This is a genomic window from Phenylobacterium sp. (assembly GCF_030651185.1).
Classification (GTDB): domain Bacteria; phylum Pseudomonadota; class Alphaproteobacteria; order Caulobacterales; family Caulobacteraceae; genus Phenylobacterium.
In genome coordinates, this window is the sequence record NZ_JAUSCJ010000029.1 from 1 (window position 1) to 111,883 (window position 111,883).

The 111,883-nt window shown below is 68.2% G+C and carries 104 protein-coding genes, 2 tRNA genes and 1 pseudogene (1 of these 107 cut by a window edge); 53 read left to right on the forward strand and 54 right to left on the reverse strand.

Annotated features, from left to right (window positions below; all coding sequences use genetic code 11):
• Nucleotides 1-40: 40 nt before the first annotated feature.
• The 5 genes from Q7J39_RS13240 to Q7J39_RS13260 all read right to left on the reverse strand — a co-directional run bounded on the left by Q7J39_RS13240 (nt 41) and on the right by Q7J39_RS13260 (nt 9,512).
• The gene (locus Q7J39_RS13240) at nt 41-1,633 is read right to left on the reverse strand and encodes a M10 family metallopeptidase (protein ID WP_304825689.1); all 1,593 of its coding nucleotides are present in this window, start codon (nt 1,631-1,633) and stop codon (nt 41-43) included.
• 87 nt (nt 1,634-1,720) lie between these two features.
• Nucleotides 1,721-2,344: a class I SAM-dependent methyltransferase gene (locus Q7J39_RS13245; protein ID WP_304825692.1), complete on the reverse strand. Its 624-nt coding sequence runs from the start codon at nt 2,342-2,344 to the stop codon at nt 1,721-1,723.
• A 120-nt stretch (nt 2,345-2,464) separates the two neighbouring features.
• Nucleotides 2,465-3,574, reverse strand: coding sequence for a response regulator (locus Q7J39_RS13250; protein ID WP_304825695.1), 1,110 nt, complete (start codon nt 3,572-3,574; stop codon nt 2,465-2,467).
• 208 nt (nt 3,575-3,782) lie between these two features.
• The gene (locus tag Q7J39_RS13255) at nt 3,783-6,278 is read right to left on the reverse strand and encodes a TonB-dependent receptor (RefSeq protein WP_304825698.1); all 2,496 of its coding nucleotides are present in this window, start codon (nt 6,276-6,278) and stop codon (nt 3,783-3,785) included.
• Nucleotides 6,279-6,683: 405 nt separating this feature from the next.
• Entirely contained in the window at nt 6,684-9,512 is a 2,829-nt protein-coding gene (locus Q7J39_RS13260) for a TonB-dependent receptor (protein ID WP_304825701.1), read from the reverse strand.
• Between the two features lie 381 nt (nt 9,513-9,893).
• Between Q7J39_RS13260 and queC the strand changes: the two genes are divergently transcribed.
• Genes queC through Q7J39_RS13275 form a run of 3 tightly spaced genes read left to right on the forward strand, consistent with a single transcriptional unit; the run spans nt 9,894 to nt 11,652 of the window.
• The gene (gene queC / locus Q7J39_RS13265; RefSeq protein ID WP_370690064.1) at nt 9,894-10,616 is read left to right on the forward strand and encodes a 7-cyano-7-deazaguanine synthase QueC; all 723 of its coding nucleotides are present in this window, start codon (nt 9,894-9,896) and stop codon (nt 10,614-10,616) included.
• Entirely contained in the window at nt 10,613-11,245 is a 633-nt protein-coding gene (queE, locus tag Q7J39_RS13270; protein ID WP_304825708.1) for a 7-carboxy-7-deazaguanine synthase, read from the forward strand. The genes queC and queE overlap by 4 nt, the downstream gene beginning before the upstream one ends.
• A gap of 35 nt (nt 11,246-11,280) precedes the next feature.
• Nucleotides 11,281-11,652: a 6-carboxytetrahydropterin synthase gene (locus Q7J39_RS13275; RefSeq protein ID WP_304825711.1), complete on the forward strand. Its 372-nt coding sequence runs from the start codon at nt 11,281-11,283 to the stop codon at nt 11,650-11,652.
• On the opposite strand, the gene Q7J39_RS13280 is transcribed toward Q7J39_RS13275, so the two are convergent.
• The 5 genes from Q7J39_RS13280 to Q7J39_RS13300 form a co-directional block, all read right to left on the reverse strand.
• The gene (locus Q7J39_RS13280) at nt 11,649-12,350 is read right to left on the reverse strand and encodes a DUF4336 domain-containing protein (protein WP_304825714.1); all 702 of its coding nucleotides are present in this window, start codon (nt 12,348-12,350) and stop codon (nt 11,649-11,651) included. The two genes, Q7J39_RS13275 and Q7J39_RS13280, sit on opposite strands and share 4 nt — an antisense overlap.
• Before the next feature lie 54 nt (nt 12,351-12,404).
• Nucleotides 12,405-12,635, reverse strand: coding sequence for a hypothetical protein (locus Q7J39_RS13285; RefSeq protein WP_304825717.1), 231 nt, complete (start codon nt 12,633-12,635; stop codon nt 12,405-12,407).
• Nucleotides 12,636-12,712: 77 nt separating this feature from the next.
• Nucleotides 12,713-13,222: a response regulator gene (locus tag Q7J39_RS13290; RefSeq protein WP_304825720.1), complete on the reverse strand. Its 510-nt coding sequence runs from the start codon at nt 13,220-13,222 to the stop codon at nt 12,713-12,715.
• 191 nt (nt 13,223-13,413) lie between these two features.
• Complete coding sequence (gene aroC / locus Q7J39_RS13295; RefSeq protein WP_304825722.1) at nt 13,414-14,535, reverse strand: chorismate synthase; 1,122 nt, start codon at nt 14,533-14,535, stop codon at nt 13,414-13,416.
• A gap of 33 nt (nt 14,536-14,568) precedes the next feature.
• A complete protein-coding gene (locus tag Q7J39_RS13300) occupies nt 14,569-15,255 on the reverse strand; it encodes a DnaJ domain-containing protein (protein ID WP_304825725.1) in 687 nt (228 codons plus the stop codon).
• 105 nt (nt 15,256-15,360) lie between these two features.
• Between Q7J39_RS13300 and pdxH the strand changes: the two genes are divergently transcribed.
• The 6 genes from pdxH (at nt 15,361) to Q7J39_RS13330 (ending at nt 22,856) form a co-directional block, all read left to right on the forward strand.
• Nucleotides 15,361-16,026, forward strand: coding sequence for a pyridoxamine 5'-phosphate oxidase (gene pdxH, locus Q7J39_RS13305; protein ID WP_304825728.1), 666 nt, complete (start codon nt 15,361-15,363; stop codon nt 16,024-16,026).
• Entirely contained in the window at nt 16,023-17,513 is a 1,491-nt protein-coding gene (locus Q7J39_RS13310; protein ID WP_304825731.1) for a bifunctional aminoglycoside phosphotransferase/ATP-binding protein, read from the forward strand. Before pdxH ends, Q7J39_RS13310 begins: the two co-directional genes overlap by 4 nt.
• A gap of 116 nt (nt 17,514-17,629) precedes the next feature.
• Nucleotides 17,630-18,022, forward strand: coding sequence for a hypothetical protein (locus Q7J39_RS13315; RefSeq protein ID WP_304825734.1), 393 nt, complete (start codon nt 17,630-17,632; stop codon nt 18,020-18,022).
• Between the two features lie 36 nt (nt 18,023-18,058).
• Nucleotides 18,059-18,502 (forward strand): response regulator transcription factor, encoded by a 444-nt coding sequence (locus tag Q7J39_RS13320; protein WP_304825736.1) that lies wholly within the window; start codon nt 18,059-18,061, stop codon nt 18,500-18,502.
• A gap of 42 nt (nt 18,503-18,544) precedes the next feature.
• On the forward strand, nt 18,545-19,984 hold the full coding sequence (locus Q7J39_RS13325; protein ID WP_304825739.1) for a sulfatase-like hydrolase/transferase: 1,440 nt from the start codon (nt 18,545-18,547) through the stop codon (nt 19,982-19,984).
• A 112-nt stretch (nt 19,985-20,096) separates the two neighbouring features.
• Nucleotides 20,097-22,856, forward strand: coding sequence for a long-chain-fatty-acid--CoA ligase (locus tag Q7J39_RS13330; protein ID WP_304825741.1), 2,760 nt, complete (start codon nt 20,097-20,099; stop codon nt 22,854-22,856).
• 33 nt (nt 22,857-22,889) lie between these two features.
• Here the strand turns inward: Q7J39_RS13330 and Q7J39_RS13335 are convergent, their stop codons facing one another.
• The 4 genes from Q7J39_RS13335 to Q7J39_RS13355 all read right to left on the reverse strand — a co-directional run bounded on the left by Q7J39_RS13335 (nt 22,890) and on the right by Q7J39_RS13355 (nt 25,877).
• Nucleotides 22,890-23,279: a limonene-1,2-epoxide hydrolase family protein gene (locus Q7J39_RS13335; RefSeq protein ID WP_304825746.1), complete on the reverse strand. Its 390-nt coding sequence runs from the start codon at nt 23,277-23,279 to the stop codon at nt 22,890-22,892.
• Nucleotides 23,280-23,349: 70 nt separating this feature from the next.
• Nucleotides 23,350-24,186, reverse strand: coding sequence for a helix-turn-helix transcriptional regulator (locus Q7J39_RS13340; RefSeq protein ID WP_304825749.1), 837 nt, complete (start codon nt 24,184-24,186; stop codon nt 23,350-23,352).
• A gap of 166 nt (nt 24,187-24,352) precedes the next feature.
• Entirely contained in the window at nt 24,353-25,252 is a 900-nt protein-coding gene (locus Q7J39_RS13345; protein WP_304825752.1) for an MBL fold metallo-hydrolase, read from the reverse strand.
• Between the two features lie 214 nt (nt 25,253-25,466).
• Nucleotides 25,467-25,877, reverse strand: coding sequence for a TIGR01244 family sulfur transferase (locus tag Q7J39_RS13355; RefSeq protein ID WP_304825755.1), 411 nt, complete (start codon nt 25,875-25,877; stop codon nt 25,467-25,469).
• A 113-nt stretch (nt 25,878-25,990) separates the two neighbouring features.
• Between Q7J39_RS13355 and oppB the strand changes: the two genes are divergently transcribed.
• Together oppB and Q7J39_RS13365 are read left to right on the forward strand one after the other, a co-directional pair.
• Entirely contained in the window at nt 25,991-26,914 is a 924-nt protein-coding gene (gene oppB / locus Q7J39_RS13360) for an oligopeptide ABC transporter permease OppB (protein ID WP_304825758.1), read from the forward strand.
• Nucleotides 26,911-27,819, forward strand: coding sequence for an ABC transporter permease (locus Q7J39_RS13365; RefSeq protein ID WP_304825760.1), 909 nt, complete (start codon nt 26,911-26,913; stop codon nt 27,817-27,819). Before oppB ends, Q7J39_RS13365 begins: the two co-directional genes overlap by 4 nt.
• A gap of 6 nt (nt 27,820-27,825) precedes the next feature.
• On the opposite strand, the gene Q7J39_RS13370 is transcribed toward Q7J39_RS13365, so the two are convergent.
• A complete protein-coding gene (locus tag Q7J39_RS13370; RefSeq protein WP_304825762.1) occupies nt 27,826-28,359 on the reverse strand; it encodes a hypothetical protein in 534 nt (177 codons plus the stop codon).
• A 10-nt stretch (nt 28,360-28,369) separates the two neighbouring features.
• Here Q7J39_RS13370 and Q7J39_RS13375 point away from each other — a divergent pair, with 10 nt between their 5' ends.
• Nucleotides 28,370-30,022: a peptide ABC transporter substrate-binding protein gene (locus Q7J39_RS13375; RefSeq protein ID WP_304825765.1), complete on the forward strand. Its 1,653-nt coding sequence runs from the start codon at nt 28,370-28,372 to the stop codon at nt 30,020-30,022.
• Between the two features lie 14 nt (nt 30,023-30,036).
• Here Q7J39_RS13375 and Q7J39_RS13380 read toward each other — a convergent pair whose 3' ends face one another.
• The gene (locus Q7J39_RS13380; protein ID WP_304825767.1) at nt 30,037-30,834 is read right to left on the reverse strand and encodes a hypothetical protein; all 798 of its coding nucleotides are present in this window, start codon (nt 30,832-30,834) and stop codon (nt 30,037-30,039) included.
• A gap of 131 nt (nt 30,835-30,965) precedes the next feature.
• Between Q7J39_RS13380 and Q7J39_RS13385 the strand changes: the two genes are divergently transcribed.
• Complete coding sequence (locus Q7J39_RS13385; protein ID WP_304825770.1) at nt 30,966-32,045, forward strand: retroviral-like aspartic protease family protein; 1,080 nt, start codon at nt 30,966-30,968, stop codon at nt 32,043-32,045.
• A 23-nt stretch (nt 32,046-32,068) separates the two neighbouring features.
• Here Q7J39_RS13385 and sppA read toward each other — a convergent pair whose 3' ends face one another.
• The 5 genes from sppA to Q7J39_RS13410 form a co-directional block, all read right to left on the reverse strand.
• Nucleotides 32,069-33,844, reverse strand: coding sequence for a signal peptide peptidase SppA (gene sppA / locus Q7J39_RS13390; RefSeq protein WP_304825773.1), 1,776 nt, complete (start codon nt 33,842-33,844; stop codon nt 32,069-32,071).
• Between the two features lie 186 nt (nt 33,845-34,030).
• Nucleotides 34,031-34,495 carry a chemotaxis protein CheW gene (locus tag Q7J39_RS13395; RefSeq protein WP_215341652.1) on the reverse strand — a complete coding sequence of 155 codons (465 nt, stop codon included), beginning with the start codon at nt 34,493-34,495 and terminating at the stop codon, nt 34,031-34,033.
• Between the two features lie 152 nt (nt 34,496-34,647).
• On the reverse strand, nt 34,648-35,169 hold the full coding sequence (locus Q7J39_RS13400; RefSeq protein ID WP_304825776.1) for a protoglobin domain-containing protein: 522 nt from the start codon (nt 35,167-35,169) through the stop codon (nt 34,648-34,650).
• A 727-nt stretch (nt 35,170-35,896) separates the two neighbouring features.
• On the reverse strand, nt 35,897-36,298 hold the full coding sequence (gene cueR / locus Q7J39_RS13405) for a Cu(I)-responsive transcriptional regulator (protein ID WP_304825779.1): 402 nt from the start codon (nt 36,296-36,298) through the stop codon (nt 35,897-35,899).
• 73 nt (nt 36,299-36,371) lie between these two features.
• Nucleotides 36,372-38,897 (reverse strand): heavy metal translocating P-type ATPase, encoded by a 2,526-nt coding sequence (locus Q7J39_RS13410; RefSeq protein WP_304825782.1) that lies wholly within the window; start codon nt 38,895-38,897, stop codon nt 36,372-36,374.
• A 255-nt stretch (nt 38,898-39,152) separates the two neighbouring features.
• Between Q7J39_RS13410 and Q7J39_RS13415 the strand changes: the two genes are divergently transcribed.
• Nucleotides 39,153-39,350, forward strand: a complete 198-nt coding sequence (locus Q7J39_RS13415) for a heavy-metal-associated domain-containing protein (protein ID WP_293497018.1) — start codon at nt 39,153-39,155, stop codon at nt 39,348-39,350.
• Between the two features lie 53 nt (nt 39,351-39,403).
• Here the strand turns inward: Q7J39_RS13415 and Q7J39_RS13420 are convergent, their stop codons facing one another.
• Nucleotides 39,404-39,913, reverse strand: coding sequence for a nuclear transport factor 2 family protein (locus tag Q7J39_RS13420; protein ID WP_304825785.1), 510 nt, complete (start codon nt 39,911-39,913; stop codon nt 39,404-39,406).
• 248 nt (nt 39,914-40,161) lie between these two features.
• Here Q7J39_RS13420 and Q7J39_RS13425 point away from each other — a divergent pair, with 248 nt between their 5' ends.
• On the forward strand, nt 40,162-41,436 hold the full coding sequence (locus Q7J39_RS13425; protein WP_304825788.1) for a hypothetical protein: 1,275 nt from the start codon (nt 40,162-40,164) through the stop codon (nt 41,434-41,436).
• A gap of 16 nt (nt 41,437-41,452) precedes the next feature.
• Here Q7J39_RS13425 and Q7J39_RS13430 read toward each other — a convergent pair whose 3' ends face one another.
• The 4 genes from Q7J39_RS13430 to Q7J39_RS13445 form a co-directional block, all read right to left on the reverse strand.
• Nucleotides 41,453-42,037 (reverse strand): RNA polymerase sigma factor, encoded by a 585-nt coding sequence (locus Q7J39_RS13430; protein ID WP_304825791.1) that lies wholly within the window; start codon nt 42,035-42,037, stop codon nt 41,453-41,455.
• Nucleotides 42,034-42,477: a periplasmic heavy metal sensor gene (locus tag Q7J39_RS13435; protein ID WP_304825795.1), complete on the reverse strand. Its 444-nt coding sequence runs from the start codon at nt 42,475-42,477 to the stop codon at nt 42,034-42,036. The genes Q7J39_RS13430 and Q7J39_RS13435 overlap by 4 nt, the downstream gene beginning before the upstream one ends.
• Nucleotides 42,474-42,764: a hypothetical protein gene (locus tag Q7J39_RS13440; protein ID WP_304825797.1), complete on the reverse strand. Its 291-nt coding sequence runs from the start codon at nt 42,762-42,764 to the stop codon at nt 42,474-42,476. Before Q7J39_RS13440 ends, Q7J39_RS13435 begins: the two co-directional genes overlap by 4 nt.
• A 111-nt stretch (nt 42,765-42,875) precedes the next feature.
• The gene (locus Q7J39_RS13445; protein ID WP_304825800.1) at nt 42,876-43,148 is read right to left on the reverse strand and encodes a metal-sensitive transcriptional regulator; all 273 of its coding nucleotides are present in this window, start codon (nt 43,146-43,148) and stop codon (nt 42,876-42,878) included.
• A 113-nt stretch (nt 43,149-43,261) separates the two neighbouring features.
• Between Q7J39_RS13445 and Q7J39_RS13450 the strand changes: the two genes are divergently transcribed.
• The 3 genes from Q7J39_RS13450 (at nt 43,262) to Q7J39_RS13460 (ending at nt 48,684) form a co-directional block, all read left to right on the forward strand.
• A complete protein-coding gene (locus tag Q7J39_RS13450) occupies nt 43,262-45,601 on the forward strand; it encodes a heavy metal translocating P-type ATPase (protein ID WP_304826597.1) in 2,340 nt (779 codons plus the stop codon).
• Nucleotides 45,602-45,733: 132 nt separating this feature from the next.
• Complete coding sequence (locus tag Q7J39_RS13455) at nt 45,734-47,572, forward strand: copper resistance system multicopper oxidase (protein WP_304825803.1); 1,839 nt, start codon at nt 45,734-45,736, stop codon at nt 47,570-47,572.
• Nucleotides 47,569-48,684 carry a copper resistance protein B gene (locus Q7J39_RS13460; protein ID WP_304825811.1) on the forward strand — a complete coding sequence of 372 codons (1,116 nt, stop codon included), beginning with the start codon at nt 47,569-47,571 and terminating at the stop codon, nt 48,682-48,684. The genes Q7J39_RS13455 and Q7J39_RS13460 overlap by 4 nt, the downstream gene beginning before the upstream one ends.
• A 25-nt stretch (nt 48,685-48,709) precedes the next feature.
• On the opposite strand, the gene copD is transcribed toward Q7J39_RS13460, so the two are convergent.
• A complete protein-coding gene (gene copD / locus Q7J39_RS13465; RefSeq protein WP_304825815.1) occupies nt 48,710-49,636 on the reverse strand; it encodes a copper homeostasis membrane protein CopD in 927 nt (308 codons plus the stop codon).
• Between the two features lie 3 nt (nt 49,637-49,639).
• Complete coding sequence (gene copC / locus Q7J39_RS13470) at nt 49,640-50,008, reverse strand: copper homeostasis periplasmic binding protein CopC (RefSeq protein WP_304825818.1); 369 nt, start codon at nt 50,006-50,008, stop codon at nt 49,640-49,642.
• 295 nt (nt 50,009-50,303) lie between these two features.
• On the opposite strand from copC, the gene Q7J39_RS13475 reads away from it, so the two are divergent.
• Nucleotides 50,304-50,666: a DUF411 domain-containing protein gene (locus Q7J39_RS13475; RefSeq protein WP_304825821.1), complete on the forward strand. Its 363-nt coding sequence runs from the start codon at nt 50,304-50,306 to the stop codon at nt 50,664-50,666.
• 401 nt (nt 50,667-51,067) lie between these two features.
• Here Q7J39_RS13475 and Q7J39_RS13480 read toward each other — a convergent pair.
• A tRNA-Pro gene (locus Q7J39_RS13480) sits at nt 51,068-51,144 on the reverse strand.
• Between the two features lie 128 nt (nt 51,145-51,272).
• Between Q7J39_RS13480 and Q7J39_RS13485 the strand changes: the two genes are divergently transcribed.
• From Q7J39_RS13485 to Q7J39_RS13495, 3 genes are all read left to right on the forward strand, one after another.
• Nucleotides 51,273-51,346: transfer RNA gene (locus Q7J39_RS13485), tRNA-Gln, on the forward strand.
• 154 nt (nt 51,347-51,500) lie between these two features.
• The gene (locus tag Q7J39_RS13490) at nt 51,501-53,396 is read left to right on the forward strand and encodes a methyl-accepting chemotaxis protein (protein ID WP_304825824.1); all 1,896 of its coding nucleotides are present in this window, start codon (nt 51,501-51,503) and stop codon (nt 53,394-53,396) included.
• A gap of 9 nt (nt 53,397-53,405) precedes the next feature.
• On the forward strand, nt 53,406-53,618 hold the full coding sequence (locus Q7J39_RS13495) for a hypothetical protein (protein ID WP_304825827.1): 213 nt from the start codon (nt 53,406-53,408) through the stop codon (nt 53,616-53,618).
• Between the two features lie 139 nt (nt 53,619-53,757).
• On the opposite strand, the gene Q7J39_RS13500 is transcribed toward Q7J39_RS13495, so the two are convergent.
• A complete protein-coding gene (locus Q7J39_RS13500) occupies nt 53,758-54,426 on the reverse strand; it encodes a TylF/MycF/NovP-related O-methyltransferase (protein ID WP_304825830.1) in 669 nt (222 codons plus the stop codon).
• A 134-nt stretch (nt 54,427-54,560) separates the two neighbouring features.
• Between Q7J39_RS13500 and Q7J39_RS13505 the strand changes: the two genes are divergently transcribed.
• Nucleotides 54,561-54,758: a hypothetical protein gene (locus Q7J39_RS13505; RefSeq protein WP_304825833.1), complete on the forward strand. Its 198-nt coding sequence runs from the start codon at nt 54,561-54,563 to the stop codon at nt 54,756-54,758.
• Between the two features lie 11 nt (nt 54,759-54,769).
• Here Q7J39_RS13505 and Q7J39_RS13510 read toward each other — a convergent pair whose 3' ends face one another.
• Nucleotides 54,770-55,663 (reverse strand): phytanoyl-CoA dioxygenase family protein, encoded by an 894-nt coding sequence (locus Q7J39_RS13510; protein ID WP_304825836.1) that lies wholly within the window; start codon nt 55,661-55,663, stop codon nt 54,770-54,772.
• Nucleotides 55,664-55,862: 199 nt separating this feature from the next.
• Here Q7J39_RS13510 and Q7J39_RS13515 point away from each other — a divergent pair, with 199 nt between their 5' ends.
• Nucleotides 55,863-56,900: a calcium-binding protein gene (locus Q7J39_RS13515; protein ID WP_304825839.1), complete on the forward strand. Its 1,038-nt coding sequence runs from the start codon at nt 55,863-55,865 to the stop codon at nt 56,898-56,900.
• A 562-nt stretch (nt 56,901-57,462) separates the two neighbouring features.
• Here Q7J39_RS13515 and Q7J39_RS13520 read toward each other — a convergent pair.
• Nucleotides 57,463-57,603 carry a hypothetical protein gene (locus Q7J39_RS13520; RefSeq protein WP_304825842.1) on the reverse strand — a complete coding sequence of 47 codons (141 nt, stop codon included), beginning with the start codon at nt 57,601-57,603 and terminating at the stop codon, nt 57,463-57,465.
• A gap of 86 nt (nt 57,604-57,689) precedes the next feature.
• Between Q7J39_RS13520 and Q7J39_RS13525 the strand changes: the two are divergent.
• Nucleotides 57,690-58,094, forward strand: a pseudogene (locus tag Q7J39_RS13525) (haloacid dehalogenase); the annotation flags it as partial.
• On the opposite strand, the gene Q7J39_RS13530 reads toward Q7J39_RS13525, so the two are convergent.
• Together Q7J39_RS13530 and Q7J39_RS13535 are read right to left on the reverse strand one after the other, a co-directional pair.
• Entirely contained in the window at nt 58,091-58,636 is a 546-nt protein-coding gene (locus tag Q7J39_RS13530; protein ID WP_304825845.1) for a GNAT family N-acetyltransferase, read from the reverse strand. The pseudogene Q7J39_RS13525 and the gene Q7J39_RS13530 overlap by 4 nt on opposite strands.
• Nucleotides 58,633-60,717 (reverse strand): S9 family peptidase, encoded by a 2,085-nt coding sequence (locus Q7J39_RS13535; RefSeq protein ID WP_304826600.1) that lies wholly within the window; start codon nt 60,715-60,717, stop codon nt 58,633-58,635. Before Q7J39_RS13535 ends, Q7J39_RS13530 begins: the two co-directional genes overlap by 4 nt.
• 169 nt (nt 60,718-60,886) lie before the next feature.
• On the opposite strand from Q7J39_RS13535, the gene Q7J39_RS13540 reads away from it, so the two are divergent.
• On the forward strand, nt 60,887-61,717 hold the full coding sequence (locus Q7J39_RS13540; RefSeq protein WP_304825849.1) for a serine protease: 831 nt from the start codon (nt 60,887-60,889) through the stop codon (nt 61,715-61,717).
• Nucleotides 61,718-61,759: 42 nt separating this feature from the next.
• On the opposite strand, the gene Q7J39_RS13545 is transcribed toward Q7J39_RS13540, so the two are convergent.
• From Q7J39_RS13545 to Q7J39_RS13560, 4 genes are all read right to left on the reverse strand, one after another.
• Entirely contained in the window at nt 61,760-62,209 is a 450-nt protein-coding gene (locus Q7J39_RS13545; RefSeq protein WP_304779130.1) for a MaoC family dehydratase, read from the reverse strand.
• Between the two features lie 56 nt (nt 62,210-62,265).
• Nucleotides 62,266-62,949, reverse strand: coding sequence for a class I SAM-dependent methyltransferase (locus Q7J39_RS13550; protein WP_304825852.1), 684 nt, complete (start codon nt 62,947-62,949; stop codon nt 62,266-62,268).
• A 227-nt stretch (nt 62,950-63,176) separates the two neighbouring features.
• Nucleotides 63,177-63,629, reverse strand: coding sequence for a DUF4126 domain-containing protein (locus Q7J39_RS13555; protein WP_304825855.1), 453 nt, complete (start codon nt 63,627-63,629; stop codon nt 63,177-63,179).
• A 61-nt stretch (nt 63,630-63,690) separates the two neighbouring features.
• Nucleotides 63,691-65,229, reverse strand: a complete 1,539-nt coding sequence (locus tag Q7J39_RS13560) for an acyl-CoA synthetase (RefSeq protein ID WP_304825858.1) — start codon at nt 65,227-65,229, stop codon at nt 63,691-63,693.
• Nucleotides 65,230-65,373: 144 nt separating this feature from the next.
• Between Q7J39_RS13560 and Q7J39_RS13565 the strand changes: the two genes are divergently transcribed.
• The 4 genes from Q7J39_RS13565 (at nt 65,374) to Q7J39_RS13580 (ending at nt 68,916) form a co-directional block, all read left to right on the forward strand.
• The gene (locus Q7J39_RS13565; protein ID WP_304825861.1) at nt 65,374-66,258 is read left to right on the forward strand and encodes a crotonase/enoyl-CoA hydratase family protein; all 885 of its coding nucleotides are present in this window, start codon (nt 65,374-65,376) and stop codon (nt 66,256-66,258) included.
• Between the two features lie 45 nt (nt 66,259-66,303).
• A complete protein-coding gene (locus tag Q7J39_RS13570) occupies nt 66,304-67,515 on the forward strand; it encodes a DUF2336 domain-containing protein (protein WP_304825863.1) in 1,212 nt (403 codons plus the stop codon).
• A 288-nt stretch (nt 67,516-67,803) separates the two neighbouring features.
• Nucleotides 67,804-68,223 carry a MucR family transcriptional regulator gene (locus tag Q7J39_RS13575; protein WP_293495336.1) on the forward strand — a complete coding sequence of 140 codons (420 nt, stop codon included), beginning with the start codon at nt 67,804-67,806 and terminating at the stop codon, nt 68,221-68,223.
• 198 nt (nt 68,224-68,421) lie between these two features.
• Entirely contained in the window at nt 68,422-68,916 is a 495-nt protein-coding gene (locus Q7J39_RS13580; RefSeq protein WP_304825866.1) for a PAS domain-containing protein, read from the forward strand.
• On the opposite strand, the gene Q7J39_RS13585 is transcribed toward Q7J39_RS13580, so the two are convergent.
• Nucleotides 68,913-69,335, reverse strand: a complete 423-nt coding sequence (locus Q7J39_RS13585; RefSeq protein ID WP_304825869.1) for a SufE family protein — start codon at nt 69,333-69,335, stop codon at nt 68,913-68,915. The genes Q7J39_RS13580 and Q7J39_RS13585 overlap by 4 nt on opposite strands.
• A 46-nt stretch (nt 69,336-69,381) precedes the next feature.
• Complete coding sequence (locus Q7J39_RS13590; protein ID WP_304825871.1) at nt 69,382-70,167, reverse strand: sensor histidine kinase KdpD; 786 nt, start codon at nt 70,165-70,167, stop codon at nt 69,382-69,384.
• Nucleotides 70,168-70,363: 196 nt separating this feature from the next.
• Between Q7J39_RS13590 and Q7J39_RS13595 the strand changes: the two genes are divergently transcribed.
• Entirely contained in the window at nt 70,364-72,037 is a 1,674-nt protein-coding gene (locus tag Q7J39_RS13595; RefSeq protein ID WP_304825874.1) for a HAMP domain-containing sensor histidine kinase, read from the forward strand.
• On the opposite strand, the gene Q7J39_RS13600 is transcribed toward Q7J39_RS13595, so the two are convergent.
• On the reverse strand, nt 72,027-72,875 hold the full coding sequence (locus Q7J39_RS13600; protein ID WP_304825877.1) for a hypothetical protein: 849 nt from the start codon (nt 72,873-72,875) through the stop codon (nt 72,027-72,029). The two genes, Q7J39_RS13595 and Q7J39_RS13600, sit on opposite strands and share 11 nt — an antisense overlap.
• A gap of 155 nt (nt 72,876-73,030) precedes the next feature.
• Between Q7J39_RS13600 and Q7J39_RS13605 the strand changes: the two genes are divergently transcribed.
• The 7 genes from Q7J39_RS13605 to Q7J39_RS13635 all read left to right on the forward strand — a co-directional run bounded on the left by Q7J39_RS13605 (nt 73,031) and on the right by Q7J39_RS13635 (nt 79,886).
• Nucleotides 73,031-73,363 carry a DUF1491 family protein gene (locus Q7J39_RS13605; protein ID WP_304825880.1) on the forward strand — a complete coding sequence of 111 codons (333 nt, stop codon included), beginning with the start codon at nt 73,031-73,033 and terminating at the stop codon, nt 73,361-73,363.
• Between the two features lie 108 nt (nt 73,364-73,471).
• A complete protein-coding gene (locus Q7J39_RS13610) occupies nt 73,472-73,852 on the forward strand; it encodes a hypothetical protein (protein WP_304825882.1) in 381 nt (126 codons plus the stop codon).
• Between the two features lie 44 nt (nt 73,853-73,896).
• Complete coding sequence (locus tag Q7J39_RS13615) at nt 73,897-75,498, forward strand: peptide chain release factor 3 (protein ID WP_304825885.1); 1,602 nt, start codon at nt 73,897-73,899, stop codon at nt 75,496-75,498.
• 4 nt (nt 75,499-75,502) lie between these two features.
• On the forward strand, nt 75,503-76,399 hold the full coding sequence (locus Q7J39_RS13620) for a class I SAM-dependent methyltransferase (RefSeq protein ID WP_304825888.1): 897 nt from the start codon (nt 75,503-75,505) through the stop codon (nt 76,397-76,399).
• Nucleotides 76,396-77,130 (forward strand): pseudouridine synthase, encoded by a 735-nt coding sequence (locus Q7J39_RS13625; protein ID WP_304825891.1) that lies wholly within the window; start codon nt 76,396-76,398, stop codon nt 77,128-77,130. The genes Q7J39_RS13620 and Q7J39_RS13625 overlap by 4 nt, the downstream gene beginning before the upstream one ends.
• Nucleotides 77,131-77,386: 256 nt before the next feature.
• The gene (locus Q7J39_RS13630) at nt 77,387-78,760 is read left to right on the forward strand and encodes a hypothetical protein (protein ID WP_304825894.1); all 1,374 of its coding nucleotides are present in this window, start codon (nt 77,387-77,389) and stop codon (nt 78,758-78,760) included.
• Nucleotides 78,761-78,827: 67 nt separating this feature from the next.
• A complete protein-coding gene (locus Q7J39_RS13635; RefSeq protein WP_304825897.1) occupies nt 78,828-79,886 on the forward strand; it encodes a TonB family protein in 1,059 nt (352 codons plus the stop codon).
• Here the strand turns inward: Q7J39_RS13635 and Q7J39_RS13640 are convergent.
• The 8 genes from Q7J39_RS13640 to Q7J39_RS13675 form a co-directional block, all read right to left on the reverse strand.
• Nucleotides 79,883-80,980, reverse strand: coding sequence for a DUF2336 domain-containing protein (locus tag Q7J39_RS13640; protein WP_304825900.1), 1,098 nt, complete (start codon nt 80,978-80,980; stop codon nt 79,883-79,885). The two genes, Q7J39_RS13635 and Q7J39_RS13640, sit on opposite strands and share 4 nt — an antisense overlap.
• A gap of 7 nt (nt 80,981-80,987) precedes the next feature.
• Nucleotides 80,988-81,680, reverse strand: coding sequence for a hypothetical protein (locus Q7J39_RS13645; protein WP_304825903.1), 693 nt, complete (start codon nt 81,678-81,680; stop codon nt 80,988-80,990).
• A gap of 50 nt (nt 81,681-81,730) precedes the next feature.
• A complete protein-coding gene (locus Q7J39_RS13650; RefSeq protein WP_304825906.1) occupies nt 81,731-82,498 on the reverse strand; it encodes an ABC transporter permease in 768 nt (255 codons plus the stop codon).
• A complete protein-coding gene (locus Q7J39_RS13655; protein WP_304825909.1) occupies nt 82,495-83,247 on the reverse strand; it encodes an ABC transporter ATP-binding protein in 753 nt (250 codons plus the stop codon). Before Q7J39_RS13655 ends, Q7J39_RS13650 begins: the two co-directional genes overlap by 4 nt.
• Before the next feature lies 1 nt (nt 83,248).
• Nucleotides 83,249-84,256: an ABC transporter substrate-binding protein gene (locus tag Q7J39_RS13660; protein ID WP_304825912.1), complete on the reverse strand. Its 1,008-nt coding sequence runs from the start codon at nt 84,254-84,256 to the stop codon at nt 83,249-83,251.
• Nucleotides 84,257-84,409: 153 nt separating this feature from the next.
• Nucleotides 84,410-86,476 (reverse strand): ATP-binding protein, encoded by a 2,067-nt coding sequence (locus tag Q7J39_RS13665; RefSeq protein WP_304825915.1) that lies wholly within the window; start codon nt 86,474-86,476, stop codon nt 84,410-84,412.
• Nucleotides 86,477-86,999: 523 nt separating this feature from the next.
• The gene (locus Q7J39_RS13670; RefSeq protein WP_304825918.1) at nt 87,000-88,811 is read right to left on the reverse strand and encodes an ABC-F family ATP-binding cassette domain-containing protein; all 1,812 of its coding nucleotides are present in this window, start codon (nt 88,809-88,811) and stop codon (nt 87,000-87,002) included.
• A 40-nt stretch (nt 88,812-88,851) separates the two neighbouring features.
• The gene (locus Q7J39_RS13675) at nt 88,852-91,047 is read right to left on the reverse strand and encodes a transglycosylase domain-containing protein (RefSeq protein ID WP_304825921.1); all 2,196 of its coding nucleotides are present in this window, start codon (nt 91,045-91,047) and stop codon (nt 88,852-88,854) included.
• A 55-nt stretch (nt 91,048-91,102) separates the two neighbouring features.
• On the opposite strand from Q7J39_RS13675, the gene Q7J39_RS13680 reads away from it, so the two are divergent.
• Nucleotides 91,103-91,567, forward strand: coding sequence for a YcgN family cysteine cluster protein (locus Q7J39_RS13680; protein ID WP_304825924.1), 465 nt, complete (start codon nt 91,103-91,105; stop codon nt 91,565-91,567).
• Here the strand turns inward: Q7J39_RS13680 and Q7J39_RS13685 are convergent.
• Nucleotides 91,564-91,974 carry a DUF805 domain-containing protein gene (locus Q7J39_RS13685; protein WP_304825927.1) on the reverse strand — a complete coding sequence of 137 codons (411 nt, stop codon included), beginning with the start codon at nt 91,972-91,974 and terminating at the stop codon, nt 91,564-91,566. The two genes, Q7J39_RS13680 and Q7J39_RS13685, sit on opposite strands and share 4 nt — an antisense overlap.
• A gap of 147 nt (nt 91,975-92,121) precedes the next feature.
• On the opposite strand from Q7J39_RS13685, the gene Q7J39_RS13690 reads away from it, so the two are divergent.
• Nucleotides 92,122-93,060 carry a DnaJ C-terminal domain-containing protein gene (locus Q7J39_RS13690; RefSeq protein WP_304825930.1) on the forward strand — a complete coding sequence of 313 codons (939 nt, stop codon included), beginning with the start codon at nt 92,122-92,124 and terminating at the stop codon, nt 93,058-93,060.
• Between the two features lie 29 nt (nt 93,061-93,089).
• On the opposite strand, the gene Q7J39_RS13695 is transcribed toward Q7J39_RS13690, so the two are convergent.
• Nucleotides 93,090-94,166: a sensor histidine kinase gene (locus Q7J39_RS13695; protein ID WP_304826603.1), complete on the reverse strand. Its 1,077-nt coding sequence runs from the start codon at nt 94,164-94,166 to the stop codon at nt 93,090-93,092.
• A gap of 191 nt (nt 94,167-94,357) precedes the next feature.
• Here Q7J39_RS13695 and Q7J39_RS13700 point away from each other — a divergent pair, with 191 nt between their 5' ends.
• The 4 genes from Q7J39_RS13700 (at nt 94,358) to Q7J39_RS13715 (ending at nt 98,260) form a co-directional block, all read left to right on the forward strand.
• Nucleotides 94,358-94,690, forward strand: coding sequence for a PepSY domain-containing protein (locus tag Q7J39_RS13700; protein WP_304825934.1), 333 nt, complete (start codon nt 94,358-94,360; stop codon nt 94,688-94,690).
• A gap of 10 nt (nt 94,691-94,700) precedes the next feature.
• On the forward strand, nt 94,701-95,393 hold the full coding sequence (locus Q7J39_RS13705) for a response regulator transcription factor (protein ID WP_293495289.1): 693 nt from the start codon (nt 94,701-94,703) through the stop codon (nt 95,391-95,393).
• Complete coding sequence (locus Q7J39_RS13710) at nt 95,390-96,796, forward strand: sensor histidine kinase (protein WP_304825939.1); 1,407 nt, start codon at nt 95,390-95,392, stop codon at nt 96,794-96,796. Before Q7J39_RS13705 ends, Q7J39_RS13710 begins: the two co-directional genes overlap by 4 nt.
• A gap of 84 nt (nt 96,797-96,880) precedes the next feature.
• Nucleotides 96,881-98,260, forward strand: a complete 1,380-nt coding sequence (locus Q7J39_RS13715) for a hypothetical protein (protein ID WP_304825942.1) — start codon at nt 96,881-96,883, stop codon at nt 98,258-98,260.
• 74 nt (nt 98,261-98,334) lie between these two features.
• On the opposite strand, the gene Q7J39_RS13720 is transcribed toward Q7J39_RS13715, so the two are convergent.
• Nucleotides 98,335-99,360 (reverse strand): AraC family transcriptional regulator, encoded by a 1,026-nt coding sequence (locus Q7J39_RS13720; protein WP_304825945.1) that lies wholly within the window; start codon nt 99,358-99,360, stop codon nt 98,335-98,337.
• Between the two features lie 159 nt (nt 99,361-99,519).
• On the opposite strand from Q7J39_RS13720, the gene Q7J39_RS20905 reads away from it, so the two are divergent.
• From Q7J39_RS20905 to Q7J39_RS13765, 8 genes are all read left to right on the forward strand, one after another.
• The gene (locus Q7J39_RS20905) at nt 99,520-100,701 is read left to right on the forward strand and encodes a sterol desaturase family protein (protein ID WP_370690068.1); all 1,182 of its coding nucleotides are present in this window, start codon (nt 99,520-99,522) and stop codon (nt 100,699-100,701) included.
• A gap of 135 nt (nt 100,702-100,836) precedes the next feature.
• Nucleotides 100,837-101,913 (forward strand): c-type cytochrome biogenesis protein CcmI, encoded by a 1,077-nt coding sequence (gene ccmI / locus Q7J39_RS13735; protein ID WP_304825948.1) that lies wholly within the window; start codon nt 100,837-100,839, stop codon nt 101,911-101,913.
• Nucleotides 101,910-102,410, forward strand: a complete 501-nt coding sequence (gene ccmE / locus Q7J39_RS13740) for a cytochrome c maturation protein CcmE (protein ID WP_304825951.1) — start codon at nt 101,910-101,912, stop codon at nt 102,408-102,410. Before ccmI ends, ccmE begins: the two co-directional genes overlap by 4 nt.
• Complete coding sequence (locus Q7J39_RS13745) at nt 102,407-104,368, forward strand: heme lyase CcmF/NrfE family subunit (protein WP_304825954.1); 1,962 nt, start codon at nt 102,407-102,409, stop codon at nt 104,366-104,368. Before ccmE ends, Q7J39_RS13745 begins: the two co-directional genes overlap by 4 nt.
• On the forward strand, nt 104,365-104,811 hold the full coding sequence (locus Q7J39_RS13750; RefSeq protein ID WP_304825957.1) for a cytochrome c-type biogenesis protein: 447 nt from the start codon (nt 104,365-104,367) through the stop codon (nt 104,809-104,811). The genes Q7J39_RS13745 and Q7J39_RS13750 overlap by 4 nt, the downstream gene beginning before the upstream one ends.
• Nucleotides 104,812-104,948: 137 nt before the next feature.
• Entirely contained in the window at nt 104,949-106,502 is a 1,554-nt protein-coding gene (locus Q7J39_RS13755) for a Do family serine endopeptidase (RefSeq protein WP_304825961.1), read from the forward strand.
• 27 nt (nt 106,503-106,529) lie between these two features.
• Nucleotides 106,530-107,201 (forward strand): response regulator transcription factor, encoded by a 672-nt coding sequence (locus tag Q7J39_RS13760; protein ID WP_304825964.1) that lies wholly within the window; start codon nt 106,530-106,532, stop codon nt 107,199-107,201.
• Between the two features lie 300 nt (nt 107,202-107,501).
• On the forward strand, nt 107,502-108,905 hold the full coding sequence (locus Q7J39_RS13765) for a HAMP domain-containing sensor histidine kinase (RefSeq protein WP_304825967.1): 1,404 nt from the start codon (nt 107,502-107,504) through the stop codon (nt 108,903-108,905).
• A gap of 6 nt (nt 108,906-108,911) precedes the next feature.
• On the opposite strand, the gene Q7J39_RS13770 is transcribed toward Q7J39_RS13765, so the two are convergent.
• Entirely contained in the window at nt 108,912-109,310 is a 399-nt protein-coding gene (locus Q7J39_RS13770; RefSeq protein WP_304825970.1) for a GFA family protein, read from the reverse strand.
• Between the two features lie 211 nt (nt 109,311-109,521).
• Between Q7J39_RS13770 and Q7J39_RS13775 the strand changes: the two genes are divergently transcribed.
• Complete coding sequence (locus Q7J39_RS13775; RefSeq protein WP_304825973.1) at nt 109,522-110,841, forward strand: cytochrome P450; 1,320 nt, start codon at nt 109,522-109,524, stop codon at nt 110,839-110,841.
• Between the two features lie 48 nt (nt 110,842-110,889).
• Here the strand turns inward: Q7J39_RS13775 and Q7J39_RS13780 are convergent, their stop codons facing one another.
• Nucleotides 110,890-111,883, reverse strand: the 3' portion of a protein-coding gene (locus Q7J39_RS13780; RefSeq protein WP_304825976.1) for a hypothetical protein. 863 nt of this gene lie beyond the right edge of the window; the window shows 994 of its 1,857 coding nt (coding positions 864-1,857); the start codon falls outside the window, past its right edge — the gene reads right to left on this strand; it ends in the stop codon at nt 110,890-110,892.

Sequence of the window (111,883 nt, forward strand, 5' to 3'; positions counted from 1 at the left end):
CGCGGCCGCAGGATCAGGCGCGCGGTCTCCCAGACGCTCATCAGGCGGCGAAGATCCAGGCGCTGTCGAGGCTGGTTATGGAAACCCCCACCAGGATCATCTTGCCGCCGCCCGCCATGTCGATGACCGTGTCGGCGCCGACCTGGCTGGCCGTGGCGGCCGTACCCAGGTCGAGCTGAACCCGGTCGCCCTGAGCGCGGCTGAAGTCGGTGATCCGGTCGATACCCGTCCCGCCCCAGGTGCGGAAGATGTCGGCGCCCAAGCCGCCGCTGAGGGTGTCGTCGCCGAGGTCGCCGGACATCCAGTCGTCGCCGGCCCCGCCCGACAGGCTGTCGTCGGCCTGACCGCCGCGCACCCAGTCGACGCCGTCGCCGCCCTCCTGGGTGTCGGCCCCGAGGTTGCCGTAGACCACGTCGTCGCCGGCGTCGCCGAACAGCATGTCATTGCCCTGGCCGCCCACCACCCAGTCGGGCCCGTCGCCGCCGCGCACGGTGTCATTGCCCTGGTTGCCGTGGGTGTCGTCGAAGCCTGAGCCGCCGACGATGCTGTCGTCCCCGAGGAAGCCGCGCAGGAAGTCGTTCCCGCCGCCGCCGCTCAGATAGTTGCCGGCGTCGTTCCCCAGGATGGTGTCCGTCGCCGAGCCGCCCAGGACGTTTTCGATCACCGTGCCGTAGGCGATGCCCAGGTTGTTGGACCAGGTGTAGGTCTGGGGATCGATCACGAACTCCGCGATGGGCGCAGCGCCGCCTGGGTAGAGGCTGGTCCAATAGTCGGCCTGAGCCTGGGCCGAATAGTAGGCGATCGACGAATAGGCGCCCGGCGTCAGATCGACGCTCGACGAGCGGGTGTGGCTCGACAGGTCGAAGGTGTCGGTCCCGCCGGCGTCATAGACCGCCTGCAGGATCGGGGTCGCCTGGGACCAGGTATAGGTGGTGGCGCCGGCCGCAGTCGTCGGATCCGCGCCGTAGCGGGCCTGCAGGGCGACGATGTCGAAGACCATGGGCGTGGAGGCCCCCACGGGCCGCCCCACCAGGCGGTTGACGCCATCCACCGGCTCGACGGTGACGTAATAGCCGCCCGGTGGGAGGTCGTAGGACATCACTGTGTAGCGGATGTTGTCGTAGCCGGCCGGCAAGGTGGCGCCGGGGCCGAAGGGGTGCTGCAGGCCCAGGGCATGTCCCAGTTCGTGCAGGACGGCCTCATAGCCCTCGGAGCTGGGGGCGAAGTTCGAGGTCTTCAGCGTCTCGTCCAGCCAGACATCGCCCTGCCAGGCGGCCTGGGCGAATCCCGGTTGCGGCGGGCGGTAGGCGAGGGCCGTGGTCTCCTCATTCCCGGTGGTGTCGTTGACGTCGGTGAAGGCGATGCGGATCTGACCCGTATTGGTCAGGTCGTCGGTTTCCACCAGGCTGGGGGCGATGATCGCGTCCCAGGCCTGCAGGGCCAGCCGGATGGCCGCGGCCTGGGGGTCGGTCACGGTTCCGTAGTCGGCGTTGGCCTGCTCATCATCGGCCGCATAGGTCGGCCACGTGCTGCCGGCCTTTGGGAAGCTGAAGGTGACCTGGCTGCCGCTCCAGGCGTTGCCCTCGTCGTACAGCAGGACGGTGGTGATCTCGGAAATGCTCGGCGCCGCCATCTTCGCCTCTCCAGGCCGACGCCGGTACGCGTCACTCAGGGTTCTACCCTAGCGCGATCTGGCCGGAGCGGCGCAAGCCTAAAGGCGTCAGGCGGCGACCGCTCGGCCCCACTCGTTCCAGCCGGCGATGCGGGGCGTGCCCGGGACATACATGGTGTCGAGCCAGTCGATCCTGAGGCCGGCGGCGGGCAGGGTGGCGGCCACCGGGCGGATGATGTGGCATCCGCCGGCCATCGCGCTCCACAGCGGATCCCAGAACCTCTGCCACCTGGCGACTTCAGCGTCGGGGGCCAGGCCATGCTCGCAGAACAGGAAGCTGCCGCCAGGCTTCAGCACCCGCCGCGCCTCCGCCAGGGCCGCGGTGGGCGTGTGGACCGAGCAGAGGGTGAAGGTGCAGACCACGGTGTCGAAGCTGCCGGTCTCGAAGGGCAGGGCCTCGGCGGTCCCGTCCACCACCTCCACGGCCAGGCCGTGCGACCGGGGCGCGGCCTCGGCGAGCGCCCGCAACTCCGGGGAGGGATCGACCCCCACCACCACCTTCACCGCCGCCGGATTGTAGAAGGCCAGGTTCAGCCCCATGCCGATCCCCAGCTCCAGCACCCGCCCGGTGGCGTGGGGCACGACCTTGGTCCGCTGCTTCATCATCGGCGGCGAGGAACAGGCGCAGGCCAGCAGGCGCGGCAGGATCTTGCGATCGTAGAAGGATGGCATGGTGTCTCGTCCCCAGCTTTTGGCAAGTATCCTCGAAGCTCGACCGCGCCGCCAGTGTTCGCCAGCCGGCGGGCGCAAGGATTTCAAGGAGGCCGCCCTTACAGCCAGAAGCGCCTCGGATCAGGCCGCCACCGACTCTTTGCCGCCGCCGAGGTTGTCCTGCAGGGCTTTCAGCAGGTGCTCGGGCTTCATGGGTTTTTCCACCACGCCGTTCATGCCGGCGGCGAGATAGCCCGCGGCGTCCTCGGGGTCGGCGTTGGCGGTGAGCGCGATGATCGGCACCAGGCCCGCATCGCCGGCCAGGGCGCGGATGGCGTGGGTGGCGGTCACCCCGTCCATCCGGGGCATCTTAATGTCCATCAGGATCAGGTCGAAGCGTCCGGTACGGGCGGCCTCCAGGGCCTCCACGCCGTCGACGGCGGACTCCGAGGTGCAGTCGAACATCTCGCACAGAGTCTGGGCCACCATGCGGTTGGTGGCGTTGTCGTCCACCACCAGGATATGGGCGGCGCGCTGCGGGGCGTGGAGATTTTTGGCTTCCTCCTCGCCGATGCTTTCCACGGCGTGGGGCGCGGTGAACTCAAACACCAGGGTCTCGCCAGCCCCGGCGTTGTCCTCGGTGTGGACCTGGCCGCCCAGGGCGCTGATGATCTGGCGGCCCACCGCCACCGACAGGGCGGTCTCCAGGCCGAACAGGGCCTCGATCTCCTGGATATCCAGGGCGTCGCCGATGTTGCGTTCGCCGCCGCCGCGCACGCGGCCTTCCAGCCGCACCATGTCGCCGGACGGGTGGGCGCGAAGGGTGGCCTCCACCGCACCGTGTCGGACGCCGGCCAGGGCCTGGGCGATGAAGCCGTCGAAGGCCTGGATGACGCGGCTCGGATCGATCAGCGCCGTCATCTCGGGCGCGCCGTCATAGGAGACCAGCAGGGTGACGCCGGACTTGGACGCCTTGGCGCCCCAGCGGGCCTCGATTTCGTCGGCCAGGTCCCGCAGCCGCTTGGGCGCGGGTTCGAAGGCCATGCCGCGCGTGGCGGCGTCCTTCAGATCGGCGGTGGAGGCCAGAATCTGGCGCACGCAGGCGGCGGCCTCGCTCACGCCGGCCACACAGGCCTGGGCGTCGGCCCCCAGGGGATGGCGCGCCAGGCGATCGGCAAGGGCCAGCACGCCCTCCATCTGCTGATGGATTTCGCTGGTGACCCGTTCGAAGAAGAAGTCTGGCAGAGACATGAACAGCCGGCGCGTGGGGAACTATCCCCAGAATGCGCTTAACCACTTGCGGAGACGTTAAAGTCCCAAGTCCAGCGCGATAGGCGCAGCGATCGGTCGCAGGTGTCGGAAATTCCTGGCGGGCGCGCAGAAAAAGGGCGGCGGATTGCTCCGCCGCCCTTGAAATTCTTGCAGAAACCCGGCTCCGGGGAGCCGGGCGCCACGGGCCTTAGAACTTGTACTGCAGTTCCAGGCTGTAGGTGCGCGGCTGAATCAGGCCGCGCGAGATCGAGACGCCGGTCTGGCGCAGGTACGGCGTGCCGCCCACGACCAGGCCCGGGTTCGGGCTGCCGAACACCGCCGTCGGGTTGGTTGAGCCCGTGGAGGTGAAGCCTTCTTCGTCGGTCACGTTCTTCACCGAGGCGATGAGCGTGTACTTATCGTCGGCGTCCTTCCACAGCGCCCGCAGGTCGCCGGTGCCGTAGGCCGGAACTTCGAAGGCGGGGTCGTTGAAGGGCTGGTAGATCGTCGAGTCCGTCCAGGTGTAGGTGCCCGACAGGATCAGCGAGCCCGGCGCGAAGTCGAAGGTGTAGTTGGCGTTGAAGGCGAACTTGTTCTCCGGCGACTGGAAGAGCTGCGAACCCTTCAGGTCCTGGAAGACCAGCAGGACGCCGTTGGTGGTGGCCGTGCCGCCCCGGGGCTGGGCGCCCGGGAGAAGGGCGGAGGGATCGGCCGGGTCATAGAAGCAGCAGCCGCGGGTGATCTCGGTGTTGAGATAACCGTAGGACGCCATCATCTGCAGCGGCTCGATCGGACGCCATTGGGCCTCCAGCTCGACGCCCCAGGCCTTGGCGTCGACGTTCACGAAGTTCGAGGCCGCGGCGGTGCCGGTCGCGTTCAGCTGTGACAGGTTGAGCTGCAGGTCCTTGAAGTCGTTGTAGAAGATCGACGAGTTCAGGATGAAGCGGCCGTTGAAGGTCTTCTTCAGGCCGATCTCGTAGGCGTTGACGGACTCTTCGTCGGCCTTCGGCTGCGGGGCGAGCGTGCCCAGCAGGAAGCCGCCCGACTTGTAGCCGCGGCTGTACTTGGCGTAGGCCAGGGTGTCCTGGTCCGGCGTCCAGTCCAGGTTCAGGGTGCCGGTGACGGCGCTCCAGCTGTCGGACAGGTTTCGGAAGTTCTGCACGCCGGGGGTCAGCGGGTCCATGTCGCTGGAGACGTCGAAGGCGCGCGCGCCAAAGGCGATCGAGGGCGACTGGATGATCAGACGCTGGGTTTCGAAGCCGTCCTTGTCGTCGACCGTGTAGCGCAGGCCGCCGGTGATCGCCCAGGCGTCGTTGAACTTGTAGGTCGACTGGCCGAACACGGCCCAGGCCTTGGACTCCAGGCTGGCCTGCTGGTCAGCGAAGTTGCGCAGCGGGTTCGGCGCGGCGAGGGCCCCGGTCAGGGTCAGCGGCTGGGCCAGTTCGACCTGACCCGGTGAGCCGAGCTGGATCCGCTGCTTGTATTCCTCGTGGTACTGATAGAGGCCGAGGATCCAGGAGAGCGGGCCATCGCTGTTGGAGGTGAGGTTCACCTCGTTCGAGAAGTAGCGCTTGTGCTCGTTGAAGTCGGTGGTCAGGTCCGGCGAGAAACCAACCGCCATGCCGGGGATGGCGATCAGGCCGGTCCGGCTGGTGCCGTCATAGTCGCCGCCGGTCTGGTAGTTGTACTGCTGGAAACCGCCGATGTACTTCAGGTCGGCCCATCCCAGGTCATAGGTCACCTGGGCGGTGAGCACGTGGTTGCCGCGCAGATAGCCGTAGCCGTCGCGGTTGGTGTTCTGCTTGTAGGGATCGGTCACGCCCGGGTTGGCGACGCCGTAGCCGAAGGCCGGATTGGGCAGCAGGCCGCCGATCGGCTGGAAGACGCGGGTGGTGTCGTAGGGGGTCACCAGGTTGGACAGGCGATCGCCAACGCCGGTGGTGTCATCCCAGTTCGAACGCGAATAGCGCAGCCAGGTCTTGGTGTTGTCGCCCAGCTCGGCCTCGGCCTGGATTTCGAAATAGGTGCGCTTGATGGTCCCGCCGTCGTTGGCCGGGCCGATGTTCTTGATGAAGCCGTCGCGCTGCCAATCCTGGCTGCCGCCGATGGAGAAGCGCAGGTTCTCGGCCACCGGGATGGAGACCTGGCCTTCCAGCTTGGTGCGCTCGTAGCTGCCCACCGCGACGCGGACTTCGCCGCCGAACTCGTCGGCCGGGCGCTTGGAGATGGTGTTGATGGCGCCGCCCATGGCGTTGCGGCCATAGAGGGTGCCCTGGGGACCGCGCAGGATCTCGGTACGCTCGACGAACAGCGGCGACTTGAACAGCTCCGACGACGAGGCGGAATAGAAGCCGTCGGTGTAGGCGGCCACGCCCGGGTCGTTGCCGACATAGAAGGTGTTACGGCCGGCGCCGCGCAGCGACACCCGGTCGGTGCCGGAATAGTTCATGCCCGGCGTGAAGTTCACGAAGTCCTGGATGTTGTTCATCCCGATGACGTCGCGCTGGTTGGAGGTGTAGGCCGACACGGCGACCGGAACGTCCTGCAGGGCTTGCTCGCGCTTCTCGGCGGTGATCACCAGCTCATCGATGGTGAAGTCGTTGGCGTCCTGAGCGAGGGCGGGGGCGGCGATCGCCGCCAGGGTCAGGGACGAAACCCCGAGCGCCAGAGCGGTGCGCAGCCGAAAACGGTTGATTGAAGACATGTATCCTCCCGGGCGGCGGGGCTTCGCCCGCGTCCGCCTGCATGTACGAATCTGATGAAGCCTGGGCGCGGGGAGGCGCCGAAGCGCGCGTTACCTGGGTCGGGCGCTGGGCGGCGTCAATGTACGGCGCCGAAAGCGAACGGCTTTAGGTCACGCTTTCGCGCCGCTGTGGCCGAAGTACCGCAGTTTCAAACGGCTGGTACAAAACTGACCCGTGTTCTTTGGTGAAGCTGTTAATTCACGGGAAAGCTTGAGCATTCCGCAAGCTAGGCATGACGTAGCGTCATACCGCACCCCGAAATCGGGTTGGATTTCGGGCGCGGCGGCGGGTTTCCGCACTGCGGCCAAGAAAAAGGGCGGCGGGTTTCCCCGCCGCCCTGAAGAGGTGCTCCCGAGTGGGGAGGCTTAGAACTTCTTGGTGACGGTCACGCCATACTGGCGCGGCTCCAGGCTGAAGGTGTTGGTGAACAGGCCCGAAGAGTCGTCGGTCAGATACAGGTCGGTGATCGGCTGTTCGTCGGTCAGGTTCTTGCCGTAGATCTGGATGTCCAGGCCGGAGTCCGCGGCGCTCAGGGTGATCGTCGCGTTTACGTTCTGATAGCCTTCCAGCGCGTCGGTGGTGGTGTTGAAGATCCGGGCGTAGCTGTCGTCCTGACGATAGTAGTCAGCACGGGCGGTCAGCGTCATGGCGTCGGAAAGTTCCCACTTGTACTGGGCGCCGAAACCAAAGGTCCATTTCGGCGAGTTCGGCAGTTCCTTGCCGGTCAACTGGACCGGGATGCCCTGACCGATATTGGCCACCGTGTTCACCGCCGGGGCGTTGTTCACGAAGGCCGGAGCGGTCTGGACGCCCGCCGGGTAGTTGTAGATTCCGGTCAGTCCGGCGACCGCCGGCGGCAGGCCCGAGCAGATGCCCAGGACGGCGGACGGGGCGATGGTCAGCAGGGTGGCGACGCCGGCGGTGGTGGCGACGCAGTTGGAGCCGTCGGTGGCCTTCACCACCACCAGGTTCGGATTGCCCTGGGTGCGGTTCATGGTGTCGATGGAGGCGCCGTTCTGGATCTCGGTGTCGAGCCAGCCGTACTGCAGGTTGAAGCGCAGGTTGCGGATCGGCTCCCAGATGCTCTCGATCTCGACGCCCTTGATCTTCGCGTCGACATTCTCGTTCTGCGAGGACTTATTCACGATCTTGGAGATCTGATAGCCCTTGTAGTTGTAGTAGAACGCCGTCGCATTGAGGATCAGGCTGCCACCCAGCAGGCTGTTCTTGGTGCCGATTTCGAACGCGTCCAGGTCTTCCGGCGTGAACGAACTGGTGGTGGCGGAGCAGCCCGGGGTCTGCACGTCGCAGGGGGTGTTGAAGCCGCCCGCCTTATAGCCCCGCGCATAGGTGGCGTAGAAGGTCGAGGCCTCGGTGAAGCTCAGCTCCGGCGTCCACTGCAGGTTCAGGCGGCCGGTGGTGGCGGCGTTCTGATAGTCGACGAGAACCGGAGGCGCCGCACCGCGTCCGCCCTGGAAGTTCGGGTTCGGGATGACGCCCGAGCCCGGAGGCGGAGCGATCCGGGTCGGACCGGCCAGCAGGGTGATCGGGGTGGATTTCAGCACCTTGTGGTCGTCGGTGTAACGCAGGCCGGCCGTCAGCTTCAGGGTGTCGGCGACATCCCAGTAAACTTCACCGAACACCGCCTTGGAGGTGGTCGTGCCGTTGCCGCGGGAGTCGTAGTAGTTGCGGCCTTCGTTATCGGACGGCGGGAAGTTGGGGTCGACGTAGAACGGGAAGACGTTGGGAATCCCGCCCAGGTCGTTGAGCTGCGCGAACGCGGTCAGCGAGTTGGAGAACACGTAGTAGTCGGTGACGCTCTGGCCCTTGGTGTAGAGGCCGCCGACGCTGAAGTTCCAGGGGCCGTCGCTGTTGGAGAACAGCCGCAGTTCCTGGCTGAATTCCTTGCTGTCGGTGCGGCCGAGGTCGAAGGAGCGCAGCTTGTTGCCGCGGCCGACCTGCGGGTCGGTCACGAAGCCGCCGGGGGCCACGATCGCCATGGCGCCGACAGGGGTGAACACGCCCGGGCCGACGATGCGGTTGTAGTCCTGGTAGGAGTAGCCTTCGTTGTAGTTCAGGCCGGTCAGCGAGGCCAAGGTCAGCGTGTCGCTGATGTTGATCTGCGCGTCGATCTGGAAGAAGTCCTGCTGGGCTTGGTAGATCGGGTCGGTGACCGACTCGATGTTCAGCAGGTTGTGGTCCTGCATCTTGCCGGCGTTCAGGTCGCCGTTCGACAGGCCGCCCAGCTGGGCCAGCAGACCGCCCAGGGTGGCGACCGAGTTGACGGCGCCGAAGGCGGAGTTCTGGTAGCGCGAGCCTGGCAGACAGCCCTGGCTGAAGAAGTTGCGGTTGGCGCCGGTGGCCACGCCGCCGATGGTGGCCGGACCCGGGTCGGCGATGCAGAGCTGCTTGCCGATCCGCGAACGGGAGTCCTTCTCGTTGAAGTGTTCCCACAGGACGTTCACGTCCAGCACGTCGTTCGGCTTGATGCGGAACTGCAGACGCGACGAGGTCAGGTCGCGGTCGTCGATGTCGTTGCCGGTGAAGGTGTTGTCGCCGTAGCCGTCACGCTTCACGTAGGAGGCGGCCCAGCGGAGGGCCATCATGTCATTGAGCGGGATGTTGATCGCGCCCTTCACCCGGGTGGTCTTGTAGTTGCCGTACTCGCCGCTGAGCCAGCCGCTCATGCCCTCGTCGCCGACGATCGGCTTGACGGTGATCACGTTGACCACGCCGCCGGTGGCGTTGCGGCCGTAGAGGGTGCCTTGCGGGCCGCGCAGCACTTCGACGCGTTCCACGTCATAGAACTCGGCGTCGGCCAGGTGGTTGGCGCTCTGCGGGGTGTTGTTCTGGTGGAAGCTGACCCCGGCCTCGCCGCTGCCGACGACCTTGGTGCCGATGCCGCGGATGGAGAGGTTGTAGCCCCCGAAGTTGGAACGCGAGAAGTTCACGTTCGGGATGGCTTGGAGAAGGTTCTGGCCGCCGTCGATCCGCTGGACCCGGAGGCTGTCTTCGGAGAAGGCCGACACGGCGACCGGAACGTCCTGGAGGGACTCTTCGCGCCGCTGAGCGGTGACGACGAGCTCCTCGATGACGTTACTGCCTTGGGCGTAGGCGGGTGAGCTCATCGCGGTCAGGGCCGCGGCGCTCGCGCCAACGACCAGCAGGCTCCGCAGGTGCAGAGTTTTGGACATTCAATTTTCCTCCCATGACAGCCGGACTCTCTACGCCGGTCCGGTCTGTCAGCATTCGCCACGCAAAGATCTTGGCCTGGAACCCGCAGCGGCTGTCCCAGCAGACGTCACGGTCACGCCGCGATCTAGAGTCTGTCAACGGATGGCGATATGTGAACGCTGTTCACTCAGTCGTTTTTTGAATGTAATGTGGCGCAAATACCAAGGGTCTTTGAGCCTTCCGTAGCGGCATGAACGCCTGATTTCGCAAGGGATGGGCGAGTTTTTGATCGCCCGGACGGCGAATGCGGCCAACCGGCTGTCGCCCGGAGAGCACAGCGCAACGCGTCGCGGCGTCGCGCCGGTCTTCCGATTTGGACACGCCTGACGCATATGGACCCGATGAGCCAAACTTCCCGCGCCCTCGTGCTGTTTTCCGGCGGCCAGGACTCCAGCGTCTGCCTGGCCTGGGCCCTGGATCGGCACGACCACGTCGAGACGGTGGGCTTCGACTACGGCCAGCGTCACGCGGTGGAGATGGCCCAGCGCAAGGTGGTGCGCGCCGCGATCGCGCAGCGCTTCCCGCGGTGGGCGGGCAAGCTGGGGGAGGATCATGTCCTCGACCTCACCGGCTTCGGCGCCGTCGGCGAGACCGCCATGACCACTGAGCGGGCCTTCGAGATCAGCGACAAGGGGCTGCCCAACACCTTCGTGCCCGGCCGCAACCTGGTGTTCCTGACCTATGCCGCGGCCCTGGCCGACCGCCGCAAAGCCCGCTTCCTGGTGGGTGGCATGTGCGAGACCGACTTCTCGGGCTACCCCGACTGCCGCCGTGACACCCTCGACGCTCTGCAGACCGCGCTGAACATGGGCATGGCGCAGGACTTCGTCATCGAGACCCCGCTGATGAAGCTGACCAAGGCGGAGACCTGGGCGCTGTCGAAGACCCTCGGCGGCGAGGCTCTGGTGGAGCTGATCGTCGCCGACAGCCACACCTGCTACCGCGGCGAGCGCGGCGAACTGCACGCCTGGGGCCATGGCTGCGGCGACTGCCCGGCCTGCGACCTGCGGGTGAAGGGCTGGAACGAATGGGTCGCCGCCGGCCGTCCGGAGCTGGCCCTGTGAGCTATTCGGTCAAGGAGATCTTCCTGACCCTGCAGGGGGAGGGGGGGCAGGCCGGCCGTCCCGCGGTCTTCTGCCGGTTCGCCGGCTGCAATCTCTGGTCTGGCCGCGAGCAGGACCGCGCCACCGCGGTCTGCACCTTCTGCGACACCGACTTCGTGGGCATGGACGGCGAGGGCGGCGGGCGCTTTCCCACGCCGGACGCCCTGGCCGACGCCGTGGCCGCCAAGTGGACAGGCGGCGCCGATAACCGCCTCGTGGTCTGCACCGGCGGCGAGCCGCTGCTGCAGCTCGACCCCGCCCTGATCGAGGCCCTGCATGCGCGGGGCTTCACCATCGCCCTGGAGACCAACGGCACCCTGGCCGCGCCGGCCGGCGTCGACTGGATCTGCGTCAGCCCCAAGGCCCACGCCCCTGTCGTGCAGCGCACGGGGCAGGAACTGAAGCTGGTCTTCCCGCAGGCGGGCGTCGATCCGGCCGCCTTCGAAGCGTGGGATTTCGAGCGGTTCCTGCTGCAGCCGATGGATGGTCCGGCGCGGGTGGAAAACACCCAGGCGGCGATCGCCTATTGCCTCGCCCACCCTCAGTGGCGTTTAAGCGTCCAAACCCACAAATACCTCGGTATTCCCTAAGCCGCGCCAGCGTTTGGCGACGCCAAAGACAGCTCATGACCGCCCCGATTTTCGAGATCACCAAGGCCGCGACCTTCGACGCGGCGCACTACTTTGAAGACGGGCCGGAGCACCGGCCCTATTCGAGGCTGCATGGCCACTCGTTCAAGGTGGAGGCCACCGTGCGCGGCAAGCCGCAGGAGCCGGTGGGCTGGGTCGCCGACCTGGCCGACCTGGACTCAGCCCTGCGCGCCGTGGCCGCCGAACTGGATCACGGTCTGCTCAACGAGAAGCCCGGCCTCGAACGCCCGACCCTGGAACACCTCTGCCTCTATTTCGCCGAGCGCCTGAAGGTCCCGTTCCCGGGCCTCTGCCGCATCGTGGTCTCGCGGCCGACCATCAGCGAGAGCTGCGCGCTGAACCTCTAAGGCCGGAGCCACCGGAACGCCCGGCCGATGAAGGCCTGGCCGTCGGAGGAGACGGGCGGCGCGTGGGCCATCAGCACTCGTTCCGCGGGCCAGGCCAGGATCCGCTGCCGGGCGGCGCGGGCCAGCCGGCGATTGACGAAGGCGTTGCGGAACTTGCGGGGAACCGCGGGCTCGGAGCTGGTCATCAGGTCCAGCCGGGCTACCAGGGCGCGCCAACCTCTGAACCAACCTGGACTGAACTGCTGGATCAGGTCGGTGAACAGAACCGTGCGGCTGCCGCGATGGAAGAACACAACCTCGGTTGTGATCAGGTTGCCGCCGAAGACCACCTGATCGATCTCGTCGGCCCATTCGCCGGAAGGGGCGTCGCCGAGCTCGCCATCGAAGCTCAGGTCCTTGCGCTGACGGCGCAGGCCGGGAGCGCCGTAGAGCTTGGCGGCGGGATAGGCCCTTCGCCATTCCGCCAGGAAGGTGTGGTGCAGAGCGTTGGGCGCGATGAGGTATCGCACCTCGCCCAGGTCATCGACCGCCGCGCCCAGTGCGTCTGAAAGGGCGACCGGAGACCAGACAAACAGCGCCCCGCCGGCCAGCCGGATCACCGCCATGCGCGTGGGGTAGTGGAAGCCCGCCGCCGCCGTGACGGTCGGGCCGCTGGCGATCCAGATCTCCGGGGCGAATTGTTCCAGCATCGCAACCATTAATCGACCCTCGTCAGGCTGGCCCGCGCGCCGGCGTCTTCAGGTTCGTTCTCGCTAGCGCCCTCGGCGGTCGTCGCGCTCGGCGTCCTCGTCGTCGCGGCTGTCGCCGGGGATGATGGCGCGGCCGGCCATGCCCACGCCCTTGGCGGTCATGCCCACAGCGCCGGCGGTGACGCCCACGGCGGTGCCCACCACGGCGCCCGCGGCCATGGCGATGCAGCCGGCCTGGGAGAGCCCGAGCGCGGCGAGGAGGGCCGCGGTCGCGGCGGTGCGGGCGATGGTCATGCTGGGGTCCCCGGGTGGTCGCTCAGGGTTAACCCGCAATGGCTACCAAATGATGGCGAGCCGTGTCCGGCGGCGAATTAGAGCTTCAGCGCCCGGGGCTTGGGGCCGTCAGCCGCGCGGCGGTGGGGACCGTCATAGTTGGGGTCCACCTTGCGGCGGCGGTCGGGGCCGAAATAGTCGTCGGTGCGGATATAGGGGCGCGGATGGTCGATGATCTTCTGCAGCCGGTCCAGGACGCCGCGCGCGGTGAGCGGCTTGGCCAGGAACTCATTGACCCCCACGTCGCGGGCCTCGCTGATCCGGCGCATGGTCGAGTGGCCGGTGATCATGATGACCGGGGCCATCTGGTTGGGGCTGTCGGGGGAATTGCGCAGCAGCCGCACGAAGTCGATCCCGTCCAGGGGCTCCATGGCCAGGTCGGTCAGGACGATGTCGATGGGATGGGCCCGCATCTGCTGCAGCGCCTCGGCCCCGTCGCCGGCCTCGTAGATGTTCTGCAGGCCGACCGCGCGCAGGACCTCCGACAACAGCACCCGCATGTGGTGGTTGTCGTCGACGACCAGGATCTTGAGGACTTCAAGCCGCACGGAGTTGGAGTTCGCCCTACAATCTAACCGAGAAAACGGACGCTGCGCCGGCTGGAAAGATCAGGGGCGGCGGCGCGGAAGGCGCTCAGATACCGGCGTTGAACGCGTTCGGTCAACGGCCAATAAGGCTTTGGGATCAGATCGATCGTAGCGCCGTGTCGTCAAGCTTGGCGCCCCGGCCAAACTAAGCGTCAGCGGTCCGCTACTTTACCGGGTAAGTGCGCACCGCCACCCGTTTGGGCCCGGTGTCGCAGGAAGGCATCGGCCAGGACGCAGGCGGTCATCGCCTCCACCACCGGTACGGCGCGCAGGCCCACGCAGGGGTCGTGGCGGCCCTTGGTGCGCAGGTCGATGTCGTCGCCGGCCTCGTTGATGGACTGGCGCAGGGAGAGGATGGAGGAGGTCGGCTTGAAGGCCACCCGCGCCACCACCGATTGTCCCGTGGAGATGCCGCCCAGGATGCCGCCGGAGCTGTTGGACAGGAACATCGGGCCGTCATTGCCCATGCGCATCTCGTCGGCGTTCTCTTCGCCGGAGAAGGCGGCCGAGGCGAAGCCCGCGCCGACCTCGACACCCTTGGCGGCGTTGATGGACATCAGGGCGCCGGCCAGTTCGGCGTCGAGCTTGCCATAGATCGGCGCGCCCCAGCCGGCGGGCACGCCGGTGGCCTCCACCTCGACGATGGCGCCTGTGGACGAGCCCGACTTGCGCACGGTTTCCAGGTGCTCCTCCCAGACGCTGACCATCCCGGGGTCGGGGCACCAGAACGGGTTCTCGGTGGTCTGGTCCCAGTCGAACCGCGACCGGTCGATGGCGTGCGGCCCGATCTGCACCACCGCGCCGCGGATGGTGACGCCCTCCAGGATCTTGCGGGCCACCGCGCCGGCGGCGACCCGGGCGGCGGTCTCGCGGGCCGAGGCCCGGCCGCCGCCGCGATAGTCCCGCACGCCGTACTTGGCGAAATAGGCGTAGTCGGCGTGGCCGGGGCGGAAGGCCTGGGCGATCTCGGAATAGTCGCGGCTGCGCTGGTCGACATTCTCGATGATCATCGAGATCGGCGTGCCGGTGGTGACCTGGCCGTCGGTGCGCTCGTCGGCGAACACGCCGGACAGGATCTTCACCGCGTCCGGCTCCTGGCGTTGGGTGACGAACTTGCCCTGGCCCGGCCGGCGTTTGTCGAGCCAGACCTGGACCTCTTCGGCGGTCAGCTGGATGTTGGGCGGGCAGCCGTCGACGACGCAGCCCAGGGCCGGACCATGGCTCTCGCCCCAGGTGGTCACGCGGAACAGATGGCCGAAGCTGTTGTGCGACATGGCGGCGCTTCTAACCGTGTGGGCCGTTTATGGCTAGGCCGCCCAGGCCGCGGCGAACCGCCGAAGCTGGGCGCGGGCGGCGGAGTCCCCGGTGGCGGCGTCGGCCGACAGCCGCAGGAACAGGTGACCCTGACGGTGGCGACCGCGGCTCGGCAGGCCCTGGCCCACCAGGCGGATCAGGCCGCGGTCGCAGGCTTTCTTGGTGATCCAGACCACCCGGCGGCCCAGCGGTGTCTCCACCCCGATGCGGCCGCCCTCGGCCAGCAGGCGCGGCTCGATCTTGACGGTGATCCACAGGTCGTCGCCGCGCACCAGCATCTCGCCGTCGCCGCGGATGGCGACCTCCAGCTCGGCCTCGCCCACGCGGACGGTGTCGCCGGCCCGCATCCCGGCGGGCAGCTCGATCTTCACCCGGCGACCGTCCGAGAGACGATGCTCCACCTTGCCGCCGGTCATGGCGATCAGCGGCGGGACCGACAGGGTGGGGGATGCCGCCATCGGCCGGGCCACCGTGGCCGGCGGCTGGCTGATCCGGTCGCGGGGGACCGGGGCGGTCTGCAGGATGTGATAGGCCTCCACCACTTCGCGGAAGCGCTCGGCGTCGCCGCCCTTGCGGTCGGGGTGGGCGCGCTTGGCGGCCTCGCGGAAGGCGCGGCGCAGTTCGGCGGGGCCGGCGAGGGGGCCAGCGCCCAGCACCTCGCGCGCCCGTTTCGCGCTCATCGTCGTGGGGTTCGCACCAGCCATCGGCGACAGTCTTAGGAAGACGCGGTCAATGGGGGGTTAAGCCCCTGACGGATCGGCGGCCTCTGCGCTATATGCGGAGCCATGAGCGACAAGCCCTTCATTCCCGCCTCGCCGACCGAGGACGACTACGTCCGCAGCGTCACGGAGGCCGCGCCGCTTCCGCTGTTGTCGGAGGAGGATCCCATCTCCCTCTTCAACGCCTGGCTGACCGAGGCCCTGGGCAAGGAGCTGAACGACGCCAACGCCATGGCGCTGGCCACCGCCGACGCCGACGGCCTGCCCGACGTGCGCATGGTGCTGCTGAAGGACGCCGATGAGCGTGGCTTCGTCTTCTATTCCAACGAGCAGAGCGCCAAGGGCCGGGAGCTCGCCACCAATCCGCAGGCCGCCCTGCTGTTCCACTGGAAGTCCCTACGCCGCCAGGTGCGGGTGCGCGGGCCCGTCTCCCACGTCAGCGACGCCGAGGCCGACGCCTATTGGGCCACCCGCGCCAGGCCGGCTCAGATCGGCGGCTGGGCCTCCCAGCAATCGCAGGCCCTGCCCGACCGTCTGGCCCTGGAAAAACGCATCGCTGAGTACGGCCTGAAGTTCGGCCTGGGCAAGGTGCCCCGTCCGCCCCATTGGCGCGGCTTCCGCATCACCCCCCACGTCATCGAGTTCTGGCGCGACCGGCCGTTCCGCCTGCACGAACGCCTGGTCTTCGTCCGCCAGGGCTCCGGCTGGACCACCCAGCGGCTCTATCCTTGACCGATCCGCAGGAAGCCGAGGTCGCCGCCTGGTTCGAGGCCAAGGCCGACCGCGCGATCGAGACGGCCTGCGCCCGGGTCTATCTGGCCGGCGACCAGGCCTTCAAGGTCAAGCGCCGGGTGGAGTTGGGCTATCTCGACTACTCCACCCTGGACCTGCGCCACTGGGCGCTGGAGCGCGAGCTGAGCTTCAACCGCGCCGCGGCCTCGGACATTTATCGTGCGGTGCGCAAGGTGACGCGGACGTCCGACGGCGGCCTGGAGCTGGACGGCGCCGGCGAGACCGTCGAGTTCGCCCTGGAGATGCGCCGTTTCGACGAGCATGCGGTCCTGGCCGCCCAGCCCTGGGCCGTCGACGGGGCGCTGGCCGACGCCCTTGGCCGCACGGTGGCCGGCTTCCATGCCAAGGCGTCGGTGCGCCCCGACGGCGGTGGCGGCAAAGCGCTGAAATACACCATCGACTCCAACGCCCAGCTGCTGAGGGGCCTCGCCCCGCGCCTGGGCGCCGACCGGGTCGAGCAGGCGGTGACCGCCACCGAGGCTGAATACCAACGCCTGGAGCCCCTGCTGGACGCCCGCCGCGCCGCAGGCTTCGGCCGCCACTGCCACGGCGATCTGCACCTGGGGAACATCCTGTTGGAGGGCGGCAAGCCCATCCTCTTCGACTGCATTGAGTTCAACGACGTGCTGTCGGAGATCGACGTCCAGTACGACCTGGCCTTCCTGCTGATGGACCTGCAATTCCGCCGGCGCTCCGACGCCGCGGTGCGCACGCTCTCGGCCTATTTCGATCAGGCCGCCCGCGGCTGGGGCGACGCGCTGCGCGAGGGCCTCGCCGCCCTGCCGCTGATGCTGTCGGTGCGCGCCGCCGTCCGCGCCCATGTCTGCGCCTATAGCGGCGATGACGCCGGCGCGATCGCCTATCTCGACGCCGCGATCGCCCACCTGACACCGGTGGCGCCCAGCCTGGCCGCCGTCGGCGGCCTTTCAGGCACCGGCAAGTCCACCTTCGCCCGCCTGATCGCGCCCGGCCTCGGCGCCTCGCCGGGCGCCGTGGTCCTGCGCACCGACGAAATCCGCAAGCGGCTGCTGGGGGTGGCGCCGGACGCCAGGCTCTCCAGCGCGGTCTATTCGCCGGCCTTCTATCAGGAGGTCTACGACACGATGTTCGCCGACGCCCGCGCCTTGCTGGGGGCCGGCCGCGCGGTGGTCCTGGACGCCACCTTCATCGCGCCCGAGCTGCGGGCTCGCGCCGAGGCGCTGGCCGCCGAGATGGGTGTGACCTTCCACGGCGTCTGGCTGGAAGCGCCCACCGACATCCTCGCCGCCCGCATCGACGGCCGGACCGACGACGCCTCGGACGCCACCCAGGCGACGCTGCAGATGCAGCTCGACCGCGACATCGGCGAGGTGGCCTGGACCCATGTCGATGCGTCGGGTCCGGCCGAGGACTCCGCCGAGGCCTGGTCGATCCGCTACGCCCGCTAGCACAAGGCGGACACCTCATTTTGAGGCTGCGTACGGACGTCGCAGGCGAGAGCCGATTCATCCTCTGTTAGTCACGACCCCGCAGGGTCGTCGAACGAAATTCGGAGATCGATGTTATGGGTGCGCAGGCACAGACGGTGGAGGTCCTTGAGGCCGGCGTGTCCAGCATGGTGGGCGTCCTGGCCTGGGAGATCGAACTGGCCGGCGCCCGCTGCATGAAGCTCGACACCCTGGTGGGCGAGCTGATGCATATCCTGCCCCTGGAGCACCGCGAGAAGCTGGTGGAGGGGATGCACACCGTCGACCTTCTGGGCCAGCAGCTCACCGCGCTTTCCACCTTCGCCCGCAATCTCAGCGGCGAAATTCCCGAGACCCTCATGGCGCCGGTTCAGGACGCCCTGGGGGACATAACCCTGGGGGCCTTGGCCGACCGGATGTTCAGCGCCCTGGGCGGTGAGGAGAAGGGGCTCAACGACGGCGATGAGGCGGGAGATCTTGACCTCTTCTAGACCCGGCCCCGTTCCCCAGAACCAAGGCGATCGCCGATGAATCCCGATCTCAAGGACCGCCGCATCGTCGTGTGCGACAGCGATCGAACCGTCCTGGAACTGTTGCAGATCCGGCTGGACCTGGCCGGTTGCCACACCTTCGTGGCCCGGACCGGCGCCGTGGCGCTGGAGACCATCAGGGCCATGCGGCCCCACGCCCTGCTGCTGGAGCTCAACCTGCCGGAAATGGACGGCTTCGAGGTGCTGCGCACGCTCAATCCGCGCGGCGAGGGCATCGCCTTCCCGGTGCTGGTCATGGGCAAGAAGCTGGCGCCGGCGGACATTCAGCGCGCGGTGGGTCTCGGCGCCCGCGACGTCCTCATCAAGCCCTTCAGCGGGGCCGACGTGCTGGAGCGGGTCGCCCGGCAGTTCCGCCGCGCCGCGGCTCCCGCGCGTCCGGCGGGCGCGGTCGCTCAGGTGGCTCGGGCGGCGTCGGCCTAGCGGTCGCTTCACATACGGTTCGCCCGCCGCCATGGTGGAGGGGTGAACATCCTCTTCATCACCCTCGACCAGTTCCGTGGCGACGCCCTGGCCTGCGCCGGCCATCCCATCGTGCGGACGCCGCACCTGGACCGTCTGGCGGCCCAGGGGGTGCGGTTCGCCCGCCACTACAGCCAGGCCGCCCCCTGCAGTCCGGGACGCGCCAGCCTCTATACCGGGACCTACCAGCTCAATCATCGGGTGGTGGCCAACGGCACGCCGCTGGACCGGCGGCTGGACAACGTGGCCAAGGCGGCGCGGCGGGCGGGCTATCAGCCCACCCTGTTCGGTTACACCGACCAGGCCGTCGATCCCCGTGACGCGACCGGCCCCGATGACCCGCGCTTCAAGTCCTGGGAGGGGGTGCTGCCCGGCTTCGAGGTGGGCCTCAACTTCGCCACCCACAATCCCGGCGTCTGGGTCGAGTGGCTGCGCGGCCTGGGACACGAGGTCCCTGACGACTATGAGGGCGCCGTCAGCGGCGAGCCCGGCCGCCCGGCCGAGCACAGCCTCTCAGCCTTTCATACCGACGTCCTGCTGGACTGGATCGCGGCCCAGAAGGGCCCCTGGTTTGCGCACCTGTCCCAGCTTCGCCCCCACCCGCCCTACGGCGCGGCGGGCCATTTCGCCACGATGTACGATCCGGCCGACATGGCGGCGCCCATCGCCCCTTCGCCGGACCGCCACCGCCTGCACGACGGCCTGCTGCGGGCCATGGGCGCGCCGGAGGACGCCTCCGAGATGGCTCAGCTCCAGGCCCAGTATTTCGGCATGGTGACCGAGGTCGATCACCAGCTCGGCCGCCTGTGGGCCACGCTCGAGGCCAGCGGCCAGTGGGAGGACACCTTCATCGTCGTCACCGCCGACCATGGCGAGCAGCTCGGCGATCACGGCCTGATCCAGAAGTCGGGCTTCTTCGAGGAGAGCTACCACATCCTGGGCATCGTCCGGGACCCGCGCCAGGCCCGCGCCCACGGCGCCGTGGTCGACCGCTTCACCGAGAACGTCGACATCCTGCCCACCCTCTGCGAGGCCATGGGCATCGCCGTCCCCGACCAGTGCGACGGCCTGCCCTTGACGCCCTTCCTGAAGGGCGAGGACCCGCCCAGCTGGCGCGCCGCCGCCCACTGGGAGTTCGACTGGCGCGGCTCCAACATCGCCAAGGGCGCCCAGGCCTGGCCCTGGGACCGGCGGCTCGAGCAACAGAACCTGGCTGTGCTGCGCTCGGACGCGGCGGCTTACGTTCAGTTCGGTGACGGCGCCTGGCTGTGTTTCGACCTTGTCGCCGACCCCACCTGGCGCACGCCGGTCACCGACACCGGTGTCGTCCTGGCCCACGCCCAGGCCATGCTCACCTGGCGCGCCCAGCACACCGACCGCACCCTGACCGGCCTGCTGATCGACAACGGCGGCACGGGACGCTGGCCGGCCGTGCACGCGTGACGCAAATCGTAACCAAACCCCTCGCGTCAGGGGCGCGCGGCGTTGCGTCGGAGCCTCGCTGAAACTAGCGTGGCGCGCGGCCCCCTAGAGGCCCAGTGGAGGACGCTTTTCGATGCAAGGCAGGATGCAGGACTGGCCGTTGACGGTCGACCGGATACTCGACCACGCCAAGTCCTGGCATGGCGACCGCGAGATCGTCTCGCGCTCCGTCGAAGGCCCCATGGTGCGCACCACCTATGCGCAGGTCCATGCGCGGGCCAAGCGCGTCTCCAATGTCCTGCGGGGGCTGAACATCCAGCCGGGCGACCGGGTCGCGACGCTCGCCTGGAACACCGCCCGCCACATCGAGGCCTGGTACGGGATCATGGGGATGGGGGCGGTCTGCCACACCCTCAACCCGCGCCTGTTCTCCGAGCAGCTCGTCTACATCATCAACCATGCCGAAGATAAGGTCATCTTCACCGACCTGACCTTCCTGCCGATCCTGGCTGCGATCCGCGACCAGATCCCCACCGTCGCGCACATCATCGTCTTCACCGACGACGCCCACATGACCGCCGACCTGCCCGGCGCCCATGCCTATGAGAGCCTGCTGAGCCAGGTGTCGGAGGACGCCGTCTGGGGCGGCTTCGACGAGAATTCGCCGGCCGGCCTCTGCTACACCTCCGGCACCACGGGCAATCCCAAGGGGGTGCTCTACTCGCACCGCTCCAACTTCCTGCACACGCTGGTGACCATGGGCGCCGACGTGCTCGGCATCGGGGCCCTCGACACCGTCCTGCCGGTGGTGCCGATGTTCCACGCCAACGCCTGGGGCGTGGCCTTCTCCGCGCCCGCCGTGGGCGCCAAGCTGGTTATGCCCGGCGCCAAGCTGGACGGCGCCTCGATCCACGAGCTGTTGGAGAGCGAGCAGGTCACCTTCTCGGCCGCCGTGCCCACGGTATGGCAGATGCTGCTGACCCACCTGCGCGACACCAACGGGACGCTCAGCAGCCTCAAGCGCGTGGTGATCGGCGGCTCGGCGGTGCCCGAGGCCATCGTGCGCGCCTTCCGCGACGACTACGGCGTGGCCGTCACCCACGCCTGGGGGATGACCGAGACCTCGCCGCTGGGCACCCAGGCGACGCCCAACCACAAGATCGCGGCGATGAGCGACGAGGACCAGCTCCGCTTCCAGCTCAAGCAGGGCCGCCCGCCGCTCGCCATCGACCTGCGCCTGACCAACGACGCCGGCGAGGACCTGCCCCGCGACGGCCACACCTTCGGCAAGCTGCTGGTGAAGGGCCCGTTCGTGGTGGGCGAGTACTTCAAGGGCGACGGCGGAAACATCCTCGACGACCAGGGCTTCTTCGACACCGGCGACGTCGCCACCCTGGACGAGCACGGCTTCATGCAGATCACCGACCGCGCCAAGGACGTCATCAAGTCCGGCGGCGAGTGGATCAGCACCATCGAGATCGAGAACATCGCGGCGGGCCACCCCAAGGCCGAGCTGGCCGCCGTCATCGGCATGGCCCACCCCAAGTGGGACGAACGCCCCCTGCTGCTGGTCAAGCTGCGGCCCGGCCAGGAGGCCACCAAGGAAGAGTTCCTGGCCTTCCTGGAAGGCAAGATCGCCAAGTGGTGGATGCCCGACGACGTGGTCTTCGTCGACGACATCCCGCTGGGCGCCACCGGCAAGATCGACAAGAAGCTGATCCGCACCCGGATGGCCGACTACGTCCTGCCCACCGCTGTCGTCGCCGCGGCGTCGACCATCGCGCTCGCCGCCCCGCCGGAGCCCAAGATCTACGCCCCGGAGCCTCAGGCGCCGTTCGAACCCGAGGTCCATGCGCCGGTGGCGTCGGAACCCGAGGGCGACCACACCGGCTGGTCGCCGGCCGCCAAGCCGACCCAGGAGGAAAGCTATTCCGGCCTGACCGTGGTGACCCCGACCCTCGGCGACGCCCCCGCCGCGGAGGCCCAGGCGGAGGCCATTCTCCCTTTTCAGGGTGAGCCGGCGCCGGAGGCTCACGCGCCCCTGAGCCTGGCCCCGCCGACGGCGGCCGACGAGCCGTTCGCCGCGCCGCTGGCGCGGCGCCGCGCCAAGCCACGCAAGGGCGATGGCTTCGCGGGCTTCTATCTCAACCTCGCCACCCTGCTGGCCCTGGCGCCGGCCCTGATGGTGGGCGCGGGCATGCTGGGCACGCGCTATGGCCTGATGGACTGGAAGACCGGCCTCGGGGTCATCGCCCTGGAATGGGCGCCCAAGGTGGCCCTGATCGCCGTGGCCGCCGGCCTGCTCGGCGTGATCATCGCCCTGTTCGCAGGGTTCGGCCGGTTCTGGGCCCGCGCCCTGATGGTGTTGATCCTCTGTGGCGCCACCTTCGGAGCCTATATCTGGGCCCGCCAGGAACAGGTGACCAACCCGCCGATCAACGACGTCTCCACCGACTGGACCCTCCCTCTGACCTTCTCGCAGAAGATGATGCGCGAGCGCGGTCCCGAGGCGATCATGGTGGAGGCCGACCCGATGCGGCCGCTGGATTCCGCGGCCTATGCCGGCCGCCGCATCGCCGACATCAACGCCGAGACCTGCGCCGACGCCCGGCCGCTGATCCTGGCCAGCGCGCCGGGGCAGGCCTACGCCAGGGCCAAGGCTGCGGTGGAGCAGGCGGGCCTGTCCCTGGTCACCGACGATCCCGCCTCAGGCCGCATCGAGGCCACCGGCCGCAGCACCGCCTTCGGCTTCAAGAACGACGTGGTGGTCCGCGTCCTGCCCGCGCCGCAGGGCTCGCGCATCGACGTCCGCGCCATCAGCCGCGTCCCCGTCGCCGACTTCGGCGCCAACTGCGCCCGGGTGACCGAGCTGATCGGCGCGATGCGGAGCTGATCCGTTCAGCCGCGCGCCGTCGGGACGCGCCGGTTAGCTCGCCGGCAATTGCGACATGATCGTCGGGGCGTCGAAATAGTCGCGCCAGTAGGTGATCAGGCCGTCATGAACCTCATAGACGCCGGTCACCGGCAGCTCGACCCACTTATCGCCGAAGAGGTGCCGATCCAGCCGCTCCAGGAACACGACCGGGCCGGAAACGGCCTCCCGCAGGACCCTGAACTCGTTCTCCGAAGTCGGCCCGAAGAAGGGTTCAAGGACCGCGCGGATCCCCGCGCGCCCGCGCACCGCGCCGATCGGCGGCGGGTTGATGTATTCGCAGGTGTCGGAGACGAGCTTCAGGGCGGCGTCATAGTCCAAGGGCTCCATGAGCGTCATGAACCGCCGAACGATTTCGAGGGGGGATGGGGGCGCTACGGACATGAGGCTCTCCTGTGGGCTGGTGTGGCGCGACAGTCGCGACCCGCCGCGCGCGGCGCAATTACCTCGCGGGTCATGGTTTGCTACCGGCCGCCGCGCCGCGGAACAGGGCTTCGGTCTCCGCATCGGCCGGGAACAGGGTTTCGAGCCTCAGTTCGTCGGCGGTGACATCCTGGGCGGCGCCAAAGGTCGCGACCACCGCGAACATTGAGATCTTCAAGTCTCTGATCTGCATGTTGAACGGCATCACCGGCAGGAGGGCGGTGTCGGCGGGCGACCACAGGACATCGAGATTCTGAAGCGGTGCGAGGTCATCCAATACCGCCTTCATCTCCAGCCCCCCCAGGGCCTCGGCCTCGCGCTGCGCGCGACGCCACATCAGGGGGCCCACCGCCGACCAGTTAGTGACGAAGGGGCGAATGCCCTGGGGATGGAAGAACAACCGCATCAGGTTGCGCTGGTCGCCGCCGACCCGGGTCCAGATATCCTCTCCCAGCATGGCGCCCAGCCGATCAAAGGGCTTGTTCGACAGCCGGACATTCCAGGCCCGGTCGAGGGCGATGGCCGGGAAGGGCTCATGGGCCTTGAGCATCATGCGCACGGCGCTCATCACCAGGGCCATCTGGGGGTCGTCCAGGGCGCGGACCTGAAAGATCGGCGCGAATCCCGCGGCCGTCAGCCAGAGGTTCCGGTCGCGGAGCGGAACCTCAAGTGTCTCGCTCAACTGCAGGATCATGTTTCGGCTGGGGTTGGCCCGCCCCGATTCCAGGAAGCTGACATGGCGCTGCGAGACGCCGGAGCTCAGCGCCAGACCCAGCTGCGACAGCCGGCGCTTCTGACGCCATTCCCGCAACAGACGGGGAAAGCCGGCGGCGGCGTCTGGGGGTGTTTCCGGGATCGAAACCGACACTCTGGAACCTCGCCATTCCCCAGCCATCAGTCGCTCAACCCGCGATGGGATTCAATGACCTGCCGGGTAATTGACCGCCACGACCGGCCACGACCGGCCGCGCTATGGATACAGGCCAAAGAGCAGGTCGCGAGGCCTGGCCTCTGGCGCGGGTTGGCCCGCCGCCTCAGACCGCCCGGTACGCGCTGTCGGGCCCCGGCTCTCCGTCCGTCGTCACCAGGCCGCGCCGCACCAGGTCGATCATGTGACCCAGCACAGAGCGCGCCGCCGCCGGGTGCAGGCGCGGGTCGACGTCGGCATATAGCACCGGCACCATCTCGCGGATCTTGCCGTGGCCGTCCTGCACCGCCTTCAGCACCTGGGCCTCGCGCGCCCTTCGGTGAGCAATATAGGCCTCGATGAAGGGGGTCACCTCGGTGATCGGCGGGCCGTGGGTCGGCCACAGGACCGAGAAGGCCCGCGCCTTCACCTTGTCCAGGCTGTCCATGTAGTCGGTCATGTCGCCGTCCGGCGGCGTGATCACCGTGGTCGACCAGCCCATGATGTGGTCGCCGGAGAACAGGGCGTTCTCTTCCTTCAGCGCAAAGCAGATGTGGTTGGAGGTGTGACCCGGCGTGGCGATGGCCTCCATCGTCCAGCCCGGCCCCTCGAGGATCTGGCCGCCGCCGCACAGGCTGATGTCCGGGGCGAAGTCGTGGTCGTGGCCGGCCTCCATCCGCACGCCGCTGTCGTCGGTGGGGGCGTGGGCCACGGCGCAGCCATAGATCGGCGCGCCGGTGCGGGCCTTCAGCGGGCCGGCCAGGGGCGAGTGGTCGGAGTGGTGGTGGGTGATCAGGATGTGGGTGATCTTTTCGCCCGGCTCCAGCGCCCCCAGGATCGCCTCCAGGTGATCGTCCATGTCGGGGCCGGGATCGATCACCGCCACCTCGCCGCGGCCGATGATGTAGGTGCCGGTGCCCAGATAGGTGAAGGGGCCCGGATTGTTGGCCACCACCCGCCGGATCAGCGGTGAGACCTGGTCTGCCTTGCCGTACTCGAACTTGATCTCGCGGACATAGGGAATCATCGGCGGTCTCCTTCTTGCGCTGCAGCGCCTCAGTTCAGGATTGTGAGGCGGTTATGGCGGCGCAGGCGGTGATGTTTGTTTCAAAACGGCTTCAGAGGGTGGTCTTCGCCCTGATGTGTCTCATGACGGCGCAGCTGATTCTGACCATGGCCAGCTGCGAGCCCGACGAACCGGCCCTGCTGGGCGCGGTCCGCGTGCCGATATCCTATCCGGGTTAGGCCGGGAGCACACCGTTCAGGTCGTAGCCGGCCTCAAGTCCCAGTTCGACCAGTTCATCGCGGGAGCGGGCGCCGTCCATGGCCTCGCCCAGCGACCAGGTGATGATCGAACGGGTGCCCGAGCGGCAGAAGGCCAGCACCGGACCTTCGGAGTTTTCCAGGATCGAGCGTTCCTCCGCCACCTGGTCCTGGGTCGGACCGCCCCGCACGGGGATGTAGGCGTATTGCAGGCCCGCGGCCTTGGCCGCCGCCTCGACCGCGGCGCTCGTCGGCTGGGCCGGGTCCTCGCCGTCGGGACGATTGTTGATCACCAGCTTGAAGCCCATCGCGGCCGCGCGCGGCAGGTCCTCCAGGGTGATCTGGGGACTGACGGAGAGCTGGTGGGTGACGCGTCGAAATTCGGTCATGGTCTGACTTCACTTGAGGTGGGAGGAGGCCCTTCGTTGACATCATCGGGGGGCGATGAAACTTTCGCAACGCCCGGCCGTCAAAAGGCCCTCCACCTCGAGCTTCCAAATCCATGTTGCGTTTCATAGGCCGACGACTCCTCGTGGCCATCCCGACGCTGTTTCTCGTCGTCACGCTCGCCTTCTTCATGATGCGCGCGGCGCCCGGCAGCCCCTTCGACATGGATCGCAAGCTGTCGCCCGAGATCGAGGCCAATGTCATGGCCAAGTACGGGATGGATAAGCCCCTGGGAGCCCAGTACGCCGACTATCTGAAGGGCGTGCTGCAGGGCGATTTCGGACCGTCCCTGAAATACAAGGACAAGACCGTCCTGCAGATCCTGCAGGAGAACTACAAGGTCAGCCTGATCCTCGGCCTCTCGGCGATCACGCTGGCCGGCGCCATCGGCGTGACCCTGGGCGTGCTGGCGGCGCTGAGGCAGAACGGCTGGGTGGACTACGGCGTCATGGGGGTGGCGATCGTCGGGGTCTGTATCCCCACCTTCGTCACCGCGCCCCTGCTGGTCCTGTTGTTCGGCTCGATCCTTCAATGGCTGCCGAACGGCGGCTGGAACGGCGGGGCGATCGCAAACCTGATCCTGCCGATCACCGTGCTCGCCCTGCCGCAGATCGCCATCATCTCGCGCCTGACGCGGGCGGGCATGATCGAGGTGCTGCAGTCCAACTACGTCCGCACGGCCCGCGCCAAGGGCCTGCCGGCCTACCGCGTGGTCTTCAAGCACGCCCTGCGCGCCGCCATCCTGCCCCTGGTCAGCTACCTTGGTCCCGCCTGCGCGGGCCTGCTCACCGGCTCCCTGGTGGTGGAAAAGATCTTCAACCTGCCGGGACTGGGCAAGTTTTTCGTGATCTCGGCCCTGCAGCGCGACTACACCGTGGTCATGGGCATGGTGATCTTCTACGCCGGCCTGATCCTGTTCCTGAACCTGATCGCCGACCTGCTCTATGCGGTCCTCGATCCCCGCGTGAGGCTGTCGTGAGCACTCCTATCCTGGCTCCCGGCTCGCGCGAAGGCGCCGCCCTGATGGAAACCGCCGTCAAGGGCCGCAGCCTCTGGGACGACGCCCGCCGGCGCCTGCTGCGCAACGGCGGGGCGGTGGGCGGCATGATCGTGCTGGCAATCCTGGTCCTGGTGGCCATCATCGGCCCCTATGTGACGCCCTTCGCCTATGACCAGATCAACAAGGGCGACGTCTGGGCCGCCCCGCTCACAGGCGGTCACCTGCTGGGCGCCGATTCGCTGGGCCGCGACCTCCTGGCCCGGCTGCTGATGGGCCTGCGGGTGTCCCTGGCCATCGGCCTGATCGCCACCCTGGTCTCCCTGGTGATCGGCGTCGCCTGGGGTGCGGTGGCGGGCTTTGTCGGCGGCGTGGTGGACGAGGTGATGATGCGCATCGTCGACGTGCTCTATTCGCTGCCCTTCATCTTCTTCGTCATCCTGCTGATGGTGACCTTCGGCTCCAACATCATCCTGATCTTCATCGCCATCGGGGCGGTGGAGTGGCTGACCATGAGCCGGATCGTGCGCGGCCAGACCCTGTCCCTGAAGCACAAAGAATTCGTCGAGGCCGCCCGCGCGGCGGGCCTGACGCAGGCCTCCATCATCACCAAGCACATCGTCCCCAACCTGCTGGGCCCGGTGGTGGTCTATGTGACCCTGACCATCCCGGCCGTCATCCTGGCCGAGAGCTTCCTCAGCTTCCTGGGTCTGGGGGTGCAGCCGCCCATGGCCTCGCTCGGCACCCTGATCGCCGGCGGCGCCCAGGACATGGAGCTGGCCTGGTGGCTGCTGGTCTTCCCGTCGCTGACCATGGTGGTCACCCTGATGAGCTTCAACTTCATCGGCGACGGCCTGCGCGACGCCATCGATCCCAAGGACCGGTAGGGGAGGCTACCTCACCCGCCGGGCCCGAACCGCGCGCTGGCTGTCCAGGTTCATGAAGTAGCCCATGGCGGCCTTGCGGATCTCGGCCTTGGAGCCGGCCTTGGGGGCGCGGGCCACTGGTTCGTCGTCGGTCTGGGCCCAGACCGCGCCGCCCTCCAGCTCGACGGTCCAGCGGCGGTCTCCGCCCTGATAGGCGCGGACAATGCTGGTGGTGACCCGGTCCAGGTCCTCGGCCTTTTCGCCGCGGTCGAACATGGCCATCGAGGGCAGGGTGAAGCCGAAGGCCTGCTTGCGGGCGGCGCGGGCCTGATCGCGGTCCACCACCACGATGTCGCCCTTCTTCTCGGCCACATCCAGGCTGCCAACGGCGGCGTCATAACAGGCCAGCCGTTCGGCGGAGTCGCCCTTGGCCTTGCAGTCGATGAGGTTCTGGAAGACCGCCGTGCGCGCCTCGATCTTGGGCTCGGCGGCCACCGCCGCGCTCGCGAGGGCGAAGGCGGCCAGGGCGGCCAGCTTTAAGCGCGTAGGAAACTGTGTCATCCGTGACCCCATGATCTCGATATCCCGCATTGATAAGGCGCTGCTGTCGCGCGGCAAGCCGATGATGTTGGCGCTTGCCGCCTTTTCGCTCCTGGCCCTGGCCGGTTGCTCGCAGAAGGCCTCGCGGCCGCCCTGTCCCGCCGGCCAGATCTGCCTGCAGGCCGGCAACGGCTCGGAACCCGCCACGCTCGATCCGCACAAGTCCACGGGCACCTGGGAGGACCGGATCATCTCCGACCTCACCGTGGGCCTGTTGACTTCGGACGCCGAGGGCAGGTCGATCCCCGGCATGGCCGAACGCTGGACCACCAGCGCCGACGGCAAGACCTGGACCTTCTATCTGCGCGACGCGGTCTGGTCCGACGGCGTGCCGGTCACCGCCGACGACTTCGTCTTCTCCCTGCGCCGCATTCTCGATCCGAAGCTGGCGTCGGAATACGCTTCGCTGCTCTACTTCATCAAGAACGCCCAGCCGGTGAACGAGGGCAAGGCCCCCGGCACGGCGGTCGGCGCGCGGGCCATCTCGCCCAAGGTGCTGGAGATCACCCTGGAACACCCGGCCCCCTACATCACCGAGGTGGCCAAGCATCAGACCATGCTGCCGGTGCCCAAGCACGTGGTGGAAAAGTGGGGCGACGCCTGGAGCCAGCCGGCCCACTACATCTCCAACGGCCCCTACATGCTGAAGAGCTGGACCCTGGGCGACCACGTGGGCGTGGTGAAGAATCCGCGCTTCTATGACGCCAAGAACGTCTGCATCGACCAGATCAACTACTATCCCACCAACGACGCCATCGGCGCCGAGCGGCGGGTCCTGCGCGGCGAGCTCGACATGAACGCCGACATCCAGTCCAACCGCATCGCCTTCCTGCGCGAGCGGATGCCTGAGTACGTCCACACCAACACCTATCTGGGGGTCGCCTACCTGGCCTTCAATTCCGCGGTCCCGGCCTTCAAGGACAAGCGCGTCCGTCTGGCCCTCGACATGGCCATCGACCGGGAATTCATCACCGGCAAGCTGCTGCGGGGCGGCCAGACCCCGGCCTACACCTTCGTGCCGCCGGGGGTGGCCAACTACACCCCGACCGCGCCGCCGGTCTGGTCGACCTGGACGCTGGAGAAGCGCCAGGCCGAGGCCCGCCGCCTGCTGGCGGAGGCGGGTTATGGTCCCGGCAAACCGCTGAAGATCGAGATCAAGCACCGCAACAGCCCCGATCCGATGCTGTTCATGCCCGCCGTCCAGGCCGACTGGAAGGAGATCGGCGTCGAGACGGCCCTGATGCAGAACGAGACCCAGATCGCCTATGCGGCCTATCGCTCGCGGGACTTCCAGGTGGCCGACGCGGCCTGGATCGCCGACTACAACGACGCCATGAGCTTCCTCTACCTGCAGCAGTCCTCCACCGGGTCCCAGAACTACGGCGACTACAAGAACCCGGCGTTCGACGCCCTGCTGGCCAAGGCCGACAACGAACCGGACGTGAAGACCCGCGCGGGCTATCTCTCCCAGGCCGAGCGGCTAATGCTCGACGACGCCACCGTGGCGCCGGTCTATTTCTATGTGAACAAGAACCTAGTCTCGCCGAAGATCACCGGCTGGAAGGACAATCTGGTCGACCACCACCGTTCGCGCTTCCTCTGCATGCCGCGAACGCCGGGCTGATCGCGGGCGGCGCGTCAGGCGTAGCCGAGCAGCGCGCGCAGGCCCGGCGCCATGAAGTCGACGGCCTGCTTCTGCGCCTCGGGCAGCACCTCGGGCAGGGTCATGCCCACCGAAAGCTTCTCGCGGCTGGTGGCGCTGTGCTCCCGCGAAGACCCCACGCGGACCCGGTCGCGCCAGTCCTCGGGGATGGCGATACCGAACTTCGCCAGCAGCTCCCGGAAATAGGCTTCCGCCGCCGGGGTATCGAGGTCCTTCAGGTGGCCGACGATGTCCTCGTAGCGCACCAGGTGCACGCCGGTCCCCAGCCACGCCACGGCATGGAAGGTGAAGGCCTCCCGCAGGGCCGGCGCCTTTCCGGGGATGCCGAAGATCATCATGTTCATCATCTGCTCGACGCTGACCGCGCCGTTCTTGAGCGGATTGAGCTCGGGATGATCCAGCTGGTCCGACAGGCTGAACCGCGCGCGGGCCAGGACATAGTCATAGGGGTCGCGCACCAGGATCACCTGGTTGGCGTGCTTCAGCGCCATCAGCGAGATGTCGGCGAACAGCAGGTGACCGACGCTGAAGGCCGGCCGGCCGGGGTTCAGCGCCCCGATGTGCTGCTGCAGGTTCTGCACCTGGATGAACTCGCGGTCGTAGTGCTGCTCGGTGGGCACGAACATGCGGACGATATTGCGCAGCAGGTGGGTGCCGCACTTGGGCACGCTGTTCAGGAAGGCGGTCTGGCGCAGCGGCGCCTGGGCGAACTTCCGCACCTCCGGCCCCAGGGTGTCGGGCTTGGTGCGGATGATGGCGACCGGCTGAGCCATGGGGGCGCTCCTGGAAACAAGACCTATCGCTAGGCGCCAGGCGGGCCGCACGCAACCGAAAATAAGACGCGCTGGGCGCCCCGAAAATCCGCTAGCCTCGACGAAAGGCCGAGGGGGGCGGTGCGTAGATCATGAGGGGTTTCCACCAGACGCGCCGGAGCCTGATCGGCGGCCTCGCGGCGACCGGGCCGCTGGCCGCCTGCGCCACGGCCCTGCCGGGGCCGCGCCGGATGATCCAGGTCAACCTGACCGACACCCCCCTGCCGCCGGCGCCGCCGGCCACAGCGCCGCCGCCCGCGGACGACGCCGTGCTGCAGGCCGGCTTCGATCCGGTCCAGCGGATGACCGTGCCGGTGATGATCGAGGGCAAGGGGCCCTTCACCTTCGTCGTCGACACTGGCGCCAACCATTCGGTGCTGTCGGTCGAGACCGCCCAGGGGCTGGGCCTGCCCAGCGGCGGCCGGGCCGCGGTCCACGGTATCGCCGGGGTCGAACCCGCCGAGACGGTCTATGTTCGCCAGCTGACCATCGGCAGCGTGGTGACCAAGCGTATCCGCATGCCCTTGATCTCGCGCCGCAACCTGGGGGCCGACGGCCTGCTGGGGGTGGACGTCCTGACCCGCCGCGACGTCCAGCTCGACTTCGAGCGCAACCGCTTCAACATCGCGCCGTCGAACGCCAGCTTCCGCCAGACCATGACCACCGGCGGCACGGGCCGGTTGGCCGGGCCGGTGGTCAATCCCAACATCGTGGTGGTCCCGGCCCGCTACCGGTTCGGCCAGCTCACCATCATCGATGCGGAGGTGGGGGTTGGCCTGCACATCACCGCCTTCCTGGACTCAGGCGCCCAGTCCACCGTCGGCAACCTCGCCCTGCGCAACGCCGCCTTCGCGCAGGAGCCGGGCCTGGCCCTGCGGACCCTGCGGGTGCAGCTGGTCAGCGCCACCGGTCAGACGGTGTCGGGCGACTTGGCGCGTCTGCCGGGATTGCGGTTGGGGGGCTTGCGGATCGGCAACCTGTCCTGCGTTTTCGCCGACCTGCACACCTTCAAGATCTGGGACCTTGTCGACCGGCCGGCCATCCTGATCGGCATGGACGTCATGCGTCACTTCCGGACCATCGAACTCGATTTCGGCCGCCGCGAGGTGGTGTTCGAGACCGGCAAGTCCCCCACCGCCATCGGCCTTCCAGCCTCCGCCCCGCCGAGCTGACGTGAGCGGGCGGACCTCGTCCGCTAGAACGGCTGCGGCGCCAGGACGGCGGCCTTGCCGCCGCTGCGCAGGCGTTCGTCCACCAGGCTGTCCAGGGTGCTCTGGGCGCGCGGGTCGCCCAGGATCCAGGCCGCCGCGGCGAGCGTCTGAAGGGAGGTCGCCGAGACGCCCAGGGCGCTCTCCAGGGCCTCGAAGGGCGAGCTCTGGCGGGTCATGCGCTTCAGGCGGACCTCGCCCTTCAGGTCGGCCAGGGCCTTGGCCTTGTCCACCGCCTGATAGAAGCCGCCGATCTCGTCGACGAGGCCAAGCTGGCGCGCCTGGGCGCCGGTCCAGACCCGGCCCTTGGCGATCTCGCGCACCCGCGCCTCGGGCAGGCGCCGGCCCTCGGCCACGCGCACCACGAAGTTGGTGTAGATCTGGTCCATCCAGCCGGCGAAGGCGGCGCGGTCGGCCTCCGAGAATTCCTGGCCGATGCTGAAGGCGCCCGCATAGGGGCCGCCCACCGAGGTCTCCCGCACATCGACGCCGTACTTGGCCAGCGCCGGGCCCAGGGCGAACTTGCCGCCATAGACGCCGATGGAGCCGGTGAGCGTCGTGGGCTGCGCCACGATCGCCGAGGCCTGGGATGAGATCCAATAGCCGCCGGAGGCCGCATAGGTCCCCATGGAGACCACCACCGGCTTCTTGGCCGCCTTGGCCGCGCGCACGGCGGCCAGGATCTGCTCGGACGCCGTGTCGGACCCGCCGGGCGACGATACCCGCAGGACGATGGCCTTGACGTTGTCGTCCTCGACCGCGTCGTAGATCGCCTTGGACATGTCGTCGGAATAGATGGTCGAGCCGCCGGAGAATGGATTGCGCGCGCCGTTCTTGCCGGTGACGATGGCGCCTTCGCCCTCGATCACCGCGATGGCGGGACCCGAGCCGGTGCTGCGGTCGTGGTTGGCGCGCATGTAGTCGCCGAAGTCCACCAGCTTGGCGCCGTCGCCGGCTCCGGCCAGGACGGCCGTCTCGGCCTCCTTCACCTGGCCGATCTTGTCGATCAGCCCCAGCTTGGCGGCGTCCTCGGCCAGGTAGGGTCCGGCCTCGATGGCCGCCTGCAGGGCGGCGGGGTTTTTCTTGCGGTCCAGCGCCGCGGTGGTCAGGCCGGTGCGGTAGACCGAGCCCATCCAGGCCAGGGTCGCGGCCTTGTGGGCCGGCGTATAGTCGGCGTGCAGGTACGGATTGACCGCGTTCTTGAACTCGTAGCGCTGCTCGTAGTCGGCCTTGACGCCGTACTTGTCGAACAGGCGCTTGAAGAACACGTCCTCACTGGCCATGCCGGTGACCTGGAACGAGGCGCCGGGCTGCATCCACAGGTTCCCGGTCGAGGCGCCCAGCATGTAGGTCGCCGTCACCACGCCCGAGGGATAGAGCCCCTGGCTGTGGGCGAGGATCGGCTTGCCGGCCGCCTGGAAGTGCTTGAAGGCCAGGCGCAGCTCGTCGGCCTGGGCAGGCTCCATGCCGCCCTCGGGCAGGCGCACCAGCACCGCCTTGACCTTGCCGTCGCCCTCGGCCTGGCGAAGGGTCTCGATCACCGACATCACCGACATCGACCGGCGCCCGAAGGCGGCCAGCGGATTGGAGGGGTCCTGGTCGGACAGGGCGTTGCGCAGATCCAGCGTCAGCACGGCGCGGGCCGGGGTCGCGTCGGGCCGGGCGGCCCCGGCCGCCATCGCGATCAGCAGGAACGGCACGCCCACGAGGAACAGCACCAGGCCCGCAAAGACGCCGGCCGCGGTGATCAGAAACTGCTTCATGGGAATCCCAGGCGAGAAGGTCGCTCTAGGCTATATGGCTGCGCGTTTCGTTCAAATGAAGACCCTGCAATCGGCGCGTGAGAATTCGCCCGCGTTGCGGATGTCGTCCAGGCAGCCTGCGCCAGGGATTCGGAAAGCGGCGGATGTGTCTTCGTCCCGGCCTTCGCCGGGATGAGCGGAGTGATTTTAGGCGGCGAGCGCCAGGCTCTTGGGCAGCACATTGTCCAGCGACAGCAGGCTGACGATGCCCTCGTCGGTGGACATCACCGCGTCGACGAATTCGCGCACCTGGTCGGCGCCCACATCCGGCGGCTCGTGCAGCATGTTCTCGGTGACGGTGAGGATGTCGCAGACCGCGTCCACCAGCAGGCCGACCTCGCGGTCGTGGATCTGGGTGACCACCACGACGGAGGACTGGTTCGGCGTGGCCATGCCCAGGCCCAGGCGCGAGGCCAAGTCCACCACGGGCAGGATCGAGCCGCGCAGGTTGATCATCCCCAGCACGTGGGAAGGCGCGTGGGGCAGGGGGGTCGAGGCGGTCCAGCCGCGGATCTCGCGCACCGACATGATGTCGATGGCGAACTGCTGACCGCCGGCCATGATGGAGATCAGCTCGGCGCCGACATGCGGCAAACCCCCGGTCGCTTGCATCAGAACTTCCCCGCTGTAGATGGCCGCCAGAAATCGACTCACGGCCCGTCCTAGGTGTGAGCCGTGACGGTTAACGCTTCGGAAATCCCCGACCGATAGCGGCCCGCGGGCCCGCGACGCATTGTCGCCAGCCGCCGCGCGCGCGCCTGGGTTCAGGGCTTCATCGACACGGCGTCCAGGATGTAGGCGTTCAGGGCGATGGACATGTCCAGCATGATCACCTTGCCGATCGAGATGGCCAGCGCCTCCACCTCGGCCGGCGTGTGCAGCTTGATGGCCGCCCGCAGCAGCTCGGACTGAAAGAAGCTGTAGGCGGCGATGTAGGTGTGGGGCGGGACCCGCGCATGATAGTGCGCAAGGCCCACCAGCAGGCAGGAATGCACATAGCGCCGGTCGAACTCGCAGTTGAACAGGTGGGCCCAGTGCGCCTTCTGGCGGTGGCGCAGCCGGTCCTCGTCGTGGCCCTTGAGTAGGGCCTGGGTTTCGGGGAACCGGTGCAGGTACTCATAGAAGTGGGCGATGATGGGCTCCAGCCCGCCGCCCTTCAGGACCTTGAGCTGACGCAGATTGGTCTGGGTCGATCCGTCGATCTGGAACCGCGCCAGGCGGCTCTCGATGTCGACCCTTTCCGCGAGCCTCATCGCGCGGTCGGTCATGCGGTCCGCGCCGTCCATCCTGAACCTCCCGACACCTGACGATTCGCAAAGTGTCGCAGCCCGTTTCGCCACGGCCAAGCTTGCAGTGACGCCTGCGACGCCGTGCAGCGCGCCGCGGCTCGGAGGCGAGCCGGTGGCGTTCCACCTCGAAGAACAGCCGACGAAGATCCCTCATGAGCCGACCGCTAAGGAGCTTGCGCTCAAGAAAGACCGCGACCGCTGGGGCGGTGACAGCCAGACCTGGCGCACTTGGGATTTAAGTCCTTCGGGGAGCTTGGCTCTGATCATCGAGGAGAACGACTATTCGGGTCTGAGGCGAACCTGGGCTCAGTTTGGGTGCGTTAGAAATCTCAGCGCGCCATGCCGAGATCGGGTTCGAAGAACCTCCAACCGGCAAGGTTGGCTCGCGCAGGTATGCGCCAGACGTCGAGCTCCACATTTGGATTCCGGCCGAAGAGGAAGGCCGGGTGTCTGGCGTCTCAGAGCTGGAGTGGGCGATCCACGAGGGCCTGATCGCCGACCCGGGCGTCGCGACGGCGCCAGACGAACCTGACAGCTAGGAAGCCAGATTAGGCGCGAACGGTCCGCGGCCAGCCTTTTCCGCAGAAGTTGGCAGTCCGGTCAGCGCCAAACATCAGATGCTACCGGAGATCGTCAGGGTATATGTGATTGGATACTATGGGTTATGGCTAGCGATGCAAAACGCGCTGGGACCTACAGTGCGATGGCGATCTAATGAACGGCGCTAAGCCGCGACACGGTCCTTGCCCCCCAGCCCTTCGATAATCGGGCAATCAGGCCGTTTGTCGCCGTGGCAGTTGCGCACCAGAAGCCGCAGCGTGTCGCGGAGTTCGGTCAGCTCAGCGAGCTTGCGGTCGATTTCTGTCAGCTTGGCCTTGGCAATCGCCTTTACGGTCGCGCTCTCGCGATCCTTGTCGCTGTAGAGCGACAGAAGCTGCCGGCATTCCTCGACTGAAAAGCCGAGGCTGCGAGAGCGCTGGAGGAAGCGCAGGCGATGCACGTCAGACATCGAGTAGTCCCGATAGCCATTGTCCGCGCGGTCGGCCTGCAGCAGCCCGATATCCTCGTAGTAGCGGATCGTCTTGGCCGAGAGGCCCGACTTTTCCGCTGCGTTTCCAATGTTCATGGGGCGATTCCGATCCGAGTTCCGTCAGGATAAAGGTTCTAGTGAGTGGAAGGTCAAGGGCGAGCCGAGGGGATCACCGGCTAGCCGCCACGACGGGACCGGCGGCGACACGCATCGGCGCCTTGAAGCGCTTCAGCCGCATGGCGTTGCCCAGCACAAAGACGCTCGAGAGGGCCATGGCGCCGGCCGCCAGCATCGGTGACAGCAGCGTGCCGCTGATGGGATAGAGGACGCCCGCGGCTACCGGAATCAGGCTGGCATTGTAGGCGAAGGCCCAGAACAGGTTTTGGCGGATGTTGGCGATGGTCGCCTTCGACAAAGCGATCGCGTTGCTCACGCCCAGCAAGTCGCCGGACATGAGCACCACGTCAGCGCTCTCGATGGCCACGTCCGTGCCGGTGCCGATGGCGACGCCGACATCGGCCTCAGCTAGGGCCGGTGCATCGTTGATGCCATCGCCGACGAAGGTCACGGCCCGGCCGCCTGCGCGCAGGCGCTTGATGGCCTCAACCTTTCCGTCCGGCAGCACTTCGGCGACCACCTCATCGATGCCGAGTTGGGCGGCGATGGCCTCCGCCGTGCGACGGTTGTCGCCGGTGATCATCGCCACCTTGAGGCCCATGTCATGCAGGGCGCGGATGGCCTGCGGCGTGGTCGGCTTGATCGGGTCGGAGACGGCGATCACGGCGGCCAGCTTGCCGTCGATGGCGGCATAGAGCGGGGTCTTGGCCATCTCGCCCATGCGGACAGCGGTCTCGGCGAACGGCCGTACGTCGATACCCAGCTGGGCCATGTGGCGGTCTGCGCCGACAGCGACGCGATGGCCGCGGACCATGGCGTTGACGCCATAGCCGGGCACAGCATCGAAGGCGCTGACCTCGTCGAGGGCGAGCCCTTCGGCCTCGGCCGCGTTGACGATGGCGGCTGCCACAGGGTGTTCGGACTGCAGCTCGACGGCGGCGACCAGAGATAGGACCTGAGCACGCTCAAAGCCTTCAACGACTTCCAGATCCGTCATCACCGGCTTGCCGGCAGTGAGCGTGCCAGTCTTGTCCAGCGCAACCACCTGGACGGACTTCAGCGACTGCAGCGCCCCGCCGTTGCGGAACAGAACGCCCAGTTCGGCGGCCCGGCCGGTGCCGACCATGATCGAAGTCGGCGTGGCTAGCCCCATGGCGCACGGGCAGGCGATGATCAGCACCGCCACCGCATTGACCAGCGCGAAGGCGACGCCCGGCTGCGGCCCGAACACCAGCCAGACGGCGAAGGTAAGGGCGGCCGCGACCATGACCGCTGGCACGAACCAGGCGGTGACCTTGTCGACCAGGGCCTGGATCGGCAGCTTGGAGCCCTGCGCGGTCTCGACCATGCGGATGATCTGGGCGAGCAGCGTGTCCGCCCCGACCTTGGTGGCGCGATAGGTGAAGCTGCCGGTCTTGTTGATCGTGCCGCCGATCACCTCGGCCCCCGCCTCCTTAATGACCGGGATCGGCTCGCCGGAGATCATGGCTTCGTCGACGAACGACGAGCCAGACAGCACCACGCCGTCGACGGGAACCTTGTCGCCCGGGCGCACCTGGATGACATCGCCGGCGGTGACGTCCTCGAGCGCCACGTCGACGAATTCGCCGTTGCGCTCCACCCGGGCCGACTTGGCCTGCAGGCCCATCAGCCGCTTGATCGCCTCGCTTGTGCGCCCCTTGGCCTTGGCCTCGAGGACGCGGCCCAACAGGATCAGGGTGATGATCACCGCCGAGGCTTCGAAATAGACGTTGGCCGTCCCGGACGGCAGCACCGCCGGCGAGAAGACCGCGACCACCGAATAGGCCCAGGCCGCCGTCGAGCCGAGCACCACCAGCGAGTTCATGTCAGGCGCCAGGCGCGCCAGGGCCGGCACGCCCTTCCTGTAGAAGCGCAGGCCCGGACCGAACTGCACGATCGTCGCCAGCACGAAGAAGGCGATATAGAGCGGTTGCTGGCCAAGGGTCATCGTCAGCCAATGATGTAGCGCCGGGATCACGTGCGCTCCCATCTCGAGCACGAAGATCGGCAGGGTCAGCACCCCGGCGATCCCGAGATCGCGCTTGAGGTGAGACATCTCGCGGTCGCGGGCTTCCTCCCTGCTGTCGGTGGTCGCGGCGGCGCCGGCGCCGCTGCGACGAGGCTCATAGCCCGCCTTGCGGATGGCCGCGTCGATGGCCCCCCGGGGCGCGTCGCCGGCTAGGGTCTCGATCGTGGCGCGTTCCGTTGCGAGGTTGACCGAGGCCTTGAGCACGCCGGGGACTGCGGCGATGGCGAGCTCGACCCGGCGCACGCACGAGGCGCAGGTCATGCCCTCGATCTCCACTTCCGAGGTTTCGACGGGAACCTCATAGCCAGCCCCCATGATCGCGGCGATCACCCCGGCGGCGTCAGGTTTGACACCGACGTCGAAGGTGACGTCGGCGGCTTCGGTCGCGAGGTTCACGGTCGCGGCGGCCACGCCCGGCGCCTTGGCGATGGCGAGTTCGACACGGCGCACGCAGGACGCGCAGGTCATACCGGCGATCGGGAAGTTTTGTCTGACCGAGACGCCGGTCAGGTTGGAGGGAGCGTTCATGGAACTGGTCCTCTGAGTATCGTTCGACCCGAGGTCTAATGCTTCCAGTCACTGGAGGGTCAATGGGGGTGTTTGAGATTTATTCTCTTCGCTTCAAGCGATGGAAAATATTGACCAAACGACAGTCCTCGGCAGCCGCGCCGATCCTAGGATCGTCACCAAAATTTCGGAGAAATCGCCGCTTGACCTTCCAGCAGGGGGAAGCCCGAAGGTGGTCCTGCGGCCCTTCGTCGGCCTGCATATGAGGAGTTTGAAATGTTGAAGCTAAAGGTCCCGGACATGACTTGCGGCCATTGCGCGATCGTCGTCTCTCAGGCGGTGCATAGCGTGGACACCAACGCCAAGATCGACATTGATGTGGGGACGAAAGCTGTGTCGATCACGACGTCGGCTGACCCGGCCGAGGTGATCCAGGCGCTGGCCGCCGCCGGCTATCCCGCCCAGCCCGACTAGGCCGCGCCCCAACAGGCAAGGGACGCGAGAGGAGTTGGACCCGAAGCGCCGCCCTAAGGCTTCGGCATGGCCGCTTTTGAAGACCAATGGACGTGGACAATCTTCCAAGCGCCCGACACCCGCCGCAGGACCATCGTCTCTGTCGTGATCCGGTCGATGTCGCGGTCCTTGTAGCGACCCTGCGTTCGACCTTCGCTGGCGACCCATGCCAGATCACCGCCGGAGCCACCGCTTCGGCGAGTCATGTGCGAGCCGACCGCCTTGGCGAACACGGCGTCGGCGGGAAGGTGGTGACCGGCGTACTCCGCCTTTGATCGTTCGGCCTCGCCCTCTTCGAAGACGACGAGAGCGTCGGAGAGGTACTCGGCCGCTGCTGTTGTGTCGCCCCGTTCAAGCGCTGCGTGGAAGGCGTCCACGACCCCGGCGGCGGCTGAATCGTAGGTAGGTTGCGACGATGCCGCCGGCTTGGCTGGTCCTGTCGGATGGGCCACAGCTACAGTTGCGGTCGCGGTCATCACGACAGCTACGAAAAGCGCCCCGAAGCCGATCCTTGCCGTACCCATGGCGCGGTTCCGAGGGCTTGTTGTCCGAGGCATGAGACACTCCGCGTTACGGGTCTGACGATGCGTGAGGATAGGCTGGTTTGTGACCCTAGCATCCCCCCTGGCTTGAGCGGAATCAAAGCGGACCCGATGCAGGGAAGACATCCTCCCTTCGATAGAACGGACATACCAATTGTGGCTTGGGCGGCGGTCGCCGCGTTCGCGGCTTTTGGGCGCTCAGCAACAGGAACGCGCACTGGGGAGCCTGCATGACTGGTGATGAACTCGGAGCCGAGGATCGCGATGCGGTGCTCAACAGGGAGTGCTTCTGCGTCACCTTGGACAGCGCCGGTCTGCTGACGGCGATCCAGTCTGAAGCGTCCGATCCGGACCTTGCGGCGGCTCTGCTCGTGGCTCGGCCGCATCTCTTCGCGGCCATGCCGGTGTTCCTGGCGGAGCATGACCTGAAGGCCATGCTCGACCTGATCGCTGCTGTTGAGGCGACTGCCGCCGATCCTGCCTATCAAGCCCAGGTCTTGGCGTGGGCGCCTGCGATTGCGCGGCATGACTTCGGTCCGCGCGGGGCCTTCATGGGCTACGATTTTCATCTTGGCGCCGATGGGCCCAAGCTGATCGAGGTCAACACCAACGCCGGCGGCGCCTTCCTGAACGCCTTCCTCGCCCGCGCACAGGGCGCCTGTTGCCGCGAAGCCGAGGACGCGATGCGCGCCGCGCCGATGGCCGAGTTCGAGGCGGCGGTCTGGGAAATGTTCCTGTCGGAGTGGTCCTCGCAGGGCCGGACAGATCAGCCGCGCTCGATCGCCATCGTCGATGACCGACCGCGGGAGCAGTATTTGTTTCCTGAATTTCTGCTGGCTCAGCGGTTCTTCGAGCGCCACGGCGTGAAGGCCTGGATCGTCGATCCCGGTGAACTTCGCTTCGCCGACGGTCTCTTGCAGTACGAGGGCGAGACGGTCGATCTCGTCTACAACCGCCTGGTCGATTTCGCGCTGACCGACGCGGGGCATGAATCCCTGCATGAAGCCTATATCGCCGGGGCCGTCGTGCTGACGCCCGGCCCCCGCAACCACGCGCTCTTCGCCGACAAGCGGAACCTGACCCTGCTGTCGGATCCGGTCGCCGCTAACGCCTTCAAGTTGACGCCCGATCAGCGGCGGAGCCTTTCGGCCGTCCCCCGAACGGTGATGGTGACGGCCGGGAACGCCGATGAGCTGTGGTCGGCGCGCAAGCGCTACTTTTTCAAGCCGGCGGGCGGCCATGGCGGCAAGGCGGTCTACCGCGGCGACAAGATGACGCGCGGCGTGTGGGAGGAGGTTCAGCAAGGCGGCTATATCGCCCAGGAACTAGCCGCGCCGAGCGAACGTCGGATCAGGATCGACGGGGAGATCAAGGCGCTCAAGCTTGATGTGCGGCTCTACACTTACAAGGGTGCGCCGCTCCTGACCGCTGCGCGGGTATATCAAGGCCAGACCACGAATTTCAGAACGCCTGGCGGCGGGTTTGCACCGGTCTTCGTTACCTGACCGGCGCCCTTGGCGCTCACCGGCCTGGTCGCAGGCTGGCGTCTAGGGTCTGCGCGAGGAGTTTGCGCGCGCGGTAGACCCGGGTCTCGACGCTCTTGGCGCTGATCCCGAGGATTTCGCCGGCTTCCTGCTGCGGACGGCCTTCGATTGCGGTCAGGATCAGCGGCGCCCGAAGGGCCAACGGCAGGCGGGCGATGGCGCGATCCAGTTCGGCGAGCTGTTCCTGCTCGATTATCGCCTCGTCGGCTGAGATGGTCGCGTCCGGGCGGATCTGCGCCTCGCTGTCCTCGAAGGACTTGGATCCAAAGATCAATCGCCGCACGGCGATCCGACGACCACGATCGCGGGCTTTGTTGATGGCGATGGTCCGCAGCCACGCTCCAAAGGGACGCTCTGGATCGTAGCGCGCCAAAGCGCTCCACGCCGCGATGAACGCCTCGTGCGCCGCCTCATAGGCTTCGTCAGCGTCTCCCAGGTAACGACGGAGAAGTCGGTACAAGGCGTCCTTGTGGCGGCCGACCAAGATCGCATAGGCACGCTCATCTCCCGTTGCAGCCGCTGTCGCTAGCTCCGCATCGGTTCGATCCGCAGCGTCACTCACGACGGGTCTTCGGTAAGCGCCTTTACGACTGTGTCGTCGAAACCTGCGGTCTGTTCGGACGTGAGAACCTGACGCATCGCCAGCACGTGCAGGATACTCTGCTTCTGCAGCTCGCTCATCGCCTGGTGAGATCGGTCGATCGCCCGCTGCACGGCCGGCGTATAGGCGTGGGTCGCCTGAATGGCCTGAGCAAGATCAGCGTTCGCGGCCCGCATTTCGGCTTCGAGCGCATGACGGCGGACGGCATAGTCGCGCTCCAGGCCGCCGATCCGCCTGTCTTGCTCTGTCGTCAGGTCGAGGCTCTTGTGCATCGTCTGGTGAAGCGATACCGGGCGATGCATCTGGCCGACAACATAGCGCGCGCCGCCCCAAGCGCCCGCTGCCGCAGCGACCACAGAGAGCACGATGGTCAGCAGCAGGCCGCGGGTAGCCGCCATCATTCCCCCTCGAGCAGGGTGGAGGGCGCAAGATGCGCCACCGTCGAGAATGGGCTGACCTGCGGCGGTTGCGAGAGTGTGCTCGCCGCGGCCATGCCGCCTGTCGTCACGCCGATCGCGAGCGCCACGCCGATGGAAGCCACCCGGGCGGGAGTCAGGGCCCGTGCGGCTTGAATGTCTTCACGACGCCTCGCAACGCCCTGGAGGACGACATGCTCGAAGCCGTCCAGTGACCGCTCCGGTCTGCCGTCCGCCAACCGCGACATGAGATGGTCCAGGTCGTCCCGCATCGCAGTGTCCTTTGCCGCAGCCTACTAGCTATACGAAGGACACCCGCCCGATCCCGCAAGCCGGAACGAGACGCGGAAGAAAGCTGGGCTGCTAACCCCCGCTGACAAAGCTCAACGGGTCCGCTCCAGCAGGGTGATCAACTCCGACGCCTTCTGGCGCTGCTGCTCGGTGTCGCCGCTGACAATGGCGCTCTCGATGCAATGGTCGAGGTGGGCTTTCAGCATCTCGCTTTCCACCTTCGCCAGCGCCGCGCGTACAGCCTGGATCTGGGTCAGCACGTCGATGCAGTAGCGGTCGTCTTCGACCATGCGCGAGATGCCGCGCACCTGACCCTCAATCCGGTTCAGCCGGTTCAGCAGCTTGGGTTTGTCGTCCTGGATCAATGTCGGTCCTCCGTGCGTTCCACATATACCCCTGTAGGGCATGGGTTGTAATACCCACCAGGGGTATATAAATGTCCCTCACGCCGGGCTGGCGTCCAGCAAAGAGGCTTGCGATGAGTTCCGATCATCAACACCACGCCCATCCCCAATCCGCTGAACCGCGCTCGACGGTGATCGATCCTGTGTGCGGGATGACGGTCGATCCGTTGACGACGCCCCATCACGCCGAGCATGGCGGGCACGACTTCCACTTCTGCTCCGCCGGATGCCGCACCAAGTTCCAGGCCGATCCGGTCCGTTACCTAGAGCCAACGGCCGCCGCGCAGCCGCCAGCGAACCCCGGCGCGATCTATACTTGTCCGATGCATCCCGAGATCCGCCAGGTCGGTCCAGGGTCCTGCCCGATCTGCGGCATGGCCCTGGAGCCGGAAACGATAACTGCCGACAGCGGTCCAAATCCGGAACTGGCCGATATGAGCCGGCGCTTCTGGATCGGATTGGTGCTGGCCGTGCCGGTTTTCGTCCTGGAGATGGGCGGGCACATCCCCGGCCTGATGGGATTTGTCAGCTCGCACACGTCTCACTGGATCCAATTCGCGCTGGCCACGCCGGTGGTGCTGTGGGCCGGCTGGCCGTTCTTCCAGCGTGGCTGGACGTCGCTCGTCACCCGTCATCTCAACATGTTCACGCTGATCGCCATGGGGGTCGGTGTCGCCTGGGTCTACAGTGTGGCCGCGGTGCTGGCGCCCGGGCTGTTCCCGCCGGCCTTCCGGGACATGTCCGGCGCCGTGCCGGTCTATTTCGAGGCTGCCGCGGTCATCACCGTGCTGGTGTTGCTGGGCCAGGTGCTGGAACTGCGCGCCCGCGAGCAGACCTCCGGCGCGATCAAGGCCCTGCTCAACCTTGCGCCCAAGACCGCGCGCCGTATCCGCGACGACGGAACCGACGAGGAGGTCACCCTCGATCTTATCCAGGTCGGCGACCGCCTTCGCGTGCGGCCCGGCGAGAAGATCCCCGTGGACGGCGCCCTGACCGAAGGGCGGGCGTCGATCGACGAGTCCCTGGTCACCGGGGAGTCCATGCCGGTGACCAAGGAGGCCGAAGGCAAGGTTATCGCCGGGTCCCTGAACAAGACCGGCTCATTCATCATGCGGGCCGAGAAGGTGGGCGCCGACACGCTGTTGTCGCGCATCGTCCAGATGGTCGCGGAGGCGCAGCGCAGCCGCGCGCCGATCCAGCGTCTGGCCGATACCGTGGCGGGCTGGTTCGTGCCCGCCGTCATCGCCGTCGCTTTGCTCGCAGGTTTGATCTGGGCGCTGGTCGGTCCTGAGCCGCGCTTGGCCTATGCTCTGGTGGCGGCGGTGTCGGTGTTGATCATCGCCTGCCCCTGCGCGCTCGGCCTGGCGACGCCCATGTCGATCATGGTCGGTGTCGGCCGGGGCGCCCGCGAGGGTGTGCTGATCAAGAACGCAGAGGCCCTCGAGCGCTTCGAGAAGGTGGACACCCTGGTGATCGACAAGACCGGCACCCTCACTGAGGGGCGACCGGCCGTCACCGCCATCAAGACGGCCGCGGGCATCGAGGAAAGTGAACTCCTCCGGCTGGCGGCCAGCCTCGAGCGCGGCAGCGAGCATCCGCTCGCCGACGCCGTGCTGCGGGCGGCGAAGGACCGTGGTCTCACGCTTTCGGAGGCAACCGACTTCGACTCTCCAGTTGGCCGGGGCGTGATCGGCATTGTGGACGGCAGGAAGGTCGTGCTCGGCGGCGCGCCGCTGATGGCCGAGCAGGGCATCGATATGGGCCTGTTGCTGGCTGAGGCCGAGGCGCTGCGGCAGGACGGAACGACGGCTGTCTTCGCCGCGATCGACGGACGGCTGGCCGGCGTCCTCGGGATCGCCGACCCGATCAAGCCGACCACGCCAGACGCGGTGCGGGCGCTGCTTGCCGATGGCGTCCGGCTGGTGATGATGACCGGCGACAACCGCACGATGGCTCTCGCCGTCGCCAGGAAGCTGGGCATCGAGGAGGTCGAGGCTGAGGTGCTGCCTCAGGACAAGGCCAAGGTGGTGCAGAAGCTGCGGGCCGAAGGCCGGGTCGTGGCCATGGCCGGTGATGGGGTTAATGACGCGCCAGCGCTAGCCGCCGCCGACGTCGGCGTCGCCATGGGCGCTGGGTCCGACGTGGCGATCGAGAGTGCGGGGGTGACCCTTCTGAAGGGTGATCTGCAGGGCCTGGTCCGCGCAAGGCGCCTGTCCCGCATTGTGATGCGCAACATCCGCCAGAACCTTGTGTTCGCCTTCATCTACAACGTGGCCGGAGTCCCGGTCGCCGCAGGCGTGCTTTATCCGGTGTTCGGCTGGCTGCTGTCGCCCCAGATCGCCGCTGCGGCCATGGCGTTGTCATCGGTGAGCGTGATCACCAACGCCCTGCGGCTCCGGGCCGTCAGGCTCTGAATGTGGTTTGCCCCGGCGGCGACATTCGAATTTCGGCGCGTGTCATGAGGCCCATGGCCGCCCTCGCGCGTATTCCTCGCAGTGCGGCGGCTTATCCCTGCGACAGCTGTTTTCATGGGACCATGGACCATCATGAAGGATTTTGATCGCCGGGAGCTGTTGCGCGGCGTGAGCGCGATCGGTGGCGGTGCGGCGCTCAGCACACTGCTGCCAGGGTGGGCGCAGAGCGCGACGCAGGGAGCCGCGCCGACCCTGCCTACGCTGACGGGACCCAATGTCGATCTGCGCATCGGTCATTCAGAGCTGAAGGTGGATGGCCGAGTTGGGCACGTCGTGACCATCAACGGCACCGTCCCGGGGCCCCTGCTGCGCTTCAAGGAAGGCCAGAAGGTTCGCCTTTCGGTGACCAATCACCTGCAGGAGGACACCTCCATCCACTGGCACGGCCTTCTGGTGCCTTTCCAGATGGATGGCGTGCCAGGCGTCACCTTCCCCGGCATCAAGCCCGGCCAAACCTTCGTCTATGAGTTCCCGCTCAAGCAGTCCGGCACCTACTGGTACCACAGCCACTCCGGTCTCCAGGAGGCCGAGGGCCATTATGGGCCGATCATCATCGACCCAGCCGGGCCCGACCCGGTGGGCTACGACCGCGAGCATGTCATCGTGCTGTCAGACTACAGCTTCATGCACCCGCACCAGATCTTCAAGCGGATGAAGCAGCAAGGCGGGGTCTTCAACTATCAGAAGCAGACCGTCGCCGGTCTCCTCGCAGGTAAGGACCAGACGCTCCAGGAGCGGGCCGAATGGGCCAAGATGCTCATGGACCCGACTGACATCTCCGACGTAACCGGCGCGTCCCTCAAGTTCCTTATCAACGGCCACGGCCCGGCGGACAACTGGACGGGCCTGTTTACGCCCGGCGAACGCGTTCGGCTGCGCTTCATCAACGCTGCCGCGCAGATGATTTTCAATGTGCGCATTCCGGGCCTGAAGATGACCGTCGTGGCCGCTGACGGTCAGAATGTGCGGCCGGTCGAGGTGGACGAGTTTCAGATCGCCAACGCCGAGACCTACGACGTGATCGTCCAGCCTTCGGAGGACGCGGCCTTCACCCTGGTGGCCGAGGCGGTGGACCGCTCGGGAATGGGCCGGGCGACCCTCGCGCCACGCCCTGGGATGACGGCGTCCGTTCCACCACTGAGGCGGCGGCCGCTCTCGACCATGAAGGACATGGGAATGGACATGAGCGCCATGCACGGGACGGGCGCGGCCGAAACCGGTCCCGCGATGGCCGGCATGGACCATGCCGCCATGGGGCACGACATGGCGGCGATGCCCGGTATGGCGCCGCTCCCCGGAATGGCTCCGCCAAAGCCCCGCGGCTCCGATGTGATGGGCGACATGGGTGGCATGGAGATGTCCATGCGCGACCCCCAATTTGCGCCACAGGTAAAGATGGGGCCTGGCGTGCAGTCGATCGCGCCCCTGCCGGTCGACCGCACCGGCGAGCCTGGTCAGGGTCTCGAGAGAGTGGGTCACCGGGTGCTGGTCTACAAGGACCTCTTCGCCCTGACCCCCAACGCAGACCTTCGCCCGCCGACCCGCGCGCTGGACATCCACCTGACCGGCAACATGGAGCGGTTCATGTGGGGGTTCGACGGTCTGAAGTTCAGCGAGACCACCCAGCCCTACGCCTTCGAGGCGGGTGAGCGGGTGCGGGTCACCTTGATCAATGACACGATGATGGCCCACCCCATACACTTGCACGGCCACTTCTTCGAGTTGACCCATGCGCCGGCTGGCCACGGACCGATGAAGCACACGGTGGCCGTGCTGCCGGGGGGAAAGGTGTCCTGGGACTTCACGGCGGAAGCCGGTGACTGGGCGTTCCACTGCCACATGCTCTACCACATGCATGGCGGCATGTTTCAGGTGTTCAGCGTTCGGCCCCTCGCTGGAGGTGCGGCATGAACCGTCTCGCTCTGATCGCGCTCGTGCCGCTCGTCCTGGCCGCGCCAGCCCTGGCACAGCCGATGGATCACTCGAAGATGCACGGCATGAGCATGCCGGCGACTACGACGACAACGCCGAAAAAGGCTCCGGCCAAGACGGCCAAGACCAGGAAACCGGCCCCAAAGCCGGCAGCGGTGGCGGAGCCCCACGCCGGGCACGCCAACCCGGCCCCGGCGGCCGATCCCCACGCGGGCCACACGATGCCTACCGCGCCCGACCCGCACGCCGGGCACACAATGGCGGCCGAAGCGCCGCCCATGGATCATGCCGCCATGCCGGAAATGGTCATGCCTGGCGCCACCGGCAGCCAGCGGTTGCTGAGCGAGATCGAGGTCCCAAAGACGCCCCCGCCGGCGGCCCCCGCGGACCACGCGGCCGACCGCTACTTCCCGCCAGAAGCCATGGCGGCGGCTAGGACTCAACTGCGGCAAGAGCACGGCGCGATGCCGGTCTCCAAGGTGATGGTCAGCCTCGCCGAGCACCAGGCGCGTAGGGGCGCTGACGGCTACCGCTGGGAAGGCGAGGCTTGGTTCGGCGGCGACATCGACCGCTTCGTCGTCAAGACCGAAGGCGAGGGCACATCGGGGGAAGGTGTCGAGAGCGCCGAGCTGCAGGCGCTCTATTCGCGCGCGGTGGGCGTCTACACCGACGTCCAGGTTGGCGTGCGGCAGGACTTCGAGCCCCGCGGACGCACCTATGCCACCGTCGGCTTCGAAACTCTGCTGCCCTATTGGTTCGAGGTCGAGGGCGCGGCATTCCTCTCGACCAAGGGCGACCTGCTCGGACGGCTGGAGGGCAGCTACGATCTCCGGCTGACCAACCGCTGGATCCTGCAGCCCCGCGCCGAGCTGAATTTCGCCGCCCAGGACAACCGCGCCACGGGCACGGGGTCAGGCCTGTCAAACGCCGAACTCGGCCTGCGCCTTCGCTACGAGATCCGGCGCGAGTTCGCGCCCTATATAGGCGTCTCCTGGGAGCGGAAAGTCGGCCGGACCGCCGACTATGCCCGCGCCCTGGGTGAGGGCGTCGAGGACAAGAGCGTGGTGTTCGGCGTGCGCAGCTTCTTCTAGCGCCCCTGGACGACCGAGGCGGCGACTACCCGGCGGAGACCGGGGCCAACGTGCCGAGCCAGGCCACCAGGCCCAGCACCAGGATGGAAAGAGCGGTCTCAATGAGCAGGCTGCGGCGCAGTGCGTCGAGCGCCTGACCGCTTGCCTGGCCGCCGTCGATGGCCGCCCCCAGCGCTGGCGTCAGGCGGAAGCGGTTGGCGGCCGCAAGCGCCAGCATGCTGACGAACAGCACGAGCTTCAACGAGAGCAGTTGGCCATACGGTGTGGTCCAAAGGCCGGAAATGCGGGCGGGTCCGACCAGGAACCAGCTGTTGACCAGCCCGGTGGCGACAATCACGGCGACCAGGCCCGTGCCGACGCCGGAGAAGCCGTGGAGGGCCTTATGCAGCACTCCGTCCAGAGTGACCGATGGCGCCCGGGGTCGAAGCAGAAGGAAGAACCCCACAAGCGCGCCGATCCAGGCGCCCGCAGCCAGGGTGTGAAGGATATCGGCGCTCAGGTGCAGCAGGCCCGGCGCGCCCTCGGTGGCGGCGCCATGGCCCATCCAGGCGAAGCTCGCGCTAACGACGGCGCCCAGGCCGGCGGAGAGCTGCCAGGTTGCGCGGCTGACCCGCCGCGCCAGGACCACCAGCGCCAGCGCCGCGGCGCCAGCCCGGATCAACGTGGAAGGCCCCATCGACATGGTGGTCGTCACGGCCGACAGGGACGATGCCGTCATGCCCTCACGGATTGATCCGGCGAGGATCGAGGTGTGGGCCAGAAGGCCCACCACACTGGCCGCCAGCACGACACCGGCGGACCAGGCCAGAACCTTTCGCGGCCAGCCCAGCTCCGCACCTGATCCCGCGCCGTCCTGGGGCAGGGCGTAGATCAGGAAGAGCGATGATCCGAAGAGGACCATCGCACCTGCGAATTGCAAAAGCCTGAGGACGATGACCGCAGGCTCGAGCACGCGCTATTTCACCGTGAAGGGGACGACGCCGTCCATCTTGTGACCGTCGTCGGACGCCGCGTGCCAGGTGATCACATAGGCGCCCGGCATCAGCTTGCCCTGGGGCTTGCCCACGATGGTCAGGTGGTCCTTGGACACGGTGGTTTTCATCTTGACCTTCATGCCGTTCATCGCGGGCATGCTGAGCTCGAATTTGGAGAACGCGGGCGTCAGCTTCTCGTTGAAGGTCAGGCTGATGACCGTCGGCGACGCAACCGTCGCGTTGGCGTCCGGGGTCGATGTCACGAGGTGGGCATGAGCGGCGGCCTGGCCCGCGATAAGCAATGCGGCGCTGGCGGCAAGGCCTGCGAAGGTGAGGTGTCTACGCATCATCAAATTCCCATTGGCTGAGATCGGTCTCTGTCGAACATACGCAACAGGACGGTCGATCCCTTATCTGTGGTCAATGGCTCTCGATCTGATGCCCTGCCGATGGGCCTCGATCACAGCGGAACCCAGTCTGTTGGTCTGCGGGGCCACTGGACTCGCAGGGGAGAAGCGCCGGAGTGCACAGCCCTGAGGTGCGAACCCAAAACGCGGGTGCGCATGGACGTTGATGTGGATAATAGCGGAGTTCGCGAGCAGCTCTAAAAAAGACTGAAGATCGTCAATCTCAGGGGCTCAGAAAATGACCAAAACCATAAGCCTCTTCGGCGCCTTGGCTCTAGCCGTGAGCGTTTCGGCATGCGCCACCACCAGCCCGCCCACCTCCGAGCAGCTCGCGTCGTGCCGGCAAATGCTCGACACGATGGGAGAAGGCGCAACTCATAGCCACGGCGCCGAAAAGAGCGGCGGCGCGAACACAATGGGGATGACCCACGCGCAATGCCGACGCAAGTTGGCCCGCGGCCACCCGCCCGAGCCCCATGCCGCGCGCGAACTGCTGGTGGACGTCCCGCCCGACCGCCCCAAAGCGATCGGAATCTCAGTCCCCGGCATGCCTGACGGCTCTCCTGGCATGGAGCGTAGCGATGGGAAGCGCGCAGGGTGACGACCTCCCAATCGTCCTTCTCCAGCACGTGGCCGACGAGATCGTCTTCGTGCAGCCGCTGCATGATTAGCACGATGGCGCCCGCCTGCTTGTTGGTGAGCCGGGTGACCAGGGTGTTGTCATAGAACTCCGCCAACACATCGTAGATGCGATCGCGACCGTCGGCGCCCACCGGCGGTCGCCGCCTTTTGGGCTCCCCTGTTATTTCCCTGTTCTCAGGGGCAGAAGGCGAAAGTCACACTTCTGGAATGGCTCCAGAGAGCGGCAGGCGAAGTGGACGTATGAGGCCAGGTTGGTGGCTCTCGGAGAGCCAGGCGCCAGGGCCGCTATCCGCCTAACCGGCGGACTTCTCGGGGCCAATTGGGCGCGGGAAAATCCCCCCGCGTTAGCGAGGGAAGAATTGGTCGGAGTGGCAGGATTCGAACCTGCGACCCCCGCGTCCCGAACGCGGTGCTCTACCAGACTGAGCCACACTCCGACTTGAGGAGGGGGCTTATAGAGGAGCGTTTTCCGCGCCGCAAGCGACCCTGGAAGCCCGTTGCATCCTAAGAAGGCTTGCGCTATCTCCACGCCCTCGCGCGGGCCCCGGCTCAGCGGCGTTCCTGCTGGGGAATGGTGTAATGGTAACACAGCGGTTTTTGGTACCGTCGTTCTAGGTTCGAGTCCTAGTTCCCCAGCCAATCTCTTCCGACATCGAAGACGAGCGCACGCCGCGTGTCTCACGCCCCGGCGGATCCTTCCCGAAAGAATTTGATCGGGTAGGGGTCAATATTAATCAACACGCATTAGGAAATCCGGCTCGCCAGTCTTGGCGTGAGTACGGAGTATTTGGGCGTGTTCAGCAATTTCAAGATCGGGACGCGCCTGACATCGGGATACGTGATCCTCTTGTTCTTAATGATGGCCATGGCAGCTGTCAGTATCAACCGGGTCAACACGATCAACGGCCATTTGGCCACCATCAACGACGTCAATAGTGTCAAGCAACGCTACGCGATCAACTTCCGCGGCAGCGTCCACGACCGGGCGATCCGCCTGCGGGACGTCGTCCTGGTCTCCGATCCGGGTGAGCTGGCCACGGTGCTGGCCGATATCGACCGCCTGGGGGTCAGTTACGCCGCCTCCGCCGCGCCCCTTGACGCGATCCTGACCGCGGGCGAGCAGGTCACCCCCGACGAGGTGGAGATCCTGGCGGCCATCAAGGCCACCGAGGCCCGGACCCTGCCGCTGATCACCCAGGTGGTCGGCCTGCGCCAGTCCGGCGACAACGTCGCCGCCCACGCCCTGCTGATGGGCGAGGCCCGGCCGGCCTTCATCCAGTGGCTGAAGGAGATCAACCAGTTCATCGACCTGGAGGAGGCCAAGAACAAGGCCGTCGCCAGCCAGGCCCGGGCCATCGCCCAGGGCTTCCAGGTCCTCACCCTGCTGCTGTGCGCCGGCGCCCTGGCGATCGGCGCGGCCATCACCGCCTGGGCCCTGGTGGCCATCCGGCCGCTGCGCAGCCTGACCGGGGTGATGGGCGCCCTGGCCCATGACGACTACGCCGTGGAGGTCGACTTCGCCCAGCGGGGCGACGAGATCGGCGCCATGGCGCGCGCCGTCCAGGTGTTCAAGGACAAGGGCCTGGGGGCCCAGGCCCTGGAGGCCGAGGCCCACCGCATGCGCGCCGACGCCGACACCGAGCGCGGGCGCGCCGAGGCCGAGCGTCGGGCCGCCGAGGACGAGCAGCGCGCCGTGGTGGAGGCCTTGGCCGCCAGCCTCGGCCGCCTGGCCCAGGGCGACCTCACCACCCGCATCGAGGCCGATTTCCAGGGCCAGTACCTGCAGATCCGCACCGACTTCAACGCCGCGGTGGACAGTCTGCGCGAGGCCATCGGCGCCATCGCCGGCTCGGCCCGGGGCATCCACGGCGGCTCCGACGAGATCTCGGCGGCCTCCGACGACCTCTCGCGCCGCACCGAGCAGCAGGCGGCCAGCCTGGAGGAGACCGCCGCGGCCCTGGACGAGGTGACCGTCACCATCAAGCGCAGCGCCGAGGGCGCCCGGCAGGCGGCCCAGGCCGCCTCCGAGGCCAAGGGCCAGGCCGAGCGCTCGGGCGTGGTGATGGGCGACGCCGTCCTGGCCATGGGCGAGATCGCGCAGAGTTCCGGCCAGATCAGCAACATCGTCGGTGTCATCGACGAGATCGCCTTCCAGACCAACCTGCTGGCCCTCAACGCCGGGGTCGAGGCCGCCCGGGCCGGGGAGGCGGGCCGCGGCTTCGCCGTCGTCGCCCAGGAGGTCCGGGCGCTCGCCCAGCGCTCGGCCGGCGCCGCCAAGGAGATCAAGGAGCTGATCGCCGCCAGCCGGCTGCAGGTCGACCGGGGCGTCAAGGTGGTGGGCGACACCGGCGAGGCCCTGAGCGGCATCGTGGTCAAGTTCGCCGAGATCGACCTGCTGATCACCGAGATCGCCGAGTCCTCCCAGGAGCAGGCGGCGGGCCTCAACCAGGTCAACGCCGCCGTCAACCAGATGGACCAGGTCACCCAGCAGAACGCCGCCATGGTGGAGCAGACCACCGCAGCGGCCGCCAACCTCAAGTCCGAGGCCGCCGACCTGGGGCAGCTGGTGGGGCGCTTCCAGATCGCCGCCCCCGACGCCGGCCGCCCCGAGCTCGTCCAGGCCGACCGGCATCAGCCGGCGCGCAATCCGGTGGCCGCCCTGCGCTCAAGGCTGCAGCGTCTGACCTGAGCCCGGGCGGTGGAACCGACCGCGCGGCGCGAAGCGGTGCGGGTCAGTTGCGAGATGTTGCGGATGCGGGCGGACGAGGTCTGGCTGACCCGCAACGGGCAGATAACGGTGACTGACGAGATGGGCCTGGCGCTCTTCACCATTGGCGTCTCGGCGCAGCTGCCGCCGGCGGTGGCCGGGACGCTGCCCTGGACCACGATGCGATCAGGCGGAATCGCCTGACCGCTGAATCGTGCTCTAATTTCAAAGATTTAGAGCCGGATTCAGGCTGCGAGAGAAGCCATCCGGCTCTAGTCGACCCGGTCGGCCAGGACGCAGTCGACCGGTAGGGTCGCGGCCTCATAGCACTCACAGGCGCGCCCTACAGCCCGGCGCGGAACACCCAGTGGGGCCAGACCTGCTCGGAGTGCAGGCGGCGCGCCATCACCAGCTCCTCCACCGCCTCGGTGGCGCTGATGCAGGAGGGCGCGTCGGCGTCGTCATAGACGACATAGCCGCCCTGGGTCATCAGCGGCACCGAGGCGCCCTGGGCGTATTTCACGCCGGAATAGATGTCGCAGTCGATGTGGGCCAGGCCGAAGCTGGGCTTCTTCCTGGCGATGCCGGGGAAGGTGTCGGCGAACAGCCCCTTCACCACCTCCAGGTTTTTCAGCTTCAGCTTGTCGCGCCGTTTCGACAGCGCCTCGAAGGAGGCCTCGGAAAAGTCGCCGGCCCCGTGCAGGTCCCACGCCGCGTCGGTCACCGGCATGCCGGCATAGGTGCCGCAGGCATAGACGCGCGCCTTGGGGGCGACCGCCTTCAGGACATGGGCCATGAACAGCGCGTTGCCGCCGCGATAGGAGCCGAACTCGATCACGTCCTTGCCGTCGAGTTTCTCGAAGAAGTCGGTGAGCAGCAGGAACAGGTTCATCCGCTTGGCTTCCACCATCAACGACCACCCGCCGCTAGCCCCGCTGATAGCCGTCCCGGGCGGAGCGGCCGCCGTGGATCGTGTCGGGGCGCCGATGCTGGGGAGTTCGATGCGCGCCATGAAGCTCTGCCATTGGCAATTCGGCGGGCACGCAATCCTGCGTGGCGCAACCGTCGCCGCAGGGCGCGCTTGGTTAACGGAACGTTTTGTCTTCTGGCGCATCCTTGCGACCTGACCCCAGGGAGGGGCTGCGCATGCCGGCACCGGAACGCGACGACCAGGGGATGGATCAGCTGCTCAACGCCGCGGCGTCGGCCAGCGACCTGAACGAGCGCAGCCGCCTGATCAGCGAAGCCGCCGCCCGCCACCTGGAAACCGCCGGCGACGCGCCGGAGAGCGAGCTGAGCGTCCCGCCCCTCGAAGCCGTGATCGACGACTTCCCCTCCGTCTGAACCCGGCGCCCTCAGCCGCCGCGCACCTGGGCGTTGATCGCCCCCAGCAGCTCGGCCGAGCCCAGCTGCGATCCGGCCGCGTCGCCTGTCAGGGCGTATTCGGGCGGCACGACCTCCGGGCCTTCGCCCGGCGGCAGGGGCGGGGTGTAGTAGCCCAGGGCGTAGGAGCCCAGGGCGTAGCCGATCAGCTGCTGCAACTCGGGCTCCAGGGTGCGCGCGATCTCCGGCGGGCAGGAGAGGTACTGGTTCTCCTCCTGCCGCAGCCAGCCCAGGGCATAGGTGATGTTCAGGCCCCAGCGGTCGGTCTCGCCGGTATTGGCCCCGCCGCCGTGGAACACCGTACCGGTATAGACCAGCACCGAGCCGGCCCTCATGGTCGCCCGGCCGATCTCCTCCGGCGTGGCCTTGCGGCTGTCGGGCCAGTCGATGGAGCCCGGAACCACCTGGGTCGCTCCGTTCGCCTCGGTGAAGTCGGTCAGGGCCCAGATGGTGTTCAGCTGCGGCTCGATCTCCTTCAGGTACTGGCCCCAGGCCCAGCGGTCGCGGTGGATCGGCTGCGCCGGCTGGCCGGGCATGATGCGGATCAGCTGGCCCAGGTGCAGCTGGTAGCGGGTGCAGTTGGGCAGCAGCACCTTGTCGCAGATCGCCCGGATGCGGGGATCGAGGATGGCGGTGCGGCACCCCGGCGAGCGGGCGACCAGGGCCCCGGTCCGCGTGGTCTTGAACCCGGTGAAGGCGTCCTGTCCCGGCTGGGTCGCCTCGACATAGGGCCTCAGCTCCTCGGCCAGGGCGCGCGCCGCCTGCGGGCTGATCACCCCCTCCAGGATCAGGGCCCCGTCCCGGTCCAGGACCGCCATGACCGCCGCGATGGGCGCCTCGGCGGGCAGACGCTGCAGCTCAGCCATGTCGCGGTCTCCAGATGGCGCTCGACCCCAGCCTAGCCCCGTCGCCCCGGAACTCAAACGGGGTGCGGGCGCCTCGGCCATCGGCGCCGCCGCAAACGCCCAGCGTGTGCGGCGGAAAAACAATCGCAAGGGTCTAGCCTCCCGCGCGTTTCGACGTCATCGTCAAAACCGCTTGGACTGCACGGGGGAGGGCTGCGCGATGGCGCACGTGCTGTTGTTCGATGGCTATGACGCAGACGCCTACCGGGGCGACGAGCTCGTGGGCTCTACGGTGGTCCTGCTCAACGCTGCCAACGAGATCTTCCACTGGAACGCCGGCCGCTATTTCATGGCGCTCGGCGGCTCGGGCTTCACCTTCGGCGGACCCAATGGGGTGCTGCTTACTGGCGGGGTGGTGACCAACTTCAGCCTGGCGGCGTCTTACGGCCGGATCGAAATCACGGGCGCCCACGCCGACGCCGCGATCCTGGGGCTGTCCTATACGCTCGGTGACAACAGCCTGGGCTCGGCGACCCTGCTGGCCGGCGACGACCTCATCGAGGAGGTTGTGGGCGCGGCCCCCACCTCGACCCCCAACGCCGACGAGGTCTACCTGGCCCGCGCCTGGGGCGGGAACGACGTGATGCGGGGCGGCGGAACCCGCTCGAGCTTCTTCGGCGGCGACGGGAACGACACCCTCGACGCCCGGGCTGGGGACGGCAACTACCTGCGCGGCGACGCTGGCGACGATTCCATCCTGGGGGCCGACGGCTTCGACGACATCAACGGCAATATTGGCCGCGACACCGCCCACGGCGGGAACGGCGGCGACTGGGTGGTGGGGGGCAAGGACAATGACCTGCTGTACGGCGACGCCGGCGGCGACGTGGTGGACGGCAACCTCGGCGACGACACCCTCAGCGGCGGCGACGGCGCCGACATCGTGCGCGGCGGCCAGGGCGACGACGTGGTCTCGGGCGGGGCGGGCAACGACTACCTCTCCGGCGACCGCGGCGCCGACACGGTCACCGGCGGCGCCGGCGCCGACATCTTCCACGGCGCCGCCTTCGGCGGCCTCGACCGGGTGTTGGACTTCCACATCTCCGAAGGCGACCGCATCCTGCTCGACCCCGGCACGCCCTTCCAGCTGATGCAGGCGGGCGCCGACGCCGTGGTCGACATGGGCGGCGGAAATCAGATGGTGCTAGTGGGGGTCACGCTGGCCAGCCTGCCGCCGGGGTGGCTGACCCTGGGGTGAGCCGGCTTCGCCGCCGTCGTCGATGTCCTGGCGGCGGCCGCTAACCCATCGGCGTCGGGGGCAACGGCGCCTTCACGGGGTGATAGATTTTCATCCGCCGGACATCGCCACATCGCCGGCAGAACCCTGCTGTGTTCGCCACGCCAAACGCCTTCCAACGCACGCCACCCAACGAACCCAACGACCGGTCAGCCCCACAGGCGACGCAGCGCAGCCGCCACTCGCCGGACTCGCGGCGCATGTCTTCCAGAACGCGCCCCATGTACCGCCGCGCCGCGCTGAGCATGTTCCTCTCGGCAGTCTTCCTGACCCTCAAGCAGCCAGGATTGTGACAGCGGGCGGCTTGGATAGGCAACACCTTCCCGCGGTCGACGGTCCGCCCGCGCCTGCGATTTCCAGACGGACAGTCATTCCGTCCTGAAATGCGTCGCCGCGGCCCTGAGGCCCAGACTTCACCCCACCTTCAACCGCACAAACACCATCCCCGCCGACGGCTTCCCATAGCTCGCCCCCAGGGCGCCCGGGATGTCGAACCCCGAGACCAGGCCGCCCAGCCCCAGCTTCACGCCGGGCCGGATCGTCCAGTCGCGCGGCCGAAGAGCGTCCAGGCGTCGTTGGGCATCCAGGCGGCCTCGGCCAGGTAGCCCCAGAGGATGGGGCCGGGCTGGCGGTTCTTCTGGGAGGCGGCCAGGGTCACGGCCACCAGGCCGCCGGCGTCGAGGCGCCTGACATAGGCGCCGCTGGCGGAGTAGCGCGTCTCGTCGTGGTGCGGCTCCAGGGCCTCGGGGCGACGCCGCTGAGGTGGTGGCCGAGCTTCGCGCGGCCGGCGTGCGGGTGGTCATGCTCACCGGCGACAACCGGGTCACCGCCCCGGCGCTCGCCGCAGCGGAGGTCGGGATCGCCATGGGCGCCGGCTCCGACGTCGCCATCGAGAGCGCCGGGATCACCCTGCTGCAGGGGGAACTTCGCGCCCTCCTGCGGGCCCAGCGGCTGTCGCAGGCGGTGATGGGCAATATCCGCCAGAACCTGGTCCTGGCCTTCGTCTACAACGTCCTGGGCGTGCCCATCGCGGCGGGGGTTCTGTATCCGGCGTTCGGGCTGGTCCTGACCCCGGCCATCGCCGCGGCCGCCATGTCGCTGTCGTCGGTGAGCGTCATCTCCAACGCCCTGCGCCTGAGGCTGGCCAAGCTCTAGTGCCCGGTCAGGGTCAGTCCTTCGGAGGCGGGGGCGCTCGCGTCTCCGCCGTTCAGGGCCTTCTGCATCCAGACGGTGTCCACCCAGCGCCCGTGCTTGAAGCCGACGCTCTGGCAGACCCCGGCGTGGCGGAAGCCCAGGGATGTATGCAGGCCGATGGACCCGGAGTTGCCGCTGTCGCCGATCACCGCCATCACCTGCCGCAGGCCGAGCGCCTCGCAGGCCTTGAGCACTTCGCTGAGCAAGGCCTTGCCCACGCCACGCCCATGGGCGTCGGGGGCCACATAGACGCTGTCCTCCACCGTGAACCGGTAAGCCGCCCGCGGCCGGAACAGGCCCGCATAGGCAAAGCCCAGCACCTCGCCGTCTTCTTCGGCGACCACATGCGGCAGGCCGCGTTCGACGATGGCCAGACGGCGTTCGGCCATCTCCCGCGGGCTCGGCGGAACCTCTTCGAAGGTGCCGAAGCCGTGCAGGACGTCATGGCCGTAGATGGCCGCCAGGGCGTCTGCGTCGCTTGCCTCAGAAGGCCTGACGATCATTCCCAACCCCTCTCCACCGCCCAGATGGCGAAGGCGTAGTCCAGCGCGATCTCCTTGAGGAAGTCGAAACGGCCCGAGGCCCCGCCGTGGCCGGCGTCCATGTTGATCTTGAGCAGGATCGGGGCGTCGGATGTCGAGAACTGCCGCAGCTTGGCCACCCACTTTTCGGGTTCCCAATAGGTGACGCGAGGGTCCGACAGCCCGCCCGTCGCCAGCACCGGCGGATAGGGGAGGGCGGCGACCTGATCGTAGGGGCTGTAGGCGGCGATGGTGTCGTAGGCGGCCTCGTCCTCCAGCGGGTTGCCCCACTCGGGCCACTCCGGCGGGGTGAGCGGCAGGGTGGTGTCGCTCATGGTGTTGAGCACGTCGACGAAGGGGACTGCCGCGATCACCCCGGCCCACAGGTCGGGCCGCAGGTTGGCGATCGCGCCCATCAGCATGCCGCCCGCCGAGCCGCCATAGGCCACCATCCGCCCGGCCTTGCCGTAGCCGTTGGCCGACAGATTCTCGGCGCAGGCGATGAAGTCGGTGAAGCTGTTGGGCTTCTTCTCCTTGCGCCCATCCAGGAACCAGCCCCAGCCCTTGTCCGAACCGCCGCGCACATGGGCCGTGGCCCAGATCCAGCCCCGGTCCACCAAGCTCAGGTTGCGGATCGAGAAGCTGGGCTCCATGGCGTGGCCATAGGCGCCGTAGCCGTAGAGCAGCAGGGGCGCCGAGCCGTCCAGCGGGGTGTCCTTCAGCATCAGGACGGTGACCGGAACCTCCGCCCCATCGGCGGCCTTGGCCATCAGCCGGCGCGCGACGTACCGGGCCGGATCGTGGCCGGAGGGGATTTCCTGGGTCTTGCGCAGGGTCCGCTCGCGGCTGGTCATGTCGTAGTCGAACCACTGCCGGGGCGTGGTGGGGGACTGGTAGATGAAGCGAGTCGTGGTGGTGTCGTACTCGTAGCCGCCGGAGAGCGAGAGGGCGCAGGCCTCCTCGTCGAAGACGATCTCGTGCTCGCCGCCGGCCCGCGCCATGACCACGATGCGGTCGTTGGCGTTCACCCGCTCCAGCCGCACCAGGTGGCCGGCATAGGCCGCAAAGCCGGTGACATAGTGGCCGGGCTGGTGGGCCACGAAGTCGCTCCAGGTCGACTTGGCGGGGATCTCGGCGGTCGAGGTCGCCAGCTTGAAGTCCACCGCCCCGTCGTCGTTGGTGCGGATCACCCACCGGTCGGTCCAGTGGTCCAGCTCGTACTTCACCCCCACCCGGCGCGGCTCGGCCACGAAGGGCGGGCGGGTCGGGTCGGCGGCGGGGATCAGCCAGATCTCGGTAGTCTCCTGGTTGCCGACATGAACCACGATGTGGCTGTCGTCGGCGGTGGTCCCGACACCCAGGAACATGCCGTCGTCGGCCTCCTCATAGACCAGGGTGTCCTCGCCGCCGCGCGCCGGGCGGCGGAAGACCTTGGAGGGCCGGGCGTTCTCGTCGCGCCAGATCCAGAACAGCCACTGGCTGTCGGGGGAGAAGGTGAAGTCGCCATAGGCGCTCCCGATCTCGACTGGCAGGGTCTCGCCGGTGGTCAGGTCCTTCAGGCGGATCGTGTAGTACTCCGACCCCTGCTCGTCGGCGGCCCAGGCGTAGAGGCGGTGGTCGGGGCTGTGGTGGGCCGCGCCGACCTGGAAGAAGGCCTTGCCCTTGGACAGCGCCTCCTCGTCCAGCAGCACGACCTCGCCGTCGGTCCGGCCGCTGGGGCGGCGGCCATGGACCGGGTGCTCGGCGCCGATCTCGTAGCGGACGTAGTAGTCCCAGGCCCCGTCGGAGGCGGGGACCGACGAATCGTCCTCCTTGATCCGCCCCTTCATCTCGGCGAACAGCGCCGCCTGCAGGGCCTTTGTGGGATCGTCCAGCAGGCTCTTCGTGTAGGCGTTCTCGGCATCCAGATGCTCGCGGATGTCGGCGCGCAGGACCTTGGGATCGCGCAGCACCTCTTTCCAGTTGTCGTCCTTCATCCAGGCATAGTCGTCGACGCGGGTGCGGCCGAGCTGGGTGATGGATTTCGGCTCGCGCCGGGCGGCAGGCGGTGTGGGGCGGGTCATTCCCACTAGATGGCCCAGGCTCACGGCGCCCTCAAGGCGTAACCCTTCGACCACGCGGCAACATAGCGCAGCGGCTAGAGCGCAGATCGGACTTTGCGTTAACGACGTTCTTAAGGAAGTATCCCGTTAATTGGTTCCGCGAGTTGCGGAAACTTTTTCGGGGACGTCGATGGTCTATGACCTATCCGTGGAGTTGATCCACGCGACGGTGCAGGTGGAGCAGCCCCTTGGGGACGGCACCCGCACGGTTGGCACCGGCTTCCTGATCCAGTCGGTGAGCCCTGACGGCCAGCCCCACACCGTTCTCGTCACCGCCAACCACGTGCTCGCCAAGATGCCCGGCGCCGAGGCGCGGGTTGGCTACAGAATCGAGAATGCGGACGGCTCCTGGACCTATTCGCCCCAGGCCCTGAAGATCCGCGATGCCGCGGGCCGTCAGCTCTGGACCCAGCACCCGTCGCGGGATGTGGCCGCCATCTCGATCACGGCGCCGGAACAATTCGCCAAGGCCGCCATCCCGCTGAGCTGGCTCGCCGATGACCAGACCTTCGCCGCCCTGCAGGTGGGCGCGGGCGATGAGATGATGGCCCTCGGCTTCCCGCGCGGTCTGGCCGCCAACCGCGCCGGTTTCCCGATCCTGAGGGCCGGCCGCGTGGCCTCCTATCCGATCGCTCCGGCCAAGGTCTTCCCGACCTTCCTGCTCGATTTCAGCGTCTTCCCAGGCAATTCCGGCGGCCCGGTGTTCATGGCCGACAACTCGCGCCGCCGCTCGGGCGCGACCGAGGCCCTGCCGGCGCAGTTCATCGCCGGTCTGCTGACCCAGCAGGTCGAGCTGAACAATGAGCGCCTGGAGATCGGGATCGTCACCCAGGCCAAGTACATCCGCGAGACCATCGGTCTGGTGGAGAACCCCTACGCCCCGGTGACCACGGCTTCCAACGAAGTCGTCACCGGCGCCAAGGCGGCCTCGGCCGAAGAGGCCGTCTCGCCCGACTGGTAGGTCGAGAACCTCCCCGCCGTGAGGCAGGGAGGTCTCACAGTCTTACGCCCCGTACAGCAGGGACAGGGTCTCGGCGATGCAGGCGGGCTTTTCCTCGCCTTCGATCTCGATGGTGCATTCCATACGGATCTGGACGCCGCCGGCCTTGGCGTCGACGCCGATCAGCTTCTGGCGCAGGCGCACGCGCTTGCCGACCCGGACCATGTTCACGAAGCGCACCTTGTCGGAGCCGTAGTTGATCCCGCGCGTGACGCCCTTCACCGGCATCAGACCGCCGCCCAGGAAGGGCAGCAGCGACAGGGTCAGGTAGCCGTGGGCGATCGGGCCGCCCATCTCGCGGTTGGCGCGCTCGACGTCCACGTGGATCCACTGATGGTCACCGGTGGCCTCGGCGAACTGGTTCACGCGCTCCTGCGTGATCTCCAGCCAGTCCGACACGCCGGTTTCCTGGCCCACCAGGCCGGGCAGATCCTTGAATTCCACGGGGTTCATCGTTCAATTCCTCGTCTTTGAAACAGGTGTTCGACGTCTAGCAGCTAAGAGGCGCCTCAGGCCACCGCCTCGGCGACGAACTCGGCATAGACCCCGTCGTGTTCGCGGCTGATCAGCCGGAAGCCGGCCTCGGTGATCAGCCGCTCCAGGATCCAGGCGAAGGTGGAGTGCTCCTCGCGCACATGGGTGGCCACCTCGGCGCGGCTGTAGCCGCTCTCGCGCGTCATGTGGCCGATCCAGCTCTCCACCGTGCGCGGGATGGCGTCGGGACCGCAGTTGAACGCCACGTCGCGGATATAGAGCCGCTTGCCGGGCTTCAGGGCGTCGCGCATGCGCGTGAGCGCCACGGCCTTCCACATGTCCGGCAGGTGGTGCAGGGCGTTCTTGGCGACGATCAGGTCTAGGTCGCCGCTAGCGGCGAAGGTCAGGAATCCTGCCTGCTCGAAGGCGATATTGCGCAGCGACCCCGCCCGGGCGCGGGCGGCGTCCAGCATGGCGCCCGAGATGTCGATGGCCCGCACGCTGCGCGCCATACCGGCCGCCTCGCAGGCCAGAAGGCCGGTGCCGCAGCCGATATCGGCCATGGCTGTGGAGGGCCCCACCCCGAGCCGCATCAGCAAGCGCCTGGCCTCGGCCACCGTGGCGCCCTGGCGGTCGTCATAGGTGGCCACCTGCGCCTCGTCGGCGAAGTCCAGGCCGACCTGCTTCAGGTCGTCGTACCACCAGTCGGGTTGAGTCATGGGAAGCTCCATCTTGGCGCGGATGGAGAGGGTCTTCGCCGATCCATCCGCTGTTGCGGGGATCGGGCGGGCGGTGAGCCTAGTCGCGCACGCCTGTCGATCCCCGGTCGGGGATCGCTACGTTCAGGGCGAGGGCGGGCAGATGGCTCATGCTGGGCGCAAGACTAGGAGGTTTGTGGGCGTTGGCAAGACGTGCTGATTTCGAGCGTTCGGCGGGAGCCTGAGTTCTACCGCCTGAACCCCAACAGCACCGCCTCCGTCGCCCCCACCGTCAGCGCGTCCTCGATCACCCCCGTGGGGGTCTGGCCGAAGCGGCGGATGGCGCGCTTGCGCAGGTCGAAGGTGAGGTAGGCCGCGGCCACGGCGGCGCTCGCGCCCAGCAGGCCGCCCAACACCGCCTGCCTGCGAGGCGCCAGGGCCGCGCCCGCCAGGCCACCGGTGACGAGGCGGGCCAGGATGCCGGCCGGCACGATGCGGTCGGGGGCTGACTTCATCTTGTCGCCCCAGAGTTCACCGGCCGCCATCAGTTTGGAGCCCGCCGCGACCATCGGATGGCCCAGCCAGGCCGGCGCGCCGCTGCCGGCGGGCAGGGCGCCGCGGTGGGCGGCGTCGCTCACCGCCGCCAGGGGCGTCATGGACCGGCTGCCGGCGGCGAGCCCGATGAGGATGGAGGCGATCATGGCGGTCCCTTGGGGTGGCTGATCCAGCCGTAACCGCTTGGGCCGCCGATCGATCCGCCGTCTAGACGATCTTCGAGCCTTCCTTGCCCCAGTAGGCGTCGCGGATCAGGCGCTTGTAGAGCTTGCCGGTGGGGTGGCGCGGCAGTTCCTGCATGAAGTCGAGGATGCGCGGCGACTTCACGTGGCTGAGATTGGCCCGGCAGAAGGCCATCAGCTCGTCCTTCAGGGCGTCGCCAGCCTCGTCCCAGTTCATCGGCTGGATCACGGCGGCAACCTGCTCGCCCATCTCCTCGTGCGGGGCGCCCACCACGGCGGCGTCGGCCACCTTGGGGTGGGTGATCAGCAGGTTCTCGAGCTCCTGCGGATAGATGTTCACCCCGCCGGAGATGATCATGAAGCTCTTGCGATCGGTGAGGTAGAGGAAGCCCTCCTCGTCCAGCCAGCCCACGTCGCCCAGCGTCGTCCAGCCCTGCTTGTTGGTGTTCTCGGCGATCTTGTCCGGCGCGTTGTGATAGGTCAGCGGCGCGCCGCCGGCGAAATAGACCGTGCCTTCGCTGCGGGGCGGCAGTTCTTCGCCCTCCTCGCCGACGATCTTGGCCTCGCCCAGGATCGCCCGGCCGACGGTGCCCTTGTGGGTCAGCCAGTCGTGCGGCCCGACATAGCAGAAGCCGTTGCCCTCGGAGCCCGCGTAGTACTCGTGGATGACCGGACCCCACCAGGCCAGCATCTGCTCCTTCACCGGGACGGGGCAGGGGGCCGCGGCATGGACCGCCGAGCGCATCGACGACACGTCGTACCGGGCGCGCACCTCTTCCGGCAGTTTCAGCATGCGGACGAAGTGGGTGGGGACGAACTGGCCGACATCGACCTTGTACTTTTCGATCAGGCTCAGCATCACCTCGGGATCGAACTTCTCCATCACGATGACCGTGCCGCCCAGCTGATGGACGGCCATGCACCAGCGCAGGGGCGCGGCGTGATAGAGCGGCGCCGGTGAGATGTAGACGCTGTCGGACTTGAAGCCGAACAGGCCGGCCGCCAGGTTGGCGACGCCGCCGGGCTCGTCAATGGGGCCGCCGGTCAGGGGCGGCTTGATGCCCTTGGGCCGGCCCGTGGTGCCGGAGGAGTAGAGCATGTCGCGGCCGGCCGCCTCGTCGGCCACTGGGGTCGCCGGCAGCTTGTCCCGCGCCGCCTCGAAGCTCTCGTAGGGCGCCCGCGCCTCTCCGACCATGTAGAGCTTCACGCTGGGCAGCAGGGCGGGCAATTCGTCGATGACCGGGCCGACCCCGGCCGAGGTCACCAGCAGCTTCGCCGCGCAGTCGGTCATGATGTACTCGACCTCGCCCGAGGTCAGCTTGGACGAGATGCAGGCATAGTAGAGGCCGCAGCGCTGGGCGGCCCAGGCGATCTCGAAGAACCGCGGGCTGTTGTCCATCAGGATGGCGATGACGTCGCCGGTCACCAGGCCCAGCGAGCGGAAGAGCTGGGCCCCCTGGTTGGAGCGGTCGTCCAACTGTTTGTAGGTCACCGTCTCCCCGGTTCCCGCCATGATGTAGGCGGCGCGGTCGGGGTGGGTCTTGGCGTGTGTGGCCGGATGCATGACGGGTCCTGAAAACTGGGGCCTGGACGCCTTTGCGACGCTCCGGACCTCCTCCCAAACTATCGTTCTTGATCCGACGATGCGGTGCTTGACGGACCGTCCGTCAAGCGGTGCGAACTGAAGAAAATCAGGGAGGAAGACACTATGGCCAAGCCGACTTTCGAGACGCTCGCCTACGAGGTTGAGGACGGGATCGCGACGATCACGCTGAACCGGCCCGACAAGCTGAACGCCTTCAACACCCAGATGATGAAGGACATGATCGCCGCCTTCGACGTCACCGACGCCGATGACGCGGTCAAGGTGGTGATCGTCACCGGGGCTGGGCGCGGCTTCTGCGCCGGGGCCGATCTGTCGGGCGGCGCCCAGACCTTCGACTACGACGCGCGCGGCGGCGAGGACAAGGCCGCCCGCACCCGCGAGGGGGTGCAGCGCGACGGCGGCGGCCTGCTGACCCTGCGCATCTATGAGAGCCTCAAGCCGGTGATCGCCGCCGTGAACGGCCCGGCGGTCGGGGTCGGTGTCACCATGCAGCTGCCCATGGATATCCGCCTGGCCTCGACGGAGGCGCGGTTCGGCCTGGTCTTCGCCCGGCGCGGCCTCAATCCCGAGGCGGCCTCGTCCTGGTTCCTGCCCAAGGTGGTGGGGGTCCAGACGGCGCTGGAGTGGTGCTATACCGGCCGCATCTTCTCGGCCCAGGAGGCGTTGGACAAGGGTCTGGTCCGTTCGCTGCACGCGCCGGAAGACCTGCTGCCGGCGGCTCGAGCGCTCGCCCGCGAGATCGCCGACAATACCGCGCCGGTCTCCATCGCCATCACCCGCCAGCTGTTGTGGCGCATGGCCGGCGCCAACCACCCCATGGAGGCCCACCGCGCCGACAGCCGGGGCATCCAGACCCGCGGCGCCATGGCCGACGCCCGCGAAGGCGTCATGTCGTTCCTGGAGAAGCGCCCGCCGGTCTTCACCGACAAGGTTTCCAGCGATGTGCCGGACATCTGGGAGACCTGGAGCGCCCCCACGTTCAAGTGAGGTGAAAACGTCCGGTTAAGGCGGCTATGGTGTGATCAGCCCGTCATGAATACTGCCGCGACGCCCAACGAACCCGGACAGCCCATCGCCTTCCGGGCGCGCGCGGCCTTGCTCAAGCGCATGGCCGATGTCGTCTGCCTGCCGTCATCGCGGGTGAACGCCTTCGAACGCTCGATGACCGCCGACCTGCTGGTGGACATGCTGCGCGAGGCCGAGCCGGAGGACCGCCTGAAGGTGGCCCGCCGGCTGGCCAACCTCTCGGAGATCCCCGCCAGCCTGGTGCGCCTGTTGCTGCGCGATCATGTCGAGATCGCCGAGGCCTTGCTGACCAACTGCGCGTCGCTGACGGACTCCGACCTGCTGGACTGCGCCCGTTCGGCGGGCCTGGAGCATCGCCGCCTGATCGCCATGCGGCGGGGGGTCAGCGAAGTGGTTTGCGAGGTGCTGATCGAGTTCGGCGAGGCGCTGGTCATCGAATGCCTGCTGAAGAACGACCTGGCCAAGCTCTCCAACCCCTGTGTCGAGGCCATTGTCGCCTCCACCCGTGGGGACGCGCGCACCGCGCCGACCCTGCTGCGCCGACCGGAACTGCGGCCGGCTCACGCCTTTGTGCTGTTCTGGTGGGCCGATGCCGAGGCCAGGCGCACCATCCTCCAGCGGTTCGCCGTCTCCCGCGAAGTGCTGCAGGACGCAACCGGCGATATCTTTCCCATGGCGGCGGCCGAGAACTGGCAGGACCCGCTCGCGCGGAAGGCGCTGCAATTCATCGAACGCCGCCAGCGCAACCGGGCCGCGATCGACAAGTCACCTTTCGACAGTCTCGAGGCGGCCGTTGCTGCAGCGCAAAGTGGGCTGACCCGCGAAACGGCGGAGGAAATCTCCTACCTCTCGGGCCTGAAGCCGATGACCGGCGCGAAGATCTTCACCGATCCCGGGGGCGAGCCTTTGGCGATCCTGTGCAAGGCCACGGGGCTGCCAAAGCTGGCGGTTCGGGCTCTGTGGCGGGGCTTGCGGCGACCTGAAACAGAGGCGGATGGAAGCCTGAATCCGAACCTCGAACGGGTGCTCACCACCTATGACATGATCGCGGTCGATCGCGCGCAAACCGTTCTACGCTACTGGAACTGGTCATTGTCGTCGGCGCTAACGCCTGCGTTGTTGAAGGCCATTCGCGATGGCGATGAAGACGGCGTCGATGAATACTCTGTGCCGCAGCGCGCAGCCATGTTGGCGCTGTCTAAGGAATTCGGCCGTTAGGCTCGACGCGAGCAAAAGCCTCCTTTGAAGTTGCCGCGACGTGCTGCTGATCATCGCTCGCTTGCCGGACTGTCGTGATCCAGACTATCGCGTTCTCGCTACTGCGGTGCGGCGCCACCATTGGGCGAAATTCGTCTATTCGTCTTTGCGCCGAACGCGTTCGGTCAAGATGATGCGGCTTTGCGCCACTTGTGCTTGCGTTCAGTCGCCTATAATGACGCCATAACTGATGTCGTGAATCAGTCATCCCCCCAACTGGGGTAGTTCCCCAATACGGAATCGAGAATTATGGACGAGAAGTCGGAAGTCATTGAGATGACGGCGGATATTGTCTCCGCCTACGTTGGCAACAATTCAGTCGCGGCCTCTGATCTGCCCGCGCTAATCCAGAGCATCCACCGCGCGCTGTCGGGTATTTCGCAGGGTTCCGACGTTCAGGAAGCTGCGCCCAAGGAACCCGCGGTCCCCGTGCGTCGCTCGATCACCCCGGACCATCTGGTTTGCCTGGAAGACGGCCGCAAGTTCAAGTCTCTCAAGCGGCATCTGCGTACCAAGTACAATATGAGCCCCGAGGAATACCGGGCCAAGTGGAGCCTGCCGAAGGATTATCCGATGGTTGCGCCGAACTACGCCAAGGCGCGCTCGGATCTCGCCAAGCAGATGGGCCTGGGCCAGGGCGGCCGTCAGGCCCCGCGCAAGCGCAAGTAAGACCTTCTCGATTCTTTCGCGTTGAAAGACGGAACGCCCGCCCACCAGGCGGGCGTTTTGCTGTCTGAGCACAGCCCTCTCGCGCTGCGGCAAATTCGGTTTTATTCGCCCTGGTCACGATTTCGCCTTGCCGCAGATTCGCGGCTCAGGCGATAAGTGATTCGTCGTGATTCCAAGGGGTTGTTAAGGAATCTGAATATGGCGGCACAGATCGGATCATCAGCAGCGGCCGCCCGCGCCCATGAGGAGCTCTATGCCTATTGGGCTGGACTCCGGACCGGGCCCAGGCTGCCTGGGCGGGGCGACATCAAGCCCGAGGACTTCAAGCGCCTCTTGCCGACGGTCAGTCTGATCGACGTGCGTCGCGACCCCCTGGACTTCCGCCTGCGCCTCGCCGGCACGGGCCTCTACAGCGTCTATGGCCGTGAGATCACCGGTCGCGGCCTGGACGATGTCTACAACAGCGCCGCCGCCGACTATTGGCGCGTCGAGCTGGGCAAGATCGTCGAGGAGCGCCGCCCGGCCGTGGGGGTTCACAGCCTCTCCTGGCGTGGGGCCTCGCACATGTCGATCCTGTGGCTGCGCCTGCCGCTGGCCACCAATGGCGTGGATGTCGACATGATCCTGGGCTACGACGCCGTGGTCGGCATTCAGGGGCAGACCGGATCCAGCAGCGGCATCCGCGCGGCTTAGGCGGCCAACGCCTCGGCGTCCCTGCGTATGCGCGCCACCATGGAGGCCAGCCCATTGGACCTCTGCGCCGAAAGGTGCCCGCTCAGGCCTAGCTGGTCGAAGGCAGACTTGGCGTCGAAGTCGCGGATCGCCGCGGCGGCCTTGCCCGAATAGAGCCGCAGCACGACGGCGATCAGGCCGCTCACGATGTGGGCGTCGGAATCCCCCCGGAACGTGACGCTGCCGTCGGCGTGGGGTTCGGTCACCAGCCAGACCTGGCTGGCGCAGCCGCGCACCTTGTTGGCCTCGCTGCGTTCGGCGTCGGTCAAGGGCGCGAGGTCTTTCCCCAGGTCGATCACGTAGCGATAGCGTTCCTCCCAGTCCTCCAGGAGGTCGAACTCCGAGACCAGTTCGGCAAGGTCGTCTTCAATGGTGCGCATGCTGTCGGCGACTTAAGGGGCCGAGGGGCCGGGCGCAACCGTCCGCTCAGCCCGCGGGCAGGCGGACATTGGCCAGCAGGCCGCCCTGCGGACCGGGCAGCAGCTTCAGCCGCCCGCCCATGGCCTGGCACAGCAGATTGACGATCGGCAGGCCCAGGCCCGCCCCCTCGCTGCGGCGGGTGAGCGCGCTGTCGCCCTGTTCGAAGGGCCGCAGCAGGCGGGCGATGTCGGCGGGATCGATGCCGGGGCCCTGGTCGAGGATGTGGATATCGATCTCCTCACCGTCGCGGACGGCGGTGATCTCGATGCGCGAACCTTCCGGCGAGAAGACCACAGCGTTGTGTGTCAGGTTGGTGAGCACGGTGCGCAGGCCGCGCGGGTCGGCCTTCACCGAGGGCAGGGCGCCTTCGTCGCGGACCACCACCACCGTGCGACGATGCGTGATCTCGTCGCGCAGGCCGTCCAGGGCGTCGTCCATGGCGTGGTCCAGGGCCTCGACCCGCAGGTCCAGGTCCATGGCCCGGCCCTCCAGCCGCGCGATCTCCAGGATCTGGTTCACCAGGTTCAGCAACCGCTGGCCGCTGGCGCGGATGATACCAGCATACTCCTTGTACTGCGGGGCGCCGAGCGGGCCGTAGAGTTCCTGGGAGATGATCTCGGAAAAGCCGAGGATGGAGTTCAGCGGGGTCCGCAGCTCGTGGCTGACCATCCGCAGGAACGAGCGCTGCTGCTCGTCGAGGGCGGCCAGACGGCGCGCGCGGGCGCTCGACCGGGGCGCTACGGCCGTCGGGGAGATATCGTCATTGTCGGGAAGGGCCGCCGGCTGGGCCATGAAGGACGTACGCGCCTCTGAATGTTGATGCTCAATGTGGCGCGCGGGCGCTTACGATTTCGTTTCTTCCTGAAAGATCATGGGCTTGGACTTCATCCCCCAGGACGCGAGGAGCCTCGCAGGGACTCACCTGCGAAGGTAAGGTTCCGGGCTGGCGCCGTGTGCGCGCCGACGGTCGGAGGTCCTGAGGCTAGACGTGGTCGAGAACGTGTCCACCCGACCCATGGGGACCCCCGGCGGCCAGCCGCCGCGGGAGCTCATATGGTGGCACGCGACCTGGCTCGCGGTGCTGGGTCTTGGCGTGGGCGTCCTGCTGTTCGCCCCGATCCGGCAGACCACCTCGGCCATGAGCGCGCTGGCCCTGGGCGCCGCCCCGGCCCTGGCGGGCCTGCTGCTGGCCCGGTCGCGTCACGTGGCGGCCCACAGCCTGATCCTGTTCAACTGGGGCGCGGGCGGTGTGCTCGCCGCCCTGCTTACCGGCGGCATCGCCGGCCCCATGGCCGTCTGGCACCTGGCGCCTCTCGCCGCCGCCGCCGCCATGGGCCGCATCGACCGCCTGGCCATGGGCGCGGCCATCAGTCTGGCGGCGATCTGCGTTTCCCTGCTGGCGGGCGTGACTCTCAGCCTGCCGCCGCCGCCGCCCTACGACCTGGCTTCGGGCCTGGGGGCGGTGGCGATCATCACCACCTCCGTGGGCCTGGGCCTGGCGCTCATCGTCCTGCAGCGCCGGGTGATCCTGGACACCCGCCGCCGCGCGCTGATGGAGGCTCGCCTGCGCGAGGCCCTCGGCGACCAGCCGCACCTGCTCATCGTGGCGCAGCCCGGCGGCAAGCTGGTCACCGCCTGGGGCAACGCCCCGCGCGGCCTGAAAGGCCAGGTCCTGGCCGGTCGGCGCCTGTCGCAGCTGGCCACCCCCGCCGACCGTCCCCGGCTGGAGGCGGCTCTGCACGAGGCCATCGTCGAGGGCCGTTCCGAAGTCGGATTCGCCCCGGCCGGGGCGCCGGCCCTCTGGCACGAGCTCTCCCTGCGCCGGGTGAGCCCCCAGCGGCTGACCGGTTCGATTCGCGACGCCGGCGTTCAGCGGGCCCGCGAGGCGGCGCTCGATCAGGCGCGCATCGACGCCGAGACCGCCAACGCCGGCAAGTCCCGTTTCCTGGCTAATATGAGCCACGAACTGCGCACGCCACTGAACGCCATCATGGGCTTCTCCGACATCATGCGGCAGTCGCTGTTCGGCCCCATGCCGGAGAAGTACGGCGAGTACTCCGCCCTGATCCACGAGTCTGGCGAGCATCTGCTGGAGCTGATCAACGACGTCCTGGACATGTCGAAGATCGAGGCCGAGCGGTTCGAGCTCTATCGCGAGGAGTTCGACGCCCGCGACGCCATCTCAGCCGTCATGCGCCTGATGCGCGGCCAGGCCGACCGGGCGGGGGTCAGCCTGCGAGGCCTGATGCCCAAGGAGCCTCTGGAGGTCACCGCCGACCGCCGGGCCATGAAGCAGATCGCCCTGAACTTGATCTCCAACGCGCTGAAGTTCACCCCCAAGGGCGGCACGGTGACGGTGACGGCTCATGCCGAGGGTCCGGTTCTGGAACTGATCGTCGCCGACAGCGGCGTCGGCATCAGCGCCGCCGACCTGCAGCGGCTGGGCAAACCCTTCGAGCAGGCCGGCGGCGCCGATCAGCGGGCGGCCGGCACGGGTCTGGGGCTGTCTCTGGTGCGCGCCTTCGCCGAACTGCACGGTGGCGAGATGGCGATCGAGAGCCAACTGGGCGAAGGGGCCACGGTCACCGTGCGCCTGCCGGTGATGGACTTGACGCCTGTCGAACCGGCCGCGGCGGCGGAGGAGACCGCGCCTAGCGGCTAGCCGTCTGCAGGAAGGCCCGGCCCGCGGCGAAGTCGCCGACCTCGACATAGGCTCGGCGGGTGGCGTCGCCCGCGAACAGGAACTCCACCATCACCGCCTCGCGCGGATCCAGCGCCGAGAGCGTGCGGGCCGCCTCCGCCGGGAAGCGGAACGCCCAGCCGCTCTTCACATCCTTGGGCAGGAGGTCCAGGCCCGCCCGGCTGCGCGCCTCGGCGGAATAGGCGGTCTGGGCGCTCACCGGCGGCAGACGCCGGGTGAGGGGCAGTCGATCCAGGCTCTCGCCCCGGGCGTCCAGATAGGGACCCAGCGTCAGGTCCACATTGCGCAGCACCAGCCGCGCGGCATAGGGCTCGGCCCCGTCGGTGAAGGTGGCCACCGCCATCAGCCGGTTGGCGCCGGCGCGGCCGGCCAGGCCAAAGGCCATGCGGCCGCCCTCGAAGCTGCCGTCCTGAATCAAGCGCCAACGCGCGCCGGTGGACGATGAGCTGCGGTCGGCGCGCCACGCCGAGACGTCGCCGGGATAGTCCATCTTGATGAGCTTGGCATAGCCCTCGAAGGCCGTCCGCACCCGGCTGGCGGCGGCGTCGATATCGCTGGAGTCGCAGGCCACGGCGCCAGCCTTCTGGGCGGCGCGGCGCGCCACGGCGTTCAGGGTCGCACGGTCGGCGCCGGCGCGCAGGGCCGCGCCTCGGGCCTGGGCCTGGGCGGCGGCCAGGGCCGAGCCGACGGGACCTGTGAACAGGCCACATCGCGCGTCGGCCGCGGTCATCACCGTGCGTTCGTAGAAGAGATCGACGCTGCTCGCGCACGCCAGCCCCGGCGCGGCGGCAAGCGCCACGGCCAGACCAGTCCCCATCCACCAACACGCCGGGCGCCGCACTTTGTTGTGCGTTGTGCTCGTCATGCTCTCTCATTGTCCCGTATGTTCGGGACCTTGATCCAAACCTAGACCGGGCGCCCTTTCCGGTCCGTTACGAGAGACCCTGCTGCGACATGATGCTGTCCACGGACATCTGGGTGGCCGCCCTGATCCGCCGCGCCGAGCTGGCCGGCGGCTTCGGCATCGTGGCCCGCAAGGGTGACGCCCGGGCGGGCAGCGTGCTGGTCAAGGTGCTGAACCTCGACGACAAGACGACGCGGCTCTATTCCGAGGCCACCCGCGGCGACGGCGAGCGCATCTGGATGCGGCCGTCCCTGTTCGACAACGAGGCCGACCTGGATCGCTACATCCAGCGGGCCCTGCGCATCGATCCCGATCTCTGGGTGGTGGATATCGAGGACAAGCAGGGCCGACACTTCCTCACCGAGCCGGTGGAAGACGCCTGACCCGACAGGGTTAGCGGTCAATTCACCGCCCTTGTGCACCGGCCTGAAAGTCAGCCATGCGACCTTGGCGCTGTGCTCCCCCAAGCCCAGCCTTTCGTGTAGTCGCCCATGCTTTTCCTGATGAACGACGTGGTTCTGAACCTCGACGGCATGACGATGACGCCCAAGCTCACGAACCGCCGGTTCCGAGAGCTGCCCTTCAACGCGGTCAGCCGCCTGGGGCAGGAGCTCTATGCCGAGAGCCCCCTGCTGCATCACCGCCGTCCTGAACGCGCCAAGCGCCTGGGCCTGCTGATCATGGCCAAGGCTCCGGCCATCAACGCCGCTCTGTTCGTCGCGCCCCATTTCGGCTGCGATCCCGATGAGGTGACGATGCGGTACTTGAATGTCGACTTCGAGATCATGGCCCGCCTGGCCAAGCGTCAGCACGACGGGGAGATGGACAAGATCTGGACCGATCGTCAGGTCTGGAAACGCCTGGCCGCCTAGCCCGACCGCTAGCGTCGAGGCTCCGCCTGCGCTAGTCCCCGCCCATGAGCAATTCTCCCGCCGCCGAGGCCGCGCGCCGGCGCACCTTCGCGATCATCTCGCACCCCGACGCCGGCAAGACGACCCTGACCGAGAACCTGCTGCTGGCGGGCGGCGCCATCCGCGCGGCCGGCGCGGTGCGGGCCCGCGGCGAGAACCGCCGGACACGGTCCGACTGGATGAAGATCGAGCGTGAGCGGGGCATCTCGGTCTCGGCCAGCGTCATGACCTTCGACCACGATGGGCTGATGTTCAACCTGCTGGACACCCCGGGCCACGAGGACTTCTCGGAGGACACCTACCGGACGCTCACGGCCGCTGACGCCGCGGTCATGGTGCTGGACGCCGCCAAGGGGATCGAGCCCCAGACCCTGAAGCTATTCGAGGTCTGCCGCCTGCGCGACATCCCCATCGTCACCTTCATCAACAAGATGGACCGCGAGGCCCAGGACCCCATCGAGCTGCTGGACGAGATCGCCTCAAAGCTCGCGCTTGATCCCGCGCCGCTCTATTGGCCGGCCGGTTCGGGCGGGCGGTTCAAGGGGATGCTGGACCTGCGCAAGCAGCAGTTCCTGCCCTTCGCCAAGAAGACCGCCGACAACAAGGACGAGGGCCACCCCGCCGCCATCGGCTTCGCGGGCAATGCGGTGTCGAGCTATCTAGACCCCGAGGAGCGCGCCGAACTGGAGGAGACCGCCATGCTGGTGGGGGAGGCCTCCAAGCCCTTCGACCCGCAGGCCTTCCTCGAGGGTCACATGACGCCGGTGTTCTTCGGTTCGGCCCTTCGCCACTTCGGCATCGACCAGCTGCTGGCGGGCCTCGGCGCCTACGCCCCGCCGCCCAAGGCGGTGGCCGCTTCCAAGGGCGGCGACGCCACCCACATCGCGCCGGGCGATCCGGAGGTCACCGGCTTCGTCTTCAAGGTCCAGGCGAACATGGACCCCAACCACCGCGACCGCATCGCCTTCCTGCGCCTGTGCTCGGGCAAGTTCGCCCGCGGCATGAAGCTCAAGGTGCAGAACACCGGACGCCAGTTGTCGGTCAACGCGCCGATCATGTTCTTCGCGTCGGACCGCGAACTGGCCGAGGAGGCCTTCGCCGGCGACGTCATCGGCATTCCCAACCACGGGGTCCTGCGGGTGGGCGACAGCCTGTCGGAGACCGGGACCATCCGCTTCGCCGGCCTGCCCAACTTCGCTCCGGAAATCCTTCAGCGCGTCCGGGTGAAGGACCCGCTGAAGGCCAAGCACCTGAAGAAGGCCCTGGAAGGCCTGGCGGAGGAGGGGGTGACCCAGCTCTTCCGGCCCCAGTTCGGCGCGGACTTCATCGTCGGCGCGGTCGGCCAGCTCCAGTTCGAGGTCATGGCCGACCGCCTGGCCAACGAATACCAGCTGGAGGTCCAGTTCGAGGCCAGCCCCTTCGCCGAGGCCCGCTGGATCACCGGGACCAAGGCCGAGATCGAGGACTTCAATACCAAGCACAAGACCGCCATGGCCACCGACATCGACGAGCAGCCGGTGTTCCTGGCCAAGTCGGCCTGGGAGCTGGGCTATGTGACCGAGCGCTATCCGACGGTGGCCTTCCACCGCACCCGGGAGCGGGGTTAGGCCTGTGGCGGCCGCGATCGTCTACGGGACCCCGCCCTACAACCTGGTCGACGTGCCGTCAGGCGCGGTCCAGGTCTCGCCGATCCTGCCGGGGTCCACGGCCCTGGAGAGCTTGGCCGCCGCCAGCCTGGATGAGGCGGTGATCGCCGCCCCGCCGGGTACAGCCGAGCGGGACTACGCCCTGGCTCAGGGGCTGCGCGTCCTGAAGCCGGGCGGACGGCTCACCGCCTTCGCGCCGAAGGACAAGGGCGGCTCGCGCCTCAAGAAGTCCCTGGAGGCCTTTGGCTGCGAGGTCTTCGAAGAGTCCCGCAAGCACAACCGCATCTGCACGGTCGCACGGCCTGACACCGTCGTCGGCCTGGACGCCGCCGTGGCCAAGGGCGCGCCGCAGCAGATGGGCGAACTCTGGAGCCAGCCGGGCGTCTTCAGCTGGGACCGGGTCGATCCGGGCAGCGCCCTGCTGATCGCCAGTCTCGACCCCCTGAAGGGCAAGGGCGCGGACTTCGGCGCCGGCATCGGCATCCTGGCCCTGACGGTCCTGGCCAACCCGGATGTAAAGAGCCTCACCCTGGTGGACGTCGACCGCCGCGCCGTCGAGGCGGCCGCCAGGAACGTCACCGACCCGCGGGCCACCGTCATCTGGGGCGATGTGCGCCAGGCGGGACTGACCGATCTGGACTTCGTGGTGATGAACCCGCCGTTCCACGACGGTGGGGCCGAGGACCGGGCGCTGGGCGTCGCCTTCATCGAGACCGCCGCCAAGGCCCTGCGCAAGGGCGGAACCTGCTGGCTCACCGCCAATCGCCATCTGCCCTATGAGCGGCCCCTGGCCGCGGCCTTCTCCAAGGTCGAGCTGCGGGCCGAGGCCGGCGGCTACAAGATCTACGAGGCCCGCAAGTGAGCCGGCCGCCGATGGCGCGGCTGGACCGCCTGTTGGCCAATCTGGGCTACGGCTCGCGGCGGGAGGTCAACGCCCTGGTCCGCGCCGGCGGTGTGGTGCTGGACGGCGTGACCCTGAAGGACGCCGGCGCCAAGGTGCCCATCGTCCGTGAGCTGCCCCGGCGGATGACCATATCCGGCCAGCCCGTCGATCCGCCGGCGCCGCTCACCCTGATCATGCACAAGCCGCTCGGGGTGGTCTGTTCCCACCGCGAGGCCGGCCGCAGCGTCTACGAGCTGCTGCCCACCCGCTGGCGCGCCCGGATGCCGGGCCTCTCCACCATCGGCCGTCTGGACAAGGAAACCTCGGGCCTGCTGCTGATCACCGACGACGGCGACCTGCTGCACCGGGTGATCTCGCCCCGCGCCCACGTCGCCAAACGCTACCTGGCCACCCTCGACCGGCCGATGAGCGGGGAGGAGGGGGTGATCTTCGCCGCCGGCGACCTGGTGCTCGACAGCGAGGACACGCCGCTGGCGCCGGCGCAGCTCGAGGTGATCTCGCCGACCGATGCCGCGCTGACCATCATCGAGGGCCGCTACCACCAGGTCCGCCGCATGTTCGCCGCGGTCGGCAACCACGTGAACGCCCTGCACCGTGACCGCATCGGCGGCCTGGAGCTACCGGCGGACCTTGCGGTCGGCGAGTGGCGGGTGCTGGATGAAGCCGGCGAGGCCGCCATCTTCGGATAGGGCCTGGCCCCCTCCGTCTCCTCGCTACGCTCGGATACACCTCCCCCAGGCCGCAGGCCGTCTCGGGGGAGCGGGACCGCGAAGCGGTGGAGGGGGTTAGGGCCAAAATCGCCTCACAGGCGAAAATTCGTACTCCGTTAACCATAACGCACTGATTAACCACTTGTTTACGATCTCGGACCCGGCTTTGCTCCTTCCGGTCTGAACCCAAGACAGGCGTCCCGTGTTGAGACGCCAGGGTGATCGGAGCCGCGTCATGTTCGAGTTCGGTCGTGAACTTAAGCGTCTGTTCGGCGCCGAGGGGCTGAACACCCCGCGGGACGGCCTGACCGGCGGCGACTCCTCGCTGCTGGAATTGCTGGACCTGGAACTCCTGAAGACCGAGGCCAAGGCCGCCGACGTCGCAGCGGGCCGCGTCGGCGCCGCCGACCGCGCCCAGCGCCGGCTGGAGGCCGCCATTGTCTGGCGCGAGGTCGCCCGCCGCTCCGGCGACGCCGTGGCTCTGCGCAAGGCGGCCGCCACCGCCGAGGCCGCCGCCGATCTCTTTGACCGCAATCGCCGCCCCGACGGCTGGGCCCGCGCCCGCTGCGAACAGGCCTTCTGCGCCATGCTGGGCGCCGAGTTGTTCGGCGACGAGGGCCTGAACGCCGCCGCCGATCTAGCCTTCCGCGAAGCCCGCGCCGCCGCCCGCGGAGGTCTGGCCCTGCCGCTGGCCGACGTCGGCATCGCCGCCCTGGAGGGCCGGTCCCGCATGGCCGCGGGCGACGCCCAGGCCGCGCGGGTCGTGGCCGCCCGCTTCACCGTCCCGATCCAGGGGCTGATGGTTCTCACCAAACGCTGCCGCGCCGCCCGCCTGCTGGCTGTCGAGGCTCGTCTGGTCCGGGCCGACCTGCTGCTGGGCTGGGGCGCGCGCCTGAAGGACCGCGACCTGCTGCAACAGGCCCTCGACGACGCCGAGGCCGCTGTCGATGGTCTGGACGCCGCCTACGAACCCCTGACCTGGGCGCGCGCCGCCGCCCTGCGCGGCCAGGCCATGGCCCTGCTGGGGGACGCCGCCGGCCAGATCGAAAGCGTGGCTGAGGCGGTCAACGCCCTGGCCGACGTGCTGGGCGAACTCAACCGCGAGCACAGCCCCATGGACTGGGCCCGCGTCCAGACCGCGCTCGCCGAAAGCCTCCAGGCCCTGGGCGAGGCCGGCGCCAGCGAGCGGGCCTACGAACAGGCCGTCACCTGCTACGACCGCGCCGCCATGGTGCTGAAGGAAATCCCGGCTCTGGCCCTGCGCGCCGTCGCGGCCTCCAACCGCGCCCTGTGCCTGGCCCGTTGCGCCGAGCTCTCCGGCGACCTCAATGTGCTCGACGCCGCCGAGACCGCCTTCCGCATCGAGCTCACCGCCATGTCGCCGGGCCGTGATCCCACCGCCTGGGCCCTGCTGCAGGTGAACTTGGCGCGGCTCTATGAGGCCCGCCTGGACATCACCGGCCGCGACCGCGGCGAACGCGCCGCCGCCGCCCACGCCCTGAACGCCGCCCTCGACGTCTTCGCCGAGCAAGGCCTGCGCTCGCTGAGCATAGTCGCCGCCGACGCCCTGGGCCGCCTGAACCACAGCGCCCCACGCCCGGCCTACTGACGGGTACGATTTCGACTCCTCAACCCTGCGTCGCGCGTGGCATCCTCGCGCGAGTGGGGGGGAGTCCATGGGTCTACGAAGTGTCCTGGCGGGGCTGGCCCTCGCTGGCGTCTGTGCCGCCACCCCGGCGGGCGCTGAGGATGTGCGAGCCAATCCGGATTGGCTAAGGAAGCCGCGGCCGGAGGACCTGCTGGCCGTCTGGCCCATCGAGGCGCTCAAACGCGGGCAGGGTGGCAAGGCGGTCATCCAGTGCCGGCTCAGCACCGCAGGCGTCCTGTTCGACTGCAAGGCGATCTCGGAGAGCCCGGCGGGCGCCGGTTTCGGCAACGCCGCCATCGCCCTGACGCCGCAGTTACTGATGAAGCCGGCGACCCTCAACGGCGTGCCGGTCATCGCCGAGGGCATTCGCATTCCGATCAACTTCCAGTCCCCGGGCGTGGCGACCGGATCACATCTCGCGGGCGCCGGGTCCACCGCGCCGATCATGAAGAAGGTGATCTCCTACGTGATCTGGCTGGAGGCGCCGACCTACGCTCAGGTCCTCACCGCCTACCCCGAGAAGGCCCGGGCCGCCGGAATTGGCGGCCGGGCGGTCCTGAATTGCACGTTCAAGGGCGACGGCCGTCTGTCAGGCTGCGCGACCATTACCGAGGAGCCGAAAGGTTACGGCGTCGGCGCGGCGGCCCGCAGCCTCGCCCCTCTGTTCCTGGGGCCGGCCAACCTGCCGAGCGGCGAAAGCCTGAAGGGGGTCGGCGTCCAGGTTCCCGTCACCTTCGAAGCCCGCGCCCTGCAGGCGGCCCAGCCCGTCATCGGCAAGCCCAACTGGACCGCCCTGCCGCAGCCGGCGGACCTCAAGGCTGTCTTCCCGAAGGCCGCCGTGGCCGCGGGGGTGACGACGGCGCGGTCGGTGGTCAATTGCGAGGTCGTCGCCGGGGGCGGTCTGACCGATTGCAAGGTGGTCAGCGAGGACCCGGCGGGCCTCGGATTCGGCGCCTCGACCGTGGCGCTCACGGCGTCCTTCCGTGTCGGGATATGGACGGCCGAAGGCCTGCCGGCGGTCGGCGGCCGGGTCAGGATTCCAGTCCGGTATGAGAATCCGAGCCAGCCCGCGCCCGCCAAGCCTTAGGCGGCGGCGACGTCGCCGGTCTGGCGGCGCATGCGCCAGAAGCGGATGGTGCGCTGGGCCGCTTCGCGGGGCAGGTTCTCATAGAGCTCGCCATATTCCCGGGCCCGGCCCATGGCGTTGGAATCGCGGTCCAGGATCAGGACCGCGAAGGTCAGGTACAGCGACCGGTCGAAGCCCGCCGCCTTGCAGACGATGGACAGGGCGTCCAACTCGCGGCGCTCCAGGATCCGCCGCGCGGTGTGGAAATCGATGTCGGCTAGTTCGCACAGGGCCACCAGGAACTTGGTGGTCTCGCGGTTGCGCAGGAAGCCCGCCAGCACCGGCGGGGTGATGGCCCCGCGCAGGCGCAGGATGCGGACGGCCTTTTCGGCCTCCACATAGTCGCCGGGCAGGGCGCCGTCGCGGGCGGCCAGGGTCTTGCGGCCGGCGGCCAGGGCCTCGTCCAGTTCGTCGGGATCGATGTCGCGATTGCGCTCCAGAATCTGGTCGCGAAGCCGAGCCTCCACCACGAAGTACATCTCGTTCAACAGATCGGCGGGCATCGACTTGCGGGCGACCACCGCGGCGTGCAGGGCCGGGTTCTCGGCGGCGCGGTCGACGACCATCTCGTGGGTCTCGCGCGACATCTCCGCGCCCTGGTTGGCCAGCAGGGTCCCCAGCGTCTCGTCGTCGCCCCGTTCCACGATGGCCTCGGAGACCGCTTCGGAGACGACAGGCCGCTGGCTGATGGCCCGCAGATGATCCTGGCCCCGGGTGCGGGCCACTGACAGCAGGTCGTCCTCGGTGAGCGCAGTGGAGCCTTCCAGCAGCGGACGCGCCACCTCGATGGAGGCGTCGCGAGCCAGGTTGCGGATCAGGCCGGCGGGCGCCTGATCGACGCCGGACATCCGCTGAGCCAGCTCCACGCGGACGGCTTCCTCCATCTCGCCGGCCAGCTGGGTGAGGACGTCGTCGAACAGGGAAAGCTCGCCCGGCGCGCGGGCTTCGTCGGTGGTGAAGAACAGGTCGGTCACGCCCCGCAGCAGTTCACGCCGCCGGGAGCTGGAGGGTTCCTGGGCCAGATCGATCAGGTCGTGAAGCTTGGTGCGCGTCATCGGGGTCTCAGAACGGGCGACCGTCGTCGGCCGGGTCGGAACCGCCGTCGTCGCTGTCGGCGGTCGTCTTGGGTGCGGGCGGATCGGGCGGGCCGATGAAGACGTAGCGGTCGCCGCCTTCGACCTCGGGGATCACATCCGGCTCCAGGCCGTAGGCCCGGTGCATCGAATAGAGTTTGGACGAGCCGCCCACATGGCGAGCTGTCGCCGAGGCGTCGGCGACCTTCTGGCTGGCGGCCACGGCGGCCTGTTCCGGCAGGGGGGGCGGACCGCCATAGAGGCTGGAGGGCGGGGGCGCGTAGATCGGCGGCGAGGATGAGGTCTCCAGGGACGGGGCCGGCGCGCTCGGGCGCGGCGCCTGATACGGAGCCTGGGGGACGAAGGGCGTATAGGCGGGCGGCTGGTAGGTCACCCGGCTGCCTTCACCGGGGGGCGGCGGCAGGTCGCGGTCCGGGGCGGCTTCCTGGCGGCCCCGCGTGAACTGGCCGGCGAGCGCCATCGGCTCGGGACGCGGGAACGCGTTGGTCTGGCCGCCGGTGGTGGTGTCGGGGCGCTTGTTGGACCAGCCCAGCATCGGGCCGGTGTGCGCGGGCGCGGCTTGCTGGATCGCCGGGCGCTCATAGGAGCGGTCCCGGTCATCCTCCTGGGAGCCGGGAGTGACCGCACGGACGACGGCGGCGATGGCAAGGCCTAGGCGCATCATCCCCTGACGCTACCCGCGGTCGCTTAACCCTGAGCTAACGGGTGTCTTTAACGCCCGCGCCACCAGGCCAGGCCGGCGCGCTCGGCGCGCTCAAGCAGGGCGTGCAGCACGACTCCCATCAGACCCAGCACCACCAGCGCTGCGATCATCCGCGCGGTCTGAAGTTTGTTGCCCGCGTCGAGAATGCGCCAGGCCAGGCCGCGCACCCCGCCGGACCCCGCGCCGAACTCGGCCACCACCGCCCCGATCACCGCCAGGCCGGCCGCAACCTTATGACCTTCCAAGAGAAACGGGACAGCCGAGGGCAGGCGCAGTCGCAGTACCCGCTGCAACCGGCTGGCGCCATAGAGATCAAACAGCCGCTCCAGATCGGGGTCGGCGGCTTTCAGGCCGGTCACCGCGCCGGAGAAGATCGGGAAGAAGGCCACCAGCACGGCCAGGGCCACGATGGCCCGTTCGGGGTGGTCGATGCCGGCCCAGATCAGCACCAGGGGGGCGATCGCCACCACCGGCGTCACCTGAAGAACCGAGGCCAATGGCCGCACCGCCCGGTCCATCAGCGGGCTCAGCCCCACCAGCAAAGCGATTCCCTGGGCCACCACGCTGGCGATGATCAGCGAGATCAGGGCCACCGACAGGGTGTTCCAGGCCGCCTGCATCAGGCTGGCCGTGTCGGTGGCCAGGGCCACGGCGACATCGGACGGGGCGGGCAGGAAATAGGCGGGCACGCCGGTGACCCGGCAGGCGATCTCCCAGCCGGCAAGCAGCAGGGCGATGAGGGCGAAGGGCGCCAGGATGTCGAGGACCCGGTTCACGCCGCCATCTCCGAGCCCTTGAGCAACAGGTCCGACACCGCCTCGGCCGCCTCGCGGAACTCCGGCGTGGCGCGGAAACCGATCAGGCGGGGCAGATGGCCGGGCACGACAACCTCTCCGGCGATCCGGCCCGGGCCGCGGGTCATCACCGCCACGCGGGACGCCATATAGGCCGCCTCCTCGACATTGTGGGTGACGAAGATGATGGCCGGCCTGGTCTCGCGCCACAGCTTCAGCACGTCGTCGGCCAGGGACCGGCGGGTGATCTCGTCCAGCGCCGCGAAGGGTTCGTCCAGCAGCAGCAGGCGCGGCTCGGTCACCAGGGCGCGGGCGAGCGACGCCCGCATCGCCATGCCGCCGGAAAGCTGGGCGGGGCGGGCCTCCTCGGCGCCGGCCAGGCCGACCCGGGCCAGCGCCGCGGCGGCCCGCGCACGGGCGATGATCTTCGGCACGCCGGACAACTCAAGGGGCAGGGCGACATTGGCCTGGGCTGTCATCCAGGGCGCGAGGGTCGGGGCCTGGAAAACCACCGAGGTCTCGCCGCGTCCGGCGGTGCGGGTCACCGTCCCCCGCGTCGGCTGCTCCAGCCCGGCCAGCAGCCGCAAGGCCGTGGATTTGCCGCAGCCGGACGGCCCCACCAGCGCGACGATCTCGCCGGGCGCGATGCTCAGGCTGAAGGGCCCCAGCGCGCGGCCGCGCCGGGCATAGTCGACCTCCACAGCCTCAAGGGCGACGACGGGTGCGGTCACGCTACTTCGCGGCCAAGGATACGAACTGCAGGGTGTAGGCCTTCTTGTAGTCCAGGGTCTTGGGATAGACGCCCTGTTCCGAGGCGATCTTGAAGAACTCGGCCCAACGGGCGTCGCTCATCGTGCCGATGCCGGCGGTCTTGGCCTCGCCGCCGTCGACGATGCCGTAGGATCTCATCTTCTCGCGGGCCTGGTCGAGGACGTCCTGCGACATCTCCGGATTGTCCTTGCGGATCAGGGCGTCGGCGGGCTTGGGGTCGCCGTAGAGATAGTCGTGCCAGCCCTTGGCCGAGGCCTCCACAAAGCTCTTCACCGCCGCCGGGTTCTCATCGATCAGGCTTTGGGGGACCATGATCATGGTGGCGTAGGAGGGATAGCCGTTGTCGGCCAGCAGGAAGACCTTGGGCTTCAGCTTGGCTTCCTTTTCCAGGGTGTAGGGCTCGCTGGTGACATAGCCCTGTTGGGCGACGCGCTTGTCGGCCAGGAACGGCGCGGAGTTGAAGGTGTACTTGCGGATCTGGTCGTCGCTGAACCCATACTTTGACTTCAGCCACACCCAGAAGGCGGTGACCGAGGCGTCCGACAGCAGGATCGGGTGGCCCCTCAGGTCGCTGATGCTCTCGATGCCCTGGTCGGGGTGGGCGATCAGCACCTGCGGGTCCTTCTGCATCATGGCGGCGACCGCCTTCACCGGCACGCCCTCCTGGGCCATGTTGAGCGCGATGAAGCTGTTGGAGCCCATGCCGGCCTGGACCGCGCCCGAGGCCAGCAGTTGCGGCACGTTCACGCCGGGACCGCCCTGGACGATCCGCACGTCCAGGCCACGCTTGGCGTACTCGCCGTTGGCCACGGCTTCATAGAAGCCGCCATGCTCGGCCTGGGCGCGCCAGTCGGTGGCGAACTTGATGACCGTGGGCGCGCCGGCCGCGGGCTCGGCCTTCCTGGCCGGCGAGCAGGCGACGGCGAGAACCGCCAGGGCGGCGAGCGCGAGGGTGCGAAGGGCGTGCATGATCTCTCCCCAACTTGGATCGGCGCGAGCCTAGGCTGTGACGGCCCCGCTTCCAAGATGGGTCGGTGAAGTTAGGCCTCGGAACAAATCCCCACAGACCGTCATCCTCGGGCTTGTCCCGAGGATGACGGTCAAGGGCAGGTGAGCCCGAGCCTAGGCCGCCGCCTCCGACCGCGCGTGGTCCAGCCACTTGGCCAGCACCGCGTGCAGGGCTTCGATCTGGATCGGCTTGCCGACCGCGTCCACCATGCCGGCCTTCAGGCAGCGCTCCACCATCTCCGGCATGACGTCGGCGCTCATGGCGATGATCGGAACCGCCGCGCAGGGGCCGCCCAGGGCGCGGATCAGCCGGGTGGCCTCCAGCCCGTCCATGCGCGGCATGTGGACGTCCATCAGGATCAGCTCGCAGGTCCCGTCGCGGGCGGCGGTCACGGCCTCCTCGCCGTTCTCGGCCAGCACCACCTCGCACCCCAGCAGGGTCAGGACGGTGGCGCCTAGTTCGCGGTTCACCGGGTGGTCGTCCACCAGCAGCACCTTGGCGCCCAGGTCGCCGATCTTGCGCATGCCCGGCGCGGCCGGCGCCTCGGTCTCGGCGTGGGGCGCGTCGAGCTCGAACCAGAAGACCGAGCCGAAGCCCGCGGCGCTGTCGAGGCCGATGCGGCCGCCCATCAGCTCGGTCAGGCCCTTGCAGATCGCCAGGCCCAGGCCCGTGCCGCCATGGCTGCGGCTGACCGTGGAGTCGGCCTGGCTGAAGCGCTTGAACAGCTTGGTGGCCTGTTCCGTCGGGATGCCGATCCCGGTGTCGGTGATCACGAACCGCAGGGCGGACATCGCGCCCTGGACCGTGACCTCAAGGTCCAGGCGAACCCGGCCCCGCTCGGTGAATTTCAGCGCGTTGGACAGCAGATTCAGCAGGATCTGGCGCACCCGCTGGTCGTCGATCATCACCGTGCGATCAACCTCGCCGCTGGTGTTGAACTGCAGGTCCAGGCCCTTGCGGCGGGCCACCTCGGCGACGATGGCCAGGGTGTCCTGGGCGATGGCGCGGGGCTCCACCGGGCGCGGCGACAGCTCCACCTCGCCGGCTTCCATCTTGGAGAAGTCCAGGATGTCGTTGACCACGGTCAGCAGGGACGAACCCGCCCGGTCGATCAGGGTCAGCTGGCGGCCCGCGCCCTCGGGCAGGTCGCTGCGCTTCATCAGCACCTCGGTGAAGCCGATGATGCTGTTCATGGGCGTGCGGATCTCGTGGCTCATGGTGGCCAGGAACTCCGACTTGGCCTTGCCGGCGGCGAGCGCGCGGGCCTGGGCGGCGCGCGCCACCCGGGTGCGGCTGGCCCACAGGCGCTTCAGGCGCTTCTGGTCGGCGATGGCCAGCGCCGTGGCCAGGCTGGTGAAGAAGTTGACGCCGATCAGGAACTGGATGCCCCGGGTCTTCTCCAGCATCGTCCAGGTTGCTCCGGTGTGGATCTCCTGCGACCCCAGCAGCAGGCTGGAGGAAATCGACGCCAGCACCATGGCCCCCACCGCCGCGCCGCGCGGGCCCAGACGGAAGGCGATCAGCGCCATCATCGGGAAGATGATGATCGGGGTCGGGAACCGCACCGGCACGAAGGCCAGCACGCTGACAGCCGCCATCAGGCAGTAGAGGCCGAACTGCTCGGGCCACTCGCGATGGAAATCGCGCACCGCGTCGGAGCGGGCGATCAGCAGGACGGCGGGCAGGGCGATCGCCATGCCCAGGCTGTGGGCGTAGAACCAGGTGCTGAGCACCTCATTGAAGCTGCGGTCGAACAGGGTCAGCAGGTCGGCGGCCACGACGGAGCTGGCCGCCGTCGCCGGGACGATGGCGAACAGCAGCAACTGGGTGACACGCTTGAGGCTGGTGAGCCGCATAGTCTGGCCGCAGGCCTTGCGCGCCAGCCAGGCGGTGGCGAAGGCCTCGGTGAAGTTCAGCACCGGGAAGACCAGCCCCACGCCCTGCGGATTGCCGAGGGCAAGGCCAATCAGCCAGTTGAACAGGAAGCAGACCACCGCGGCCGGCGCGCTCAGGCGCCACGGCGCCAGCAGGAACATCGCCGCCAGGACGCCGTTCGACAGCCAGATGGCCGCAACCCCGGCCGAACCCTTCGTCAGGGCGAGACTGAACAGCGTCGCCGCCATGAAGGTCACGGTCAGGCTGACGGTCAGGACAAGGTCGCGCGAAGGCTTGGCCAGCATCGAGGGTCCTTACGAAGCCGCGCGATGATGCCCTAGTCGAATGGCGAAATACTTAAGCTGTGCCAAGTCGGGACAGAATGCCGCACCAAATTGGGTAGCGCCATAGCAAGAGGGCGGCGCGGCGGTTTCCCGCTGCGTCGCCCTCTCATCCAGATCCGTTGGGGGATCTGTGCCCAAAGGTCGGCTTGCGACTTCGAACGCGGGGTTACCCGCAGGTTTCCGTCGCCGACCGGTGTCCCGCGGAGATGAAGGTCCCGGCTTGCGCCGCTTCCAGTCCTCCGAGAACCTCCTGCTCGCTTCGCCGAACCCGTTCCCGTGTCCGTCAGCGCCGCAGTCCCTCTCGACCCCTTGACCTTCCCTCCGAACCCTCTATGAAGCAAGCGCCGCGACTCGTCCCGATGTGGGCGGAGCGCTCGATCTCCGGGTATATCCTGTGGATGGGTTGTGGATTTCGCGGCGTTTCCCCTAAGAATCAGCGTGCAGACTTATCCACAACAAAGCTGTGGCCGTCGCGAATCAGGCCCTAGAGGCCGGTTTCCAGCGCCTCGCGCATCTCTTCCAGCTTCATCCAGTCCTCCTCGGCCTTAACAAGCTCGGCCTGGGCGTGCGCATGGGACTTGGTCAGCTTGTCGAAGCCTGCGGGATCGCGGGTGTAGAGCGCCGGATCGGCCATGTCGGCCTCAAGCTTGGCGATCTTGGCCGGCAGACTGAGCATCAGGCCCTCGGCCTCCTTCAGCCGGTGCTGATCCTTGAAGGAGAGCTTCGTCTTCTTCGACTCGGGCGCTTGCGGCGCGGCCTTGGCCGCCACCTTTGGCGCAGGCGGCGTTGAGGCGGGTGCGGAGATCGCACCGAAATAGCCGGGGTTCTGGCGCAGGAAGTCCTGCCAACCGCCGGGCGTCTCCACTACGTCGCCGCGGCCGTTCAGGGCGATGGTCGAGGTGGCCAACCGGTCGATGAAGTCACGGTCGTGGCTCACCAGGATCAGGGTTCCCTCGAAGTCGGCCAGCAGGTCCTCGAGCAGGTCGAGGGTATCCATGTCCAGGTCGTTGGTGGGTTCGTCGAGGATCAGCAGGTTGGCCGGGGTGGCGAGCGCGCGGGCCAGCAGCAGGCGGTTGCGCTCGCCGCCGGACAGGCTGCGCACCGGCTGGCGGATCTGGGCGTCGGTGAACAGGAAGTCCTTGGCGTAGGCGTTCACGTGTTTGGGCAGGCCGCGCACCATCACCTGGTCGCCGCCGAGCGGGGTCAGCACATCGCGCAGCATCATGTCGGGCTTCAGGTCGGCCCGGGCCTGGTCGATATAGGCGATCTCCAGGTTGGCCCCCAGCTTCACCGAGCCCTCGTCCGGCGCGATCTGCCCCAGCAGCATCTTGACCAGGGTGGTCTTGCCCGCACCGTTGGGACCGACGATGGCCACGCGGTCGCCGCGCAGGATGCGGGTGGAAAAGCTCTTCAGCAGGGTGCGCTCGCCGAAGCCCTTGGCGATGCCCTTGGCCTCGATCACCCGCTGGCCGGACAGGCCCGAGGACGCGATGCCCATGTTCATGTCGCCGCGCACCTCGCGCAGCCGTTCGACCTTCACCTGGCGCAGGTCCATCAGGGCGCGCCGACGCCCTTCGTTGCGGGCCCGGCGGCCGGTGACCCCGCGCTGCAGCCAGTGCTCTTCCTGCTCCAGCTTCTTGTCGATCTTCCGGCCTTCCTCGGCCTCGGCGGCCAGGACCTGCTCGACCCAAGCGTCAAAGGCGGCGAACCCCTTGTCCAGGCGGCGCACCTTGCGGTGCTCCAGCCAGAAGCTGCGCTGGGTGGTGCGCTCCAAGAAAGCGCGGTCGTGGCTGACGATGACCATGGCGGCGCGGCTGGAGGCAAGCTCGGCCTCCAGGCTCTCAATGGCCAGGATGTCCAGGTGGTTGGTGGGCTCGTCCAGCAGCAGCAGGTCCGGGTCCTCGGCGAAGGCGCGGGCCAGGGCGACGCGGCGGATCTCGCCGCCGGACAGGCCCGCGGTCGACTTCTCCGGATCGATGCCGAAGATGTCCAAGGCCGCCTGGGCCTGGTACTCGGCCGCGCCGCCGGCGATGCAATGGTCCAGCAGGGTGGCGCCGACGATCTCCGGCTCCTGCGGAACATAGGCGATACGGGTGGCGGGCTGCACGGCGCGCTCGCCGTCGTCGGGCTGGATCTGCCCGGCCAGCATCTTGAGCAAGGTGGTCTTGCCCGCCCCGTTGCGTCCCACCAGGCAGGCGCGCGACCGCGGCTCCACCGCCAGGTTGACCCCGTCGAACAGCATTTTCGGTCCGTCGGCGAGACGAACATTCTTCAAGGCGAGGATGGGTGGCTTCATGCGGCGTCCGACATAGCGACGCGCAGGCGGGAAGCAAGCTCTAGAACGGAATCTCCTCGACCGACGGCTGGATCGGCGGCGGCGCCGGCTGAACCGGCTCCGGCGGGATCGCGGCCTCGGCGTCGCGGGCGGCGGCGGAAAACTCGTCGGCCAGGCCCTCATAGAACTCGTTGCGCGGATCGGCCTCCAGCTCGGGCTCCGGATCGGGCAGCAGCCAGTCGAAGTCGCGGATCGGCAGCTTCTCGTGCGCCACCACCATGAACTGCCGCCAGATGGCCGCCGACATGACGCCGCCGGTGATGCGGTTCATCGGCTTGTCGTCGTCGTTGCCGACCCAGATGCCCGCCACATAGTCGGGTGTGAAGCCCACGAACCAGGCGTCACGCCAGTTCTGGCTGGTGCCGGTCTTGCCCGCGGCGGGACGGCCGAAGTTGGCTCGGGCGCCGGTGCCGCCGCTGATCACCTTCTTCATCATCTTCACCATCATGCTGGCGCGGGCGATGTCGTAGGCGGGCACGGGTGAAGAGGTCTGGTGCAGGAACACCGGCTGGCCGCTGATCGTCTTGATCTCGTCGACCATGTACGGCGTGATCCGGTTGCCGCCGGTCTGGAAGACCTGGAAGCCGGAGACCATCTCGATCAGCGGCACCTCGTACGAGCCGAGCGCCACCGAAAGATTGGGGCTGGGCGGAATGGTGGTGATGCCGAAGCGCCGGGTCAGTTCGCTGATCGCCGGACCGCCGACCTCCTGGGCGAGCTTCACCGCCACGGTGTTGATGGACTGGGCCAGGGCGTTTTCCACCGTCACCGCGCCGCGATAGCCGCCGCCGTAGTTCTCGGGTTTCCAGTCGCCGAACTTCACCGGGCCGTCGATGCGCACATCAGTGGGCATGACCCCCTTCTCCAGGGCGGCGGCATAGACGAAGGGCTTGAAGGAGGAGCCGGGCTGCCGTCTGGCCTGGACCGCGCGATTGAAGACGCTGGCGTTGTAGTCGAGACCGCCCACCATGGTGCGGATCGCGCCCTCGGCGGAGATGGCCACCATGCTGGCCTGGGAGGCGCCGGCCGCCTTGCCCTCGGCGGCGATCACCTGGCGCAGGATGCCCGCGCCGGTGGCCTGCAGCTTGGGATCGATGGTCAGCCGGACCATCAGGTCGGGCGAGTTGGGACCGACGAGCTTCAGCACCTCGTTGGTGGCGTAGTCCAGGGCGTAGCCCATGTCCCCGTCATTGGCCAAGGCGCTGGGGCTGATCAGCGGCGGCCGGGCCGCGGCGGTGGCGGCGGCGTCGGCGGTGATCCAGCCCTCGCCCTGCATCCGCTCCAGCACCAGGCGCTGGCGCTCCAGGGCGCCGGCCATGTTGCGGTTCAGCGCCATGCGCGAGGGCGCCTTGGGCAGGCTGGCCAGCAGGGCGGCTTCCGACAGGGTCAGCTGGCTGGCGGGTTTGCCGAAATAGGTGCGGCTTGCGCCGTCGATGCCGAAGGTATTGGCTCCGAAATAGATGCGGTTGAGGTAGAGCTCGAGGACTTCGTCCTTGCTCAGCATCTTCTCCAGGCGCTGGGCCATGACGGCCTCCTGGATCTTCCGCGTCATGGTCTGGTCGGGCGTCAGGAACAGGCCCTTGGCCAACTGCTGCGACAGGGTCGAGCCGCCCTCAACCACCTTGCCGGCGGCATAGTTGGCCCGCGCGGCGCGCAGGATGGCCCAGGGGTCGACCGCGCCGTGCTGATAGAATCGCCGGTCCTCGGCGGCCAGGAAGGCGCGCGGCACATAGTCAGGGAGCTGGGTGAGGGTGACGCGATCGCCGTACTTCGGCCCGCGCGACGCGATCAGCACGCCGGTCTTGTCGAAGAACTTGATGGCTGGCGCCCGGTTGATCGCATAGAGCGCCTCGCGCTCCGGCAGGGCCGGGATATCCTTCAGATAAACCTGCTGGATATAGACCGCGCCGCCCAGGATCAGCAGGGCCGTCACCGCCGCCATCACCACCAGGGTGGTCCACAGCCACTTCAGGTTCTTGGGCTTTCGCGGTCCGCCACCGCCCGATCCGCCGCCGCCGGTCCTGGTCTTCGCGGGCTTCTCGGTCTTCAGCTTGGCCTTTTTCGGCTTGGGCAGATCGGCCCGGAAGTGTTCGTCGGGCGCCGCGTCAGGCTCGGGCGCGCGCGCCGGCGCCCCGGGCGCCTGGGGGCTCGGCTTGGAGTCCGGGAACTTGTAGGGGTCGAGATTCCAGTCGGGCACTTGGTCAAACGAATAAGGGGCGGCAGGGACGCTTTTGGTTTAGGACGCCTCTAACATGGCGACGAGACCTTACTGGGAAACGAAATCACTCCGCCAGATGACGGTGCAGGAGTGGGAGAGCCTATGCGACGGTTGCGGGCTCTGCTGTCTTGTTCGCTTCGAGGATGAGGATTCCGGCGAGATCATCCCCACCCGCGTGCATTGCCGCCTGCTCGACGCCCAGACCTGCGCCTGCAGCGACTATCCCGGCCGCAAGAAGCACGTCCCCGACTGCATCAAGCTGACCCCGCAGAATGTCGACCGGCTGCAGTGGATGCCGCTCTCCTGCGCCTATCGCCGGATCAATGAGGGCCGGGGCCTGGCCGACTGGCACCCGCTGATCTCCGGCGATCCCGAGAGCGTCCACCGCGCCGGGGTCTCCGTGCGTGGCGAGACCATCAGCGAGGACGAACTCGAAGACCCCGAGGACGCCATGGCCTATGTCGCCTACGACCTGATGGAAGAGCGCGGCGACGACTAGCCCCGGCTCTTCGCCAGCCCGATCCACAGGGTGGCGGCCAGAAACACCACGATCCCCGCCAGCGGCCCGAAGAAGCCGAGCATGGTCCACGGCGCGGGGCCCCGCCCATCCAGCGCGCCCACCAGGAAGCCGACGCTGGCCAGGCCCACGATCAGCACCGCCGCCGGGATCGCCGCCAGGAACCGCGAGCGCCCGGCGTCCTCCAGTCGCTTGGCCGACAGGCACAGCCAGCAGAACAGGCAGAAGAGCGCCAGCCCGAACCGCATCTGCAACGGGTGGATCCATCCCGCCATGTAGTTCGCGAGGTCCGCCGCGAACGCCGCCAGCAGCAACACCAGCAGGGCGCGCCAGAAGCTCAGCCGACCGATACGGCCCCGCGGCCAGAGGAAGAGTTTGACAATGCGCATGGCGCCTCGAGGCTGAAGGGCGGAGGCTAGCGGTTCGGCGCAAGTCTCTGTATGTGGCATTTTTACCACATTGGCTCTTGCGCCTGGGGTCAAACAGCCTAATTGAAGGCCACGCGGTTTTCCCGTGAACAGGAAGGTTCTTCACTCTTGGCTGGCGATCCCTATCAGGAACTTGGCGTTTCCCGCGGCGCGAGCGCCGATGAGGTCCGCAAGGCGTTCCGCAAGCTCGCCAAGAAGCACCACCCCGACACCAATCCGGGCGACAAGGCCTCGGAAGAGAAGTTCAAGCGCGTCAGCGCGGCCTTCGACATCGTCGGCGACCCTGACAAGCGCAAGAAGTTCGACGCTGGCGAAATCGACGCCGACGGTCGCGAGACCTCCCGCGGCTTCGGCGGCGGGGGCGGCAGCGGCGGTCCCTGGGGCCAACCCGGCGGCGGCGGCTGGAGCCCGCGCGGCCAGGCCGAAGGCCCCGACATCGACCTCTCCGACATCCTGGGCGAGATGCTCGGTCGTGGCCGTGCGGCACAGGGCGGGCAGGGCGGGCAGGGCGGCGGCTTCGGCGGCTTCTCCCAGCGCGGCGGTGACGTGCGCGCCAAGCTTGAGATCGACCTGGAAGACACCATCGAGGGTCCGAAGAAGCGCATCGCCTTCTCCGATGGCCGCACCATCGACGTCTCTATCCCCAAGGGGGCCGAGGAAGGCCAGACCCTGCGCCTCAAGGGGCAGGGCTCTCCTGGCCGCTCTGGCCCCGGCGACGCTTTCATCGAGCTGACCATCCGTCCGCATCCGATCTACCGGCGCGAGGGCGACAATCTGGTCATGGACCTGCCGGTCTCGATCCCCGACGCGATCCTGGGTGGCAAGGTCCAGGCGCCGACCCCCGACGGCCCGGTCAATGTCTCGGTCCCCAAGGGCGGCGGTTCGTCCCTGCGCCTCAAGGGCCGCGGCCTGTCGGACTCCAAGGGCAAGCGCGGCGACCTGCTGGCCCGTATCGTCCTGATGCTGCCAGAGACCATCGATCCGGAGTTGGAAGCCTTCGCCGAAAAGTGGCGCGCCGAGCGACCCTATACGCCGCGGCGGCGGTAGCCTCAGGGCCAGATAGGTGCGCCGCGACCTCAGGCCGCGTTGGCGGCGTCGAAGGTGATCTCGACCTGCATCCCTTGGCCAGGCGACGAGGTGACGTCCATGTGCGCCCTGGCGTTCTGCAGCAGCGAGCGAACGATCAGGGCGGAAAGCTTGCCGGGCTTGGGCCAAACATAGCCGTCGGGCAGGCCCACCCCGTCATCGGCCACCAGCACCCGACAGCCGCCTTCAGCCTCGGTGGTGCTGTGCAGGGTGATTGTCCCGCCCTCCCGGCCCTGGAAGGCGTGCTTCAGGGCATTGGTCAGCAGTTCATTGACCACCAGGCCGGTGGGCATGGCGACATCAAGGGAGACCAGCCAGGTGTCCACCTGCAGGTTGAGATGAATGCCCTCCACCGCGTGGGCGCGCATGACGGCGGACGCGATTTCACTCAGATAGATTCCAAGATCGACGACGCCCTCACCGGGTGAATCCCCCAGGGCGCGGTACAGCAGGCCCAGAGCCTCGACCCGCCCGGCCAGCCGGTCGAACCCCTCTCCGGTCGACAGATCGGAGACGCCGCGCGCTTCGACGCGGATCAGGGCGGTGATCATCTGTAGATTGTTCTTCACCCGGTGCTGCAGTTCCAGCAACTGGGTATCCTTCTCCCGGACCTGTTCCTCCAGGCTGTCGAGCACCGAGGCGTCCCGCTTGGCCGCCGCGATCAGCGCCACGAGCCGGAAGGCGGGCTTGCCCTCGTCGTCATCGATCACATTGGACCAGGCGTCCACCATCAGCCCGACATCGCCATGCGGCATGTTGAAGGACCCGAGATAGTCGCGCCCCTTGGCGATCGCCTCTCCCATGGTCCGAGGGGCCTGAGGCGGCGCGGCCTCGCCTGGCAGGCTTTGCCAGCCGTTGCCCAGCACCGTGGTGTTCAACTGGCCCGAGAGCCGCTCGAACTCCAGGTTGGCGTAGATCACCTTCTCCACCGGATTGAGTTCGGCGACGGCGACGGCGATGGGAACCTGGTCGAGGAACTGCTTGAACCGATCGCTTTCGAGAGCCACAGCCAGGTCTGGGCTCTCCAGAAGCTGTTCAATGTTGGTCTGCGGCTCGTCTGGGGGCATCTGCACCTTGGGCCTGCCGTGATGGCGGGCTTCTTCCCGGCAGTTTAGAAGGTCTGGCTTCCTTAGGCCATCGAAGCCTGTGACGTCACCCGATCGCCTCCCACACGTCTCACGCGTGACAGACCGCCGCACCGCCTGCATAAACCCCTTATTCAGGCTGGGTTCAGTCGCGGGGCTCTAAACCTCTGGGCATGAAGCGTTCAATCGCCATAGCCGCCCTTCTCCTGGCGCTCACTCCGGTGGCGTCCCAGGCGCAGGGCTATCCCGACTACGGGCGGCCGTCCTACGGCGCCCGTGGGGACCAGGACCGCGCCCGCGCCGCCGTGCGGGGCGGCCGTCAGGTCTCGCTGTCCCAGGTGATCAGCATGATCGCCTCGCGCACCCCCGGCCGCCAGCTCAACACCACCATGGGCGACTATTCCGGTCGCCCGGCCTATTTCGTTCAGTGGCAGACCCCCGACGGCCGGGTGATGATCTTCATCGTCGACGCCGAGAGCGGTCAGATCCTGTCGCGCCAAGGCTAAAGAGGCTCCTATGCGTATCCTGCTGGTCGAAGACGATCCGGACCTGTCGCGGCAACTGAAGGCCGCCCTGGGCGACGCCGGCTACGCCGTCGACCATGCCCCCGACGGCGAGGAAGCCCAGTTCCTGGGCGAGACCGAGCCCTATGACGCGGTGATCCTCGACCTGGGCCTGCCCAAGGTGGACGGAGTCTCGGTGCTGGAGCGCTGGCGCCGGGGCGCCATGGCGGTTCCCGTGCTGATCCTCACCGCCCGCGGGGCGTGGAGCGAGAAGGTGGCCGGCTTCGACGCCGGCGCCGACGACTATCTCACCAAGCCCTTCCACACCGAGGAACTGCTGGCCCGCCTGCGCGCCCTGCTGCGCCGCTCGGCCGGCCATGCGGCGCCCAGCCTGTCGGTGGGCGGCCTGCGCCTGGATCCCCGCGCCGCGCGGGCCACGGTCAATGGCGAGCCCTTGCGGCTCACCTCCCTGGAATACCGCCTGCTGCACTATCTGATGATGCACCAGGGCCGGGTGATCAGCCGCACCGAGCTGGTGGAGCACCTGTACGACCAGGACTTCGACCGCGACTCCAACACCATCGAGGTGTTCATCGGCCGGGTGCGCAAGAAGATCGGCGCCGACCGCATCGATACGGTGCGTGGCCTTGGCTACCGCCTGACTGCGCCCCCGGAAGAGCTGGAGGGCCAGGCGGCCGGCTCGTGAAGCTCGACGCCCTTCGCCGACAGTTCGAGGCCCTTCGCCGGCCCTCCCTCGTCCGACGTCTGGTGATCCTGGCCGCCGGCTGGTCCCTGGCGGTCCTGCTGGTGACGGCGCTCGTCCTCTCCATGCTGTTCCAGCAGGCGGCGATCCGCCGGTTTGACCAGGGTCTGGCCGAGCTGATCGACAACCTGACGGCCGGAACCACCATCGACGAGAAGGCCGAGATCCTCGCCCCGGCCCTGACCGACCTGCGAGCCCTGCGCGCCTATTCCGGCAAGTACTGGCAGATCAGCGAGCCGGTGAACGGGGTGCTGAAGTCCCGTGTCCGCTCCCGCTCCCTTTGGGACAGCGAGCTGAGGACCCCACCGGACCTGGCCCTGCGCCTGGCCGCCGATCCGGGCAAGCCGATCTTCTACGACACCCGCGGCCCCCTGAACGAACCCCTGCGGGCCATGGCGACTCGGGCCGAGCTGCCGGGTGGCAAGGCGCCGGTGGTGTTTATGGCCGCCGAGGACCGCAGTCCCGTCGACCGCGACATCCGCAACTTCGTCACCGCGACGGCCGTCGCCTTCCTGCTGCTGGGGGTCGGCATGGTGGCCGCCGTGGTGATCCAGGTGCGCGTGGGCCTGAACCCGCTCTTCGCCCTGCGTCACGAGGTGGCCTATGTCCGGCGCGGCAAGCGCGAGCGGATCCATGGCGCCTATCCCACCGAACTGATGCCGCTGGCCGACGAACTCAACGCCCTGATGGCCCATAACCAGGAGGTCGTGGAGCGCCAGCGCACCCACGTCGGCAACCTGGCCCACGCGCTGAAGACCCCGCTCTCCGTCATGCTGGCCGAGTCCCAGGCCCAGCCCGGACCCCTCGCTGAGGTTGTGACACGCCAGTCGGAAGCCATGCGCCAGCAGGTCGACCACCACCTGCGCCGCGCCCGCGCGGCCGCCCGCACCCAAGGGTCTGGCGAACGAACTTCGGTCGCCGACGTGCTGGACGAATTGTCGCGGACCCTGGAGCGGATCTTCCAGGACAAGGGCGTCACCATCGATTGGGACGCCGAGGACGACCTCTATTTCCTGGGCGAGCGGCAGGACCTGCTGGAGCTGGCCGGCAACGCCATGGAAAATGCCGCCAAGTGGTGCAAGGCCCGCGTCCGCGTCCGCACCGAGATCATTTCCCCCGAGCGGCTAAGGCTTTCCGTCGAGGATGACGGGCCGGGCCTGTCGCCCGCGCAGCGTGAGGCGGCAATCCAGCGTGGCGCCCGCCTGGACGAAAGCGCGCCCGGCTCGGGCCTTGGCCTCAACATCATCGACGAGCTGGCCCGCGCCTATGGCGGCTCTCTCAAGCTTGATGAGGCAAGACTTGGTGGCCTTTCGGTGGTTCTGGAGCTCCCGCGAGCCGAGGCGTGATTCCTCAGTCTTTGGAAAACCTTAACTCGGTCGGAACCATGTTCTCCAACGACGCGTGCCCCGTATCGCGCCAGGAGCGTACCAATGTCCGGTCTGTCCGACCGAAAGATCGAAATCGTCCGCCATCTGGTCGAGTCGGCGCCCGACAAGATCGTGGGCGGCTTGCAGAATGCGCTGGCCGCCGCCTCCGGTGACTCGGTTCTGGCCGGCGTTCGCCGTCTGGTGGAGAGCGAGGTCGCCGACCGCCGCCTGCGCAACGCGGTCCTTTCCCCCATCGCGCCCCTTTGCGTCGCCGGGGCGGCCGAACAGGACCACATCCGTTTCCCGCCCCGCGTCCTGGCCCTTATCTGGCGCGGCCTGAAGGACACCTGCCCGACCGAGGTCCTGAAGGCCGAGCGGACGCTGGTGGACTACCGGGCTGACGAAACCTCCACCGAGCCTTTCGATATTCTGGTGATCGCCGCCGCCGACGGCCTGCGCGAGCGGGAGCAGCGCGACTTCGCCGCCGCCGCCGACCTGGCCGACGCCAGCCGCGAGGGCGGCGCTGAACTGCTGCTGTCCTGTCTGGCGCTGTCACCCATCATCCGCGACGCCACTCTGCGCCTGCCGGAGTGGATCAGCCGCACCACCGACGAGCGCGCCGCCGCCGCGCGTCTGGCCTATAAGGACGCCGTCGCCATCTCGGACGACGCCGGACCTCGGTTCTTCGAGATGCTGGCCGCCCAGCTGGCCGAGCCCTGGACCATCCTGCGGATCGTCTCGGCGGTGATGGACCGCCCGACCGAACACTATCTGGCCGCCTCGGAGTTCTCGGTCTTCGCCGAGCAGCTCATGGACGAGATCGACAAGAATCTCACCAAGGTGGCTCAGCTCGACCTGGGGGGTGGTCCCCAGGCCGGCCGCGACGCTGCCGCCACCGTCGAACTGATCACCCACCAGATCGCCGAGATCGAGAACTCCGTCGAACTCGGCAAGGAAGGCGGCTGGGGCGGCCGCGTCCAGAAGCAGAAGAAGGCCCTGGCGGGTGTGGTCGAGGGCCGCCTGCGCGAGGCCGACAAGGTCATGGGCCAGGCCCTGCCGTCGCACAGCGTCCGCGTCGCCCGCACGATGAAGAGCCTGCCTCGGTTCACGGGTGAGCCGGAGGAGAAGGCCGTCACCCGCGCCGTCACCCTGCTGACCTTCATCGAGTCGATCCGCTCCAGCGCCAACTACGGCGGCTTCGCCTCCACCCGCACCAAGGTGGTGGAAAAGATCGGCGAGACCATCGACGACTATGTCGAGGAGGCGCTCTCCCTGCTGCGCGAGGGCGAGGTCGCCGATCCCGAGTTGGCCCGCGTCTTCCTCAACATCGCCGCCGACTGCTCGACCCTGCTGCGCGACCCGCGTTCCGGTGACGTGATCCGCCGCCGGGCCACCGCCGCCCTCGGCGCGATCAAGCCGGCCGAAGGCAGCGCGGCGGCCTAAGTTTACGGGTCTAGGTTCCTCCATTCCACCCGCTTTCGCCACCTCGGCCAGAGTGGCCCCGCCGGAGAACGCGGTCAGCTTTGCGCCTGTACGCGCCAGTCTGACGGCGTAACGCCGCTTGTGGCCTTGAAGGCGCGGTTGAACGGCCCGAGCGAGGCGAAACCGACCTCGTAGGCGATGCTGGAAACCGGGCTGAGGGCGCGGTCGGGGTCGGCGAGCGCGGTCTTGGCGGCGAGGATGCGGCGCTCGTTCAGATAGGCGCTGAAGTTGCGGTAGCCGAGTTCGGTGTTGATGAGGCGCCGCAGGCGATGCTCCGGCGCGCCGACCTGTGTGGCGAGATCGAACATCGTCAGGGCCTCGGTGCGCCAGATTTCCTCCTCGTCCATCGCCCGGCTAAGGCGTGACAGGAGGGCCTGGTCTATGGCGTTCCCGGGCGGGGGGGAGACGCGCGGCGCGGACTGGAGGAGGTCGCTGTTGAGATGGAGGAAGACCGCCATGCCCGACAGGCTCAGGATCAGCAGCGCAATCGCGCCGACGGGCGCGAGTTCCGGCATCGGCCGCCAGAGCATCTGGGCGACCTCGAGCACCACCACCAGCAAGGCGTATCCCGCCGCGCTGGCCAGCACCGGGCCGCGAAGCTTTCGCCGGCTTTCCACCAGGTCGTCCCGCCAGCCGCGGGCGATGACATGCAGGGCGTGGCCGATCATGCCGATTGCGACGATGGAGTAGATCACCCATACGGCTTGCGCGAAGGTTGGCCGGACCAGGAGGCCCGCCAACGCCAGCAGGAGGTTTGCGGCGGCGGGCGCGAACCGGCGCCAGAGCGGCCGCGCCTCGTCGGAAAACAGGTCGGTGGCGAAGGTCCAGAAAAAGCCGGCCCCCGTGATCGAGAGCAGCCAGATGACCGGGAACGCCGCACCGGCCACCAGCCGCGCGGACGGCGACTGGCTCAGGACGTGACCGGCGGCGGTGAGGCAGAATAAGACCCCGCTCAGGCGCAACCGCGCCGGGTTTGCCCGCCCAAAGCAAAGCGCCAGGCCAAGGAAGCCGCCCATGGCGGCGCCGCGCACCAGAAGCTCGATCAACACCAGTTCGCCCATGGTTCCCTTAAAGGTCCGCCAAGTGCGTCCGTCGACGCCGAGGGCTCGCCGATTTGTCCGAAGCTTCGCCTGAAATGAAATCTCTAGCCGATTTTCGTCCACGGCGAGCGGCGGCGCGGCGGCGAGTTCAGGGACGGGTCCTCAAAGGAGGCCTATCCCATGTCCCATATCGAAGAACTGGCCAGCGAATGGCTGCGCCTACTGAACGGTGACCTGATCCGCTACGCTGTCTTCGCGATCGCGACCTGGTTTTCGCTCTGGATCGTCCTCGCGCGGCCGCTGGCCGGGCGAAAGCTCAGGGCCGAACGGCCGCCTGTGCGGCGTATGATCGTCGAATTTCTCATCTCCCTCCGATCCGTGGCGATCTTCTCCACGGTTGGCCTCTCGCTGGCCGTGCTGGATCGGGTCGGCCTGGTCTGGGGTCCGGCGGTGGCGGAACGCCTGGGACCGGTGTGGTTCTGGGCGTCGCTCGGGTTGATGATCGTGGCGCACGACGCCTGGTTCTACTGGGCGCACCGGCTGATGCACCAGCCGGCCCTGTTCCGCACCTTCCATCGCCGGCATCACCGATCGAACAACCCGTCACCGTTCACGGCCTACAGTTTCGATCTGGCTGAAGCCGCTGTGCAGGCCGCCTTCGTCCCGCTGTGGATGCTGGCCACGCCGACGCCTTGGGGCGTGATCGGTCTGTTCATGATCCACCAGATCTTCCGCAACACCATCGGCCATTGCGGCTACGAGCTGTTTCCGGCGCGCCGGGACGGACGGCCGTTGATGCCGTTCCTGACCACCGTCACCCACCATGACCTGCACCATGCGCAGGCGGGCTGGAACTACGGCCTGTACTTCACCTGGTGGGATCGGTGGATGGGCACCGAGCATCCCGAGTATCTGGCGCGGTTCGCCAGGGCGGCCGGTCGCGCACCGTCAATGAAGCCCGCTTTGGCGGCGATCCTCGGATTGTCACTGCTGATCACCGCGCCTTCACCGTCCCAGGCCCAGACGATGACGGCGTTCACGCGGGATTGGGCGGCCGAAGGGCTCGGCGGGGTCGTCAGGCTTGGTCCCTGCGCGGAAGACGGGTCGAAGCTGTGCGGGCGGCTGCTCTGGGTTTGGGATGAGAGCCGCGTGAAGCAGGGGATGGTCGGCGCCGAGATCCTCGAGGGCTTCGTCTGGCGCGGCGGCGCCTGGCGGGACGGGACGATGCTGAACCCTGTGGACGGCAAGACCTATAGGGGCTCGATCCGGGTCGGCGGTGGATCGGCGCGCGTCTCGGGATGCGTCGCGCGATGGTGCGGCAAGCAGGTCTGGCGGCCGCTGGCGTCCACCCCCAGCCCCTAGGCAAAGGCGTCTGTGGGTGGGTGGCGAGGTTGACCGGCATAGGGTCCGCCTCCCACCCTCGCCAGGCCTGAGATACGTCTGCTTTCCGCCATGCGGACCCTCGCGCTCCCTCGCGGTTTCCGCTAAACGCCCCTCATGATCGCCTTTTGGGTGGCCGCTGGTCTCATCTCCGCCGCTGCGGCCGGCCTCGTCCTGAACGCCGCCGCGCAAGCCGCGCTGAACGCCGGGTCCCAGGATCCGACGCTGGCCCTCTATCGCCGTCAGCTCACCGAGATCGACGACCTCGCTGAGCGTGGCCTGATCGCCCCGGGCGAGCGCAAGGGCGCCCATGCCGAGGCCGCCCGTCGCCTGCTCCATGCCGCCGACGCGCAGGCCCGCCCGTGGACCGCCGACGCCGCTCTTCGCAAGCCGGTGCTGGCCGTGGCCGGCCTGGTCCCGCTCATCGCGCTTGGCCTCTACTTCTGGGTCGGCTCGCCCGCCTATCCCGACCAGACCTTCAAATCGCGGTTGGCCGCCTGGCGCGCCACCGACCCCGCGACCCTGTCGGCGCCTGAAATGGCCGCCGTCCTCCAGGCCATGACGGTGGAGCGGCCCAGGGACCCCGAGGGCTTCCACTACCTGGCCATGGCCCATGCCGCCTCCGACAACCCGTCGGGCGCGGCCCGCGCCCTGCGTCGCGCCATCGAACTGGCCCCCAAACGTCCCGACCTCTGGGAGCTGCTGGGCGAAGCCCAGGTGGCCCAGGGGGGCGGCGAGGTCACGCCCCAGGCCCGGCGCGCCTTCGAGCAGGCCTTGAAGCTCGATCCCAAGGCCGTCACCTCGCGCTTCCACCTGGCGCGCGCGCGCATCGCCGCCGGCGACAAGGCGGGCGGGCTCGCGGCCTGGCGCGCCCTGCAGGCCGACCTGCCCATGACCGATCCCCGCCGTGGCGCGCTCGCCTCGGCCATTTCCCAGGCCGAGGCCGGCCCGGCTTCCGCGCCCCCCGCGCCGCAGATGGACGCCATCCGCGGCATGGTCGCAGGCCTCGCGGCCAAGCTTGAGTCCGATCCCTCCGACGGCGAAGGCTGGGTGCGGCTGGTGAAGTCCTACGCCGTGCTCGGCGACACCGAAAAGCGCGACACGGCCCTGGCCACCGCCCGCAAGCGGTTCGCCGCCGACCCCGAACTGCTCCAGGCCCTCGACGCGGCCGCCAAGACGGAACCCATGCGATGAGCGGTTGGCTGCCCAAGTCCCCCAAGGCGCGCCGCCGCCTGACCCTGCTGGCGGCCATCGCCCCGGTGTTGGCCCTGGCCGTTGGCCTGACGCTCTGGGGCCTCTCGGACTCCATCTCCTTCTTCTACACCCCCAGCCAGGCCGACGCCGCCAAGCCGGCGGTTGGCCGCACCGTCCAACTGGGCGGTCTGGTGGAGGAGGGCAGCGTGGTGAAGCATCCCGACGGCCGCGTGGAATTCACCGTCCGCGACCAGGTCGCCGCCGACCGCATCGTCTTCCAGGGCGACCTGCCCGACCTGTTCCGCGAGGGGCAGGGGATCGTCGCCACCGGCGCCTACCGCCAGGACGGGGTCTTCCAGGCCAAGCAGGTCCTGGCCAAGCACGACGAGCGCTACATGCCGCGTGAGGTCTCCAAGGCCCTGAAGGAACAGGGCGAATGGCGCGGCGACGGCGCGGCCCCAACCTACGGCTCTCCCAAGAAGTCCCCCGTCACATGATCGCCGAGACCGGCGCCTTCGCCCTGATCCTCGCCCTGGTGCTGTCCCTGACCCAGGTGGTGCTGTCCGTGCTCGGCCGCTGGCGGCGCGCCAGCGTGCTGGCCGGCGCCGGCGCCGGCGCGGGTCTCGCGGCCTTCGCCTGCGTCGCCGTGGCCTTCGCCGCCCTGATGCACGCCTTCGTCACCTCCGACTTCTCGCTGGCCAATGTCGCGGCCAACTCCCACACCGAGAAGCCGATGCTCTACAAGGTGGCCGGGACCTGGGGCAGCCACGAGGGCTCCATGCTGCTCTGGTGCCTGGCCCTGACCGGCTTCGGCGCCGCCGTCGCCGGCTTCAAGCGTGGCCTGCCGGCGGGCCTGAAGGCCGTCACCGTGGCCACCCAGGGCGCGCTGGGCACGGTCTTTCTCGCCTACACCGTCTTCGCATCGAACCCCTTCCAGCGGCTGGTCCAGATTCCCATCGAAGGCCGTTCGCTGAACCCCCTGCTGCAGGACCCGGCGCTCGCCTTCCATCCGCCCTTCCTCTATGCGGGCTATGTCGGCATGTCGGTGGTGTTCTCGCTGGCCGTCGCCGCCCTGGTGGAGGGCCGCGCCGACGCCGCCTGGGCCCGCTGGGTCCGGCCCTGGACCCTGATGGCCTGGAGCCTGCTCACCGTCGGCATCACGCTGGGCGCCTTCTGGGCCTATTACGAACTGGGCTGGGGCGGTTGGTGGTTCTGGGATCCGGTGGAGAACGCCAGCTTCATGCCCTGGCTGATCGCCACGGCCCTGCTGCACTCGGCCATCGTCACCGAGAAGCGCGGCGCCCTGGCCGGCTGGACGGTGTTCCTGGCGCTCGGCGCCTTCACCTTCTCCATGCTGGGCGCCTTCCTGGTGCGCTCGGGCGTGCTCACCAGCGTCCACGCCTTCGCCGTCGATCCGACGCGGGGCGTCCTGCTGCTGATGATCCTGGGAGTCACCGCCGGCGCCGGCTTCGCCCTCTTCGCCTGGCGCGCCCCGGCGCTCAGCCCCGGCGGTGTCTTCGCCCCGGTCAGCCGCGAGAGCGCCCTGGTGCTCAACAACATCCTGCTGGCGGCGGCCACCGTCACCGTGCTCCTGGGCACCCTCTATCCCCTGATCCGCGAGGCCGCGACGGGGGAGGCGATCTCCGTGGGCCCGCCCTTCTTCAACCTGACCTTCACCCCGCTGATGGCCGCCCTGCTGATCCTGCTGCCGGCCGGGCCGCTGCTGGCCTGGAAACGCGGCGACGCGCTCGGCGTGGCCCAGCGGCTCTGGGTCGCGGCCCTGATCGCGGTCGGCGCAGGCCTGCTGGCCTTCGCCGCTGTCAGCCCGCGCAAGGCGCTCGCCAGCGCCGGTCTGGCCATGGGGGTCTGGCTGATCGTCGGCGCCCTGGTGGAGCTGGCCGAGCGGACGCGGGCCTTCCGCGGCTCCGGGGCCGAAACGTGGCGTCGTCTCACCGGCCTGCCGCGCGGCGCCTGGGGTATGACCTTCGCCCACCTGGGCCTGGGCGTGTTCGTTCTGGGCGCCTGTTTCGAAACCAGCTGGAAGTCGGAGGCCGCCGAGACCCTCTCCCTTGGCCAAACCCTTAATGTCGGCGCCTATGAGCTGACCCTGGAGCGCATCGAGGGGGGCGATGGCCCCAACTACGACGCCGAGCGCGCCACCATCATCGCCCGCAAGGACGGCGCCCTGGTCTGCACGCCCAAGCCGGAGCGCCGCTTCTACCCCACCGGCGGCCAGACCACCTCGGAGGTCGCCATCTGCACAAAGGGCTTCAACCATCTGTACGTCGTGCTGGGCGAGCGCCGCCCCGGCGACGTCTGGCTGGTGCGCGCCTATTGGAACCCCTGGGCTCTGCTGATCTTCCTGGGTCCCGCCATCATGGCGCTGGGCGGCCTGATCTCGCTCTCCGACCGTCGCCTGCGGCTGGCCGTCGGACGCCGGGCTCTGCCCGCATGAGGAAGCTGCTGGCCATCTGCGCGGCGATCTTCTGCATCGCCGCGGCCTCTGATCCGGCAGAACGCCTGCCCGATCCCGGCCAGGAGGCCCGCGCGCGGGCCATCTTCGCGGAGGTCCGGTGTCTCGTTTGCCAGAACGAGTCCATCGACGACTCTTCGGCCGAGCTGGCCGGCGACCTGCGCCGCCTGGTCCGCGACCAGATCAAGTCGGGCAGGTCCGATGACCAGGTCCGCACCTATCTCACCGACCGCTACGGCGAGTTCGTGCTGCTCAAGCCCGCCTTCTCCTGGGGCAACGCGGCCCTGTGGGGCGCGCCCTTCGTCGTGGTGATCCTGGGGCTTTTCCTGCTGTTGCGGAACCTTGGCGCCCCGCGCCCGTACGCCGAACTGTCGCAGGACGAGGCGGCCCGCCTCGCCGCCCTCGCCGACAAGGAACAGACGTGACACGATTGCGCCCAATATCGGTCGCCTTGCTGCTGGCAGCGTGACCTAAACGTAACTTGCGCGTGGGTTGCGCTCTAAGGCATCGAACCTAGGTTTGTTGGAGCCCGGTACGGGTCCACAGGAAAATTGAAGGCATTATGACCTCGAAGAAGAACGGCTACCTCTGGGGCGCCATCGCCGGCGTCAGCATCGCCACCGCCGCTGTCGCCGGCGCCGGTGTCGGCAAGCCCGACGCCACCCTCGACCGCTCGATGCTGCTGAAGGCCTCCACCGCCCCGATCTTCGCCCCGCCCCCCGGCGCGCCGTTGTCCTTCGCCGACATCTTCGAGAAAGTGTCTCCGGCGGTGGTCTCCATCAACGTCACCTCCAAGGTCGACGCCGCGTCCCTGCGCCGCCAGATCCCCGGCCTGCCCTTCGACATCGTGCCGCGTGGCGTCCCGGACGGCGATGACGAGGACGAGGGCGGCAAGACCGAGAAGGGCCAGCCCCGACTGCCGACCCAACAGTCCTCCGGCTCGGGCTTCTTCATCTCGGCGGACGGCTACATCGTCACCAACAACCACGTCGTGGAGAACGCCGACGAGATCAAGGTCGTGCTCAAGGACGAGCGCGAGCTGGACGCCGTCGTGGTGGGCCGCGACGAGGGCACCGACCTGGCGGTCCTCAAGGTCAAGGGCGGAAACTTCCCGTTCGTGAACTTTGAGAATTCCGCCAAGCCCCGCGTCGGCGACTGGGTGATCACCGTCGGCAACCCCTTCGGCCTGGGCGGCACCGCCACGGCCGGGATCATCTCGGCCTATGGCCGCGACATTGGCGAGACCTTCGTCGACTACATCCAGATCGACGCCCCCATCAACCGGGGCAATTCCGGTGGCCCGACCTTCGACGTCTATGGCCGGGTGATCGGGGTCAACACCGCGATCTTCTCCCCCTCGGGCGGTTCGGTGGGCATCGGCTTCGCCATCCCCGCCGACGTGGCCGACGCCACCACCAAGCAGCTGATCTCCGGCGGCAAGATCACCCGGGGCTATATCGGCGCCTCGATCCAGAACTTCACCACCGAGATGGCCGACGCCCTCGACATGCCCGGCCAGAAGGGCGCCATCGTCGCCGACCTGGTCCCCGGCGGCCCCTCCGCCAAGGCCGGCCTGATGCCGGGCGACGTGGTGGTTGCCGTCAACGGCGTCACCGTGAAGACCTCCTCGGAACTGACCCGCGAAGTCGCCAAGGCCCGCGCCGGCGACACCCTGCGCGTCGAGGTTCTCCGCGACGGCAAGCGCAGGACCGTCGACATCCGCTCGGGCGTCCGTCCGACCGAAAAGGAGCTGGCCGCCAACGACAATTCCGGCAGCCCGCGCAGCGGCGGCGGGACCACCGGCCCGTCGGTGCAGCTTCCCGCCGTGCTCGGCCTGAAGCTGACCCCGCTGGATGAGGCGGCCCGCACCCGCCTGAATATCGACACCCCTCTGCGCGGCGTCGTGGTGGACAGCGTCGACCAGTCGTCGGACGCCGCCCAGCGCGGTCTGCGCAAGAACGACGTCATCACGGTGGCCGGTGGCCGTCCGGTGACCTCCGCGTCGGAGTTCTCCAGCGCTGTCGACGCCGCGAAAAAGAGCGGCCGGCCCAGCATCCTGATCGGCGTCTACCGCGCCGGCCGGACCACCTTCCTGCCGCTCAAGGTTTCCGGCTAGTCTGCGGAAACTGATTTGGGGGTTGCGATGCGGATTCTGATCGTCGAGGACGACCTTGAAGCGGCCGAGGCCATGGATCGCGGCCTCACCGAGGGCGGCCACGCCTGTGTCCGCGCCGCCGACGGGGAGGCGGGCCTTACCGCGGCCCGCGGCGGCGAGTTCGACGTGATGATCGTCGACCGCATGATGCCCAAGATGGACGGGGTCACCCTGGTGGAGACTATCCGCCGCGAGGGTGACCAGACCCCGGTGCTGTTCCTTTCGGCCCTGGGCGAGATCAACGACCGCGTCGCGGGCCTCCAGGCCGGCGGCGACGACTACCTGGTCAAGCCCTACGCCTTCGCGGAGCTCAGCGCCCGGGTCCAGGCCCTGTCGCGCCGCCGCGAGACCGGCTCGGTCCAGACCCTGCTGCGGGTCGGCGAGCTGGAGATGGACCTCATCGGCCGCTCCGTGCACCGCCAGGGCAAGGAGATCGACCTCCAGCCCCGCGAATTCCAGCTGCTGGAATTCCTGATGCGCCACGCCGGCCAGTCGGTGACCCGCACCATGCTGTTGGAGAAGGTCTGGGAATACCACTTCGACCCCCAGACCAACGTCATCGACGTCCACGTCTCGCGCCTGCGCTCCAAGATCGACAAGGGCTTCGACCGGGCCATGCTGCAGACCGTCCGCGGGGCGGGCTACCGCCTGGAGCCGTAGGGTCGGACTTCTGCAATGACCTGCGCCGCCCCTCCAACCGCTCATCCCGGCGAAGGCCGGGACCCAGATTCACTCTCCGAAGTTCGGTCTGATCCTCCGTTCGTGTGGTTCGTGTGGTTCGTGGTCCCAATTCGTCAGGCGTTAGGGCCGCGAGGCCCATCAAGATTGTCCACGAACCACACGAACAGCCTGGCGCCTCTCAATCGGACACAGCGCGACCCCTCATCAGACGCGCCTTCGCGCGCCACCTTCTCCCGCAAGGGGAGAGTCACGGAACTGGCCACCTAGATGTCCCCCGGCATGCGCCTTCCGCGGCTGTTCCGGACGACGCCCTTCCGGCTGACCCTGTTGTTCCTGGCCCTGTTCGGGGCCGCGGCCAGCGCCTTCCTGGCCTATATCTACGTCGCCACCGCCGGCGAGGCGACGCGGCGCACCGACCAGGACATCACCCGTGAGATGAGTTCGCTGATCGCCGCCTATGACCGGGCCGGGGTCGACGCCGTCAACCAGTCGCTGATCGAGCGCGCCGCCAGCGAGCGGCCCTTCCTCTATCTGCTGATGAAGCCGGACGGCACCCGCATCTCCGGCTCCATCGCCGAGTCGCCGCTGGAGGACATCAACGCCGTTCCGGCCCGCGCCAGCTTCTCGGTCACCGATCTCGATGCCCAGGGCCGCCCCATCAAGCACCCGGCCCGCGGCTTCCAGGAGCATCTGAAGGGCGGCGAGATCCTGTTCGTCGGGGCCGACGTCTCCGAGGACCAGGCCTATGTGGGCAAGATCGTCAACGCCCTGCGCGGCGCGGGCACCCTTGTGGTCGTCCTGGGCCTGCTGGGCGGGGTGCTGGTCAGCCGCAATGTCAGCCGCTCCATGGCCGGTCTCACCGACGTGGTCGCCGCGGTGCGCAACGGTGACCTCGGCGCGCGGGCCAAGGTGCGCGGAACCCGCGACGAGTTCGACGAACTGGCCGAGGGCCTCAACGAGATGCTCGACCGGCTGGAGCGCTCCATGGCCGGCCACCGCCATGCCGGCGACGCCATCGCCCACGACCTGCGCTCACCGCTCACCCGTCTGCGAGCCCGGCTGGAGGTGGCCTATCTCGACGTCGAGGCCGGCAAGGGTGATCCGGAACAGGCGCTGGGCCAGGCGCTGGAAGACACCGACGGGGTGCTGAAGACCTTCGGCGCGGTCCTGGCCATCGCCCGGCTGCAGGCCGCCGGCTCCGCGCCCGATCAGATCCTCTTCGACCCCGCCCAGCTCGCCGCCGACATCGCCGAGCTCTACGAACCCCTGTGCGAGGACGCCGGCCTCGACTTCAAGGCCGAGATGGCCGAGGGGCTGCAGGCCCGCGGCAACCAGGAGTTCCTGGCCCAGGCGCTCGCCAACCTGCTCGACAACGCCGTGAAATATACCCCCTCCGGCGGCGCCATCATGCTGCGCGTGCGCCGCCGCTCGTCGGGCGAGATCGAGTTCTCCATCACCGACACCGGCCCCGGCGTGCCCGAGGAAGACCGCCCCCGCGTCGTCGAACGCTTCGTCCGCCTGGAAAACAGCCGCAGCCAACCCGGCGCCGGCCTCGGCCTCTCCCTGGTGGGCGCCGTCGCCGAGGCCCACGGCGGGCGGCTGGAGCTGGCGGAGGGGCCGGGCAAGGTCGGCGAGATCGGCCCGGGGCTCAGGGTGGCGCTGATCCTGCCAAGGGCGGGGTAGGGCGCCCTACCGCGACCGCTCATCGAAATAGCGGACATCGGGTTCGTCCCGGTCCCAGTCGGCCCGGGAGGCGCAGAACAGGTGGGTGCGAACGCCCCGGCCGAGCGGCGTGTCGAGGCTGCCCGCCGTGACATAGATGTTCGTCTCGTCGGTCTCGGCCGGGAGCGGGGCGCCGCAGGTCCGGCAGCGGGTGATCGAATAGCCGGACGGCAGGGCGAAGGTGACCTCGTGATCCTCCCCCCGCACCCAGCGAAACCGGTCCCGCGGGACGATGAGGATCGAATTGCCGCTCGAGCCCGAGGCCTTGCGGCATCGCGAGCAATGGCAGACCCAGACGGCGTCGATCTCGCCCTCGATCTCGTAGGCCCTCGCGCCACAAAGGCAGCTGCCTGCTCGTACGGTCATTCGCCCCTGCCGCTCTCGCCAATCCTCAGGAGAGACAGAAGCGCCAACGCCGCCGTGATGCAACGCCGCTGACCGCCCCGCTCACCGTGAACCCCGCGGGCCAGCAGAAAATGACGCCCCCGTCAGGATAGCGCTTGCCGAACGCTGTTCAAGCAGGGAGACCTGGCGCCAACGGGTCTTCAGAGACCTGGCCCAAGCGAGGAACACCGCCATGAGCGAGAGCGCCACCCGGGACGCCGCCACCGTCAAGACCGCCCGTGACGAGGTCTATTCCCTGCCGATCGAGAGCCTCAACGTGGCGAACGCGGCCCTCTTCAAATCCGACGCCATCTGGCCCTACTTCGAGCGCCTGCGCGCCGAGGACCCCGTCCACTGGCAGCCGGCCAGCGACTTCGAGCCCCACTGGGCGGTCACCCGCTACAACGACATCATGGCGGTCGACACCAACCACGCGGTGTTCTCCTCCGAAGGGGGCATCAGCCTCGGTCCGAGCGAAGAGATGATCGCCAAGCTGGTGGCCAGCGGCGCCCAGATGACCGGCGGCGCCTTCGGCGGCGGCGCGGGGCCGACCATGTTCATCGCCATGGACCCGCCCAAGCACGACGAGCAGCGCAAGACCGTCAGCCCGGCGGTCTCGCCGCACAACCTGAAGATCATGGAGCCCCTGATCCGCGAGCGGGCCGGGATGATCCTCGACAGCCTGCCGATCGGCGAGCCCTTCGACTGGGTCGACAAGGTCTCGATGGAACTGACGGCCATGACGCTGGCCACCCTGTTCGGCATGCCGCAGGAGGACCGTCGCAAGCTGACCCGCTGGTCGGACACGGTGATGTCGCGGCCCGGCGACGGCGTCGTCGATAGCTGGGAGGAAAAGCGCGCCGAAATGGGCGCCTATGCCGGCTACTTCCTGAACCTGTGGAACGAGCGCAAGGCCAACCCCATCGAGGGCGACATGGTCTCCATGCTGGCCCATGGCGAGGCCACCAAGGACATGAACCAGTTCGAGTACCTGGGGAACATCATCCTGCTGACCATTGGCGGCAACGACACCACCCGCAACACGATCTCCGGTTCGGTCTACGCCCTGAATAAGTATCCCGATCAGTACGCCAAGCTGCGCGCCAATCCCGACCTCATCCCCTCGATGGTCTCGGAGACCATCCGCTGGCAGACCCCGCTGGCCCACATGAAGCGGGTGGCCACCCAGGACTACGAACTGGGCGGCAAGACCATCAAGAAGGGCGACAATGTCGTCATGTGGTACGTCTCCGGCAACCGCGACGACACGGTGATCGACCGGCCCAACGACTACCTCATCGACCGCGAGCGCCCGCGCCAGCACCTGTCCTTCGGTTTCGGCGTCCACCGCTGCGTCGGCAACCGCCTGGCCGAGCTCCAGCTGAAGATCATCTGGGAAGAGATCCTGGCGCGCTTCCCCGAGATCAAGGTCCTGGAAGAGCCCCAGCGGGTCCCGTCGACCTTCGTCAAGGGCTACAAGTCCATGCAGGTGATGATCCCGCGCAAGCTGTAGAGCGACCGAGCCGTCGGGCTGGGCCGCCCGACATCGGCCTGCCGTTTCTCAAAACGGTCGGGCCTCGCGTACGGAAGGTGGGCCCTGATCCGTCCTGCCCAGGAACACGAAGGCGCCCTCTGACTTTCCGTTCCGGCGATAGGCCACCGCCACCTTGGCGCCGGGCTGCTCGCGCGCCAGCCAGGCGTCGAGGGAGGCCTGGTTGTCGGGCATCCAGCTGCTGATGCCGAGCATCCTCGCCACGGCCAGATTGCCGAGTTGGTCGCCCGGCTTCAGCCCGGCCAGGGCGGCCGGGCCGGCAGGATCGACCGTCCGGATCAACGCCACGCCCTTGCTGAAGGTGACGGTCAGGCCGAGATAGGCGCCCCCGGCGCCCGGTTGGGCCGCGGCGGGCGGCGCGGGCCGTCCGGCCAGTCCGCCCAGGAGTCCGCCCAGGCGTCCGCCCGTCGCCGCGCCCGGGGCGGGCGACTTGAGTTGGGCGGCGGCAGCGGCGGGGGCTGGAGCGGGGGCCGGGGCCGGCGCCGCGGTCATCATCCGGCCGGCCGCGTCCAGGGCGTCGGCGCGCAACTCAAAGGAGTTATTGAAACCCGCATTGTGGACCCGGACGATATAGGCGCCGGCGGGCAGATCGACCGTCTTGCTGGCGGTTCTCTGTATCGGCGCCCATTCGTCCCAACTGATCCGCATGAATTCCTGATTTTGCATGTTCTGGATCAGGAGGAAAAACTTGGCCAGGCTCAGGGGGCGGGTGTTGGTCAGGGTGAAGCGAACCCGCGTCTTTTCCCGTAAATCGAGCCGGAACGCCTTGTAGCGGTCGTCAACATTGTCGCCGCAGTCCGCCGTGCTGATCGCCGACCTGAGCGGCGCGCCCAGCCGCAGGTCACCGTCCTTCGGCGCCTGAGCCCCATTGGCCAGCTTGCAGCGATTGCCCAGCCGCGCCTGGCCCTCCTCAAAGCGCCGCTGCATGAAATTGTCGCTCATCGCCTGCAGCGACCCGCCGAGTTCCATGATCTGCGGCGCGGCGGCGGCGAGGGCTTCGTTC

Coding starts and splice junctions, on each gene's coding strand:
- Q7J39_RS13240 (WP_304825689.1), bottom strand. CDS start 1,633: ATGGCGGCGCCGAGCATTTCCGAGATCACCACCGTCCTGCTGTACGAC.
- Q7J39_RS13245 (WP_304825692.1), bottom strand. CDS start 2,344: ATGCCATCCTTCTACGATCGCAAGATCCTGCCGCGCCTGCTGGCCTGC.
- Q7J39_RS13250 (WP_304825695.1), bottom strand. CDS start 3,574: ATGTCTCTGCCAGACTTCTTCTTCGAACGGGTCACCAGCGAAATCCAT.
- Q7J39_RS13255 (WP_304825698.1), bottom strand. CDS start 6,278: ATGTCTTCAATCAACCGTTTTCGGCTGCGCACCGCTCTGGCGCTCGGG.
- Q7J39_RS13260 (WP_304825701.1), bottom strand. CDS start 9,512: ATGTCCAAAACTCTGCACCTGCGGAGCCTGCTGGTCGTTGGCGCGAGC.
- queC (WP_370690064.1), top strand. CDS start 9,894: ATGAGCCAAACTTCCCGCGCCCTCGTGCTGTTTTCCGGCGGCCAGGAC.
- Q7J39_RS13275 (WP_304825711.1), top strand. CDS start 11,281: ATGACCGCCCCGATTTTCGAGATCACCAAGGCCGCGACCTTCGACGCG.
- Q7J39_RS13280 (WP_304825714.1), bottom strand. CDS start 12,350: ATGGTTGCGATGCTGGAACAATTCGCCCCGGAGATCTGGATCGCCAGC.
- Q7J39_RS13285 (WP_304825717.1), bottom strand. CDS start 12,635: ATGACCATCGCCCGCACCGCCGCGACCGCGGCCCTCCTCGCCGCGCTC.
- aroC (WP_304825722.1), bottom strand. CDS start 14,535: ATGTCGCACAACAGCTTCGGCCATCTGTTCCGCGTGACCACCTGGGGC.
- Q7J39_RS13300 (WP_304825725.1), bottom strand. CDS start 15,255: ATGAGCGCGAAACGGGCGCGCGAGGTGCTGGGCGCTGGCCCCCTCGCC.
- pdxH (WP_304825728.1), top strand. CDS start 15,361: ATGAGCGACAAGCCCTTCATTCCCGCCTCGCCGACCGAGGACGACTAC.
- Q7J39_RS13315 (WP_304825734.1), top strand. CDS start 17,630: ATGGGTGCGCAGGCACAGACGGTGGAGGTCCTTGAGGCCGGCGTGTCC.
- Q7J39_RS13320 (WP_304825736.1), top strand. CDS start 18,059: ATGAATCCCGATCTCAAGGACCGCCGCATCGTCGTGTGCGACAGCGAT.
- Q7J39_RS13330 (WP_304825741.1), top strand. CDS start 20,097: ATGCAAGGCAGGATGCAGGACTGGCCGTTGACGGTCGACCGGATACTC.
- Q7J39_RS13335 (WP_304825746.1), bottom strand. CDS start 23,279: ATGTCCGTAGCGCCCCCATCCCCCCTCGAAATCGTTCGGCGGTTCATG.
- Q7J39_RS13345 (WP_304825752.1), bottom strand. CDS start 25,252: ATGATTCCCTATGTCCGCGAGATCAAGTTCGAGTACGGCAAGGCAGAC.
- Q7J39_RS13355 (WP_304825755.1), bottom strand. CDS start 25,877: ATGACCGAATTTCGACGCGTCACCCACCAGCTCTCCGTCAGTCCCCAG.
- oppB (WP_304825758.1), top strand. CDS start 25,991: ATGTTGCGTTTCATAGGCCGACGACTCCTCGTGGCCATCCCGACGCTG.
- Q7J39_RS13370 (WP_304825762.1), bottom strand. CDS start 28,359: ATGACACAGTTTCCTACGCGCTTAAAGCTGGCCGCCCTGGCCGCCTTC.
- Q7J39_RS13375 (WP_304825765.1), top strand. CDS start 28,370: ATGATCTCGATATCCCGCATTGATAAGGCGCTGCTGTCGCGCGGCAAG.
- Q7J39_RS13380 (WP_304825767.1), bottom strand. CDS start 30,834: ATGGCTCAGCCGGTCGCCATCATCCGCACCAAGCCCGACACCCTGGGG.
- Q7J39_RS13385 (WP_304825770.1), top strand. CDS start 30,966: ATGAGGGGTTTCCACCAGACGCGCCGGAGCCTGATCGGCGGCCTCGCG.
- sppA (WP_304825773.1), bottom strand. CDS start 33,844: ATGAAGCAGTTTCTGATCACCGCGGCCGGCGTCTTTGCGGGCCTGGTG.
- Q7J39_RS13395 (WP_215341652.1), bottom strand. CDS start 34,495: ATGCAAGCGACCGGGGGTTTGCCGCATGTCGGCGCCGAGCTGATCTCC.
- Q7J39_RS13400 (WP_304825776.1), bottom strand. CDS start 35,169: ATGGACGGCGCGGACCGCATGACCGACCGCGCGATGAGGCTCGCGGAA.
- cueR (WP_304825779.1), bottom strand. CDS start 36,298: ATGAACATTGGAAACGCAGCGGAAAAGTCGGGCCTCTCGGCCAAGACG.
- Q7J39_RS13410 (WP_304825782.1), bottom strand. CDS start 38,897: ATGAACGCTCCCTCCAACCTGACCGGCGTCTCGGTCAGACAAAACTTC.
- Q7J39_RS13415 (WP_293497018.1), top strand. CDS start 39,153: ATGTTGAAGCTAAAGGTCCCGGACATGACTTGCGGCCATTGCGCGATC.
- Q7J39_RS13420 (WP_304825785.1), bottom strand. CDS start 39,913: ATGGGTACGGCAAGGATCGGCTTCGGGGCGCTTTTCGTAGCTGTCGTG.
- Q7J39_RS13425 (WP_304825788.1), top strand. CDS start 40,162: ATGACTGGTGATGAACTCGGAGCCGAGGATCGCGATGCGGTGCTCAAC.
- Q7J39_RS13435 (WP_304825795.1), bottom strand. CDS start 42,477: ATGATGGCGGCTACCCGCGGCCTGCTGCTGACCATCGTGCTCTCTGTG.
- Q7J39_RS13440 (WP_304825797.1), bottom strand. CDS start 42,764: ATGCGGGACGACCTGGACCATCTCATGTCGCGGTTGGCGGACGGCAGA.
- Q7J39_RS13450 (WP_304826597.1), top strand. CDS start 43,262: ATGAGTTCCGATCATCAACACCACGCCCATCCCCAATCCGCTGAACCG.
- Q7J39_RS13455 (WP_304825803.1), top strand. CDS start 45,734: ATGAAGGATTTTGATCGCCGGGAGCTGTTGCGCGGCGTGAGCGCGATC.
- Q7J39_RS13460 (WP_304825811.1), top strand. CDS start 47,569: ATGAACCGTCTCGCTCTGATCGCGCTCGTGCCGCTCGTCCTGGCCGCG.
- copC (WP_304825818.1), bottom strand. CDS start 50,008: ATGATGCGTAGACACCTCACCTTCGCAGGCCTTGCCGCCAGCGCCGCA.
- Q7J39_RS13475 (WP_304825821.1), top strand. CDS start 50,304: ATGACCAAAACCATAAGCCTCTTCGGCGCCTTGGCTCTAGCCGTGAGC.
- Q7J39_RS13500 (WP_304825830.1), bottom strand. CDS start 54,426: ATGGCGCGCATCGAACTCCCCAGCATCGGCGCCCCGACACGATCCACG.
- Q7J39_RS13505 (WP_304825833.1), top strand. CDS start 54,561: ATGCCGGCACCGGAACGCGACGACCAGGGGATGGATCAGCTGCTCAAC.
- Q7J39_RS13510 (WP_304825836.1), bottom strand. CDS start 55,663: ATGGCTGAGCTGCAGCGTCTGCCCGCCGAGGCGCCCATCGCGGCGGTC.
- Q7J39_RS13515 (WP_304825839.1), top strand. CDS start 55,863: ATGGCGCACGTGCTGTTGTTCGATGGCTATGACGCAGACGCCTACCGG.
- Q7J39_RS13530 (WP_304825845.1), bottom strand. CDS start 58,636: ATGATCGTCAGGCCTTCTGAGGCAAGCGACGCAGACGCCCTGGCGGCC.
- Q7J39_RS13535 (WP_304826600.1), bottom strand. CDS start 60,717: ATGACCCGCCCCACACCGCCTGCCGCCCGGCGCGAGCCGAAATCCATC.
- Q7J39_RS13540 (WP_304825849.1), top strand. CDS start 60,887: ATGGTCTATGACCTATCCGTGGAGTTGATCCACGCGACGGTGCAGGTG.
- Q7J39_RS13545 (WP_304779130.1), bottom strand. CDS start 62,209: ATGAACCCCGTGGAATTCAAGGATCTGCCCGGCCTGGTGGGCCAGGAA.
- Q7J39_RS13550 (WP_304825852.1), bottom strand. CDS start 62,949: ATGACTCAACCCGACTGGTGGTACGACGACCTGAAGCAGGTCGGCCTG.
- Q7J39_RS13555 (WP_304825855.1), bottom strand. CDS start 63,629: ATGATCGCCTCCATCCTCATCGGGCTCGCCGCCGGCAGCCGGTCCATG.
- Q7J39_RS13560 (WP_304825858.1), bottom strand. CDS start 65,229: ATGCATCCGGCCACACACGCCAAGACCCACCCCGACCGCGCCGCCTAC.
- Q7J39_RS13565 (WP_304825861.1), top strand. CDS start 65,374: ATGGCCAAGCCGACTTTCGAGACGCTCGCCTACGAGGTTGAGGACGGG.
- Q7J39_RS13570 (WP_304825863.1), top strand. CDS start 66,304: ATGAATACTGCCGCGACGCCCAACGAACCCGGACAGCCCATCGCCTTC.
- Q7J39_RS13575 (WP_293495336.1), top strand. CDS start 67,804: ATGGACGAGAAGTCGGAAGTCATTGAGATGACGGCGGATATTGTCTCC.
- Q7J39_RS13580 (WP_304825866.1), top strand. CDS start 68,422: ATGGCGGCACAGATCGGATCATCAGCAGCGGCCGCCCGCGCCCATGAG.
- Q7J39_RS13585 (WP_304825869.1), bottom strand. CDS start 69,335: ATGCGCACCATTGAAGACGACCTTGCCGAACTGGTCTCGGAGTTCGAC.
- Q7J39_RS13590 (WP_304825871.1), bottom strand. CDS start 70,167: ATGGCCCAGCCGGCGGCCCTTCCCGACAATGACGATATCTCCCCGACG.
- Q7J39_RS13605 (WP_304825880.1), top strand. CDS start 73,031: ATGATGCTGTCCACGGACATCTGGGTGGCCGCCCTGATCCGCCGCGCC.
- Q7J39_RS13610 (WP_304825882.1), top strand. CDS start 73,472: ATGCTTTTCCTGATGAACGACGTGGTTCTGAACCTCGACGGCATGACG.
- Q7J39_RS13615 (WP_304825885.1), top strand. CDS start 73,897: ATGAGCAATTCTCCCGCCGCCGAGGCCGCGCGCCGGCGCACCTTCGCG.
- Q7J39_RS13630 (WP_304825894.1), top strand. CDS start 77,387: ATGTTCGAGTTCGGTCGTGAACTTAAGCGTCTGTTCGGCGCCGAGGGG.
- Q7J39_RS13635 (WP_304825897.1), top strand. CDS start 78,828: ATGGGTCTACGAAGTGTCCTGGCGGGGCTGGCCCTCGCTGGCGTCTGT.
- Q7J39_RS13640 (WP_304825900.1), bottom strand. CDS start 80,980: ATGACGCGCACCAAGCTTCACGACCTGATCGATCTGGCCCAGGAACCC.
- Q7J39_RS13645 (WP_304825903.1), bottom strand. CDS start 81,680: ATGCGCCTAGGCCTTGCCATCGCCGCCGTCGTCCGTGCGGTCACTCCC.
- Q7J39_RS13660 (WP_304825912.1), bottom strand. CDS start 84,256: ATGCACGCCCTTCGCACCCTCGCGCTCGCCGCCCTGGCGGTTCTCGCC.
- Q7J39_RS13665 (WP_304825915.1), bottom strand. CDS start 86,476: ATGCTGGCCAAGCCTTCGCGCGACCTTGTCCTGACCGTCAGCCTGACC.
- Q7J39_RS13670 (WP_304825918.1), bottom strand. CDS start 88,811: ATGAAGCCACCCATCCTCGCCTTGAAGAATGTTCGTCTCGCCGACGGA.
- Q7J39_RS13680 (WP_304825924.1), top strand. CDS start 91,103: ATGGCGACGAGACCTTACTGGGAAACGAAATCACTCCGCCAGATGACG.
- Q7J39_RS13685 (WP_304825927.1), bottom strand. CDS start 91,974: ATGCGCATTGTCAAACTCTTCCTCTGGCCGCGGGGCCGTATCGGTCGG.
- Q7J39_RS13695 (WP_304826603.1), bottom strand. CDS start 94,166: ATGCCCCCAGACGAGCCGCAGACCAACATTGAACAGCTTCTGGAGAGC.
- Q7J39_RS13700 (WP_304825934.1), top strand. CDS start 94,358: ATGAAGCGTTCAATCGCCATAGCCGCCCTTCTCCTGGCGCTCACTCCG.
- Q7J39_RS13705 (WP_293495289.1), top strand. CDS start 94,701: ATGCGTATCCTGCTGGTCGAAGACGATCCGGACCTGTCGCGGCAACTG.
- Q7J39_RS13715 (WP_304825942.1), top strand. CDS start 96,881: ATGTCCGGTCTGTCCGACCGAAAGATCGAAATCGTCCGCCATCTGGTC.
- Q7J39_RS13720 (WP_304825945.1), bottom strand. CDS start 99,360: ATGGGCGAACTGGTGTTGATCGAGCTTCTGGTGCGCGGCGCCGCCATG.
- Q7J39_RS20905 (WP_370690068.1), top strand. CDS start 99,520: ATGTCCCATATCGAAGAACTGGCCAGCGAATGGCTGCGCCTACTGAAC.
- ccmI (WP_304825948.1), top strand. CDS start 100,837: ATGATCGCCTTTTGGGTGGCCGCTGGTCTCATCTCCGCCGCTGCGGCC.
- ccmE (WP_304825951.1), top strand. CDS start 101,910: ATGAGCGGTTGGCTGCCCAAGTCCCCCAAGGCGCGCCGCCGCCTGACC.
- Q7J39_RS13745 (WP_304825954.1), top strand. CDS start 102,407: ATGATCGCCGAGACCGGCGCCTTCGCCCTGATCCTCGCCCTGGTGCTG.
- Q7J39_RS13750 (WP_304825957.1), top strand. CDS start 104,365: ATGAGGAAGCTGCTGGCCATCTGCGCGGCGATCTTCTGCATCGCCGCG.
- Q7J39_RS13755 (WP_304825961.1), top strand. CDS start 104,949: ATGACCTCGAAGAAGAACGGCTACCTCTGGGGCGCCATCGCCGGCGTC.
- Q7J39_RS13760 (WP_304825964.1), top strand. CDS start 106,530: ATGCGGATTCTGATCGTCGAGGACGACCTTGAAGCGGCCGAGGCCATG.
- Q7J39_RS13765 (WP_304825967.1), top strand. CDS start 107,502: ATGCGCCTTCCGCGGCTGTTCCGGACGACGCCCTTCCGGCTGACCCTG.
- Q7J39_RS13770 (WP_304825970.1), bottom strand. CDS start 109,310: ATGACCGTACGAGCAGGCAGCTGCCTTTGTGGCGCGAGGGCCTACGAG.
- Q7J39_RS13775 (WP_304825973.1), top strand. CDS start 109,522: ATGAGCGAGAGCGCCACCCGGGACGCCGCCACCGTCAAGACCGCCCGT.